94 protein-coding genes, 3 tRNA genes and 1 riboswitch (2 of these 98 only partly in view) are annotated in these 115343 nt (G+C 71.7%); of the genes, 36 read left to right on the top strand and 61 right to left on the bottom strand.

Features of this window, described 5'->3' with window-relative positions; all coding sequences use genetic code 11:
- The 3 genes from orn to DEJ20_RS05195 all read left to right on the top strand — a co-directional run.
- Nucleotides 1–498, top strand: the 3' portion of a protein-coding gene (orn, locus tag DEJ20_RS05205; RefSeq protein ID WP_071405505.1) for an oligoribonuclease. It extends 141 nt beyond the left edge of the window; 498 of the gene's 639 nt are visible here — the last part of the coding sequence; its start codon lies off the left edge, out of view; the stop codon is at nucleotides 496–498.
- Nucleotides 499–573: 75 nt separating this feature from the next.
- Nucleotides 574–646: transfer RNA gene (locus DEJ20_RS05200), tRNA-His, on the top strand.
- A gap of 154 nt (nucleotides 647–800) precedes the next feature.
- Nucleotides 801–1145 (top strand): metallopeptidase family protein, encoded by a 345-nt coding sequence (locus DEJ20_RS05195; RefSeq protein WP_017886056.1) that lies wholly within the window; start codon nucleotides 801–803, stop codon nucleotides 1143–1145.
- 127 nt (nucleotides 1146–1272) lie between these two features.
- On the opposite strand, the gene DEJ20_RS05190 is transcribed toward DEJ20_RS05195, so the two are convergent.
- Together DEJ20_RS05190 and DEJ20_RS05185 are read right to left on the bottom strand one after the other, a co-directional pair.
- Nucleotides 1273–2538, bottom strand: coding sequence for an acyl-CoA dehydrogenase family protein (locus tag DEJ20_RS05190; RefSeq protein WP_111236798.1), 1266 nt, complete (start codon nucleotides 2536–2538; stop codon nucleotides 1273–1275).
- Nucleotides 2535–3968, bottom strand: a complete 1434-nt coding sequence (locus tag DEJ20_RS05185; protein ID WP_111236797.1) for an LLM class flavin-dependent oxidoreductase — start codon at nucleotides 3966–3968, stop codon at nucleotides 2535–2537. The genes DEJ20_RS05190 and DEJ20_RS05185 overlap by 4 nt, the downstream gene beginning before the upstream one ends.
- 102 nt (nucleotides 3969–4070) lie before the next feature.
- Between DEJ20_RS05185 and DEJ20_RS05180 the strand changes: the two genes are divergently transcribed.
- The gene (locus DEJ20_RS05180) at nucleotides 4071–5471 is read left to right on the top strand and encodes an MFS transporter (protein WP_111236796.1); all 1401 of its coding nucleotides are present in this window, start codon (nucleotides 4071–4073) and stop codon (nucleotides 5469–5471) included.
- A gap of 109 nt (nucleotides 5472–5580) precedes the next feature.
- Here the strand turns inward: DEJ20_RS05180 and DEJ20_RS05175 are convergent, their stop codons facing one another.
- The 4 genes from DEJ20_RS05175 to DEJ20_RS05160 form a co-directional block, all read right to left on the bottom strand.
- The gene (locus tag DEJ20_RS05175; RefSeq protein WP_258377285.1) at nucleotides 5581–6165 is read right to left on the bottom strand and encodes a nucleoside/nucleotide kinase family protein; all 585 of its coding nucleotides are present in this window, start codon (nucleotides 6163–6165) and stop codon (nucleotides 5581–5583) included.
- Nucleotides 6158–8707, bottom strand: a complete 2550-nt coding sequence (locus tag DEJ20_RS05170) for an ATP-binding cassette domain-containing protein (protein WP_258377284.1) — start codon at nucleotides 8705–8707, stop codon at nucleotides 6158–6160. The genes DEJ20_RS05175 and DEJ20_RS05170 overlap by 8 nt, the downstream gene beginning before the upstream one ends.
- A gap of 2 nt (nucleotides 8708–8709) precedes the next feature.
- Nucleotides 8710–9348 (bottom strand): ECF transporter S component, encoded by a 639-nt coding sequence (locus tag DEJ20_RS05165; RefSeq protein ID WP_111236799.1) that lies wholly within the window; start codon nucleotides 9346–9348, stop codon nucleotides 8710–8712.
- A riboswitch (TPP riboswitch) is annotated at nucleotides 9343–9454 on the bottom strand. Its footprint overlaps the gene before it by 6 nt.
- Before the next feature lie 89 nt (nucleotides 9455–9543).
- Nucleotides 9544–9864: a hypothetical protein gene (locus DEJ20_RS05160; RefSeq protein ID WP_111236795.1), complete on the bottom strand. Its 321-nt coding sequence runs from the start codon at nucleotides 9862–9864 to the stop codon at nucleotides 9544–9546.
- 128 nt (nucleotides 9865–9992) lie between these two features.
- On the opposite strand from DEJ20_RS05160, the gene glgX reads away from it, so the two are divergent.
- From glgX to treZ, 3 genes are read left to right on the top strand one after another with little or no spacing between them, the layout of a single operon-like run.
- Entirely contained in the window at nucleotides 9993–12224 is a 2232-nt protein-coding gene (gene glgX / locus DEJ20_RS05155) for a glycogen debranching protein GlgX (RefSeq protein ID WP_111236794.1), read from the top strand.
- Nucleotides 12221–14722 (top strand): malto-oligosyltrehalose synthase, encoded by a 2502-nt coding sequence (gene treY / locus DEJ20_RS05150; protein ID WP_111236793.1) that lies wholly within the window; start codon nucleotides 12221–12223, stop codon nucleotides 14720–14722. The genes glgX and treY overlap by 4 nt, the downstream gene beginning before the upstream one ends.
- Nucleotides 14719–16473, top strand: a complete 1755-nt coding sequence (treZ, locus tag DEJ20_RS05145) for a malto-oligosyltrehalose trehalohydrolase (RefSeq protein ID WP_111236792.1) — start codon at nucleotides 14719–14721, stop codon at nucleotides 16471–16473. The genes treY and treZ overlap by 4 nt, the downstream gene beginning before the upstream one ends.
- Nucleotides 16474–16567: 94 nt before the next feature.
- Here treZ and DEJ20_RS05140 read toward each other — a convergent pair whose 3' ends face one another.
- From DEJ20_RS05140 to DEJ20_RS05105, 8 genes are all read right to left on the bottom strand, one after another.
- On the bottom strand, nucleotides 16568–17362 hold the full coding sequence (locus tag DEJ20_RS05140; RefSeq protein ID WP_220035041.1) for a polyprenol monophosphomannose synthase: 795 nt from the start codon (nucleotides 17360–17362) through the stop codon (nucleotides 16568–16570).
- Between the two features lie 45 nt (nucleotides 17363–17407).
- A complete protein-coding gene (locus DEJ20_RS05135) occupies nucleotides 17408–18136 on the bottom strand; it encodes a class F sortase (protein WP_181431666.1) in 729 nt (242 codons plus the stop codon).
- Nucleotides 18133–19287: a family 8 glycosyl hydrolase gene (locus tag DEJ20_RS05130; protein WP_111236789.1), complete on the bottom strand. Its 1155-nt coding sequence runs from the start codon at nucleotides 19285–19287 to the stop codon at nucleotides 18133–18135. The genes DEJ20_RS05135 and DEJ20_RS05130 overlap by 4 nt, the downstream gene beginning before the upstream one ends.
- A 98-nt stretch (nucleotides 19288–19385) precedes the next feature.
- Nucleotides 19386–20210 (bottom strand): DUF4397 domain-containing protein, encoded by an 825-nt coding sequence (locus tag DEJ20_RS05125; protein WP_111236788.1) that lies wholly within the window; start codon nucleotides 20208–20210, stop codon nucleotides 19386–19388.
- Nucleotides 20211–20595: 385 nt separating this feature from the next.
- Nucleotides 20596–22584, bottom strand: coding sequence for an ArnT family glycosyltransferase (locus DEJ20_RS05120; RefSeq protein WP_111236787.1), 1989 nt, complete (start codon nucleotides 22582–22584; stop codon nucleotides 20596–20598).
- Complete coding sequence (locus DEJ20_RS05115) at nucleotides 22581–24128, bottom strand: glycosyltransferase (protein ID WP_111236786.1); 1548 nt, start codon at nucleotides 24126–24128, stop codon at nucleotides 22581–22583. The genes DEJ20_RS05120 and DEJ20_RS05115 overlap by 4 nt, the downstream gene beginning before the upstream one ends.
- Nucleotides 24125–24649 carry a GtrA family protein gene (locus DEJ20_RS05110; RefSeq protein WP_111236785.1) on the bottom strand — a complete coding sequence of 175 codons (525 nt, stop codon included), beginning with the start codon at nucleotides 24647–24649 and terminating at the stop codon, nucleotides 24125–24127. The genes DEJ20_RS05115 and DEJ20_RS05110 overlap by 4 nt, the downstream gene beginning before the upstream one ends.
- 188 nt (nucleotides 24650–24837) lie before the next feature.
- Nucleotides 24838–25842: an aldo/keto reductase family protein gene (locus DEJ20_RS05105; RefSeq protein ID WP_111236784.1), complete on the bottom strand. Its 1005-nt coding sequence runs from the start codon at nucleotides 25840–25842 to the stop codon at nucleotides 24838–24840.
- Between the two features lie 907 nt (nucleotides 25843–26749).
- On the opposite strand from DEJ20_RS05105, the gene DEJ20_RS05100 reads away from it, so the two are divergent.
- The 4 genes from DEJ20_RS05100 to DEJ20_RS05085 all read left to right on the top strand — a co-directional run bounded on the left by DEJ20_RS05100 (nucleotide 26750) and on the right by DEJ20_RS05085 (nucleotide 30161).
- On the top strand, nucleotides 26750–27262 hold the full coding sequence (locus DEJ20_RS05100; protein WP_146245438.1) for a putative endonuclease domain-containing protein: 513 nt from the start codon (nucleotides 26750–26752) through the stop codon (nucleotides 27260–27262).
- A gap of 109 nt (nucleotides 27263–27371) precedes the next feature.
- Complete coding sequence (locus DEJ20_RS05095) at nucleotides 27372–27932, top strand: YceI family protein (protein ID WP_027464630.1); 561 nt, start codon at nucleotides 27372–27374, stop codon at nucleotides 27930–27932.
- Between the two features lie 676 nt (nucleotides 27933–28608).
- Nucleotides 28609–29175 carry a TIGR03086 family metal-binding protein gene (locus DEJ20_RS05090; protein WP_027464629.1) on the top strand — a complete coding sequence of 189 codons (567 nt, stop codon included), beginning with the start codon at nucleotides 28609–28611 and terminating at the stop codon, nucleotides 29173–29175.
- On the top strand, nucleotides 29172–30161 hold the full coding sequence (locus DEJ20_RS05085; protein WP_111235494.1) for an aldo/keto reductase: 990 nt from the start codon (nucleotides 29172–29174) through the stop codon (nucleotides 30159–30161). Before DEJ20_RS05090 ends, DEJ20_RS05085 begins: the two co-directional genes overlap by 4 nt.
- 82 nt (nucleotides 30162–30243) lie before the next feature.
- Here DEJ20_RS05085 and DEJ20_RS05080 read toward each other — a convergent pair whose 3' ends face one another.
- Nucleotides 30244–31170, bottom strand: a complete 927-nt coding sequence (locus DEJ20_RS05080; protein ID WP_111235493.1) for an oxygenase MpaB family protein — start codon at nucleotides 31168–31170, stop codon at nucleotides 30244–30246.
- Between the two features lie 95 nt (nucleotides 31171–31265).
- Here DEJ20_RS05080 and DEJ20_RS05075 point away from each other — a divergent pair, with 95 nt between their 5' ends.
- Entirely contained in the window at nucleotides 31266–32948 is a 1683-nt protein-coding gene (locus DEJ20_RS05075; RefSeq protein WP_111235492.1) for a long-chain-fatty-acid--CoA ligase, read from the top strand.
- 24 nt (nucleotides 32949–32972) lie between these two features.
- On the opposite strand, the gene DEJ20_RS05070 is transcribed toward DEJ20_RS05075, so the two are convergent.
- From DEJ20_RS05070 to DEJ20_RS05055, 4 genes are all read right to left on the bottom strand, one after another.
- Nucleotides 32973–33977: a DMT family transporter gene (locus DEJ20_RS05070; RefSeq protein ID WP_111235491.1), complete on the bottom strand. Its 1005-nt coding sequence runs from the start codon at nucleotides 33975–33977 to the stop codon at nucleotides 32973–32975.
- Nucleotides 33974–35875: an APC family permease gene (locus tag DEJ20_RS05065; RefSeq protein ID WP_258377175.1), complete on the bottom strand. Its 1902-nt coding sequence runs from the start codon at nucleotides 35873–35875 to the stop codon at nucleotides 33974–33976. Before DEJ20_RS05065 ends, DEJ20_RS05070 begins: the two co-directional genes overlap by 4 nt.
- A 154-nt stretch (nucleotides 35876–36029) precedes the next feature.
- Complete coding sequence (locus DEJ20_RS05060; RefSeq protein ID WP_111235489.1) at nucleotides 36030–36323, bottom strand: hypothetical protein; 294 nt, start codon at nucleotides 36321–36323, stop codon at nucleotides 36030–36032.
- An 11-nt stretch (nucleotides 36324–36334) separates the two neighbouring features.
- Complete coding sequence (locus DEJ20_RS05055; RefSeq protein WP_181431556.1) at nucleotides 36335–37729, bottom strand: PspC domain-containing protein; 1395 nt, start codon at nucleotides 37727–37729, stop codon at nucleotides 36335–36337.
- Between the two features lie 114 nt (nucleotides 37730–37843).
- Here DEJ20_RS05055 and DEJ20_RS05050 point away from each other — a divergent pair, with 114 nt between their 5' ends.
- Both DEJ20_RS05050 and DEJ20_RS05045 read left to right on the top strand, forming a co-directional pair.
- Nucleotides 37844–39079 carry an ATP-binding protein gene (locus tag DEJ20_RS05050; protein WP_111235487.1) on the top strand — a complete coding sequence of 412 codons (1236 nt, stop codon included), beginning with the start codon at nucleotides 37844–37846 and terminating at the stop codon, nucleotides 39077–39079.
- The gene (locus tag DEJ20_RS05045) at nucleotides 39076–39738 is read left to right on the top strand and encodes a LuxR C-terminal-related transcriptional regulator (protein WP_111235486.1); all 663 of its coding nucleotides are present in this window, start codon (nucleotides 39076–39078) and stop codon (nucleotides 39736–39738) included. Before DEJ20_RS05050 ends, DEJ20_RS05045 begins: the two co-directional genes overlap by 4 nt.
- Before the next feature lie 55 nt (nucleotides 39739–39793).
- Here the strand turns inward: DEJ20_RS05045 and DEJ20_RS05040 are convergent, their stop codons facing one another.
- The 9 genes from DEJ20_RS05040 to DEJ20_RS05000 all read right to left on the bottom strand — a co-directional run bounded on the left by DEJ20_RS05040 (nucleotide 39794) and on the right by DEJ20_RS05000 (nucleotide 49862).
- Entirely contained in the window at nucleotides 39794–40642 is an 849-nt protein-coding gene (locus DEJ20_RS05040) for an ABC transporter permease (RefSeq protein ID WP_051596514.1), read from the bottom strand.
- Nucleotides 40639–41640, bottom strand: coding sequence for an ATP-binding cassette domain-containing protein (locus DEJ20_RS05035; protein ID WP_111235485.1), 1002 nt, complete (start codon nucleotides 41638–41640; stop codon nucleotides 40639–40641). The genes DEJ20_RS05040 and DEJ20_RS05035 overlap by 4 nt, the downstream gene beginning before the upstream one ends.
- 58 nt (nucleotides 41641–41698) lie before the next feature.
- On the bottom strand, nucleotides 41699–42490 hold the full coding sequence (locus tag DEJ20_RS05030; RefSeq protein ID WP_111235484.1) for a hypothetical protein: 792 nt from the start codon (nucleotides 42488–42490) through the stop codon (nucleotides 41699–41701).
- Between the two features lie 260 nt (nucleotides 42491–42750).
- Nucleotides 42751–44358, bottom strand: a complete 1608-nt coding sequence (locus tag DEJ20_RS05025) for an inositol monophosphatase family protein (protein ID WP_111235483.1) — start codon at nucleotides 44356–44358, stop codon at nucleotides 42751–42753.
- Nucleotides 44355–45431, bottom strand: a complete 1077-nt coding sequence (locus DEJ20_RS05020) for an ABC transporter ATP-binding protein (protein ID WP_250897457.1) — start codon at nucleotides 45429–45431, stop codon at nucleotides 44355–44357. The genes DEJ20_RS05025 and DEJ20_RS05020 overlap by 4 nt, the downstream gene beginning before the upstream one ends.
- A 26-nt stretch (nucleotides 45432–45457) precedes the next feature.
- Nucleotides 45458–46270 carry an ABC transporter permease gene (locus DEJ20_RS05015; protein ID WP_017886992.1) on the bottom strand — a complete coding sequence of 271 codons (813 nt, stop codon included), beginning with the start codon at nucleotides 46268–46270 and terminating at the stop codon, nucleotides 45458–45460.
- Nucleotides 46267–47301 carry an ABC transporter permease gene (locus DEJ20_RS05010; RefSeq protein ID WP_111235482.1) on the bottom strand — a complete coding sequence of 345 codons (1035 nt, stop codon included), beginning with the start codon at nucleotides 47299–47301 and terminating at the stop codon, nucleotides 46267–46269. The genes DEJ20_RS05015 and DEJ20_RS05010 overlap by 4 nt, the downstream gene beginning before the upstream one ends.
- The gene (locus DEJ20_RS05005; protein WP_111235481.1) at nucleotides 47298–48452 is read right to left on the bottom strand and encodes an extracellular solute-binding protein; all 1155 of its coding nucleotides are present in this window, start codon (nucleotides 48450–48452) and stop codon (nucleotides 47298–47300) included. The genes DEJ20_RS05010 and DEJ20_RS05005 overlap by 4 nt, the downstream gene beginning before the upstream one ends.
- Nucleotides 48453–48917: 465 nt before the next feature.
- Nucleotides 48918–49862 (bottom strand): hypothetical protein, encoded by a 945-nt coding sequence (locus tag DEJ20_RS05000; RefSeq protein ID WP_284183378.1) that lies wholly within the window; start codon nucleotides 49860–49862, stop codon nucleotides 48918–48920.
- Nucleotides 49863–49993: 131 nt separating this feature from the next.
- Between DEJ20_RS05000 and DEJ20_RS04995 the strand changes: the two genes are divergently transcribed.
- Together DEJ20_RS04995 and DEJ20_RS04990 are read left to right on the top strand one after the other, a co-directional pair.
- Nucleotides 49994–50416 (top strand): DUF3054 domain-containing protein, encoded by a 423-nt coding sequence (locus DEJ20_RS04995; protein ID WP_220034992.1) that lies wholly within the window; start codon nucleotides 49994–49996, stop codon nucleotides 50414–50416.
- Nucleotides 50413–51426 carry a LacI family DNA-binding transcriptional regulator gene (locus DEJ20_RS04990; protein WP_071405476.1) on the top strand — a complete coding sequence of 338 codons (1014 nt, stop codon included), beginning with the start codon at nucleotides 50413–50415 and terminating at the stop codon, nucleotides 51424–51426. Before DEJ20_RS04995 ends, DEJ20_RS04990 begins: the two co-directional genes overlap by 4 nt.
- 322 nt (nucleotides 51427–51748) lie before the next feature.
- Here the strand turns inward: DEJ20_RS04990 and DEJ20_RS04985 are convergent, their stop codons facing one another.
- Both DEJ20_RS04985 and DEJ20_RS04980 read right to left on the bottom strand, forming a co-directional pair.
- The gene (locus DEJ20_RS04985) at nucleotides 51749–52402 is read right to left on the bottom strand and encodes a hypothetical protein (protein WP_017886998.1); all 654 of its coding nucleotides are present in this window, start codon (nucleotides 52400–52402) and stop codon (nucleotides 51749–51751) included.
- Between the two features lie 70 nt (nucleotides 52403–52472).
- Nucleotides 52473–53441 carry a DUF3097 domain-containing protein gene (locus tag DEJ20_RS04980; RefSeq protein WP_111235478.1) on the bottom strand — a complete coding sequence of 323 codons (969 nt, stop codon included), beginning with the start codon at nucleotides 53439–53441 and terminating at the stop codon, nucleotides 52473–52475.
- Between the two features lie 80 nt (nucleotides 53442–53521).
- Here DEJ20_RS04980 and DEJ20_RS04975 point away from each other — a divergent pair, with 80 nt between their 5' ends.
- Nucleotides 53522–54571 (top strand): zinc-dependent alcohol dehydrogenase family protein, encoded by a 1050-nt coding sequence (locus tag DEJ20_RS04975; protein ID WP_111235477.1) that lies wholly within the window; start codon nucleotides 53522–53524, stop codon nucleotides 54569–54571.
- Nucleotides 54572–54676: 105 nt separating this feature from the next.
- On the opposite strand, the gene DEJ20_RS04970 is transcribed toward DEJ20_RS04975, so the two are convergent.
- The 9 genes from DEJ20_RS04970 to mnmA all read right to left on the bottom strand — a co-directional run bounded on the left by DEJ20_RS04970 (nucleotide 54677) and on the right by mnmA (nucleotide 67958).
- Nucleotides 54677–55399 (bottom strand): methyltransferase domain-containing protein, encoded by a 723-nt coding sequence (locus DEJ20_RS04970; protein ID WP_111235476.1) that lies wholly within the window; start codon nucleotides 55397–55399, stop codon nucleotides 54677–54679.
- Nucleotides 55396–56583 (bottom strand): type III polyketide synthase, encoded by a 1188-nt coding sequence (locus tag DEJ20_RS04965; protein ID WP_111235475.1) that lies wholly within the window; start codon nucleotides 56581–56583, stop codon nucleotides 55396–55398. The genes DEJ20_RS04970 and DEJ20_RS04965 overlap by 4 nt, the downstream gene beginning before the upstream one ends.
- 109 nt (nucleotides 56584–56692) lie before the next feature.
- A complete protein-coding gene (gatB, locus tag DEJ20_RS04960) occupies nucleotides 56693–58198 on the bottom strand; it encodes an Asp-tRNA(Asn)/Glu-tRNA(Gln) amidotransferase subunit GatB (RefSeq protein ID WP_035807593.1) in 1506 nt (501 codons plus the stop codon).
- Complete coding sequence (gene gatA / locus DEJ20_RS04955; protein ID WP_111235474.1) at nucleotides 58198–59745, bottom strand: Asp-tRNA(Asn)/Glu-tRNA(Gln) amidotransferase subunit GatA; 1548 nt, start codon at nucleotides 59743–59745, stop codon at nucleotides 58198–58200. The genes gatB and gatA overlap by 1 nt, the downstream gene beginning before the upstream one ends.
- Before the next feature lie 11 nt (nucleotides 59746–59756).
- The gene (gatC, locus tag DEJ20_RS04950; protein WP_017887005.1) at nucleotides 59757–60056 is read right to left on the bottom strand and encodes an Asp-tRNA(Asn)/Glu-tRNA(Gln) amidotransferase subunit GatC; all 300 of its coding nucleotides are present in this window, start codon (nucleotides 60054–60056) and stop codon (nucleotides 59757–59759) included.
- Between the two features lie 138 nt (nucleotides 60057–60194).
- Nucleotides 60195–62555, bottom strand: a complete 2361-nt coding sequence (locus DEJ20_RS04945) for a transglycosylase domain-containing protein (RefSeq protein ID WP_111235473.1) — start codon at nucleotides 62553–62555, stop codon at nucleotides 60195–60197.
- Nucleotides 62556–62815: 260 nt separating this feature from the next.
- Entirely contained in the window at nucleotides 62816–64261 is a 1446-nt protein-coding gene (locus DEJ20_RS04940) for an alpha/beta hydrolase (RefSeq protein WP_111235472.1), read from the bottom strand.
- Between the two features lie 193 nt (nucleotides 64262–64454).
- Nucleotides 64455–66785 carry an NAD-dependent DNA ligase LigA gene (gene ligA, locus DEJ20_RS04935; protein WP_111235471.1) on the bottom strand — a complete coding sequence of 777 codons (2331 nt, stop codon included), beginning with the start codon at nucleotides 66783–66785 and terminating at the stop codon, nucleotides 64455–64457.
- A 66-nt stretch (nucleotides 66786–66851) separates the two neighbouring features.
- On the bottom strand, nucleotides 66852–67958 hold the full coding sequence (mnmA, locus tag DEJ20_RS04930; protein WP_031259645.1) for a tRNA 2-thiouridine(34) synthase MnmA: 1107 nt from the start codon (nucleotides 67956–67958) through the stop codon (nucleotides 66852–66854).
- Nucleotides 67959–68014: 56 nt separating this feature from the next.
- Here mnmA and DEJ20_RS04925 point away from each other — a divergent pair, with 56 nt between their 5' ends.
- From DEJ20_RS04925 to DEJ20_RS04915, 3 genes are all read left to right on the top strand, one after another.
- Entirely contained in the window at nucleotides 68015–69322 is a 1308-nt protein-coding gene (locus DEJ20_RS04925; protein ID WP_111235470.1) for an MFS transporter, read from the top strand.
- 185 nt (nucleotides 69323–69507) lie between these two features.
- A tRNA-Leu gene (locus tag DEJ20_RS04920) sits at nucleotides 69508–69588 on the top strand.
- A 144-nt stretch (nucleotides 69589–69732) separates the two neighbouring features.
- A complete protein-coding gene (locus DEJ20_RS04915; RefSeq protein WP_111235469.1) occupies nucleotides 69733–70440 on the top strand; it encodes a DedA family protein in 708 nt (235 codons plus the stop codon).
- Between the two features lie 118 nt (nucleotides 70441–70558).
- Here DEJ20_RS04915 and rdgB read toward each other — a convergent pair whose 3' ends face one another.
- Genes rdgB through murI form a run of 3 tightly spaced genes read right to left on the bottom strand, consistent with a single transcriptional unit; the run spans nucleotide 70559 to nucleotide 72725 of the window.
- Entirely contained in the window at nucleotides 70559–71149 is a 591-nt protein-coding gene (rdgB, locus tag DEJ20_RS04910) for an RdgB/HAM1 family non-canonical purine NTP pyrophosphatase (protein WP_111235468.1), read from the bottom strand.
- Nucleotides 71146–71883 (bottom strand): ribonuclease PH, encoded by a 738-nt coding sequence (rph, locus tag DEJ20_RS04905; protein ID WP_111235467.1) that lies wholly within the window; start codon nucleotides 71881–71883, stop codon nucleotides 71146–71148. The genes rdgB and rph overlap by 4 nt, the downstream gene beginning before the upstream one ends.
- Nucleotides 71880–72725, bottom strand: coding sequence for a glutamate racemase (gene murI / locus DEJ20_RS04900; protein WP_027464600.1), 846 nt, complete (start codon nucleotides 72723–72725; stop codon nucleotides 71880–71882). Before murI ends, rph begins: the two co-directional genes overlap by 4 nt.
- A 115-nt stretch (nucleotides 72726–72840) precedes the next feature.
- On the opposite strand from murI, the gene DEJ20_RS04895 reads away from it, so the two are divergent.
- Entirely contained in the window at nucleotides 72841–74130 is a 1290-nt protein-coding gene (locus tag DEJ20_RS04895) for a nicotinate phosphoribosyltransferase (RefSeq protein WP_111235466.1), read from the top strand.
- Between the two features lie 165 nt (nucleotides 74131–74295).
- Here the strand turns inward: DEJ20_RS04895 and DEJ20_RS04890 are convergent, their stop codons facing one another.
- From DEJ20_RS04890 to DEJ20_RS04880, 3 genes are all read right to left on the bottom strand, one after another.
- On the bottom strand, nucleotides 74296–74556 hold the full coding sequence (locus DEJ20_RS04890) for a DUF3039 domain-containing protein (RefSeq protein ID WP_099051947.1): 261 nt from the start codon (nucleotides 74554–74556) through the stop codon (nucleotides 74296–74298).
- Between the two features lie 116 nt (nucleotides 74557–74672).
- Complete coding sequence (locus DEJ20_RS04885; RefSeq protein ID WP_111235465.1) at nucleotides 74673–76244, bottom strand: ABC transporter permease; 1572 nt, start codon at nucleotides 76242–76244, stop codon at nucleotides 74673–74675.
- The gene (locus DEJ20_RS04880) at nucleotides 76220–77434 is read right to left on the bottom strand and encodes an ABC transporter ATP-binding protein (RefSeq protein ID WP_258377174.1); all 1215 of its coding nucleotides are present in this window, start codon (nucleotides 77432–77434) and stop codon (nucleotides 76220–76222) included. Before DEJ20_RS04880 ends, DEJ20_RS04885 begins: the two co-directional genes overlap by 25 nt.
- A gap of 297 nt (nucleotides 77435–77731) precedes the next feature.
- Between DEJ20_RS04880 and DEJ20_RS04875 the strand changes: the two genes are divergently transcribed.
- From DEJ20_RS04875 to DEJ20_RS04860, 4 genes are all read left to right on the top strand, one after another.
- Nucleotides 77732–78427, top strand: coding sequence for a phosphocholine cytidylyltransferase family protein (locus DEJ20_RS04875; RefSeq protein ID WP_110862735.1), 696 nt, complete (start codon nucleotides 77732–77734; stop codon nucleotides 78425–78427).
- A 44-nt stretch (nucleotides 78428–78471) separates the two neighbouring features.
- On the top strand, nucleotides 78472–79296 hold the full coding sequence (locus DEJ20_RS04870; RefSeq protein WP_258377173.1) for an ABC transporter permease: 825 nt from the start codon (nucleotides 78472–78474) through the stop codon (nucleotides 79294–79296).
- Nucleotides 79296–80066 carry an ABC transporter ATP-binding protein gene (locus DEJ20_RS04865; protein ID WP_071405446.1) on the top strand — a complete coding sequence of 257 codons (771 nt, stop codon included), beginning with the start codon at nucleotides 79296–79298 and terminating at the stop codon, nucleotides 80064–80066. Before DEJ20_RS04870 ends, DEJ20_RS04865 begins: the two co-directional genes overlap by 1 nt.
- A gap of 116 nt (nucleotides 80067–80182) precedes the next feature.
- Complete coding sequence (locus DEJ20_RS04860) at nucleotides 80183–80485, top strand: hypothetical protein (RefSeq protein WP_071405447.1); 303 nt, start codon at nucleotides 80183–80185, stop codon at nucleotides 80483–80485.
- Between the two features lie 47 nt (nucleotides 80486–80532).
- Here the strand turns inward: DEJ20_RS04860 and DEJ20_RS04855 are convergent, their stop codons facing one another.
- The 5 genes from DEJ20_RS04855 to DEJ20_RS04835 form a co-directional block, all read right to left on the bottom strand.
- Entirely contained in the window at nucleotides 80533–81765 is a 1233-nt protein-coding gene (locus DEJ20_RS04855) for a CDP-glycerol glycerophosphotransferase family protein (protein ID WP_111235463.1), read from the bottom strand.
- 42 nt (nucleotides 81766–81807) lie between these two features.
- On the bottom strand, nucleotides 81808–82683 hold the full coding sequence (locus DEJ20_RS04850) for a glycosyltransferase family 2 protein (protein ID WP_111235510.1): 876 nt from the start codon (nucleotides 82681–82683) through the stop codon (nucleotides 81808–81810).
- A 44-nt stretch (nucleotides 82684–82727) separates the two neighbouring features.
- Complete coding sequence (locus DEJ20_RS04845) at nucleotides 82728–83549, bottom strand: CDP-alcohol phosphatidyltransferase family protein (protein WP_111235462.1); 822 nt, start codon at nucleotides 83547–83549, stop codon at nucleotides 82728–82730.
- A gap of 4 nt (nucleotides 83550–83553) precedes the next feature.
- Nucleotides 83554–84597 carry a glycosyltransferase family 2 protein gene (locus tag DEJ20_RS04840; RefSeq protein ID WP_071405450.1) on the bottom strand — a complete coding sequence of 348 codons (1044 nt, stop codon included), beginning with the start codon at nucleotides 84595–84597 and terminating at the stop codon, nucleotides 83554–83556.
- Between the two features lie 182 nt (nucleotides 84598–84779).
- Entirely contained in the window at nucleotides 84780–86708 is a 1929-nt protein-coding gene (locus tag DEJ20_RS04835; RefSeq protein WP_258377172.1) for a S1C family serine protease, read from the bottom strand.
- A gap of 191 nt (nucleotides 86709–86899) precedes the next feature.
- Between DEJ20_RS04835 and DEJ20_RS04830 the strand changes: the two genes are divergently transcribed.
- Complete coding sequence (locus DEJ20_RS04830) at nucleotides 86900–88108, top strand: aminotransferase class I/II-fold pyridoxal phosphate-dependent enzyme (RefSeq protein ID WP_111235461.1); 1209 nt, start codon at nucleotides 86900–86902, stop codon at nucleotides 88106–88108.
- 32 nt (nucleotides 88109–88140) lie between these two features.
- Here DEJ20_RS04830 and DEJ20_RS04825 read toward each other — a convergent pair whose 3' ends face one another.
- The 4 genes from DEJ20_RS04825 to DEJ20_RS04810 all read right to left on the bottom strand — a co-directional run bounded on the left by DEJ20_RS04825 (nucleotide 88141) and on the right by DEJ20_RS04810 (nucleotide 93446).
- Nucleotides 88141–88980 (bottom strand): carbon-nitrogen hydrolase family protein, encoded by an 840-nt coding sequence (locus DEJ20_RS04825; RefSeq protein ID WP_111235460.1) that lies wholly within the window; start codon nucleotides 88978–88980, stop codon nucleotides 88141–88143.
- Between the two features lie 84 nt (nucleotides 88981–89064).
- Nucleotides 89065–89141, bottom strand: a tRNA-Met gene (locus tag DEJ20_RS04820).
- Between the two features lie 63 nt (nucleotides 89142–89204).
- On the bottom strand, nucleotides 89205–92171 hold the full coding sequence (locus DEJ20_RS04815; protein ID WP_181431555.1) for a UPF0182 family membrane protein: 2967 nt from the start codon (nucleotides 92169–92171) through the stop codon (nucleotides 89205–89207).
- A gap of 165 nt (nucleotides 92172–92336) precedes the next feature.
- On the bottom strand, nucleotides 92337–93446 hold the full coding sequence (locus DEJ20_RS04810) for a YlbL family protein (RefSeq protein WP_111022636.1): 1110 nt from the start codon (nucleotides 93444–93446) through the stop codon (nucleotides 92337–92339).
- 152 nt (nucleotides 93447–93598) lie between these two features.
- Between DEJ20_RS04810 and DEJ20_RS04805 the strand changes: the two genes are divergently transcribed.
- Both DEJ20_RS04805 and DEJ20_RS04800 read left to right on the top strand, forming a co-directional pair.
- Entirely contained in the window at nucleotides 93599–95017 is a 1419-nt protein-coding gene (locus tag DEJ20_RS04805) for a zinc-dependent metalloprotease (protein WP_111235459.1), read from the top strand.
- A 60-nt stretch (nucleotides 95018–95077) separates the two neighbouring features.
- Nucleotides 95078–95935 (top strand): TOMM precursor leader peptide-binding protein, encoded by an 858-nt coding sequence (locus DEJ20_RS04800; RefSeq protein WP_111235458.1) that lies wholly within the window; start codon nucleotides 95078–95080, stop codon nucleotides 95933–95935.
- Here DEJ20_RS04800 and DEJ20_RS04795 read toward each other — a convergent pair.
- Nucleotides 95826–97592: an ATP-dependent helicase gene (locus DEJ20_RS04795; RefSeq protein WP_181431554.1), complete on the bottom strand. Its 1767-nt coding sequence runs from the start codon at nucleotides 97590–97592 to the stop codon at nucleotides 95826–95828. The two genes, DEJ20_RS04800 and DEJ20_RS04795, sit on opposite strands and share 110 nt — an antisense overlap.
- Nucleotides 97589–98524, bottom strand: a complete 936-nt coding sequence (gene nudC / locus DEJ20_RS04790; RefSeq protein WP_111235457.1) for an NAD(+) diphosphatase — start codon at nucleotides 98522–98524, stop codon at nucleotides 97589–97591. Before nudC ends, DEJ20_RS04795 begins: the two co-directional genes overlap by 4 nt.
- Before the next feature lie 116 nt (nucleotides 98525–98640).
- On the opposite strand from nudC, the gene DEJ20_RS04785 reads away from it, so the two are divergent.
- Nucleotides 98641–99639 (top strand): phosphotransferase, encoded by a 999-nt coding sequence (locus tag DEJ20_RS04785; RefSeq protein ID WP_111235456.1) that lies wholly within the window; start codon nucleotides 98641–98643, stop codon nucleotides 99637–99639.
- A 187-nt stretch (nucleotides 99640–99826) separates the two neighbouring features.
- On the opposite strand, the gene DEJ20_RS04780 is transcribed toward DEJ20_RS04785, so the two are convergent.
- Nucleotides 99827–103036, bottom strand: coding sequence for an ATP-dependent DNA helicase (locus DEJ20_RS04780; RefSeq protein ID WP_258377171.1), 3210 nt, complete (start codon nucleotides 103034–103036; stop codon nucleotides 99827–99829).
- A gap of 116 nt (nucleotides 103037–103152) precedes the next feature.
- A complete protein-coding gene (locus DEJ20_RS04775) occupies nucleotides 103153–106308 on the bottom strand; it encodes a UrvD/REP family ATP-dependent DNA helicase (protein ID WP_181431553.1) in 3156 nt (1051 codons plus the stop codon).
- A gap of 127 nt (nucleotides 106309–106435) precedes the next feature.
- Here DEJ20_RS04775 and DEJ20_RS04770 point away from each other — a divergent pair, with 127 nt between their 5' ends.
- Together DEJ20_RS04770 and DEJ20_RS04765 are read left to right on the top strand one after the other, a co-directional pair.
- Nucleotides 106436–106660 carry a DUF3107 domain-containing protein gene (locus tag DEJ20_RS04770; protein ID WP_031259670.1) on the top strand — a complete coding sequence of 75 codons (225 nt, stop codon included), beginning with the start codon at nucleotides 106436–106438 and terminating at the stop codon, nucleotides 106658–106660.
- A gap of 4 nt (nucleotides 106661–106664) precedes the next feature.
- Nucleotides 106665–106961 carry a hypothetical protein gene (locus DEJ20_RS04765; RefSeq protein WP_111235454.1) on the top strand — a complete coding sequence of 99 codons (297 nt, stop codon included), beginning with the start codon at nucleotides 106665–106667 and terminating at the stop codon, nucleotides 106959–106961.
- Nucleotides 106962–107013: 52 nt separating this feature from the next.
- On the opposite strand, the gene DEJ20_RS04760 is transcribed toward DEJ20_RS04765, so the two are convergent.
- Nucleotides 107014–107727, bottom strand: a complete 714-nt coding sequence (locus tag DEJ20_RS04760) for a ferritin-like fold-containing protein (RefSeq protein WP_258377170.1) — start codon at nucleotides 107725–107727, stop codon at nucleotides 107014–107016.
- A 159-nt stretch (nucleotides 107728–107886) separates the two neighbouring features.
- Between DEJ20_RS04760 and DEJ20_RS04755 the strand changes: the two genes are divergently transcribed.
- Entirely contained in the window at nucleotides 107887–109401 is a 1515-nt protein-coding gene (locus tag DEJ20_RS04755) for a DEAD/DEAH box helicase (RefSeq protein WP_111235453.1), read from the top strand.
- A gap of 156 nt (nucleotides 109402–109557) precedes the next feature.
- Here the strand turns inward: DEJ20_RS04755 and DEJ20_RS04750 are convergent, their stop codons facing one another.
- Nucleotides 109558–110430 (bottom strand): PHP domain-containing protein, encoded by an 873-nt coding sequence (locus DEJ20_RS04750; protein ID WP_027464577.1) that lies wholly within the window; start codon nucleotides 110428–110430, stop codon nucleotides 109558–109560.
- Between the two features lie 70 nt (nucleotides 110431–110500).
- Between DEJ20_RS04750 and DEJ20_RS04745 the strand changes: the two genes are divergently transcribed.
- Nucleotides 110501–111985 (top strand): aminopeptidase P family protein, encoded by a 1485-nt coding sequence (locus DEJ20_RS04745; RefSeq protein WP_111235452.1) that lies wholly within the window; start codon nucleotides 110501–110503, stop codon nucleotides 111983–111985.
- A gap of 15 nt (nucleotides 111986–112000) precedes the next feature.
- Nucleotides 112001–112471, top strand: coding sequence for a GNAT family N-acetyltransferase (locus DEJ20_RS04740; protein ID WP_181431559.1), 471 nt, complete (start codon nucleotides 112001–112003; stop codon nucleotides 112469–112471).
- Between the two features lie 248 nt (nucleotides 112472–112719).
- Here the strand turns inward: DEJ20_RS04740 and DEJ20_RS04735 are convergent, their stop codons facing one another.
- Complete coding sequence (locus tag DEJ20_RS04735) at nucleotides 112720–113592, bottom strand: YflT domain-containing protein (protein ID WP_111235450.1); 873 nt, start codon at nucleotides 113590–113592, stop codon at nucleotides 112720–112722.
- Between the two features lie 130 nt (nucleotides 113593–113722).
- Between DEJ20_RS04735 and DEJ20_RS04730 the strand changes: the two genes are divergently transcribed.
- Together DEJ20_RS04730 and DEJ20_RS04725 are read left to right on the top strand one after the other, a co-directional pair.
- A complete protein-coding gene (locus DEJ20_RS04730; protein ID WP_027464574.1) occupies nucleotides 113723–115042 on the top strand; it encodes a magnesium transporter MgtE N-terminal domain-containing protein in 1320 nt (439 codons plus the stop codon).
- Between the two features lie 52 nt (nucleotides 115043–115094).
- Nucleotides 115095–115343: the beginning of a DUF1003 domain-containing protein gene (locus DEJ20_RS04725; RefSeq protein ID WP_042539423.1), read on the top strand. The gene runs 249 nt beyond the window's last position; only the first 249 of its 498 coding nucleotides appear in the window; it begins with the start codon at nucleotides 115095–115097; its stop codon lies off the right edge, out of view.

Here is a 115343-nt window from a genome sequence, read left to right as displayed (position 1 = left end):
ATCAAGCCCGACCAGTCCGCGCTCGACAACATGAACGAGTTCGTGACGAACATGCACGTCACCTCGGGGCTCATCGACGAGATCCCGAACGGCGTGAGCCTGGCGGACGCCGAGTACCAGGTGCTCGAGTACATCCTCCAGCACGTCCCCGCCGAGGGCTCCGCCCCCCTCGCCGGCAACACCATCGGCACCGACCGTGCGTTCCTGTCGAAGTACATGCCGCGGGTCGACGGGCACCTGCACTACCGCAGCGTCGACGTGTCGAGCATCAAGGAGCTCTGCCGCCGCTGGTTCCCCCGCGTGTACTTCAACGCGCCCGAGAAGCACGGTGGGCACCGGGCCCTCGCGGACATCCTCGAGTCGATCCGCGAACTCGAGTACTACCGCCGCGCCGGCTTCGTCGCCGAGCCCGGCCCGAGCACCGACGACGTGCGTGCCGTGCAGGCCGACGTCGTGGCGAAGTGGGAGTCACGGCTGGCGCAGCCCGCGGCCGAGTAGCGACACGGGTGGTCCGCACCCCGTCCCGCATGTACTACTATTGAGTGGTCGCGCCGGTCCGCCGGTTCGAACATGGTGGATATAGCTCAGTTGGTAGAGCGCCTGGTTGTGGTCTAGGAGGTCGCGGGTTCGAGACCCGTTATTCACCCCGGTCGAGGGAGAGTCCTGTTGCGTGTGACGCAACCGGGGCTCTCCCTCAGCGTTTGTCTGGGCGCCTCTGGCGCCGTGCGGCTTCGCCACGAGTGGTCAGCCACGAGTGGTCAGCCCGGGTGGTCAGCCCGGTGTGGGACGATCCCTGCGTGATGGAGATGTCCGCCGAAGCGTTCGAGCAACTCGTGACCGACGAACTCGACCTGCTCCCCGACGAGATGGTCGACGGGCTCGACAACGTGGTGTTCGTCGTCGAGGACGAACCGGAGAACGGCGAAGAGCTCTTCGGCGTGTACGACGGCATCGCAGCCACCGAGCGCGGGCAGTACGGCTTCGGCGAGCTGCCCGACCGCATCGTGGTGTTCCGGAAGCAGCACCTGGCCGAGTGCGACACCGTCGAGGAGCTCAAGGACGAGGTGCACACCACCCTCGTACACGAGATCGGCCACTTCTACGGCATCGACGACGAGCGGCTGCACGAGCTCGGCTGGGCGTAGCTGCCAGCGACGCGCCCAGCGCCGGGCGCCCCGGGTTTCGGGCTCAGCGACATTCCTCGGGCCCACGGGCGCGAGAACTGTCGCTCACCGCGAAAACTCGCGCCGCCCCCGCGCCGCTGCCGGGCCCTCAGAACCGCGTCGGCCCCACCTCGTGGTACTTCTCCCACGCCCCCACCGGCCCCCGCCCGTGCAGCGCGTACTCCCCCACCATCCGCTCCTTGTAGACCGCCGGGTTGTGCGACGCCACCACCCGGGCGTTCCGCCAGTGCCGGTCCAGCCCACGCGTCCGGTCGGCCGCTGACGCCCCGCCGACTTCGAACAGCTCGGACGCCGACCGCAGCACCCGCGGCCCGATCTCGACCTGCGCCTGGTACACGGCGTTCTCGGCCGCGTCGAGCAGCACGCGGTCGAGGCCGACCCCGGGCTCGTTCGTGGCGACGACCCCGTCGAGCAGCCCCGCGGCGACGACGACGAGTGACCGGGCGGTGAACGCCCCGGCCGACAGCCGGCCGAGCACCGCGAGCACCTGCGGGTCCTCCCCCGGCACGGCCGTGTTGGCGTGGATGTACGTGCGGGTCCGCGGTCGCACGAAGGCCACGGCGTCGTCGGACACCGCCTGCCCGATCCCGGCGAGGACCGCCAGCAGGTACAGCTGGTAGAAGGCCTGGATGTGCGACAGCGGAGCGTCCCGGTACGCCGACACCACCGACGGGTCGACCGGAACCCCGTCGAACACGGTCGTGCCGGACGCCGTCAACCGCTGCCCGAACCCGTCCCAGTCGTCGATGCCCCTGACACCCGGCGCGGAGGCGTCGACGGCGAACGTCACGCGCTCCCCGTCGCGGTCCGCCGCCAGGTAGATCCAGTCCGCGTAGAGCGTGCCGGTCGAGTAGAACTTCCGCCCGTCGAGGCGCAGGGAATCACCAGCCGGCGTCACCGTCGTCGAGATGTCGGCGAGCGTCGTTCCGGTCCGCTCCGAGGTCGCGTTCCCGATGATCGCTCCGTCGACGATGCGCTGGAGCCACTCGTCCCGGCCTGCGGAGGACGGCCGCAGCAGCACCAGCTCGGTGTACCCGAAGTGCCCCCGCCACAGGTGCGCGATGTTCGAGTCCGCCGCCGCCAGGTCCGTCACCAGGTGCGCGAGTTCGACCAGCGTCACGCCGAAGCCGCCGCGGTCCTCCGGCACGCGCAGCCGCCCGAACCCCGCGTCGGCGAGCGCCCGGACCTCGGCGTGCGGCAGCGGCCGGTCGCCGGGCTTCCCGGACGCGAGCTCACGCTCGACCGCGCCGTCGCGGATGGTCGCGAACACGGGCGCGAAGCGTTCGCGCAGGGTCGCCAGACGGTCGGCCGGGAGGCCCGTCACACGTCCGTCGGTCGTCGTCGCGGCCGTCATGCGGGCACCTCCACCGCACGGGTCGCGTCGTCCGGGTGGGCCGCGGTCGCGCCGGCACCGCCCGAGAACGCCCCGCGCCACTGCCGGGCGGGGTGCGAGTCCGGCAGCTGTGCGTGGCCGAAGAGCTTCTCGCGCAGGGTGCCCTCGCGGTACTCGGACTGCATCAGTCCGCGCTCCTGCAGGGTCGGCGCGATGTGGTCGACGAACTCCTCGTACGAGCCGGGCAGCGTCCAGTTGATGACGTTGACGCCGTCGACGCCCACCCGCTGCCAGTCGGCGAGCTCGTCGGCGATCTGCTCCGGCGTCCCGACGACCCGGGCGCGGAGCTTCGCGGACAACCGGGCGAGGTCGGCGATGGTCGGTTCGCGGTCCCCGGCGGCCTCGCGGAGCCACTGCAGGTGCGACTGTCCGGCGTGGGTGCGGACCTCGGAGAGCGGGGTGTCCGGGTCGAGGGGCTCGCCGGTGTCCGGGTCGAAGCCCAGGTTCGAGTGCACCAGGAACCCGTCGGCGGCCAGGTACCCGTCGATCTCCGCTTCCTTGGCCTTCGCCTCGGCCTCGGTGGAGCCGGTGACGAAGGTCAGGCCGAGGAAGAACGCGATGTCGTCCCGCTGCCGGCCGGCGGCCTCGGCCAGGTCGCGGGTCTCGCGGATGAGCTGTTCGGTGGCGTCCCGGTTCGAGGTCAGGATGAACTGGGCCTCGGCGTTCCGCGCGGCGAAGGCCCGGCCTGCCGGCGACGATCCGGCCTGGAACAGCACCGGGGTCCGCTGCGGCGACGGTGCCGACAGGTGCGGGCCCTGCACGTCGTAGCGCTTGCCGTGGTGGTCGATGCGGTGCACCTTGTCGGGGTCGGCGTAGCCGCGGATGGGGTCCTTCAGCACGGCGCCGTCCTCCCACGAGCCCTCCCAGAGCTTCGCGCAGACCTCGAGGTACTCCTCGGCCCAGACGTAGCGCTCGTCGTGCTCCTCGAGCCGGTCGGCGCCGAAGTTCCGGGCGGCGCTGTCGAGGGCACTCGTGACGACGTTCCAACCGATGCGGCCCCTGGTGATGTGATCGAGCGTGGAGACCTTGCGAGCGAAGTCGAACGGGTGCGCCTGGATGACGCTCGAGGTGAAGGCGAGCCCGAGGTGCTCGGTCGACACGGCGAGCGCGGAGAGCAGCACGGAGGGATCGTTCGAGGGGATCTGCAGCCCCTCGCGCAGGTTCGTCGAGTAGTCGCCGCGACCGGGGCCGTAGGTCCCGACGACGTCGGCGAAGAACATCGCGTCGAACTTGCCGCGCTCGAGGGTCCTCGCCAGGTCGGTCCACAGCGTCACGTCGTCGAAGTCCGCCTGCCGGGCGTCGGGGTGCCGCCACAGACCGTGCTGGATGTGCGAGGTCGTGTTCATGACGAAGGCCGCGAAGCGCAGCGGGCGGTTCGGTGCATCGCTCATGCGTCCCATCGTGGTCGGCGGGCACCGCCCGACGACAGTGACGTGACCTCCCGTTACGCGCGGTGTTCCCCGCGGCCCTGGACGCGACCATGCTCCTGAGGCATGCCGAACCAGACCACCGTCACCGCGCCTCCAGGCCGACCCGCCGCACCGTCGACCACCGCGACCCGTCGTCGGGTCGCCCTCGCGTCGTTCGTCGGGACGACCGTCGAGTACTACGACTTCTACCTCTACGCGACGGCCTCGGCACTGGTGTTCGCACCGACGTTCTTCCCGTCCGTGACGCCGGCCGTCGGGGTCATCGCGTCGTTCGCGACCTACGGCGTCGGGTTCGTGGCGCGGCCGCTCGGCGGCGTGATCGCCGGCCACCTGGGTGACCGGATCGGGCGGAAGAAGCTGCTCGTCGCGTCGCTGGTGCTGATGGGCATCGCGTCCACGTTGATCGGAGTGATCCCGTCCGCCGCGACCATCGGGGTCGGCGCCGTCGTGGCGCTCGTGTTCCTGCGGCTGCTGCAGGGCGTCGCGGCCGGTGCGGAGTGGGGCGGCTCGGCGCTGCTGTCCGTCGAGCACGCGCCGGAGCGGCACCGGGGACTGTTCGGGGCGTTCACGCAGATGGGGTCGGCCGGTGGGATGCTCCTGGCGACCGGGGTCTTCACGCTCGTGCGGTCGACGCTCGGCACCGAGGCGTTCCTGGCCTGGGGCTGGCGGCTGCCGTTCCTGTTCTCGGCGGTGATCGTGGCGGTCGGGCTCGTCATCCGGCTCGGTGTGCAGGACGCCCCGGTGTTCCAGGAGCTGCGCGCCTCGGGTGGGGTCGAACGGTTCCCGGTGTGGCAGGCGATCCGGCAGCACCCGCGGTCGATCCTGGTGACGGCGGGCCTGCGCCTCGTGCAGCCGGCGCTGTACTCGATCCTGACGACGTACTCGCTGACCTACCTCGGCAACGTGCGCGGGCCATCGGGCTCGGACGCGGGGTTGCAGGCCGTACTCGTGATCTCGGCCGTGTCGCTCGTGTCGACACCGTTCTGGGGGTGGCTGTCCGACCGGGTCGGGCGGCGGGTGCTGACGATCTGGTCGGCGGTGGGCATCGCCGTGCTCATCTGGCCGTTCTTCGCGTTCCTCGACGCCGGGCCGCTCGTGCTGCTGCCGCTCGTGGCGCTGATCGGGATGTGCGTGTTCCACGACAGCATCTACGGGCCGCAGGCGGCGTGGTTCGCGGAGCAGTTCCCGACCGGGCGTCGGTACTCGGGGATGTCGCTCGGGTACCAGATCGGGTCGATCTTCTCGGTGGGGCTGACGCCGCTGCTGGCCGCGGTGTTCGTGCAGCTCGGGGGCGGGTCGCCGTGGATCCTGTGCGGGTACCTCGGGGTGTACGCGGTGCTGACGATCGTGGCGGCGGTGTTCGCGGTGGACCCGCGGGCGGTGGCGCGGCGGGAGGCGCGGGCGGGCGCGGGCGCGGGCGCGGCGGGCGCAGCGGCCGGCGCGGGCGCGGGCGCCGCGGGCTGACGTTTCGCGCTGAGCGACAGTTCTCGCCTTCCGGAGGCCGTGGGGTGTCGCTGAGCGCGAATCCTCTGGGCCGCCACGCGCGTTGGCCTGCGCGCGGGCCCGCCGCGCGCTACGTCCGCAGGACCACGTCGGCCAGGGCGGCCGGGTCCTCGGCGGCGATGAAGGCCTGTTCCTGCGCGGCCCAGCGGTCCCACTCGCGCGCGAAGACCTCACCGTCGCGTCCGATCGCCCGGTCCCACCGCACGGCGTCGTCGGCCTCGAGCCACACCCGCAACGACGCCAGCGGTGCCGAAGCCCGGGACAACGCCCCGCACCCCTCGACCACGATCGGCTGGTCGGGGTCCACCGCCGCCCAACCCGCGGGCGCATCGGCCGCCCAGTCCCAGCGTCGGTACCCGCTCGGCGCTCCGAGGACGTCGGTCACCACGGCGTCGGCAGCCGCGCGCAGGCCGTCCCACCCCGGGTACAGGTCGTCCAGGTGCACGAGCTGCGCACCGAGCTGCTCCGCGACCTGTGCTCCGAGGGTGGTCTTGCCCGTGCCGGACCGGCCGTCGATGAGCACGACGGCGCGCCGTCCCGTGGCGGCGGCGACACCGGCAGCAGCAGCGGCCAGGCCGGGGGCGAGGTCACCGGCGGTCGTACCCGTCGCACGCTCGCCGCCCGTCGTGCCGGCTGCACGCTCCGCGTCAGGCACGCCACGTCCCCACGCTCACCGCGACCGCGATCGACACCACGCCGATGCCGACCAGCACCGCCACCATCGCCCACTCCGGCCCGGCGAACCGTGCGACCCGCGCCCAGGTCCGCCGTCCGGGAGCACCGAACCCCCGTGACTCCATCGCCACCGCCAACGTCGTCGCCCGCCGCAGCGCGAGCACGAGCAGCGCGAACGCCATCGTCGCCCCGCGTCGCAGCCGCCCGGAGTCGGCCAGTCCTCGGGCACGCCGCGCCATCGCGAGCTGTCGCCAGTCGTCGACGAGCAAGGTCATCATCCGGACAGCGGCGAGCGCGCCGAGCACGAAGCGCGCGGGCAGCCGGAGCACCTGCGCGAGCCCGTCGGCCAGGTCGGTCGGGTCGACCCGCACGAAGAGCGCGATGGCTGGCACCCCCACCGCGAGGACCCGGAGCGCCGTCGCCAACGCGAGCGTCAGTGACCCGTCGGTGACGTGCGCGAACCCGAGGTCGAACCACTCCCGACCCGAGGGCCTGCCGTACAGCGCGATGCTCACCGCCGTCAGCGGGATCGCGAGGAGCACCGGTGCGAGTCGGAGCAGCAGGGTCCGGACCGGCAGGCGCAGGAGCGGCAGGAGTGCGAGTTCGAGCGCCAGGGCGACGGCGGCGGAGACGACGTCGAGACTGAGCACCAGGCAGACGCCGAGGGCGAGCACACCGATCAGCGACGCGACCGGCTGGACGCCGGGGATGCCGGTCGCGCGGGCCGGCAGCGGTCGTCGCGCCGGGTTCGTCCGGTCGGTCCCATCGGTCGCGTCAGTCCCGGCGGCCTCGGCGGTCCGGTCGTCCGTGTCGGTCCGGTCTGGAGGCCAGGGGCGGCTCCCGGCTGTCGGCCCCGTCTCCGGGATGGTCGCGTTCGACCGCCCCTGGTCGCGTTCGACGGACCGCGCGCCGTCCGGCCCGAGCACGACCTCGTCGGCATCGAGTGCCCGGACGAGATCGCGGTCGTGGGTGACCGCCACCACCGCGGTGCCGGCGTCGGCGAGGGCCCCGAGCCGACCGATGACGGCCTGCCACGTGGCACGGTCCTGCCCGGAGGTCGGTTCGTCGAGCACGACGACCGGCGGACGGGCTGCGATGACCGAGGCGATCGCGAGTCGTCGTTGTTCGCCCCCGGACAGGGTGAAGGGGTTGGCGTCGGCCAGGTGTGCCAGCCCGAACTCGTCGAGCAGCGCGGTGGCCCGTTCGGCGGCGTCCGGCGCGTCGAGTGCTCGGGCGCCGGCCTCGATCTCCTCGCGGACGGAGCGGGCGACGAACTGGTGCTCGGGGTCCTGGAACACCGTGCCGATCCGGGCGGCGAGTTCGCGACTCGTCCAGGCGTGCGGCGCTGCGCCGATGCCGTCGGCGAGGGTGTCCGTGGCGCGGAGCTCACCGGCTGCCGGTGGGAGCAAGCCCGCGAGGGTCAGCCCGAGCGTCGACTTGCCGACGCCGTTCGGTCCGGTGACGGCGAGGACCTGCCCGGCGCGGAGCCCGAGGTCGATGCCGTTCCCGACCGCTCGCTTTCCCCTTGCCGTGCCGAGCCCCCGAGCTTCGAGCAGCACCGCCGCCGCGTCGTCACGCTCCCCTTCGCCGATCTCCCCCGCGCCGAGCGGGCGGAATGCCGCGGTCGCGCCACCGGACGCCCCGGGCATTTCGCCCGCTCGTCCGAGCGGACGCCGCCGCCGCGCCGAACCACGCTCCGGCTCGGCGCCGGGCACCCAGACACCGGCGGCCGTGAGCGCCTCGCCGTGGTCCGCCAGCACCCGGGCAGGCGGGCCGTCCGCGACCACGCCGCCGCCCGGTTCGAGCAGCACGACACGGTCGACCAAGTCCAGCCAGGTGCCGATCCGGTGCTCCACCACGAGCAGCGTCGCCCCGGTCTCGTCGAGCAGCGCCCGGACGGCGTCGTGCACCTGCGCCACGCCGTCCGGGTCGAGGTTCGCGCAGGGTTCGTCGAGCACGAGCGCACCCGGCCGCATCGCGAGCACGCCCGCGAGCGCCAACCGCTGCCGCTGCCCACCGGACAGCTGCGCGGTGGAGCGGTCGAGCGGCAGGTCGAGGCCGACGACGGCGAGCGCCGTCCGCACCCGGTCCCAGGTCTCGTCGCGGGGCACGCCGGCGTTCTCGCAGCCGAAGGCGACGTCGTCGCCGACGCGGGACATCACGGTGTGTGCCTCGGGGTCCTGCATGACGAGCCCGACACGCCCGCGGACCGCGCGGGGGTCGGCCTCGTCGACCAGGAGTGTCCCCTGCACCGAGGCAGCGGTGTCGTCGGTGGCGTCGGGTTCGTCGGGCAGCACGCCGGCGACCGCTCGCAGGAGCGTCGACTTGCCGGCACCGGACGGCCCGACGACGGCGACCCGCTCCCCCGGCTCGACGGTCAGGTCCACGTCGCGCACGGCCCAGGCGTCTCGCTCCGGGTACCGCCAGCCCCAGCCGCGGAACACGATCCGTGCCCCGCGGACACGGCCCCCTGCGCCGGCGTCGCCGCCGGTGGAAGGGGACGTCGCCGACGGAGCGGGCACGGTCACACCAGGGCGCGGGGCTCGCGGCGGCTGTGCTCGCGGCCGGCCGCGAAGGACGACAGCACCCCGGTGCGGGCGAGTGCCCGGACGATGAGCCACGAGCCCACCCCCGCGATCACGGCACCGGAGATCACCGCGCAGATCACGTAGACGACCTTGAAGGCCAGGTCGAGCCCCGGGTACCAGAGGACGGTGTCGTTGATGCCGAGCGCGAGTCCGGCCGCGGCACCGGCGAGCACGACGACCGGCAGGCGGTAGACGCGGTACAGGAACAGCGCGAGGACGATCTCGGCGCCGAGACCCTGGACGAGTCCGGCCTCGAGCGTGAGCCATCCCCACTGGGTGCCGAACAACGCCTCGACCGAGGCGGCGACCATCTCGCCGTAGAGCGCGGCGCCGGGCTTGCGGACGACGATCGCGACGATCGGGCCGGCGAGCAGCCAGACCCCGCCGAACAGGGCCTTGGTGCCCGGGAGCACGAGGTCCATGACGGCGCTGATCGGTTCGTAGCCGAACTCCCAGAGCCGGAAGACGACTCCGAGGGCCACCGCGAGGACACTCGCGACGACGATGTCGACGACCCGCCAACGCAGCGATCGCCGCGGAGCGGTGGTGACGGTTGTGGACGTGCCTGAAGGCATGCTGCTGACTCCTCCCTGCGCCGGCATGATCCGGATCAGGTTCGACGGTCGGAGCGCCGATCGCTCCCTCTCAGCCCGGCGGTCCCGGACTCCCGTGTGTGTGCCAGCAGTCTAGACGCGGTCGCGACCGCGTGACGGCAAGACGAACGGGAGGCCCGTGGCGGCGTCGCCACGGGCCTCCCGTCCATCAGGCGGTCACTTCTTGAGCGTGCGCACCAGCTTGCGGAGGACACGCCCGGTCACCCAGACCAGTGGGATGCTCACGACCATCAGGGAGATCAGGTTCGGCTCGAACTCCAGGTCCTTGCCCGGGCGACGGACGTAGGCGCCGACGGGGGCCGACAGGCCGCCGCCACCGCCGCCACCGTTCTCGTCGTCCCCGCCGCCACCGAAGCCGAACCAGCTGACGGACACGGGGATGAGGGTCTGGTCGCCGACCTCGACGGGTTCTCCGTAGTTCGTGGAGACCTCGAGCGGGCGGACCTGGTCTGCGATCTTCGAGACGATGTTGGCCATGCGCGCGACGCTACTCGTCCGTTCCTCCACAGGCCGCGGGGCGCAGTGGGCATCCACAGCTGGGGCTTGTCTGCGGACGCGGACGAGCGCCGCCGATATGTTGGCCGCACCCACACCTGGAGGACCGTTTGCACACCTGGCCCGGAAACCCGTACCCGCTCGGGGCGACCTACGACGGGAGCGGCACGAACTTCGCGCTGTTCTCCGAGGTCGCCGAGCGCGTCGAACTCTGTCTGTTCGATTCCGACGGCAACGAAGAATGCGTCCGCCTGCTCGAGGTGGACGCCTACGTCTGGCACGCGTACCTCCCCAACATCGGCCCCGGGCAGGAGTACGGCTTCCGCGTGCACGGCCCGTACGACCCGGACTCCGGCGCGCGCTGCAACCCGTCGAAGCTCCTGCTCGACCCGTACGCCAAGGCGACCAGCGGCGAGATCGACTGGGACCAGTCGCTCTTCTCGTACACGTTCGGCGACCCGGAATCGACCAACGACGAGGACTCCGCGTCGCACATGATGAAGGGCGTCGTGATCAACCCCTTCTTCGACTGGCAGGGGGATCGCCCGCCGCGGACGCCGTACGGCGAGACCGTCATCTACGAAGCGCACGTCAAGGGACTCACCGAGACCCACCCGGACGTGCCGGAAGAGCAGCGCGGAACCTACGCCGGCGTCGCTCACCCGGCGGTCATCGAGCACCTGCAGCGCCTCGGCATCACCACGCTCGAGCTCATGCCGGTGCACCAGTTCGTGAACGACTCGACCCTGCAGGACAAGGGGCTGTCGAACTACTGGGGCTACAACACCATCGGCTTCTTCGCGCCGCACTCGGCGTACTCGTCGTCGGGCGACCAGGGCCAGCAGGTCCAGGAGTTCAAGACGATGGTGCGCGAGCTGCACCGCGCCGGCATCGAGGTCGTCCTCGACGTCGTCTACAACCACACCGCCGAGGGCAACCACCTCGGCCCGACGCTGTCGTTCCGCGGCATCGACAACGCGGCCTACTACCGCCTGGTCGACGACGACAAGAAGTTCTACATGGACTACACGGGCACGGGGAACTCGCTCAACGTCGGGCACCCGCACTCGCTGCAGCTCATCCTCGACTCGCTCCGCTACTGGGTGACCGAGATGCACGTCGACGGGTTCCGCTTCGACCTCGCCTCGGCACTGGCCCGTGAGTTCTACGAGGTCGACCGGCTGTCGGCCTTCTTCGAACTGGTGCAGCAGGACCCGATCGTGTCGCAGGTCAAGCTCATCGCCGAGCCGTGGGACGTCGGCCCCGGTGGCTACCAGGTCGGCAACTTCCCGCCCCAGTGGTCCGAGTGGAACGGCAAGTACCGCGACACCGTCCGTGACTTCTGGCGCGGTGAGTCGTCGACGCTCGGCGAGTTCGCCTCCCGGATCTCCGGCTCGGCCGACCTGTACGAGCACGACGGCCGGACGCCCAAGGCGAGCATCAACTTCATCACCGCGCACGACGGCTTCACGCTGTACGACCTGGTGGCCTACAACGAGAAGCACAACGAGGCCAACGGCGAGGACAACAACGACGGCGAGAGCCACAACCGGTCCTGGAACTCCGGTGCCGAGGGCCCGACCGACGACGAGGCCGTGAACGCTCTGCGGCTGCAGCGTCGCCGGAACTTCCTGGCGACCCTGCTCCTGAGCCAGGGTGTGCCGATGATCGCGCACGGCGACGAGCTCGGTCGGTCGCAGTCCGGCAACAACAACGTCTACGCGCAGGACTCCGAGCTCAGCTGGATCGACTGGGACAGCGCGGACGAAGACCTCATCCAGTTCACCGCCGACGTGGTGAAGCTGCGGCACGACCACCCCACGTTCCGCCGGACCCGGTACTTCAACGGCCGTCCGGTCCGACGTGGCGAGGGCGAGCCGCTACCCGACGTGGTGTGGCTGACCCCCTCGGGCGACGCCATGGACCCCGAGGACTGGGACTCCGGCTTCGGCAAGAGCGTCGGCATGTACCTGAACGGCGAGGGCATCCGCGGTCGCGACGCCCGCGGTGACCGCGTCACCGACGTCGGTTTCATCACCTACTTCAACGCCCACGACGACGTCGTGACCTTCACCCTCCCACCAGAGGAGTACTCCCCCGGCTGGACCGTCCGGATCGACACCGCGAACCCCGGCGCCCGCGACGAGGTGCTCGACGCGGGCACCCCGCTCGACGTCCCCGCACGGTCGATGATCGTGCTGCGTGCCGAGCCCGACCACGAGGTCACGAGCACTCCGGTCGACGCCGAGCAGGACGGCGCCCCCGAACCGGTCGCCCCGCAGGACGCCGTCACCCCGGCCAACCCGGCCGGGTCCACCGCACCGAGCGGAACCGCCCGATGACCGCCGGAACGCCCGGCGCCGCGAACCGCGTCCCCGCGTCGACCTACCGGCTGCAGGTCTCGGCCGACTTCGACCTCGACGCTGCCCGCGACCTGGTCGACTACGTGCACGACCTCGGCGCCGACTGGCTGTACCTGTCGCCGGTGCTGCAGGCCGAGTCCGGGTCGAACCACGGCTACGACGTGGTCGACCACACGCGGGTCGACACCGACCGCGGTGGCGACCAGGCGATGCGGGCGTTGGCCGAGGCCGCTCACGCCGTCGGCCTCGGGGTCATCGTCGACGTGGTGCCGAACCACGTCGGCGTCGCGACCCCCGAGTCGAACCCGTGGTGGTGGTCCCTGCTCGAACTCGGGCAGGGCTCCCCCGTGGCCTGGGCCTTCGACGTGGACTGGGAAGCCGGCGACGGCAAGCTCCGCGTCCCCGTGCTCGACGACCGGCTGCTCGACGCGGTCACGCTCGACACGTCCGACGCCGAGCGTCCGGTGCTCCGCGTCGGCGAGACCGCCTACCCCACCGCACCCGGAACGGTGCACGACGGCGACTCCGTCGAGACCGTCCACGACCGCCAGCACTACGCGTTCGTGCACTGGAAGCGCGCGGACCACTACCTGAACTACCGCCGGTTCTTCGCGGTGAACACCCTCGCGGCGATCCGCGTCGAGGAGCCCGAGGTCTTCGCGGCCTCGCACGGGGTCATCGGCGGCTGGTTCCGCGACGGACTCGTCGACGGCCTGCGCATCGACCACCCGGACGGGCTGTACGACCCGGCGGGCTACCTGCAGGACCTGGCGGAGCTCACCGGCGGGGCCTACACCCTCGTCGAAAAGATCCTCGAGCCCGGCGAGCAGCTGCCGAGCTCGTGGCCGGTCGACGGCACCACCGGGTACGACGCCCTCGGGGTGCTCGACCGCGTGTTCGTCGACCCCGCGGGCGAGCAGGCACTGACCGCGGCGTCGGGCGCCGAGCCGACGGACTGGCAGCAGCTCACGCACGACACCCGACGGGGCATCGCCGACGGCATCCTCGGCAGCGAGGTCGAGCGGCTCGCACGCCTGCTCGCTCCGAGCGCCGTGACGGAGACGATCACGCACGAGCGGATCGTCGACGCCGTCGCCGAGGTCGTGGCCTCGTTCGACGTGTACCGCACGTACCTGCCCGAGGGCGCCCACCACCTCATCACCGCGCTCGAGCGTGCCGCCGAGGCCCGCCCGGACCTCGACGACGTGATCGACCGGATCGCACCGGCACTCGTCGACCCGACGAACGCCGCCGCGGTCCGACTGCAGCAGACCAGCGGCATGGTGATGGCGAAGGGTGTCGAGGACACGGCGTTCTACCGCACCTCGCGCCTGTCGTCCCTGAGCGAGGTCGGCGGCGACCCGAGCGTCTTCGCGGTCTCGGTGGCGGACTTCCACCAGGCCCAGCGCGAACGGCTCGGCAGCTGGCCGCACACCATGACGACGCTCACCACGCACGACACCAAGCGCAGCGAGGACACCCGCGCCCGCATCGCGGTGTTGGCCGAGCTCGGCGACGAGTGGGCCGCCACGCTCGAGCGTCTGCAGTCGTTCGTGCCGTTGCAGGACCGCGTGTTCGCCGACCTGCTCTGGCAGGCGATCGTCGGCGCCCGGCCCGCCAGTCGTGAGCGTCTGCACGCGTACGCCGAGAAGGCCTCCCGCGAAGCCGGTGACAGCACGACCTGGACCGAGCCCGACGAGGCGTTCGAGCAGCAGATGCACGCGATCGTCGACGCCGCGTTCGACAACCCCGACGTGGTCGCCGTGCTCGACGCCCTCGACGAGCAGATCGACGCCGCCGGGTGGTCGAACGGTCTCGCCCAGAAGCTCGTCCAGCTCACCGCCCCGGGCGTCCCCGACGTCTACCAGGGCACCGAGTTCTGGGACCGCTCGCTCGTCGACCCCGACAACCGTCGTCCGGTCGACTACGCCGAGCGGCGCCACGTGCTCGCCGAGCTCGACGGCCCGGACGACGACGGCCCCGAGGACCTGCCGGCCGTCGGCATCGACGGTGCCGCGAAGCTCCTGGTCACGACCCGCGCACTGCGCATCCGTCGGGACCACCCGGAGCTGTTCACCCGGTACCTGGAGCTCGAGGCCACCGGCAGCGCGGCCGACCACGTGATCGCGTTCGACCGCGGCGGTGCCGTGACGATCGCGACGCGTCTGCCCATCGGCCTCGGCCGGGTCGGCGGCTGGGGCGACACGCTGGTGCACGCCGTCCCCGTCGAGCGCATCGACCTGCTCACCGGCCGACGCGTCCCCGCCGACCGCGGGATCGCGCTGGCCGACCTGCTCACCACCTACCCGGTCGCGCTGCTCGTGCCCGCCGACGTGGTCGGTGCAGCCGGCCACGCCGACGCGGTGACCGCCGTGTCCGACGCGAGCGGTGCCTCCCGGCCCGCCGCCGACCGCACGACGGACGCCACCGAGACCGACGCGCAGGCCGAGATCGACATCCTGGAGGGTCACGCATGACCGCACCTGACCGTTACGCCGTCTGGGCGCCCGAGCCGGACCGGGTCCGGCTCGTCGTCGACGACGTCGAGTACCCGCTCACCAAGGGCGACGACGACTGGTGGTCCACCGACGCCGTGATGCCGGTCGTCGGTGCCAGGTACGGGTTCCGCATCGGCGACGACGACGCGGTCCGACCGGACCCGCGCAGCCGGTACCAGCCCGAGGGCGTGCACGGCCCGTCCGAGGTCGTCGACCCCGCGCGGTTCGCGTGGACCGACGAGTCGTGGACCGGACGCCCGGCCCGTGGCGCCGTGATCTACGAGATGCACATCGGCACCTACACGCCCGAGGGCACGCTCGACGCCGCCGCCCAGAAACTGGACCACCTGGTCGAGCTCGGGGTCGAGTTCGTCGAGCTGCTCCCCGTCAACGCCGTGAACGGCGAGTGGAACTGGGGCTACGACGGGGTCGGCTGGTTCTCCGTGCACGCCCCGTACGGCGGCCCGGACGCCTACGACCGGTTCGTCGACACCGCGCACGCGCTGGGGCTCGGGGTCATCCAGGACGTCGTCTACAACCACCTCGGACCGAGCGGCAACTACCTGCCGCTGTACGGCCCGTACCTGCTGGCCGGGCTCGGCAACACCTGGGGTGACTCGGTGAACGTCGAGCACCCCGAGGTCCGCCGGTACGTGCTCGACAACGTGCGCATGTGGTTCCGCGACCACCACGTCGACGGGCTCCGGCTCGACGCCGTGCACGCGATCCGCGACACCACCCGCCCGCACGTGCTGGCCTCGATGGCCGACGAGACCGACGCCTACTCGTCCTTCATCGGTCGTCCGCTGTCGCTCATCGCGGAGTCCGACCTCAACGACCCGGTGATGTTCCGGCCGCGCGAGGCCGCCGGGTACGGCCTCTCCGGGCAGTGGTCGGACGACTTCCACCACGCCGTGCACGTGGCGCTCACCGGTGAGACGAACGGCTACTACGCCGACTTCGCCCCGCTGTCGGCGCTGGCGAAGGTGCTCGAGGACGGCTTCTTCCACGACGGCACCTGGTCGTCGTTCCGCGGCAAGCGGCACGGCCGGCCGATCGACCGCGGGACCTCCCCCGCGACGGCCCTGGTCGTCGCGAACCAGAACCACGACCAGATCGGCAACCGCGCCGCCGGCGACCGGCTCGCCGCGACGCTCGACGACGAGGCACTCGTGATCGCGGCGGCCCTGACGCTGCTCGGGCCGTTCACGCCGATGCTGTTCATGGGCGAGGAGTTCGCGGCCTCGACACCGTGGCAGTTCTTCACCTCGCACCCGGAGCCCGAGCTCGGCAAGGCCACCGCCGAGGGACGCATCGCCGAGTTCGCCGAACACGGGTGGGACGAGTCAGCGGTGCCGGACCCGCAGGACCCGACGACGTTCACCAACTCCAAGCTCGACTGGGCCGACGTCAGCTCGGAGCGCGGTGCGGCGATCCTGCGTGCGTACCGGGTGCTCATCGCCCTGCGGCGCACCGACCAGGCGTTCGTCGACCACCGCTACGAGGCGAACGCCGTCCGCTTCAGCGAGGACCGTCGGTGGCTCGTGCTCACCCGCGGGCTGCTCGGCCCCGACGTGGCGCCGGTGCACGTCGTGGTGAACTTCGCCGACGACGCAGCCGAGGTCCCGGTGCCCGACGCCGTGGGCGAGGAGCTCTACGGCTTCGGCGCGACCGAGGTCGATGCCGGCGTCGTCCGGTTCGGCGGCCGGGGTGTGGTCGTGCTGCGCTAGCAACCCCGCGCGCTGCGAGCCGCGCAGACGAACGGCGACGAACCCACAGGGTCCGTCGCCGTTCGTGCATTCAGTCGTCCGTGCGTTCGCGGCCTCAGGCGGCGTGGTCGGCGACCGCGTGCGCGTTCTTCCGCACGGACGGTAGCTTGCGGTGGTCCTTGACCAGGGAGCGGGTCTCGCGGAACCGGCGGTCGATGCCCCACTTCGTCACGAGCGCCAGGCTCTCGCGCACGATGTTGCCGCTCATCTTCGAGACGCCGAACTCCCGCTCGGTGAACGTGATCGGCGTCTCCACGACACGCAGGCCCGCCTCGAGGGCACGCCAGCACAGGTCCACCTGGAAGCAGTACCCCTTCGACGCGACCCCGGCGAGGTCGATCCGCTCGAACGCCCGCGAGGTGAAGACCCGGAACCCGCCGGTGGCGTCGCGCACCGCGATGCCCAGTGCGAGCCGGGTGTACAGGTTGCCACCGCGGGAGAGCAGCAGGCGGTACCAGGGCCAGTTCTCGACCTTGCCGCCCTTGATCCACCGGGAGCCGAGCACCAGGTCGTTGGAGTCGGCGAGCTCGAGCATCCAGGGCAGGTACTCGGGGTGGTGGGAGCCGTCGGCGTCCATCTCGACGAGCTTGGCGTAGCCGTGTTCCAGGCCCCACGCGAAGCCGGACAGGTACGCGCCGCCCAGGCCGTCCTTGACGGTGCGGTGCATGACGTGCACCCGGTCGGTCTCGCAGGCGATGGCGTCCGCGATGTCGCCGGTGCCGTCGGGTGAGTTGTCGTCGACGACGAGCACGTGCACGGAGTCGTCGGTCGCGGCCAACGTGCGCTCGACGATCGGCCGGACGTTCTCCGCTTCGTCGTAGGTCGGGATGATGACCAGGGTCTCGCTCATGGTGCTCCTCGTGCTCTCGGTCGAATGTATCGCTGGCATGGTGGGTCAATCCGACGAGAGGTCTGCGAACACGATCAGATTGTCCGTGTAGTGCCCGGTGGCGGTGTCGAACGTGCCGTCGCAGGTGATGAGTCGGAGTTGCGGGGTGGGGGTGGGGCCGTAGACGTCGCTCGTCGGGAACGCCGACTTGGCGGCGCGTTCGGAACGGTCGACCGTGAAGGTGCGGGTGCTGCCGTCGGACATCCGGACGTGGACCTCGTCGCCGGTGACCAGTTCGTCGAGCCGGAAGAACACCGCGGCGCTCGTGGGGCTGTCGACGTGACCGGCGATGACGGCGGGGCCGACCTCGCCGGGGACGATCCCGTCGCTGAACCAGCCCGCGCTGTCCCAGTCGACAGGCGGGTCGAGTTCTCCGGCGGCGCCGCGGTGCAGGTCCTCGAGCGAGGACCGCACGCCGATGGCGGGGATCGACACGCTGACCGGGGTGGCCGTCGAGCGGGGCTCGGGTGCGGCCGGGTCCTGGAACCCGTCGGTGCCGGAACCCGAGGACGACGAAGACGAAGACGAAGAAGACGACGACGGAGACGACTGCGACGGGGACGAGGACGAGGGCGCCGACGACACAGCGCGATCCCCCGCGCCACCGCCGACGGTCGACGCGACCGCCACCCCGGCCACACCCCCGACCACCACGACAGCGGCGACCACGGAACCGATCACCACGCCTCGGTTCCGGACGGCCGAGACGCGCCCCGCGCTCCGACGGCCGCTCACGAGGCGCCTCCTGCGTCGCGGGCACAGCCCCCGAGCACGTCGGAGGTCAGCATCGTCGAACCGATGGCCAGCCAGGCGTCTCCGTAGTACGTCGGTGTGGTCGCCGCCGTCCGGTCTGCTCGCTCGAGGTCGTCGGCAGCCGCACGGGAGGAACCGGCGGCCTGCTCAGCCGCGGCCCGCGCGGTGTAGGCCAGCGCGTTCGTGTCCTGCGTCACCGGGGTGCCACCGAGGTCGAGCTGCGAGGCGAGCCGCGTCGTCCGTCCGAGCGTGGGCGCGAGGGCCGCCGCGAGCTCCCGGTCGGGCGCCGAACACGCCTCGGCGTACCGGAGCGGCGTCCGCATCGCGTCGTACCCGTAGAGCACGCGCCCGTCCCCACCGACGGCCGGCATCGGGTCCACCGATCCGTCGGCGTGCACCTGGGACCAGTCGCTGGGCAGGTCGGAGGCGTCCAGTACGGCCGCGGTCACGGCGCGCGAACCCCGGTTCAGCGCGTTCCAGCGGTCGTCCCCGGTGGCGTCCGCCAGCACCGAGAAGGCCGCGGGCGAGGCGTACGAGGCGTTGTACCGGTAGGGCTCCTGATCCGCCCACGGCCCGGGCAGCAGGATCGTACCGAGGTCCGTCCGGGCCGTCTCGTGCTGGAGGATCGCCGCCGCGATGCGCTTGCCCGCGGCGGTGTACCGGTCGTCGTCCCAGGCCTTCCCCGCGAGCACGAGCGCGCGGGCGGCGTCGAGGTCGGCGTCGCTCGCGGACTGCTCGTCGGCGACGCCCTCGTCGGACGTCCACCGCCACGCCAGCAGGTCGTCGTCGGTGAGCAGGTGCTCTTCCGTCCACTCCCAGATCGCGTCGAAGCGCGCACGGTCGTCGTTCGCGTAGGCGATGAGCAAGCCGTACGCCTGCCCCTCGCTGACGGTGTCACCGCCCTGGTCGGTGCGGACGACGCGACCGCCCTCGACGTAGCGGTCCAGGAACGCCGACCGCAGCTGCTGCGGCGAGCGCGTCGCGTCGGGCGCGGTGGTCGAGGTCGGGGTCGCCGTGCCGCGAGCGGCGGTCGTGGTGCTCGACGACCAAGGGCGGACGGCGACGATCGCGACCACGATGGCGACGATGACGGCCGCCGCGGCGGCGACCGGTATCCAGGTCCTGCGGGTCATGCTGGCCTGCCTCTCCGGGGATGGTGGGGGGGTCGAAGGGGAGGCGCGGATCACGTGGGCCGTTCAGCGCACGTGATCCGCGCCTCCAGTCCGGAGCGTCAGCGGAACAGCGAGCGGAGCATCGCGACGGCCGCGTGGACCGCCTCGGTCAACGGTCGGTCGGCGGCTGCGCCGCCGCCGCCGGTCTGCACACCGCCGGACGGGGTGGCGGCGGTCGCCGCGGCGTCCGTCACGGGCACGACCGTCAGGTTGCCCTTGCTGTCGTCGAGGACGAACAGGGTCGAGACCGTGTTGCCGGCGAGATCGACCTCGGCGGTGCCGCGCTGGCCGCTGCCGGAGACGTCGAGCGACCACTTGCCGGCGTCGACCGTTGCGTACTTGGTGGCGCTGCCGAAGGTGGCGTCCTCGGCGATCGGGGTGCCGTCGGAGGTCTGCACGTCGACGCGCTTCGCGGTGGTGGCGGCCTGCACGAGCCGGAGCTTCGCCTTGCCGTCGCCGGGCTGCTGCAGGTCGTCGGTGAACGCGGTCGTCTTCAGCCCGTCGTTCTTGCCGTAGGCGACGACGGTGCTGGCGTCGCCCTCCTGCACGGTGACGTCGGTGGAGATGACGGGAGTGGATCCCGGGGCGTCGGCGGCGCGCATCGACAGGACGTAGGTGCCGACCGGCAGCTTCTCGTAGGGGCTGACCTGGCCGTACGTGACGTCGTCGAGTTCGAAGACGGTCTTGCCCCCGGCGAGGCTGGACAGTTCGACGTCGACGCCCTTCGTGTCCGGCGACAGGTGTCCGACGCGGAGCCAGCCCTGGTCGGCCGTCGCGGCGGAGGCGGTCTGCGGGGCAGCGAGCCCGACCGTCGCGGCGACGAGTGTGGCGGCGAGCGCTCCGACGACGGCGGTGCGGCGGCGGTTCGTGGTGCGTGCGGTCATGATGGTGCTCCTTCGGGTCGAGGTGCGGTTGGCGTGGGTCGTGTCGAGGTGCGGGCCGTGCGGGCCGTGCGGGCCGTGCGGGCCGTGGCGGTCGTGCCGGACTCGCCGTTCCCGCGGTTCGTGCGGTTCGTGTGGGCCCCCGGGCGAGCGGGTGAAATGCCGGGGGCCGCGCCGGAGCCCTCCGGGCATTTCGCCCGCTCGTCCAGCGGGCGTTCCGCCCCGACGTGTTCGCGGAGAACGGTTCCGCGGCCGATCCGGCGAGCGGGCGGAATGCCGGGGTCCGCGCCGGAGCCCTCCGGGCATTTCGCCCGCTCGTGGAACGCCCGCTCGCGGAACGCTCGCTCGCCCAACGCCAGCGCGGCCAGCCCGGCCGAGCGATCGGGGGTCACGAGGCGCTCGTCGCGGTCGTCGTCGGGTCGGCCGGGGCGTACGTCACCGTGAGCCGTGCTCCCTCGCGCTCGACCGAGTCCGGCTGGAACGCCTGGGACATGGCGTCGAAGGTCCGAGCGACCCGGGCTGCCGAGGCGTCGTCGCTCGTGTGCAGGACGACGGTGCGGAACGGCTGGCCGGTCTCCCCGGTGCGCGGGGTGAACCGGTCGACCCGCACGTCCTGGTCGGCGAGCACCTGTCCGAGCGCGATCATCGCCCGCGAGTCGACCTGTCCGGCGCGGAACTGCGACTTCGTGCCGTCGTCCGCACGCAGGGCGGGGTTCGAGGCGAGCTCGGTCCCCAGGGTCTTCCGGACGTCGGTGGCCCGGGTGATCGCGGTCTCGGCGGCACTGGCTCCCTCAGCGTGGATCCGGCGGACCTCGACCTGCTGGTCACCGGTACCGAAGGTCGCGACGGCCGTGGAGTTCTCGATCGCCTGCCGCACGTCGGTGGACGAGTTGCCACCGGTGCGCATGGAGTCCGTCGTGATGACGTAGTCCGAGTCCTTCCAGCCGTTCGGGGACTGCCGTTCCACTGCTCCGTCGGTGTCGAGCTTGTAGTACCAGACGACGTTGTTCCGGGCGAAGCCGTCGTCCACGAGGTCGACCCACATGGCGTCGTCGACCAGCAGACGCGAGGACTTCGGCACGTTGTCGCCCACCCACTGCTCGGCCTGCTGCATCGGCAGGTCGAGGTCGCCGAGCAGGAACCCCCGCAGCTGCGTCCCCCACAAGGGCACCGCGACGACGAGCGCCGCAGCCGTGACGACGGCCCACGTGACGCCGAGGCCACGACGGGTCGCCGCACCGATGTGACTCCGGGTGTGCACCCGACCGGCGATCGCGAGGACGGCACGCTCAGCGGTGTACGCGACGAGGAGCGCCGCGAACGGGATGAGCATGATGACGTAGGGCACCGGCAGGTACCCGTTCGGCCGGAACATCACCGCGAGCAGGAACACGAGCATCGCGGCAATCGGGCGGACCCGGCGCAGGAAGAGCCCGACGACTGCCGCGACCGAGCCGAGCACGATGAACACCGGGTCGAGTGCCCACCACTGCGCGGCGGCCTCGTTCGCCAGGCTGCCCCCGTCGAACACCGATCCGGAAGCGGTCCGCGACCCCAGCTGGTAGGTGACGCCCTCCCACAGACTGACTCGCCCGTTGCCCGGCACGAGTTCGCCCTTCACCGCGGCGAGCAGCAGGTACCCGCCGCCGATCAGCACGAGCACGGCCCCGGCGACACTGAGCGTGTACCGACGGGTGCTCTTGTCGGCGCGACGCACGGCCATCCAGATCAGGAACGGCAGCGCGAGCAGGTAGGTCTCCTTGGACAGCACGGCGATGCCGAGGCAGGCAGCGGCACCGGCGAACCCGGCGAGCTGCTGGCGACGGCTCAGGACGAGGACGAACGCGGCGAGCAGCCACGGCGTCGCGACGTTGTCGATGTACACGGTGCGGTGGTACTGCAGCGCGAGCGGTGACAGCGCGAAGACGAGTCCGGCGGCGGCCGCCGTGATCCGTCCGGCACCGAGACGACGGGCGAGGATGAACAGCAGGATGCTCGAGACTGCGGAGAAGAACACCATGGCCTCGCGCCCGGCCTCCACCGCGAAGGGGTAGCGCGCGAACGCCCCGGTCAAGCCGGTGTACCCGGCGATCTGGATCCATCCGAGCGGCGGGTGGTCGTACCAGTACGTGTAGTGGGTGAGCTCGCCGAGGTTCGTGATCGCCCACGCCTGTGCGGTGTAGGTCCCCTCGTCGTCGATGCGCTGCGGCGTGCCCGACATGTTCCAGGCCTGGACGAGCACGGTCACCGCGACGACGGGCAGCAACCACGCCAGGCTGGCTGCGTGCCGGCGGAACCAGGCCCCGATGCCGGTGCGGTGGGCGGTGGTGCCACCACGGATCGGGATGCCCGTGGTGTCGGTGATGCTGGCGGTCATCGGGTGCCTCCCGTGGTGGTGCCGGCGAACGCACGGTCGGACGACGCTGCGCCCGATCCGGCGCCCGCGGACGATGCTGCGCCGGCTCCGGCGACCGAGGACGACGCTGCGCCCGATCCGTCCAGGTCCGAGGCGAAGCCGATCACCTGTCCGTTGCGGTGCTGGCCGGTGTGCTCGGTCTTCTCCCACCCGTTCTGGCCCTTGGCGTGCCGGACGACTGCCCGGACCGCCGCGGCGGCGAGGAACACTTGGTACGGCACCAGTCCGAGCACGAGCCGCACGTAGTCGCGGAGCCGGACCTTCTCGCCGTACAGGCGGCCGAACTCGTTCAGCCCGACGATCTCGACGGCGAGCAGCATGAGCGTCGGTGCCACCGGCACGAACGACACGAGGGCGATCGCCGTCGGCACCTTGACGAACAGGATCATCAGGACGCTCAGCGGGATGAGCAGCCCGGTGGCCGCCTGGATGAACGGCATGGTGAGCATGTAGCGGGCGAAGAACCGCTGCCGGAAGGACGGCAGCTTCTTCCACTCCCCCTTGCCCAGCACCTGCAGGAAGCCCTGGTTCCACCGCGTGCGCTGCTTGAGCAGCGAGGCGAAGGTCGGCGGGGTCTCCTCGCGGGTGACGGCCTCGGGACTGTAGGCGACGACGACCTTCGCGCCGTCGGCGGAGAGCCGCACGCCGAGTTCGCAGTCCTCGGCGAGGCAGTGCGCGTCCCAGCCGTTCGACCACTCCAGGCGGGAGCGCGTCACGAAGACGGTGTTGCCCCCGAGCGGGATGAACTTGGACCCGGCGTGGAAGTGCAGGCGCGAGCGGAACCAGAAGTAGTACTCCAGGACGTTCCGGAGCGACCACCAGCTCGACTTGAAGTTCATCAGCTGGACGCCGCCCTGCACCACGTCGGCGTCGGTCTCCTGGAACCGCGAGTCGACGAGCGAGAGCAGCCGCGGGTAGACCTCGTCCTCGGCGTCGAACACCCCGACGATGTCGCCCGTCGCGTGCTGGAGCGCCAGGTTCATCGCCTTCGGCTTGTTCTTCGGCAGGGTGTCGTCCACCACGACCTTGATCAGGGAGGGGTGCCGAGCTGCCGCGGCACGCACGACGGCGTCGGTCTCCGGGTCGTCCTCCCCGACGATCGCGATGATCTCGAAGTCGGGGTGGTCCTGGGTCGCGAGCATGTCGAGCGTCTGTCCCATCACGTCCTGCTCGTGCCGACCGGGCACCAGGAGCGTGAACCGGTGCGCCGCCGGGCGCGGGGTCTGGCTGAAGCTGGTCGACTTCAGCGCGTCCCGGGAGCGCCAGGCGTGCAGCATCCACCAGAGGGTGGTCAACGCGATGATCGTGAGCAGCACGGACAGGGCGACGAGGGTCGAGTAGCCGAGCCACTCGCCCAGCGACCAGGCGGCCTGTGGGAGCTGCCCCGAGCCTCCCGTCGGCACGTCCGTGGTCCCGCGGTTCGGGACGTCCCCCGTCGTCCCGGTGTCGTTGTCGGGTTGGAGCAGCGGCCCTGCGGCCGTCAGCAACGCGGCTGAGATGGTCATTCGGGGAACCCCTTCGGACGTGTGTCGGTGGACCGGAAGACGAGGGCCTTGTACGCGGCGAACCGGAACGCGGTGCCGAGGACGAGGCCGACGCCGTTGCCGGCGACGTTGTCGGCGAGGGTGGACGTGAAGCCGAGCACGTAGTGCGAGACGAACAGGCAGGCAGCGGCGATGCCGAGGCCGACGAGGTTCGTGGCGGCGAAGAGCAACCCCTCGCGGACGGTCTCGCGGCGGCCGGTCTGGCGTTGGGCACGGAAGGTGATGAAGCGGTTGCCGATCCACGCGACCGAAGTCGCGACGATGGCCGACACGATCTTCGCGGCGATGGGACCGTCCGGCATGACGGTGGCACGGAGCAGGTTGTAGACGCCCAGGTCGATGACGAAGCAGACGGCACCGATGGTGCCGAACGACGCGAGTTGCCTCGCGGTGGCGAGCAGGCGCGGAATCGTGCCAGGGCGCACGGTCCGCTCCGCGCCGGTGTCGGGTGACACCAGAACGGGGGTATCAGTTCGGGTCATGCCCCCGATTCGGGGGCTTCGACGGGGGGTTTGGGTGGGGTACGCACCTTGCCAGGCCTCTGCCAGATGCGCGACACACGCCGTTCATGTTGACCATCCGTCAGTTGCGGTGGTCAGGCGCGCGCACGACGGACGGGAGGCCCGGTACCAGCTGGTACCGGGCCTCCCGTTCGGTCAGTCGGTTGCGTCTACGCGGGGCGCGACGACGGGGACACGTTCTTGGACGCGTCCCGTTCCGGGATGTCGCCGAGTGCCTCGTCGATCGCCGCGAGGGCGTCCGTGTCGAGCTTGACGCCGGCGGCCTTGACGTTGTCGGTGACCTGCTGCGGACGCGAGGCGCCGACGATGGCGCTCGCGACGTTGTCGTTCTGCAGGGTCCACGCGATCGCGAGCTGCGCGAGCGTGAGGCCGGCCTGGTCGGCGACGGGCTGCAGGCGCTGCACGGCTTCGAGGACCTCGTCGCGCATGAACCGCTTGATCATGTCCGCGCCGCCCTTCTCGTCCGTGGCACGGGAGCCCTCGGGCAGGGGCTGACCCGGCTTGTACTTGCCGGTCAGGACGCCCTGCGCGATGGGCGACCAGACGATCTGCGACAGGCCGAGCTGCTTCGAGGCGGGGACGACCTCGCCCTCGATGACCCGCCACAGCATCGAGTACTGCGGCTGGTTCGAGATGAGCTGGAAGCCGAGGTCCTTGGCGAGTGCGGCACCGGCGCGGATCTGCTCTGCGGACCACTCGCTGACGCCGATGTAGAGCGCCTTGCCCTGGCGGACGACGTCGGCGAAGGCCTGCATCGTCTCCTCGAGGGGCGTCTCGTAGTCGTAGCGGTGTGCCTGGTACAGGTCGACGTAGTCGGTCTGCAGTCGCTCGAGCGAGCCGTCGATCGACTCCATGATGTGCTTGCGGCTGAGGCCGACGTCGTTGTGCCCCTTCGGGCCGGTCGGCCAGTAGACCTTCGTGAAGACCTCGAGGGACTGGCGCCGCTCGCCCTTGAGCGCTTCGCCGAGGACGGTCTCGGCGGCGGTGTTGGCGTACGTGTCCGCGGTGTCGAACGTGGTGATGCCGGCGTCGATCGCTGCCCGCACGCACTGGGTGGCGACGTCGTTCTCGACCTGCGAGCCGTGCGTCAGCCAGTTGCCGTAGGTGATCTCGGAGATCTTGAGTCCGGAGTTGCCCAGGTACCTGAATTCCATGGTCCCGACGCTACTGGAGTGAGCGCGCACGTGAGGGGTCCCGCGAGTGCCTGTCGGGGTTGGGATGTGGGGCGGGGTGCGGGGCGGGTGGGTCCGAGGTCGGGTCGGGGTCGGGGTCGGGGTCGGGTCGGTTCGGGGTCGGGTCGGGGTCGGGGCCGGGGCCGGGCCGGGATCGGGTCGGGGTCGGGTCGGGGTCGGTGGTCGGGATCGGGATACGCGAGCGGGCGAAATGCCACGGTGCTCTTGCCAGCGCACCCACACATTTCGCCCGCTCGCCCGGAGGGCAACCCGGGCTGCGGCTTCCGTGCTCCCTGCGATCCCCTCCACCCCGCGAACGGGCGAAAGACCGGGGTGCGGTCGGCGAAGGGCGCGGTGTTTCGCCCGCTCGCGGAAGCAGCCGTCCTCCACAGCGGCGAGAGCGGGCAAGCCGTCCACAGAGGAGGCCCGACTCCCGTCCTCGGGGTCGGCTCGCCGTCACGCTGTGGAGATGACCGCAAGACGCCGACTCCCGATGGCACTCCGCGACGCTTCGTTCCGCGTGCGGGATGCGCTGCACCGAGGCGTTTCGCGTGGCCGACTCGACGCTCGCGATCTCGTCCGCCCGTTCCACGGCATCCGATCAGCGTTCCCACCGGAGTCCGTGGATGAACGCGCGAGAGCGCTCGCTCCTCGGCTCCGCCCCGATCAGGTGTTCAGCCACGTCACCGCAGCAGCGATCATGAGCGTCCCGCTGCCCCGCCGCCTCGAACGGGACCGGCGGTTGCACGTCACGACGATCGGGACCGACCAAGCACTCCGCGTTCGCGGCGCGGTCGGCCACCGAGCCCGGTACGGATCGGTCCGCGCGACGATCGCACGAGGAGTGTCACTGACCACTCCGGCCGACACGTTCGTCGCACTGGGCTCGATGCTGACGCTCGACGAACTCATCGTCGCGGGCGATGCGCTCGTGGGGTGGCTCGGCTGGGCGACGCTCGACGAACTCGCCCAGGCCGTCCGACGACGACGCGGCATTCGCGGGATCGTGAAGCTCCGCCTCGCGCTCGACGAGATCCGGAGGGGATCTCGCTCTCCGGGAGAGACCCGGACACGGCTGGCACTCGTTCGCCGCGGGCTCCCAGAGCCGGCGCTCAACCACGATGTCGTCGTCGACGGGCAGTGGATTGCATGTGTAGACCTCGCCTACCCCGATGCCAGGGTCGCGATCGAGTACGAGAGCGATCTGCACCGCACCGATCCAGCCGCTTTCCGGAAGGACCTGACGCGCGGGGAGCACCTCAAGGACGTGGACTGGTGGCTCGTCAGAGCAACAGCAGACGACCTCGCTCACGGTGTCGAGCGTTTCCTGCACCGCATCCGTCGGCTGCTCGAGGTCGGCGCCAGAGGAGCCCACGACACGCGGTTTGCGACACTCGGGTGAACAATGGTTGACGCTTCAACCAAAACGGTGCACACTGTCGTAGTATCAACTCGATGCAGGCGCATGGAACGCGTCGCACCGCAGACTCTCGTTCGGAAGAAGGACCACCATGACGCTCACCGCTGACACCGTTCCCGGCTACAAGACCGGCACCTGGAAGATCGACCCGACCCACTCCGAGGTCACCTTCTCGGTCCGCCACCTCGCCATCAGCAAGGTCAAGGGCAAGTTCGAGACGTTCGACGCCACCGTCGTCACCGCCGAGAACCCGCTCGAGTCGACCGTCGAGGCCAACATCGACGTCGCGTCGATCAACACCGGCCAGGAGCAGCGCGACCAGCACCTCAAGACGAGCGACTTCTTCCTCACCGAAGAGCACCCGCAGCTGACCTTCCGTTCCACGAGCATCGAGGCGAAGGGCGACGACCTGCACATCGCGGGCGACCTGACCCTGCGCGGCGTCACCAAGCCGGTCGTCCTCAAGGCCGAGCTCGGCGGCTTCACCACGGATGGCTACGGCCAGGTCAAGTTCGGTGCCGAGGCGACCACGAAGATCGACCGCACCGAGTTCGGTGTGAACTGGAACGCGGCGCTCGAGGCCGGCGGGTTCACGCTCGGCAACGACGTCACGATCAACCTCGACGTCCAGTTCGTCCTCCAGGCGGCCTGAGCCACCTCTGACTCAACGCCCGACTAAGGGCACCGAGCGGCACTCCCCGAACCCGAGAAGAACGCCCCGACTCCGCACGGAGTCGGGGCGTTCTTCGTTGCCCGCGCCTGTCCCCTGACCACGAGCGGGCGAAATACCCCGGAGCCTCGTCCTGGCTCGTCAGGCATTCCGCCCGTTCGCGCAAACCGGCACCGAAGTCGACGCCGGTCCCCGCAATCACGCCCACGCCGGCGCCCGTGCCCACGCAAACGCCCAGCCCCACGCCGAACGGCCACGCACGTGGCCACGAGCGGGCGAAAGACCACGCTGATCCCCGTAGCACGCCGGCATTTCACCCGCTCGCCCAAGAACACGAGCGCGAGGTGGGCGAACGGCCCCGGCCGAGATCGGGAGCGCGGCCGAGCGGGCGGAATGCCCGGGACACGGCGGCGACACGTGCGGCATTTCGCCCGCTCGCGCAAGGGGGGCCCCGGCAGCGGGCAGCCGGCAGCGGGCAGCGGGCAGGGCAGCCGGCGGGCAGGGACAAAGGGCACGAGCGGACGAGCGACGGCTCAGCGCCGCCCCCGCGTAACGTTGGCACGTGCGACGGCACCGAGGGGAATCCGCACGCCGGACCCCGAGTTGCACGAAATGCACCAACCAAGAGCACGCCCGCACGACGAACAGGAGCACCACCATGGCCACCGACTGGATCGCGATGCAGGCCCTCGCGGCAGCCGAGTTCGGCCGCCGCGTCGCCGCCGTCACCGACTGGGACGCCCCGACCCCCGACTCCGAGTGGACCACCCGCGACCTCGTCGCCCACGTCGTCGACGAGCAGCGCTGGATCCCGAAGCTCCTGACCGGGTGCGACTACGCCCAGGCCCAGGCCGACCTCGAGCCGATCGGCGACGACCTGGTGGCCGAGTGGCACCGGTTCGCCACCGCGGCGACCGACGCCTGGCGGAACGCCCCGCAGGACACACCCGTGCACCTCAGCACCGACGTCGTGCCCGCCGCGCAGTACCTCACCGAGCAGACGAGCGACATCACGATCCACACGTGGGACCTCGCCCGGGCGACCGGCACCGAGGAGTCCCTGCCCGACGAGCTCGTCCGCGCCGTGTGGGAGTACTTCGAGCCGCAGATCGAGGACCTCGCCGCCACCGGCCTCTACGCACCCCCGGTCGACGTCACCGAGGACTCCCCGCTCCAGGTCCGCCTGCTCGCCGTCACAGGCCGCGATGCCAGAGTGACGGCATGACCACCGACACGAAGCGCCTCGGCAACTCGGGGCTCGAGATCAGCAGCGTCGTCCTCGGCATGATGTCGTACGGCGACCCGGACCGGGGCTCGCACGCCTGGAGCGTCGGCATCGACGAGGCCCGCCCGTTCGTCCGCCGCGCGTTCGAGGCCGGCATCACGACCTTCGACACCGCGAACGTCTACTCGGACGGCAGCAGCGAGGAGATCACCGGCACGCTCCTGGCCGAGCTGGCTCCGCGCGAGGACGTCCAGGTCTTCACGAAGGTCTTCAACCGGATGCGTCCCGGCCGGAACGGCGCCGGGCTGTCCCGCGCGGCGATCATGCACGAGATCGACGCCTCCCTGACCCGGCTCGGCACGGACTACGTCGACCTGTACCAGATCCACCGCTTCGACCCGGTGACGCCGATCGAGGAGACCATGGAGGCCCTCCACGACGTCGTGAAGGCCGGCAAGGCGCGCTACATCGGCGCGAGCAGCATGTGGACGTGGCAGTTCGCCGAGATGCAGCACACCGCCGAGCGCCACGGCTGGACGAAGTTCGTGAGCATGCAGGACCAGTACAACCTGCTCGAACGCGAGGAGGAGCGCGAGATGCTCCCCTTCTGCGAGCACACCGGCGTCGGCGTGATCCCGTGGAGCCCCCTCGCCCGCGGCCGCGTCACCCGCCCCTGGGACGCCTCCGGGTCGGGCTCGCGTGCGCAGACCGACGAGTTCGGCAAGACCCTCTACAAGCAGGACGAGGACGCCAACCGCGCGATCGTCGACGCGGTCGAGGCCGTCGCCGGCGAGCGCGGCATCCCGATGGCGCAGGTCGCCCTGGCCTGGGTCGCCGGCAAGTCCGCGGTCTCCGCGCCCATCGTCGGCGCGACGAAGGAGCACCACATCGACGACGCGGTGGCCGCAGCGTCGCTGACGCTCACCGACGACGAGGTCACGCGACTCGAGTCCGCGTACACGCCCCGGGTGCCGTCGGGTTTCTGACGCCCCCACGAGCGGACGGGAGGCACGGTGCCAGCTGGCACCGTGCCTCCCGTCCGTCAGGTGGTCGCGGTGACGGCCGTGGTCAGGCGACCGCGCTGCCGTCAGCGCGCTGCAGGCGCGCGATGCGCCGCCGCGCGGCTCGTTCGGACCCGGTCTGGTCGTCGAGCACCGCACCGATCCCGTCGAGCACGAGCTTCGTGGTGCGGACCACCGGCAGCTCCACCGGGCCGACGATCGGCGCACGGAGGCCCAGCAGCGACCGGTGCCGCGGGTCGAGCGTGGACACGGCGCCCTGGAACACCGCGTGGTAGCCGGGTCGCAACAGGCGGGACAGCGGCGGGTCCTTGATGAACCGGACGACGTCTCGGGTGCGCGAGTCGACCAGGAGTTCGCCGCGGTCGAGGTACCCGTTCATCTGGGCACGGAGCTCCGCCTCGGACTCGGGCGGGTCGACGATGCGCATGAGGCGCCCGGCCTCGGCCCACTCCCGCACGTACGCGTCGGCGCCCCCGGGGATCGGACCACCCCAGCGCTGGGCGGCGCGGAGGAACGCGTCGGTGAAGGCGAGGTGCACCCAGCGCGCCAGGTCCGGGTCGTTCGCCGCGTAGGGGCGGGTGGTGCCGTGCGCGTCGACGTACTGCCCGCGGACCCGCTCGTGGAGCCGGAGCACCCAGTCGCTGCCGCTGCGGGCGGTCTGCCGGTCGCCGTACGTGACGGTGGCGATCCACCGGCTGGTGCCCGCCAGGCGACCGAACGGGTCCTCGCGGTACCGGGAGTGGTCGGCGACGCCCGCGAGCGCGCCGGGGTGCAGCGCCTGGACGAGCAGTGCCCGCACGCCGGCGACGATGCCGTGGCTCCCGCCGTGCACCGCCCACGTGGCGGAGCCCGGACCGAAGAAGCCCGCGTCGGTGCCGTGTTCCAGGTCGTCCATCCAGGCTTCCGTGCCGGTCGAACCACCCGTGAACGTCTGGTTGAGGCGGGACCGGAAGACGTCGGAGACAGTGGACATGTCGTCATGTTCCGTCCGTCACCTGGGCGCGGGGGTGGCATCGCGCAAAGTGGCCCTCCCAGCGTGCACGGGGGTGGCCCACTAGGTTGGGTCGGGTGAGCATCGACACGCCTCGTCCCTGGCTTGCCTCGTACGCCCCGGGGGTCCCGCACGACATCGAGGAACAGAGTGGTTCCCTGTACGACCTGGTCGAGCAGTCGGCCCGGAAGTTCCCCAGGCAGGTCGCCCTCGAGTTCTTCAAGCGCACCACGAGCTACGCCGACCTCGAGGAGCAGATCCTCCGCGCGGCGAACGGCCTGCGGAAGCTCGGCGTGGGCGCGGGTGACCGCGTCGCCATCGTCCTGCCGAACTGCCCGCAGCACATCGTGGCGTTCTACGCGGTGCTGCGGCTCGGCGCGATCGTGGTCGAGCACAACCCGCTGTACACGCCGCGGGAACTCCGCCACCAGTTCGAGGACCACGGCGCCAAGGTCGCCATCGCCTGGGACAAGTCCGTCGCGACGCTGCAGGACTTCCCGGCCGACGTGCACCTCGACGCGATCGTCTCGGTCGACATCACCCGCGCCATGCCCCGGAGCACCCGGCTCGCCCTGGCGCTGCCGGTCGCGAAGGCCCGGGAGTCCCGCGCGAAGCTGACGGCGAAGGTGCGCGGCACGGTCAAGTGGGACGACCTCGCCGACACCCGCAAGCTGTCGAAGCGGCACCCGCGGCCGGCCACCGACGACGTCGCGCTGATCCAGTACACGTCCGGTACCACCGGGACCCCGAAGGGTGCGGTGCTGAGCCACCGGAACCTGCTGGCGAACGCCGCGCAGGCCCGGGCGTGGGTGCCGCAGATCCGCCGCGGCGACAACGTCGTGTACGCGGTGCTGCCGATGTTCCACGCCTACGGCCTGACGCTCTGCCTGACCTTCGCGATGAGCATGGCCTCGCGGCTCGTGCTCTTCCCCGCGTTCGACCCCGCCCTCGTCCTGACGGCGATCAAGCGCCACCCACCGACGTTCCTGCCGGCCGTGCCGCCGATCTACGCCCGGTTGCAGCACGCGGCCGACTCGGCGAAGGTGTCGCTCAAGGGCATCGAGATCGGCATCTCCGGCGCCATGCCGCTGTCGCAGGACATCGTCGAACCGTGGGAGGCCCGGACCGACGGCTACCTGGTCGAGGGCTACGGCCTGTCCGAGTGTTCCCCGGTCCTGATGGCCAACCCGGTCTCCCCCGAGCGTCGACTCGGATCGATCGGCCTGCCGTTGTCCTCCACCGAGGCGCGCGTGGTCGACCCCGACGACGACACGAAGGTGCTCGGCATCGACGAGCCCGGCGAACTGCAGGTCCGTGGCCCGCAGGTGTTCCGCGGCTACTGGGGCAAGGCCGAGGCCACCGACGAGGTCTTCACGCCCGACGGCTGGTTCCGCACCGGCGACATCGTGGCCATCGGCGCCGACGGGTACGTCCGGATCGTCGACCGCCTCAAGGAACTCATCATCACCGGCGGCTTCAACGTGTCGCCGTCCGAGGTCGAGGACACCCTGCTCAAGCACCCCAGCGTCAAGGAGGTCGCGGTCGTCGGCATCACGCAGGGCGGCAACGAGCAGGTCGTCGCCGCGGTCGTGCCGAAGGACCCCTCGACGTTCGACGGGGCCGCGCTCCGGGCCTGGTCACGCGAGCACCTGGCGGCGTACAAGGTGCCGCGCCGGGTCGTGGTGGTCGAGGACCTGCCGCGCTCGATGATCGGCAAGGTGCTGCGGCGGAAGGTGCGGGACCAGATCCTGGACGGCTGACGCGCGGGCGCCGGGCGGCGCCGCTCAGCTCGCGCGCCGCGTGGGCAGCGCCAGCACGGACAGCCCGGCGACCACCAGCACGATGCCGGCCCATCCGCCGGTCCCCAGGCGCTCCCCCACCACGAGCACCGCGAGCACCGCGGCCACGACGGGCTCGAGCAGGGACAGCAGCGTCGCGACCGACGCCGTCACCGTCCGGAGCCCGAGCGCGTACAGCGAGTGTCCGATCACCGTCGGCACCAGCGCCAGGTACAGGAACACGGGCCAGTTGCCGACGTCGGTCAGGAACGGCCCGCCCGCCACCACGGCGAGCACGACGAGCGGAACCGCGGCCACCCCGAACACCGCGCCGACGAGGCCGCGTTCGTTCGGCCCGCGGGCAGCCCGTGCGGCCGCGACCCCGACGTCCCCGCCGACGCGCATGCTGTCGGGCTCCGCGCGACCGACGGCGATCGGCATCCGACTCGTCGCGGCGTGCATCCCCCGCGCCACCGCCCACGAGTACAGCGCGTACGTCAGGCCGGCGACCAGGGCGCTTCCGACGCCGACAGCGAGTGACCGCCCGCCGTCGTGCTCGGAGCGCGCGAGGGTGACGACGACCATGCCGACCACGCTCACCAGGGTGGCGAGGACCCACCGGCGGGTGACGCGCCTGCGGTCGGCGACCCACTCGACCAGGCCGGCGAAGACGGGCGACGAGCCGATGGCCAGGGTCGTGCCGAGTGCGACCCCGGCGTCGGCGAGGGCCGCGTAGAACGCGACCGCGTAGACCACGAGCGACGCGGCGCCGAGCAGTGCCCAGCCGCGGGTCCGGCGCTGCGTGACGGCACGCAGGGTGCCGCGGCCCGCGGTCGCGGCGAGGACGAGGCCGCCGAGCCCGAAGGTGACCGCACCGAACACGAACGCCGGCACACCGGGCGCGAAGTGCGTCGCGGTCCCGGTGGTGCCCCAGACCGCCGCGGCGACCGCGATCGCCGCCAGGCCGCCGACGGGCCTGGAGGCACGCCCTGCGCCCGGTCCGTGGCTCACGAGACGTGGACGCTCGGCCGTCGGTTGACCTCGGGTTCCGCTTCGCGCAGGACCTCGCGCGTGACGGGGGCGACGTCGCCGGCGCCGGTGAACACGAAGCGCAGGGCGTTGCGGATCGGGCTGCCCTCGTTCCACTCGAAGTAGATGCTCGGCACCACCCCGGCGAGGTCGCGGATGGCGAGGAGCGTCGACGCGATGGTGTTCGGGACGTTGCCGGAACGGACCTTCAGCACGCGGAACCCGTGGATGACGTGGCCTTCGACCACCAGGTCCTCTTCGAAGTCGGAGGAGTCGGCCGGCAGGACCTCGAGGAACATCGTCGGCACGCGGGCCGGGATGCCGGAGTCGCGGCGTTCCTCGCGCCCCTTCGCCCGGTACGCCTCGGCGGTGCCGGCACCGGGTTCGTTCGCGATGATGCAGACCGAACTGAACTGGTCGGCGTCGGCCTCGACGAACTGGCGGGCGGTCGCGTCGAGCTCGATCGACGACGCCCGGAGCTCGAATGAACGCCGCACGCGCGAGATGAGCGACACCACGACGATCGCGATGATGAAGATCGCCGCGATCCGCACGCCGTCGGGCCGCTCGATGACGTTGGCGACCGTGGTGTAGACGAACACGACCGAGATCACGCCGAACGCGATGGTGCGCTTGCGCTGCTGCTTGCGGCGCGCGGACAGCGTCACCGCGACCGCGGCACTCGTGATGAGCACCAGCACGCCGGTGGCGTAGGCGCCGCCCTGCGCGTCGACGTCGGCCTGGAAGATGATCGTGATGACGAACGCGATGAGCGTGAAGATGATCACGAGCGGACGCACCGCACGCGCCCACTGCGGTGCCATGCCGTAGCGGGGCAGGAACCGCGGCACCAGGTTGAGGAGTCCCGCCATCGCGCTCGCGCCGGCGAACCACAGGATGGCGACGGTCGAGAAGTCGTAGATCGACCCGAACACGCCGCCCATGTACTCGTGCGCCAGGTAGGCCAGGGCACGCCCGTTCGCACCGCCGCCCGGCTGGAACTCGCGCTGCGGGATGAGGAACGTCGTCACGATCGACGACGTGATGAGGAACGAGCTCATGATGAGCGCCGCGACGGTCAGCAGTCGCTTGGTGCCACGGATCCGGCCCTCGGGTCGGTCGCTGGTGTCGTCGCTGGCGTCACCGCGGACCTGCGGCATCACCGCGACGCCGGTCTCGAACCCGGAGAGCCCGAGCGCGAGCTTCGGGAACACGATCAGGGCGATGCCGACCATCACGAGCGGGTTGCTGTGCTGCGCCGTCAGCCCGGACCACCAGTCGCTCGCCACCATCGGGTTCTCGAACACGTGCCAGAGGGAGACGATGATGACCACGGCGTTCAGGGCGAGGAACACCGCGACGAGCCCGACCGCGATGCCGATGGCCTCCTTGAACCCGCGCAGGAACACGATGCCGAGCAGGAGCAGCAGCGCCAGGGTGAGCGGCACCGGGATCTCGGTGAACCAGTGCGGCGTGTATGGGTTCTCGGCGATGTGCGCCGTGGCGTCGGCCGCCGACAGGGTCATCGTGATCATGAAGTCCGTCACGGCGAACCCGAGCAGCACCAGCACGAGGAGCTTGCCCGCCCACCAGGGCAGGAGCTTCTCGAGCATCATGATCGACCCGGCGCCCCGGAAGCTGTCGTGGGCGATCCGGCGGTAGACCGGCAGCGCCCCGAACAGCGTGACGAGCACGAGGACGATCGTCGCGATCGGCGACAGCAGACCCGCGGCGAGCGCGGCGATGGCGGGCTGGTACCCGAGGGTGGAGAAGTAGTCGACGCCGGTCAGGCACATGACCCGCCACCACGGGTGGGTCTTCTCGACCTCGACCTGGTGCGGGCCCTGGTGCGAGGCGCCCTGGTCGGCCCCGTGCAGCATCCACCGGCGCAGGCGGGTGCTGCGGTCGAGGGGCTGCTCGGTGGCGTCGCGCTGGGCGGCCCGCTCGGCGTCTGTCGCGGTCACGTGGATGATGCTAAGCCGTCCGGGTGGCCCCCGTGCACACCTGGACGGCCCTGTGCACGGAGCGGTCCGACTAGCGCCGTGTGCGGGACAGGGCCGCCACGATCCCCGCCACGATCAGCAGCACACCGGCGGCGATGCAGGCGGCCAACAGCAGGGTCGTGGTGTCCACTGAGAACATCGGCAGCGCACTCACGGCCATCGCTCCGGCGAACACCAGGAGCAGCACGCCCCAGAGGATCGTGCCGAAGCGTGCACCACCTCGCCGGGGCCGTGCCGTGTGCCCGTCCGGAGCCACCGGAGAGGCCATCGGTGCAGTCGTCTCGTCGTTGGTCGTTCCGTCGTTCGTCGTGCTGTCCGTCGTCATCGTCCCGTTCCTCACTCGCCGACCGTGATCGCCCGCGGCACCTCGACGCCACCACCGAGGATCCACAGGTGCACGGTCGTCGTCTCGTCCGCATCGGCCGTGCGTGCCGCACGGTTCTCGAGCGTGGTGGTCCGGAGCACCCCACCGGTGCCGTCGTCGTCGCCTCCGCCGGTGTCGATCCCGTAGCCGACACCGCTCACCTCGACCCGCACCGGCAGGTCGGTCGGCAGCAGCACCTCGGCTCCGCCGGCGCCCAGCCAGAGGCTGACGTCGCCCCCGACCGCCGACGGTTCGAGCCCGCGGAGGTCCAGCGTCGGACCGCCGGCCAGCATCGCGAAGTCCCGTCCGATCCCCGGCGCAGCGCGTTCGACCTGCCACGTGGTGCCGCCGATCAGCGAGACCTGGGTGCCGGCGGGCAGGACCCCGGTGACCACGAGGGCCACCGCGGCGACCGTCGAGAACAGTCCGAGCACACCGTCGTCACGGCCCCGGACCCCGGCGACGATCGTCGCGACCGCCAGCACAGCGAGCGCGGCAGCGATCCCGAGGACCGGGACGGACCACCCGGCCTGCTGCGCCCAGAACGTGACCCCGGCTCCGGCGACGAGCGCGAGTCCGAGGGAAACGGCGACGTACGCCGCCCCGGGTCGCCGCTCCACCCGCTCGGCCCGCCGTTCGGCCGCCCGCTCGCGTTCGGCGCGCATCCGCTCCTCGTGCTGCCGTCGCCGGTCCTCGGGGCTCGCGGGTGCACCCCACTGCCAGGAGGCCCGTCCCGCGTCCGTCGCGCTGGTCGCCTCCGCGGTCCACGCGTTCCGGGCCGGGTGCGGCTCCTCGGGGCTGGTCCAGAAGTCACCCCGCGGTGCGGCGCTCGGGTCGGTGCCGGTGCCGGTGCTCGCGGTCCGGTCGCCGTCCACCCCGCGTCGGGCCAGGACCACGATGAGCCAGACGATCCCGCCGACGAGCACGATGCTCCACGCCGTGGCCAGGGTCGCCTCGAGCCACCCGGGCATCCCCCAGGCGTCCGGGACCCCCTGCCACCAGAGACCCCGGGCCGCGGGCACGAAGGTCAGTGCCACGAGCGCGCCGATCGCGATGAGCGCCGGGTCGAGGACCCCGCGGATCATCCGTTCGACGTGGATGCGTCCGGCGGTGTCGGGCAGCAGCGCCCAGCCGACGGCGTAGGCGAGGAAGACCGGCCCGCCCAGCAGCGCGACGACGATCGTCACGCCGCGGACCACGAGGGGGTCGAGCCCGGTGCGGCGGGCGACGGCACCGCACACGCCGGCGAGCCAGCGGTCGTCGGTGCGCGCGATGCCGAGGCCGCGGACCCAGTCGAAGAACCGGGTCGTCGAGTCGGCGCTGCCGGCGGCGGTGCCGGGAGCGGAGTCGTGCTGGTGATCGGTCATGGCCACCAGCATCCCGGCAGTGCTGCGCCGACACCATCGGGGTTCCCCCTGACCGGTCCCTGATTCCGGCCCCGGACCCTGCTGTGGCGGCCGTCCGGGTGCCAGGATTGCCCCATGGCCACCGCGACGATGACGCGCCCGACCCCCAGGGTCGTCGGCGGGGTCTGCAGCGGGTTCGCGGCGCACACCGGGTTGCCGGTCGGGGCCGTCCGGCTCGCCACCGCGGTCCTGGTGGTCTGCGGTGGCGCCGGGCTGCTGCTCTACGCCTGGCTCTGGGCGACCGTGCCGAGCGCCGCCGTCGGGGCAGCCGCCGGACGCGCACCGCTCAAGTCCGTGCTGACCCCTGCCGCCGTCGTCGACCAGGACGAGGCCACCGCGTCCCGCCGGCGTGCCCCGGTCGTCGAGATCCTGCTCGGCGTGGCCCTGCTCGCCGCCGCCGGCGCCGTCGTCGCGGCACGGATGGGCGCGGCGGTCCCCCTCGAGGTCATCGTCCCCGGCGTCGTGGTCGTCACCGGCGCCGCACTCGCCTGGCGGCAGTTCGACGCGCTCCGCAACGTCCGCACCGCCGGGTCGTCCGCCCTCGTCGTCCGGGCGCTCGGGGCCCTGGTGCTCGTCGTGCTCGGCATCCTGCTGTTCTTCACGACGAGCAGCCGCCCGAACGTCTGGACCGTGCTCACCGCCGCGGTCGCCGTCCTGGTCGGGGTCGCCGTCGTCGTCGCCCCGTGGGTGGTCCGGCTCGTCCGCGACCTCGCCGAGGAACGCGCCGCCCGCGTCCGCGACCTCGAGCGGGCCGAGTTCGCGGCGCACCTGCACGACTCGGTGCTGCAGACCCTCGCCCTCATCCAGCAGAAGGCCGAGCCGGGTTCGGACGCGGCGCGGTTGGCGCGGGCACAGGAGCGCGAGCTGCGGTCCTGGCTCTTCACCGAACAGGCGGAACCGGCCCGCGACCTCGGCGCGCAGCTGCGGGACACCGCCGTGGACATCGAGGCCGAGTACCCCGCCCGCATCGAGGTCATCGCGGTCGGACCCGCCCGCAGCGACCTGCCGGACGGGCTCGTCGCCGCCGCCCGCGAGGCGATGCTCAACGCCGCCCGGCACGCCGGTGGGACCGTGAGCGTGTACGCCGAGACCGCCGGCGACCGGGTCGAGCTCAGCATCCGCGACCGCGGCCCGGGCTTCGACGTCGACACGGTGCCGGCGGGCCGGTACGGCGTCCGCGAGTCGATCGTCGGCCGGATGCAGCGCCTCGGCGGCCACGCGACCATCGCGCCGGGGCCGGGCCGCACCGGCACCGAGGTCCGGCTGACCCTGCCGCTCGCACCCGCGGCGCACGACGAGGAGCACGCATGACCGAGCCCGCCCCGTTGACGGTCGCGATCGTCGACGACCACTCCATCTTCCGAGCCGGCGTGCGCGCCGGGCTGCCACCGGGCCTCCAGGTCGTGGGTGAGGCCGCGACCGTCGACGAGGCGGTGACGCTCGTCGCGGCCACGCGCCCGCGCGTCGTCCTGCTCGACGTGCACCTGCCGGGCGGCGCTGGCGGCGGCGGTGCCGAGGTGATCACGCGGTCCGCGCCGGAGAACCCGGACACCCGGTTCCTCGCGCTGAGCGTGTCGGACGCCGCCGACGACGTGGTGCGGGTCATCCGCGCCGGCGCCCGCGGGTACATCACGAAGAGCTCGTCGAGTGCCGAGGTCGCCGAGGCCGTCGCCCGCGTGGCGGACGGGGACGCGGTGTTCTCACCGCGCCTGGCCGGCTTCGTGCTCGACGCCTTCGGAGCGGTCAGCGGCGAGACGGCGCAGCACGACGCCGAGCTGGACCGCCTGTCCGCGCGCGAGCAGGAGGTCATGCGGCTCATCGCGCGCGGGTACGCCTACAAGGAGGTCGCGACGGCGCTGTTCATCTCGGTGAAGACCGTCGAGACACACGTGTCGAAGGTCCTGCGGAAGCTCCAGCTGTCGAACCGGCACGAGCTGACCGCGTGGGCGCTGCAGCGCAAGCTGCTCTGATCACTTCGCGCTGATGCGGGGGTGGATGGCGCAGCCTTGTTGACCGCCCATGGCCTCACTTCGCGCTGATGCGGGTGTACTTGTTCACCGCCCACGGGACGAAGACCACGAGCATCACGGCGATCCCGATCAGGACGGTCAGCACGGGGTGCTGCATCGTCCAGATGTCCGGCACCGGGGCAGACCCGACGTTGCCGAACAGCTCTCGCGCGGCCTGCACGAGCGACGACACCGGGTTCCACTCCGCGAACACGCGCAGCACCAGCGGCAGGGTGTCGCTCGGCACGAACGCGTTCGAGATGAACGTCAGCGGGAACAGGATCATGAACGAGGCGTTGTTGATGACTTCGGGCGTCTTGACGCTCATGCCGAGCAGCGCCATCACCCAGCTGAACGCGTAGCTGAACAGCAGCAGCAGGGCGATGCCCGCCAGGAACTCGAGCGGCGACGAGTTCACCCGCCACCCGACCGCGAGCCCGGTGAGCATCATGATCGCCATCGAGATCGAGTTGAGCACGAGGTCGGAGTTGGTCCGCCCGACCAGTACCGCGGACGCCGACATCGGCAGCGTCCGGAACCGGTCGATCAGCCCCTCCTTCAGGTCCTGCGCCATCGCCGACCCGGAGAACGTCGCACCGAACACCACGGTCTGCGCGAAGATCCCCGCCATCAGGAACTGCGTGTAGTCGGTGCCCTGCACCTGGATGGCGCCGCCGTACACCTGGCTGAACAGCAGCACGAACATGATCGGCTGCAGCACGGCGAACACGAGCATGTCCGGCGACCGCTTGAGCTTGATGAGGTTCCGCTTGGTGACGGTCCAGCCGTCCTCGACCCAGACGGCGAGCGGCGAGGTGACGACGACGGGCAGCTGGCGGCCCGGCGCGAGGGACGTGGTGGTCATCGGGCCGTCTCCTTCTGCTTGGTGGCCGCGGGTTCGTCGGCGTCGTCGTCCGTCGCGGCGTGCCCGGTCAGGCGGAGGAAGACGTCGTCGAGGGTCGGGCGCCGCATGCCGGCGTCGTGGAGTTCGATGCCGGCCTCGCCCAGGTCGGCGAGCACGCGCTGCAGGGCTGCCGGACCGGCCTCCACCGCGATGGCACGGGTGCGGCCGTCGCCCGAGGCCTCGACCTCGCCGACCCCGTACCGCCGCAGCACCGTCGTCGCCGCGTCGCCGTCGGCCTCGTCGACCAAGGTGACGACCACCCGGTGCCCGCCGACCTGCGCCTTGAGCTGGTCAGCGGTGCCCTCGGCGATGACGGCCCCGTCGTCGATGACCGCGATGTCGTCGGCGAGCCGGTCGGCCTCTTCCAGGTACTGGGTGGTGAGGAGCACCGTCGCCCCCTCGGCCACGAGGTCCTCGATGATGCCCCAGAGCGCCAGACGGCTTCGGGGGTCGAGGCCCGTCGTCGGCTCGTCGAGGAACAGCACGCGCGGGTTCATCACCAGCGCCCCGGCGAGGTCGATGCGTCGCCGCATGCCGCCGGAGAAGCCCTTCACCGGACGGTCCCCCGCCTCGGACAGGTCGAAGACGTCGATGAGCTCCCGGGCACGATCGCGTGCCGTCCTGCGGCCCAGGTGGTAGAGCCGCCCGATCATCTCGAGGTTCTCGAACCCGGTCAGGTTCTCGTCGACCGCCGCGTACTGCCCGGACACCCCGATGGACCGCCGAGTGGCCTGCGGGTCGGCGATCACGTCGATGCCGTCGATCGTCGCGGTGCCCGAGTCGGGCGTGATGAGGGTCGTCAACACCTTCACCACCGTGGTCTTGCCCGCGCCGTTCGGCCCGAGCAGTGCCTTCACGGTGCCCTGCGGCACCGACAGGTCGAGTCCGGCCAGTGCGTGCACCGGCCCGGACTTCGACTTGTAGGTCTTCGTCAGCCCGGAGGCTTCGATGATGGCCATGTCGCTCCTTCGTCGACCACACAACATATCAGTGGATCGGTGGAGCGACGGACGTCACTCAGACATCGAAGTCGCCACCACCGAAGTCGCTGAAGCCACCGCCGAAGTCGGATCCGCTGTCGCCCCAGCCCGCATTGTCGAAGCCGCCGCCGTCGGATGCGCCGCCGTCGGACGCCCCGGCATCGCCGGATTCAGCACCAGTGTCCTCCGAACCACCGTCACCCGCAGCGTCGGTACCGCCATCGAACGAACCGGGGTCCGGCAGGAACGCGCTCATGATCGCCGAACCGATGACGTAGCCGGCCACGGTCCCGAGGATCGAGGCACCGATCATGCTGCCGAACGACGGGCCGCCGCGCTGGCTGCCGAAGCGTCCGCCGCCACCGCCGACGCCGCCGAGCGAGCGCTCCATGAAGCCCGGCTGGCGGATCTCGGAGCGCGTCGCCGACTGGGCGAGCGAGCGCGGATCGTCGCCACGCGGCGCCTCACCGGGAGGCGCGGTCCGGGTGAACTCGTCGTAGACCATGCGCCGCTGCTCGTCGGTCAGCTTGGCGAAGGCCTCGGCGTGGACCTCTTCGATGCGCTCCGGCGGTGCCGTGCGGAGCAGGTAGCGGTAGCGCTCGACCGCACGCTCGTCGTCGGTCGTCGCGCCCTGCTGCTGCGTCGGTGCACCGCCCCACTGCGGGACGCCGTACTGGCCGCCCTGCGGTGCGGACGGCGCCGGCTGCTGGTAGGACTGCTGGCCGTACCGGTAGCCCTGCTGCTGCGGCGGCTGCCCCCACTGGTTCTGCTGTGCGTCAGCGGATCGGTCACGCTCCGGACGTCCGAGCAGGCGGTCGAGGAATCCCATGGTCGATGCTCCTTCGGGTGCACGGTGGGTCCGGTCGGACCCGTCGTGGACTGCAACACTACGAACCCCCGGCGTCCGATGACTGAGCGCCCGCTCAGAGTCGGCCGGGAGGCGCGTGCCGGGCCGGCACCGCGCCTCCCGCCCGCACCGTGCGCACCTCCGCACCCCGTGCACGGTTCCCAGCCCCGTGCGCGCTTGCAGCACCGCACCCAGCAGCCACCCCCGCACCGGATCACAGACCCCGCACCGTGCGCCGCGGCTCACCCCGCGGCGAGCGCCGCCGTCCACACCGCGTGCAGCTCGTCCGCGGCCCCCGGGTGCGCCACGAGGAACGGCTCCCCCACGGGTGGGAAGCCCTCCACGGGGCCGGACGGCGTCAACACGACGCCCCCGGCCTCGTGCACGAGCAGCACCGCGGCGCCGTGGTCGACCGGGTTGAACGCCGAGACGCAGCCGCCGATCCCCCGCCCCGCCGCGACCTGGGCGATCGTCAACGTGCCCGATCCCTGCACCCGGAGCGTGCACGACCGGTCGGCCAGGGCGTCGAGGAACGCCCCGAACCCCGGCCACGGGCGGTGTCCGTCGAGCTCGGTGCCGACGACGGCGCCGGCGAGCGGCCGGGGTGTGTCGTCGAGTCGGAGCTGGCGGTCGCGCAGGGTGGCGCCGCGGCCACGTCGGGCCTCGAGCACCTCGCCGCGCCAGGGGTCCGCGACGACCCCGACGAGCGGACGGCCACCACGGGTCAGGCAGAGCGACATCGAGGTCCAGGGCACACCGTTCGCCAGGTTGGTGGTGCCGTCGACGGGGTCGAGGAACCAGCGGTGCCGGTCACCGGGGGCCTCGCCGTACTCCTCGCCGGTGAACCCGTGCGTCGGGAACACCATCCGCACGCGGGAGCGGACGTGCTGCTCCACCAGGCGGTCGACGTCGGTGACCAGGTCGGCGGGGTTCGCCTTGGTGTGGACCTCGCTGACCGGGTGTTCGCGCGTGTAGGCGATGACCTCGTGGGCGATGCGGTGGGCCAGGGCCTGGGCGCGCGAGGCGACCTCGGTCTCGGTGGGCTCGCGGTCGCGCTCGGGCCAGCCGTCGCGCTCCGCCGCCGACAGGGCTGCCCCGATGGACCCGACGTCGTTCGTGGTGATCGAGTCGACACCGAGCCGGGCTGCCCAGATGGCGGGCTCGACGTCGTCGATGGTCCAGACGGCGACGCGCAGGCCCAGGGCGTGCGCGACCTCGACGGTGCGCGGGGTGAGGAACGCGACGTCGAGGTTGAGCGTCGACGGCTCGAGCGCCTCGAGGTCCGCCGACACGGGCGGATCGAGCGACTCCCACGCCAGCCAGACGTCGGCGTCGGGCAGCACGGAGCGGACGACCGCCATCGCCGCCGGCGCCCCGCACCAGGCCACCGCGGTGGAACCGGTGAAGCCCGCGACGGTGCGGGCGGCGACCAGGGCGTCCTCGGCGTCGGTCAGGTCGACGAGCAGGGTGGACCGGCAGCCGTCGAGGCGTTCGAGCGCGCCGTCGAGCCGCGGGATCCGGTCGAGGCCGTTGCCGAGCCGGGCGACGTCGCACCAGTCGACGTCGGACACCCGGCGGGCGTCGCCCCACATCCGGCCGAGGGTCTCGTCGTGCAGCAGGACGGCGACGCCGTCGGCGGTGCGGCGGACGTCGACCTCGATGACCTCGGCGCCGAGCGCCTCGGCGACCGCGATGGCGGGCAGGGTGTTCTCACGCCGGACGCGCGGCGCACCGCGGTGGGCGACGAGGCGTGGCGGACGCACGCCGGGCCTCCCGTCCGGACTGGTCGAGATCACACGGTCGACCGCAGCCGCAGCGGAGACCGTCGACGTCGGGACCCCGGCGCTCATCGGGCGACCTCGAGCAGCACGCCGTCGCGGTGGACGAGCACCTCGCCCAGGCGCACCCCGGTCTCGGTGCCGACCGCCGGCGGTGGCCCGGTGACGTAGGCGCGGAGCTCCGCGCCGTCGGTGCTGAGCACGACCTCGGCGAAGTGCCCCCGCATGAGCACCCGCGCGACCGTCGCGCGGATCGGCGAGTCGTCGGTGAGCACGACCTGCTCAGGGCGGACCAGCACCGTGTCGGCCGCCGTCGGGCTGACCGACGTGCCGGCGAGGAACCGGCCGGTGACGACGCTCGTCGACCCGATGAACGACGCGACGAAGCTCGTGGCGGGGCGGGCGTAGAGCTCGGTCGGGGTCGCGATCTGCTCGATGCGGCCGTCGTGCATCACGGCGATCCGGTCGGAGATGCTGAGCGCTTCGTCCTGGTCGTGGGTCACGATCACGGTCGTGATGCCGAGCCGCTGCTGGATGCGGCGGATCTCGTCGCGGACGCTCACGCGGAGCTTCGCGTCGAGGTTCGACAGCGGCTCGTCGAGGAGCAGGACGTCCGGCTCCTGCACGATGGCGCGGGCCAGGGCCACGCGCTGCTGCTCACCGCCCGAGATCGCGGTCGGCTTCGAGCCGGCGTGGTGGCTGAGGCCGACGAGCTCGAGCGCGTCGCGCACCCGCTCGGCGACCCGCTGCTTCGGCACCCGTCGGGTCCGCAGCGGGAACGCGACGTTCTGCGTCACCGTCATGTGCGGCCAGAGCGCGTAGTTCTGGAACACCATCGCGCTCGGCCGGCGCTCCGGCCCGAGCGACGTGACGTCGCGGTCCCCCATGGTCACGACGCCGCCGTCGGCGGGCAGGAACCCCGCCACCATGCGGAGCGTCGTGGTCTTGCCGCAGCCGGACGGCCCGAGGAGCGAGACGAGCTCGCCCTTCGCGACGTCGAGGTCGATGCCGGCGACGACGTCGCGCCCGCCGAGCGTCTTGCGCAGTCCGCGGATGGTGAGGCCGCCGGATCGGGTCCGGTCCGTCGTGCTGCCGTCGGCCTGGAGGCCCGGTGCGCGTTCCGCGACGAGCGTTGCGTCCGTCATCTGGTCGCCTTTCGTGCTGGTGTGGGTCATCGGATCTGGAAGCCGTCCGCCAGGCGGCCGCCCATGATGTGCTTCCGGGCGAGCAGCAGCAGGACCACGGACGGGATGCTCAGCGCGATCGCGAACACCGCCGAGACCTGGCGCGGGGAGTTCAGGACGAGCGAGTACATCGCCGTCGGCATCGTCATGTACGTCGGGGCGCCAACCAGGTACGTGCCCTGCGCCTCGTCGAAGGACGCCAGGAACGACATCACCATCGCGACGAGGATCCCGGGCCAGGCGATCGGGAACGTCACCTTCCAGAAGGTGCGCCAGCGGCTCGCCCCGGCGTCGCGGGCGGCTTCCTCGAGGGACCGCGGCACGGCCGAGAAGGCTGCGGCGGGCAACCACGTCATGAACACGACGCAGCCCAGGACGTGGACGATCAGGATGCCGGTGACCGTGTTCATGAGGTTCAGCGCGGTGAACATCGCCGACATCGTGACGAAGAGGCCCATCTTCGGGAACGCGTTCGTGGCGAACAGCCCGACGAGCACGAGCCGCCGCCCCGGGAACTCGATGCGGCTGATCGCCCACGCTGCGGGCAGGCAGACGACCGCGGCGATGAGGACCGTGAGCGGGGCGAGGACGAGCGAGTTCTGCACCGCCACGGCCAGGCTGCGGTCCTCGAACACGGTGCCCCACCACTGCAGGGTCCAGCCGTCGGGCAGCAGGTTCGGGTAGGTCCACGTCGTGGCGAAGGCCCGAGCCGCCAGCCAGACGAGCGGCCCGAGGATGAACACGGCCAGCACGATCGCCGTCGCCCAGACGAGGGCATTGCCGGTCAGACGCTTGATCACTGCTGCTCCTGACGCTTCTCGTCGAGCTCGCCCGCGTTCGAGCGGACCGTCGAGCGGAGGTAGAAGACGCTCGCGGCCGCGGCGAACGCGAACACGATGAACGCCATCGCCGTCGACTGCTGCGGACGGTTGTAGGCCTGGAAGTACTTCGAGATGTCGACGCCGAGCATCGTCGGCGCGTTCGGACCGGTGAAGTACGGCACGGTGAACGAACCGAGCACCCCGATCACGGTGAACGTCGTCGCGATGACGAGCGGGGTCGCGGCCATCGGCAGGAGCACCTGCCAGACGACACGCCAGGTGCTCGCCCCGGCGTCCTTCGCGGCCTCGACCAGGGCGTCCGGGGTGCCCTGCAGCGCCCCGGCGATCATGAGCACCGCGAACGGCAGGCTGGTCCAGACGCTGCCGAACACCACGGCGACGAGGGTGTAGCCCCACACCGGGACGTCCAGGCCGAACTGCGCACCGAGGCTCCGGAGGAACCCCTGCGCGTCGGTGAACGTCAGGATCGACCAGCTCGCGATGACCACCGGCACGAAGATCGGCACCACGGCCAGGACGCTGAGGGTCTTGCCGAGGAAGCCTCCGCGGAGCCGCAGGATCACCGCGACGACGACGGCGAGCCCCACGGTCAGGCCGGTCGACAGCGCGGTGACCCCGAGCGTCGCGACCAGGTCACGCAGGAACGTGGCGTTGCCGAGCAGGGTCGCGTAGATCGCGAACGAGAAGCCGCGCACGGTGTCGCCGCCGATGTCGGCGAGCGCCTGGTTGAGGCCGCCCGTGAACCCGAGGCTGAACAGGGCGGCGTTCACCACCGGGACGCCGACGAACAGGACGACGACCAGCACCGGGGCGGCGACGAGGGCGAGGCCCTGCCACCGCCGGCGGCGGGCCAGCCGCTCCTGCGCCGTGCGCCCGCCGGCGGGGTGCGCCGGGCCCTGGGCGTGGGGCGGGACGGGCGGGAGGCCCATGGCGGAGTCGCCACGGGCCTCCCGACCGGTTGCCGGGCCGTCCTGGACGGTCTGGGTCACTGCGGGACCTTCGCGTCCCACGCCGCGTTCATGTCGGCGGCGAAGTCGCTCTGGAACCCGAGGCGGAGTTGCGAGGGGTTCGCGTCGGCGAACTGCTCGGCGACCGACGCCGGCAGGCTGTCGAGCGGGATCACCGGGTAACCGGAGACGGCGCTCGCGACGAGCTGCTGCCCCTTCGCGCTGAGCACGAAGTCGGCGAGCTTCTCGGCTGCCGCCTTCTTGGCCTTCGGCTCGGTCTTGGGGATGCCGAGGAAGCTCGCGCTGCCGGTGAACGACGGGTCGTCGATCTGCACGGCCTTGACGGTCTTCGGGATGATGCCGGTCTTCTGCGAGGTGATGAACTGGTCGCTCCAGACCGGGGCCATCGCGATCTGGCCGCTGCCGAGCAGCTGCACGACCTGGTCGTTGCCGTTCGGGTAGACGCCCTTCTGGTACGTCGACGGGCCGAGGTCCTTCAGGGCCGCGAAGCCCTTGTCCCACTTCGACTCGAGCGACTTGTCGTACTTCGTCTGCATCGTCTCCTGCTCGGCGGGCGTCAGGTACTTCGCGAGCACCGTGGCCACGAACGAACCACCCGAACCGCCGGACGACGGGGAGTTGTAGGCGAACTCGCCCGGGTTGGCCTTGATCCAGGCGAGCAGGTCGTCGAGGGTCTTCGGCGGGTCCGTGACCTTTGTCGCGTCGTACGCCAGCAGCACGCTCGAGGCGCGGTACGGGATGGCGCTGTCGCCGCCCTGCTGCTTCGTGGCGTCCGGGACGTCCTTGAGGTTCGGGATCGTGCTGTCGCTGACCGGCGCCATCAGCCCGGCCTTGCCGGCGGTGGTGACGAAGCCGGCGTCGACGAGGTCGTACGCGACGGACTTGCCGGCCTTGACCGCGGTGGCGAGGTTCGCCTGGGTCTGGGCGTCGTGCTCGCCGTGCAGGTCGATGCTGGTGCTGACGTGGATCTTCGGGTTCGTCTTCTCGAAGGCGGGGATGAGCGACTTGTCCCAGAGGTCCTGGACGTTGGTGTCGCCACTGATGAACACGGTGAGGTCGGTGGTGCCGTCGGTGTCGGAGACGTTCGAGGCGTTGGCGCTCTGGACGCAGCCGGAGAGTGCGACGGTCGCGGCTGCCGCGATGGCGAGGCCGGCGAGGACTCGGGTCTTCACGTGGGTTCTCCCTGTTCCGTGGTGCGTGGGGTGGTGCGGGGTGGGGGCGTGCGGGTGTGCGGGTGTGCGGGTGTGCGGGTGTCGTGCGGGCGGGTCGTGTGGGAACGTTCCCGCGCCGGGGTTGAGTGTGGCGCTGCCGGGTGAACTCCGGGTGCCTCCGGCGTCGCCGCCGGGTGAACTCCGGGTGCGGTGCTCGCGGCGGGCGCGGTGCTGTGCGTCGGATGCGGTGACGGCGCACGGTGCGAGTTCCGCCGCCCCGTGCGAGATTGACGGCTTCGTGCCCGGTTACAACCCTGCACGGAGCGGGCTGCTCGCCCCCGACCGGCGAAGGATGCACGGTGCGCGGCCCCGTTCGCTGCCGACGACCTCGCACCCAGCAGCCAGGTCCACGGTGGGCGACGAACCGCGCACCGTGCGCACCGGCAAGAGGCCGAACAATCTCGCACGGTGCGTGGCTGACATCCCTCAGCGCGACATACGGACTCCGGCCTGGCGGAGCTTCGCGCGGAGGACCCACTCGTTGCGCAGGTCCGACCAGGTGAGCCGCACCACGGTTCGCACCTCGGGGAACGCGCGGAGCCGGTCTTCCCGGATCTTCTCGTCGAACAGCGCTTCCTCCGGCGTCCGTCCCCGCAGGTACGCACTGCTCCGGTACTTCACGGCTCCGTCGAACTCGACCACGACCCCGGCGTCCGGGAACCAGAAGTCCACGACGATGTCCGGCTCGCCGGGCGCTCGGAAGCGGTGCTGGAGGACCGGCGGTGGTGTCCCGAACTGGTCGAACCGCGCTCGTGCGTACGACTCCCCCGGTGAGTCCGATGCGGCATCGGCGAACCCGATCGCCCGGAGCGCGCGACGTCGTCCCTTCTGCCCGCGCCGCTCGATCGCCGACCGGACGTCTTCGCGCTCGACCTCGCGACGGAGGAGCGCATCGAGGGACACGACTGCGTCGGTGAACGGCAGTGTGAGTGCGAGGTCGGTCGCCAGCCGATCGAGTCCGCACAACAGCAACCCGTCGGGCGTGGCGACCGGACGCTCGTTCCGTTCGGCGTCGAGGTCGGCGTGCACCACGAAGGTCGCGTTCGTGGTGCGCCGGTCGGCACCGCGTGAGGTCACGTGGATCCGTGTCGGTGGTGGGGTGAGCAGGGGCACACCGAAGACGACGGCGGCGGAGACGTGTGAGATCAGGTCTCCGGGGCGGATCCGGTCGGCGAACGAGCGCAGCCGGACGTGGTGCTGCTCACTTGGGCGGAGCGCGGCCCATCCCGCAGACTCCGCGTACAGTCCGCGTGCTACCCGTGTGAGCTCGCCCGCAATGGCCCGACGTCTGATGACATCGGACTCGTCGGGGCGCTGGGCGGAGGTTCGGAACGTGAGGACTTCGGGGACCGGTGCGAGCTTGAGGTTCATCGACATACTCGTGATGCTCCGGATCCTCCGCCTTCGGAGCAGCACCCCGTGGACGTGCTGTGGAGGACCAGCCGCGCCGAGCACCTTGTGGAGGAATGAGCGAGCAGCCCGGGGCCTGCGAGAATGAGCGGGTGAACGCACGCACCTGGGGTTGGCTCGCAGCCGTCATCGACGTCGTCCTCATCGTCGTCTTTACGCTCATCGGGCGCTCGTCGCACGGTGAGGCCAACACGGCACTCGCGCTCTGGACCACCGCCTACCCGTTCCTGGCCGGTTGGGCGATCGGGTACGTGACGAGCGGCGCCTGGGCTCGACCGCTGCGCTTCTGGCCGACCGGTGTCGTGGTCTGGGTCCTCACGGTCTTCGTCGGTCTGGCCATCCGCGTCGCCACCGGGCAGGGGGACGTCGACGGCAACCCGCTGCCGATCTCGTTCGTCATCGTCGCGACCATCGTGCTCGGGGTGTTCCTGCTCGGCTGGCGCGCGATCGCCCGCGGCGTGCTCCGGTTCACCGCGTCGCGGTCGCGACGGGACGCCGCAGCGTCCGACGCGTGAACGGCAGCCGCGGTTCCCAACCGACGATCCTCGACGTCGCCGCACGTGCGGGGGTCTCGAAGTCGGCGGTGAGCCGCGTGCTCTCCGGGACCGGACGGTTCTCGGACGAGACCCGCGAGCGCGTCGAACGAGCGGCAGCCGAGCTCGGGTACGTCGCGAACGCGATGGCTCGCGGGCTGGTCAGCGGTCGCACGAACACGATCGGGATGCTCGTCCGGGATGCATCGTCGATGGTCTACACCGCACTGCACGCCGTGATGGAGCGCCGCGCATCGGAGCTCGGCTACCGCGTCGTCACCACGACGGGCGTCGGCCGGGTCGAGGACGAGAAGTCCGCCCTCGCCGCACTCGTGTCGATGCGCGTCGACGGCCTCGTCGTGTGCAGTGGCCTGATGCCGTCCGCCGACATCGCCGAGTTCGCGCCCCGCATCGCCACCGTCGTCGCCGGTCGGCCTGAGCTGCACCCGGCGCTCTCGAGCGTCTACTGCGACGAGGTCGACGGTGGGGCCTCCATCGCGGACGCCGTCGCCGATGCCGGCCACACCACGGCCGCGGTGTTCACGGTCCCGCTCGACAACGCGATCACGCAGCACGCGCGGTCGTCGGCGATGCTCGAGCGGCTCCGAGCACGTGGTGTCCGGGTGATCGACATCGACGCGAGCTTCGTGCGGCCACCCGACGACCTCGCCGCCGACCTGGTGGACGCCGTGCAGGAGTCGGGCGTGACCGCGGTGATGTGCCCGACCGACCGGCTCATGCTCGACGTGTGCGAGGCGCTCGCCCGCCGCGGTGTCGAGGTCCCGCGTGACCTCTCCGTCACCGGGTTCGACGGCGTCTACCCACTGGCGAGCGACTGGATCGGCTTCACGACACTCGAGCAACCGATCGAGCGCATCGGCCGCGAGGCCATCGACCTGGTCATCGGCCGCATCGACGACCCCACGCGCCCGGTCGAGCACCGCTCACTGCGCGGCACCGTGATCCCCGGCCGCACCCTGCTCCCCCGCTGACGCCGATCCCCCGACCCGCCGACCCGCCGACCCGCCGACCTCGCACGGTGCGCGTCGACTCAACCCGTGCAGGCTCCGGGCCTGGCGCACGGTGCGAGGTCGCTCAAACCGCGCACGGTTCGTGATGCGGTGCGAGGCTCGAGAAGCACGCACGGTGCGAGGTTCGTCACACGGTGCCACCGTGGTGGCTCCGTGCGGCGCTACAAGCGTGCACCGAGCGGTCAACCTCGCACGGGCCGACACAGACAGCACCGTGCGGCTTCGGCCCACGGCCGCAGCCACAACCGCACCCACAACCGCACGCGCACCCCCGCGCCCGCGCCTAGAACAACCCGCTGCGCGGCCCGTCCTCCGGCCCGTCGAACCCGCGGAACATGTCCGACACCAGCGCCTCGATCTGCGGCTCCACCAGGCGTTCCACGGCCTCGGCGATCCGCGGCCGGTGGTCGATGAGCGCCAGGCACACCGCGGTGCCGGTCGACCGCGCACACTCGTCGGACAGCGCGATCTCGTGCCGGAGCGCAGCCTTCGCCTCGTCGGACAGCGGCTCGCGCGGCGTCTGCTCCCCCGCACCGGTGCCGGCCAGCTCGCCGAGCGTGAACAGGAACGGCGACCCCGGCGACGGCTCGGGGTCCACGTCGAGGCCCTGGAACTCCGGCGACAGCCCCTCGGCGGGCTGGTACCCCGCGTGCCGCTTCCGCGCCGCCGCCCGCTCGAGTTCACGCTGCAGCAGCGGCAGGTTCTTCGCCGTGTAGTCGTCGACGGCGTCCTCGACGATCGTCGAGATCCGCCCGATCAGCGCGTGCTGGACGGCGTGCGGCACGTCGGGGCCGAACCCCGCGGCCGCGGCGATCGGGGACCCGGTGCACTTCCGGCAGATGCGTGTGCGCGGGCGGGCGGTACCGATCTGCCAGCGCGGCAGCCAGCGCAGCCACAGGTCGACCGCGCCCCGCACGCGACCGTCGATGCCGTCCATCCCTCAACAGTAGGCCTGGAGGCGCGGATCACCCCCGGCACACCGCGCCGGTCGGGCAATCTGCCGGTTCTCAGGACTGTGGTTCCGTCACGAAGTCGATCAGCTCCTCGACACGGCCGAGCAGCTCCGGCTCGAGATCCGCGAAGGTGCGCACCTGCCCGAGGATCCGCTGCCATGCCCGGGCGATGTCGGCCTGCTCGGCGTGCGGCCAGCCGAGTGCCTGGCAGATGCCCGCCTTCCACTCGATCGAGCGCGGGATCGTCGGCCACGCCCGCAGCCCGACCCGTGCCGGCTTGACCGACTGCCAGACGTCGACGAACGGGTGCCCGACGACGAGCACGTGCGCGCCCCACTTGCCACGCATCACGGCGTCGGCGAAGCGGGACTCCTTCGACCCGGGCACCAGGTGGTCGACCAGGACCCCGACCCGGCGCTCCCGCGTCGGCTGGAACTCGTCGAGCACCGCGGCCAGGTTGTCGACGCCGGAGAGTTCCTCGACCACGACGCCCTCGACGCGCAGGTCGGCGCCCCAGACCTTCTCGACGAGTTCCGCGTCGTGCTTGCCCTCGACCATGATGCGGCTGGGGAGCGCCACCCGAGCACGCTGCGACTCCACGGCGAACGATCCGGACGCGGTGCGGAGGCGACCACCGTCGGACGCCTGCCGCACGGCGGGCGCGCCCCCGGGCCTCCAGTCCGCATGGACGGAACCGACGGAACCAGCGGCACCCGCACGGCCAGCGGAACCAGCAGCACCAGCGCCCCCGGCCGACCGCCCGACCGGCGCCGACGGCCGCCCCAGCGTCACCAGCTCACCCTCGAGCAAGAACTGCCCGGTGAAGGGGAAGGAGCGCGTACGGCCCTTCCAGTCCTCGAGCGCGATGTTGCCCGCCTCGAGCCCCACCACGGCACCGGCCCACCCGGAGTCCGGGTCCTCGAGCACCATGTCCCGTTCGAGCGGCACCTGCCGCACCTTCTTCACCCCGCGCGAGCGCCAGTCCCCCGAGAGCACATCGCCGCCGTACCGGTCGTCGTCCACCCGCACGAGGGTACTGTCGACGATGGCCCGGACGACGTCGACCGCGCCGGTTCCCCATCATCTCGACGGAAGGCCCGCCCGTGCGCGCAGCGATCATCCACGCCCCGAACGACATCCGCGTCGAGGAGCGCGACCGACCCGGGCTGCTGTCCGGCAAGGACGTCGTCGTCAAGGTCCTCGCGGCCTGTGTCTGCGGATCGGACCTCTGGCCCTACCGCGGCGTCACCGAGACGAAGCAGCCACGGCCGATCGGCCACGAGCTCGTCGGCGAGGTCGTCGCCGTCGGTGACGACGTCACCGGCCTGCACGAGGGCGACTTCGTCATCTCCCCCTTCACCATGAACGACGGCACCTGCCAAGCCTGCCGCAACGGCATGACCACCGGCTGCGACCACCTGTCCGGGTTCGGCAGCACGGACGCGTACGGCGACCCCGTCGGTGGCGCACAGGCCGAGTACGTGCGGATCCCGGACGCCGACGCCACGCTCGTCGCGGTCCCCGGTCCGGTCGACCCGGCGCTGGTGCCGTCGCTGCTGACCCTGTCCGACGTCTTCTCGACCGGTCACCACGCCGCCGTGTCGGCAGCGGTCGGCCCCGGCAAGACCGTCGTCGTGGTCGGCGACGGCGCGGTCGGCCTGTCCGCCGTGCTCGCCTCGAAGCGGCTCGGGGCGGAGCGCATCATCGCGATGAGCCGGCACGCCGACCGCCAGGCGCTCGCCCGCGAGTTCGGTGCCACCGACATCGTGGCGGAGCGCGGCGACGAGGGCGTCGCGGCGGTCCGCGCGCTGCTCGGCGGCGACCTGGCCGACTGCGCGGTCGAGGCCGTCGGCACCGAGGAGAGCATGGACCAGGCGCTGCACTCGGTGCGCCCCGGTGGCAACGTCGGCTTCGTCGGGGTCCCGCACGGGGTGCCGACGATCGGCACGCGCTACCTGTTCGACACGAACATCGCCATCGCGGGCGGCATGGCCCCGGCCCGGAAGTACATCCCCGAGCTGCTGCCCGATGTGCTGTCCGGCGCGATCGACCCCGGGCGCGTCTTCGACCTCGAGCTGCCGCTCGACGAGGCCGCCGAGGCCTACCGCGCGATGGACGAGCGCCGGGCCATCAAGGTGCTGCTGCGCCCGTAGCGGCGCGCGTCGCCGCCCGCCGGTCTTTCGCGCTGGGCGACAGTTCACGCGCTCGCGAGCCCGTGATCTGTCGCTGAGGGCGAAAGGTCCGGGCGGCCCGCCCGCTCAGGCGTCGCGGATCGCCAGCACCCGGTGCGGCGCAGCCGCCTCGGCCCGCCACCCGCCGGGCAGCACGTCGCGGAGTTCGGGCACGGTGAAGCTCCGGCGGATCGACCGCAGGCCGTCGACGCGGATGAACGTCCCCGCCGCCACGAGCGGTGAGGCCAGCGCGTACGCCCGGTAGGCCGCCGGCGACCGCCGGATGTCGGAGTGCAGGCTGCGTCCGCTCGCGAGCAGCTCGGAGTCGGCCAGGAACCCCCGCCGCTCCTCGTCGCCCAGGTGGTGCAGCACGTGGTTCGACACGACGACGTCGAACCGCTCACCCGCCGCGACCAGGTCACCGCTCGACTGTTGCCGGAACGTCACACCGGTCGGGGACGACCGCCGTGCCGCGGCGATGGCACGTTCGTCCGGGTCGACCCCGACGACCTCGAGGTCGAATCCGTCGCTCGCTGCCCACCGCACCAGCGAGCGGGCCAGGTCGCCGCCGCCGCACCCCAGGTCGAGCACCCGGCCGCGCCCGCTGGCGGGCAGGGCCGGCACGACGTGGGACCGCCAGGCCGCGCGCCAGCCGCTCACGAGCGCGTTCACGACGGCGAAGCGCCGGAACGTGCGTGCGAGGGCGCGCGGGTCGCAGTCCGGGTCGTCCATCAGCTCGGTCAGGTCGAGCGCGCGGGTGCGCAGGTCGACGGCCGGGAGGCCCGTGGTGCCGCCGCCCTCACGGCTCACGCCGCGCCCGTGGTCGCGACGGGCACGCGGGCGGGTGCGACAGCGGGTGCCGCCGCGGGTTCCGCCACGGGCGACTCCGCGGGTTCTGCCGCGGGCGACGCCTCGGTCCGCACCGCGGTGAGCCGTGCGCTCTCGACGGTGAGGCCGGGGCCGAAGGCGAGCGCGACGACGGCGCTGCCGTCCTCGAGGCCGGCGTCGACGGCGTCCCGCAGCACGAAGAGCACGGTGGCGCTCGACATGTTCCCGTGTTCCCGCAGCACCCGCCGGCTCGACTCCATGGCGCTGTCGGGCAGGCCCAGCGACTCCTGCGTGCGGTCGAGGATGGCCCGGCCGCCCGGGTGCACCGCCCACACCGGCACGTCCGACGCCGGCCCGCCGGCGAGCAGCGGTTGCACGGCGCTCGGGACGTGCAGGCCGACGAGCTTCGGCACGGCCGTGGACAGGACCATCTCGAAGCCCTCGTCCCCGATGTTCCACGCCATCTCGGACGCCCCTTCGGGCACCACGGCCGTCGTGAAGTCGTCGAAGCGCAGACCGGCTCCGTCCCGGGCGACGACCGCGGCGGCCGCACCGTCGCCGAAGACGCTGTTCGCGACGATCTGGTCGGGGTCGTTCGAGGCGCGGACGTGCAGGGTGCAGAGTTCGCCGCAGACGACGAGCACGACGGCGTCCGGGTCCTGGTCGACGAACGCCGCGGCGATCCGCAGCGCGGGGAACGCGGCGCAGCAGCCCATGAAGCCGATGTGGTGCCGGAAGACGCCCCCGGGGAGCCCGAGCTGCTCGACGACGTCGATGTCGGGCCCGGGCTGCGTGAACCCGGTGCACGACACGGTCACCAGGTGCGTGACGGCCTCCGGCGCGATGCCGGCACGTTCGACGGCGTCGCGGGCGGCCGCGACGAACAGCGGCGGGGCGAGTTCGCGGTACCGGTCGTTGCGTGAGCCGGTGGACGGCGAGCGCAGGGTGCCGTCGTCGTCACGGAAGGCACCGCCGGCACGCGCGGAGTCGAGTTCCTCGAGGACGGTGTGCCGCTGGTCGACCGCCGACCCGTCGAACGCGGCGGGGACGAGCCGTTTGCCGAGCCGCCCGAGGTCGGGTTGGGCGGAGAACAGGTCACGCACCCGTGGCTGGTCGAGGGTCGTCTCGGGGACGGCGGTTCCGATGGCGCGGATCGTTGCGGACACGACTCATCCTGTCACCCGATCGCTGACGTGTCCCCAGGATGCACACGGCGACCGGGACGCTCGGAGGGCACGGCACCGACCGGTACCGTGCCCTCCGAGGTGGGACTGCCTACGACTGCTGCGCGCGCTCCAGCACGAGTTCCCGCACGCGGGCGGCGTCGGCCTGGCCCTTCATGGCCTTCATGACCGCACCGATGATCGCGCCGGCCGCCTGGACCTTGCCGTCCTGGATCTTCGCCAGCACGTCGGGCTGCGCCGCGAGTGCTTCGTCGACCGCGGCGGTCAGTGCGGAGTCGTCCGAGACGACCTTGAGCCCGCGGGCCTCGACGACCTGCGCCGGCGAGCCCTCGCCCGCGATGACGCCCTCGAGCACCTGGCGTGCCAGGCGGTCGGTCAGGTCGCCGGACTCGACGAGCGCGATGACCTCGGCGACGTGCTTCGGCGACACCAGGTCACCGGGGGCGGCGTCCTGGGCGTTGGCGACGCGGCTGATCTCACCGGTCCACCACTTGCGGGCGGCCTGTGGTGCGGCGCCGGCGGCGACGGTGCCCTCGACCTCGTCGAGCAGCCCGCCGTTGACGACGTCCTGGAACTCCAGGTCGGCGAAGCCCCAGTCACCCTTCAGGCGACGGCGACGTGCGACCGGGGCCTCGGGCAGCGAGGCACGGAGCTCCGCGATGACGGCCGGGTCCGGAACCACGGGCAGCAGGTCGGGTTCCGGGAAGTACCGGTAGTCGTCCGCGTCCGACTTGGGGCGACCGGCCGACGTGCGACCGGTGTCCTCGTGCCAGTGGCGGGTCTCCTGCGTGATCGTGCCACCGGCGGCGAGGATCGCGGCCTGGCGCTGGATCTCGTAGCGGATCGCACGCTCGACGGCGCGGAACGAGTTGACGTTCTTGGTCTCGGTGCGGGTGCCGAGCTTCTCCTGCCCGCGGGGGCGCAGCGAGATGTTCGCGTCGCACCGCAGGTTGCCGCGCTCCATGCGGGCCTCGGAGACACCGAGCGCCCGGACGAGGTCGCGGATGACCTGCACGTAGGCGGCTCCGAGCTCGGGGGCACGGTGCTCGGCGCCGAAGATCGGCTTCGTGACGATCTCGACCAGGGGCACGCCGGCACGGTTGTAGTCGACGAGCGAGTACTCGGCGCCCTGGATGCGGCCGGTGGCACCGCCGACGTGCGTCAGCTTGCCGGCGTCCTCTTCCATGTGGGCGCGCTCGATCGGGATGTTGTAGATCGTGCCGTCGGCGAGCTCGACCTCGACCTCGCCCTCGTAGGCGATGGGCTCGTCGTACTGCGAGACCTGGTAGTTCTTCGGGTTGTCCGGGTAGAAGTAGTTCTTCCGGGCGAACCGCGAGGACTCGGCGATCGAGCAGCCGAGCGCGAGCCCGAGCTGGATCGAGTACCGCACGGCCTGTGCGTTCACGACGGGCAGCGATCCGGGCAGCCCGAGGTCGACCGGGGTGACGTTCGTGTTGGGCTCGCCGCCGAAGAAGTTCGGGGCGTCCGAGAACATCTTGGTCTTCGTCGCGAGTTCGACGTGGACCTCGAAGCCGAGCACCGGCTCGTAGCGCTCGAGCGCCTCGTCGAAGTCCATCAGCGCGTCCTTCTGCGCCATCAGATCACACCTTCCTGCGCAGCGGACTGCTGACTCTGGTCGAGGTCCGGGACGGACGCGATGAGCGGCGCGCCCCACTGCTGTTCGAGCAGACGCTCGAGGGCGGCACCGTAGCGGTACAGCCGGGCGTCCTCACGCTGAGGCGCCATCAGCTGCACGCCGACGGGCAGGCCGTCCTCGGGCGCGAGGCCGTTCGGGATGCTCATGCCGGGGACGCCTGCGAGGTTCGCCGGGATCGTCGTGAGGTCGTTGAGGTACATCGCCAGCGGGTCGTCGATGCGCTCACCGATCGGGAACGCGGTCGTCGGCGCCGACGGGCTGACGAGCAGGTCGACCTGCTCGAAGGCGGCCTGGAAGTCCCGCTGCACGAGCGTGCGGACCTTCTGCGCCGAGCCGTAGTAGGCGTCGTAGTAGCCGGCGCTCAGCGCGTAGGTTCCGAGGATGATGCGCCGCTTGACCTCGGGCCCGAAGCCGGCTTCACGTGTGGCGGCCATGACGTCCTCGACGGTGGCACCGTTCTCGGGCGTGACCCGGAGGCCGAAGCGCACCGAGTCGAACTTGGCGAGGTTCGACGACGCCTCGGCCGGGAGGATCAGGTAGTACGCACTGATCGCGTACGCGAACGACGGGGCGTCGATCTCGACGACGACCGCACCGGCCGACTCGAGCAGCGCGACCGTCTCCTGGAAGCGCTGGGTGACACCGGCCTGGAACCCGTCGCCCCCGGCGAGTTCCTTCACCACGCCGACGCGCAGGCCGCGGAGCGTGTCCGCCTGCAGTCCTTCGCGTGCGGCGGCGGCCATCGAGGGCCAGGCGTCCGGGATGGACGTGGAGTCCTTCGCGTCGTGCCCACCGATGACGTCGTGCAGGAGTGCTGCGTCGAGCACGGTGCGGGACACCGGGCCGATCTGGTCGAGACTGGACGCCAGGGCGATGGCGCCGTAGCGGCTCACGCCGCCGTAGGTCGGCTTCACGCCGACCGTGCCCGTCACGGCACCCGGCTGGCGGATGGAGCCACCCGTGTCCGAGCCGAGGGCGAAGGGTGCTTCGTACGCGGCGACCGCAGCGGCCGAGCCACCGCCGGACCCGCCGGGGATCCGGTCGAGGTCCCACGGGTTGCGGGTCGGACCGTACGCCGAGAACTCAGTGGTCGAGCCCATCGCGAACTCGTCCATGTTGGTCTTGCCGAGCGGCACGAGGCCGGCGGCGCGGAGCTTCGCGACGGGGGTGGCGTCGTACGGCGGCACCCAGCCCTCGAGGATCCTGGACCCGGCGGTCGTGGGCATGTCCTGCGTGCACAGGACGTCCTTGACGGCGATCGGCACACCGGCGAGGGGCCCGAGGTCGTCGCCGGCGGCACGGCGGGAGTCGATCGACTTCGCCACTGCCAGGGCGTTCTGGTTGACGTGCAGGAACGCGTGCACGTCGCCGTCGACGGCGGCGATCCGGTCGAGGTGGGCCTGGGTGGCCTCGACGCTCGAGACGTCGCGCGCCACGAGGGCGTCGGCGAGCGCCGCGGCGCTCAGCTTCGTGATGTCGTCAGTCACTGTTCTTCGCCCTACTGTTCTTCGCCGAGGATGGCGGTCACGCGGAACCGTTCGCCGTCGGAGTCGGGCGCCCCGGAGAGCGCCTGCTCCTGCGTCAGCGTCGTGCCGACCACGTCGGGTCGGGTGACGTTGCCGAGCGGCACGGGGTGGCTCGTCGCCGGGACGTCGTCGGTCGCGACCTCGGCGACCTTGGCGACGCTCTCGACGATGTGCGACAGCTCCCCGGTCAGCTTCTCGATCTCGTCGGGCGTGAGTGCGATACGTGCGAGGTTCGCCAGGTGTGCGACCTGCTCGCTCGTGATGTCAGGCATGGTGCTCCGTCGATCGGTTCGTGGAATGCCCCACAGTCTATTGGCTGCGTCGGGCGCGCAGGCGCGGCTGTGGACAACGCCCTGGAGACCCGGTGCCGGTCCGGCGGACCGGCGCCGGGCCTCCAGAGCGTCAGACGGTCACTTCCCGTTCTGGTCCCCCGCAGCCGGCTCCGCCGGGGCCACCGTCGCGGCGGGCGCCGGCGCAGCCGGGGCAGCGGGTGCAGCCGGGGCAGCGGGTGCAGCCGGAGCGGCAGGCGCAGCCGTCTGCGTCGGCGTCGTCTGGTCGTCCTGCGCCGTCCCCTGCCCGGACGAGGACCCCGACGACGACGAAGACGAAGACGAAGAGGACGATGAAGACGACTTGCTCGTCTGCCCGATCATCGCCTGGCTCGGTGCGGGCAGCGCTCCCCCACCGACGGTCTGGTCGAGGTACGCCATCATCGACTTCCCGACCCCGAACTTCGCGCTGTACCCGGTGGTGCCCTGCAGGAACGGCCAGTTCGCCAGGCTCACGCTCCCCTGCACGTTGCCGACCCAGGTGGCGTTCGTGTACTTCGTCGACGACGCGACCAGCCAGTTCTGCACGTCACCGTCGGTGGTGCCGGTCTTCGCGAACTTCGCCACGCTGTCCCCGGGGTTCGCGCTCGCGGCCGTCCCCGACCCGGACAGGACGCCCTGCAGCGCGTAGTCGACCGTGCCCGCGACGTCCGCCGAGACGCCCTGCGTGCAGGACGACGGCGTCGGGGTGATCTTCGTGCCGTCCGCCTCGGTCACCGAGTCGATCGCGGTGGGCGTGCACACGATGCCGCCGTTGGCGAAGCCCGCGTAGGCCTCGGCCAGGTCGATCGGCGACAGCTCGTTCACGCCGAGGATCGAGGACGGCGTCTGCGTCAGGTCACCGCCGTCGGCACGGTGGATACCCATCGACTGCGCGAGCTGGGCGATCTTGCACAGGTCGAGCTGCTTGCCCATCTGGGCGTACGCGGTGTTGATCGACTCGACCGTCGCCGCCTCGACCGACATCGACGACGGCACGCTCTCGGCGTTGGCGACGTTCCAGGTGCCGCCCGCGACGTTCTGGCAGGTGTTGGTGAACTCGGCGTTCTCGAACTGGTGCTCCGAGGTGGTGACCGAGTCGGACAGGGTGTGCCCGCTGGCGAGCCACTCGGCCAGGGTGAACACCTTGTAGGTCGAGCCGGTCTGGAACCCTCCCGAGTTGCCGTACCCGGAGTCGGCGCTGTAGTTCACCGCTGTGGCCCCGGCTGCGGCGTTGTCCCCCTGCGTGTAGGTGGTGTTCTGGACCATCGACATGATCCGGCCGGTGCCGGGCTCCACGGTGACGTTCGAGCCGCCGACGTCCACGCCGGCCATCGTGGCCGGCACGTAGGTGGACAGGGCGGACTGTGCCTGGCCCTGCAGGTCGAGGTCGAGCGAGGTGTGGATCTGCAGGCCCTTGGTGTCGAGCGTGGCGATGCGTGCCGCCGCGGTCTTGCCGAACGCGGGGTCCTCCAGCACCTGGTCGCGGACGTAGTCGCAGAAGTAGCCGGCGTCGTGGTGCGTCGCGGCGGTCGAGCACCCGTTGGCGGTCTCGGTGATCTTCGGCGTGACCGGCGTCGCGATCGCCTTCGTCATCTGTGCCTTCGTGATCGACCCGTGCGCCTGCATCCGGCGGAGCACGTAGTCGCGGCGCTCCTTCGTCAGCTCGTACCCGTTGGCCTTGCCGTTGTCCTTGTCGCTCGGCACGTCGATGCGCAGGTTCGACGGGTTGTTGAGGATCGCGACGAGCGTGGCCGACTGCACGAGCGACAGGTCCTTCGCGTGCACGCCGAAGTAGTACTCGGCCCCGGCCTCGGCCCCGTAGACGCGGCCGCCGAGCCCGACGATGTTGAGGTACCCGGTCAGGATCTCGTCCTTCGAGTACTTCTTGTTCACCGCGATCGCGTACCGCATCTCCTGCAGCTTGCGCTGCGGCGTGACGCCGGCAGCGTCCTGGTAGCAGGCTTCGACCTTCTTCTCGGTGGCGGCCTGGTCCTTGCCCGTGAGCTCCTCGCACTGCTGCACCAGGACGTTCTTGACGTACTGCTGCGTGATGCTCGAGCCGCCCTGCACGTCCCCGCCGACGACGGTCGCGGCGACCCCGCGGAGCGTTCCGAGCACGTCGATGCCGCCCTCGTCGTAGTAGCGCGGGTCCTCGGTGTCGATCGCCGCCTGCTTGAGCGAGTCCGCCATCTGGTCGGCCGTCACGTTCGTGCGGTTCTCGGCGTAGAACGAGGCGATCTTGACCTGCTTCCCGCCCTGCTCCGCGTACACGGACGACACCTGCTGCGGGGTCTGCACGTCGAGGTAGGTCGGCAGGTCCTCGAAGAACGAGACCGCCCCGGAGGTCCCCTCACCCGCGACGGCGACCGCCGGGGTCACCGCGACGGCGACGAGCATGCCGGCGAGCACGGACATCACCACGAACATCAGGAGAGCACCAGGCCATCGCACCACACGCATGACGGCACCGTAGGCAGCAGGGCTGTACTGGTTCTGCCCTGGAACGAGTGCAGGCTGCGGTCGCGTTCAGGTTGCCACCCAGGCGGTTCCGAGGACGCGTCGCGATCCGCGCGGGCGCACCGATCCGCCCGGGAGGCCCGCAACGGCTCCGCCACGTCGGCCACCGGTCACGATCGGGTCACGCCCACCGCGTCGCCACGACCGGCGGGTCCGCCCGGTCGGTCAGGGCCAGCCGCCCACCGCCCGTCGGTCACGGCCGGTCAGTCACGGGGCTGCAGGTCCTGCGGGCGCACGAGGTACATGTCCGGCGAGGCGCCGACGATGCCGTCACCACCCGACTTGCCGCGTCGGACCTGCTCGCGCACCAGGTCGCCGCGGCCGATGCCGATCAAGGCGACGTCGTGCAGCGATGCCGTGCCCGGCTTGAGGTAGTCGTTGTGGCCCACGGGGCGGCGGAACACGTCACCGGCCGACAGCGCATCGGCGCCCCCCGCGAGGTCGAGCACGGTGGACCCGAACGACGCCCCGCCCGGGTCGGTGCCGAAGTACCCGGAGCCCGCGATGGGGTCGCTGTGCGCACCGCCGACGAACACCTGCCCGGTGGCGACGGCGAGGTCGTCCGCCGTCCGGACGTCGCTGCCCGGCGATCCGAGCACGGTCAGGGTGTCGGCGGTCATCCGCCCCGACGCCAGGGCCGTCATCGCCGTGGTCGACCCGTACGAGTGCGCGACGATGTTCACGCGCGGTTGGTCGCCCGCCCGGATCACGCGAAGCCCTGCGACGGTCCGTTCGAGCCGCTCGGCCCCGGTCCGTGCGAGCCCGAGCGACAGGATGTTGGACAGGTCCGGCGTCCGGTACCCCATCCACGCGACGACGGCGACACCCGACCCGTTGCCGGTGGCGGCGAGCGGGGCCAGGGTGGCCTGCTCGCGGGACAGGTCGTTGGCGGTGTTCGTGAAGTCGGTCATCTGCCCGGTGACCGTGAAGAACATACCCGGCACCACGACGGTGACGTCGGCCGCGGTGTCGAGGTCGCCGATGCTGATCGCCGCACGCCCGGAACCCCGGGTGTCGAGCGCCACGAGGAAGCGCCGCGGGTCACCCGGTTCGTGCACCAGGGAGTCCCGGACCTGCCCGAGCATCGCGGCCCGGGCTGCACCGACCTGGGCGTCGGCGAGGCCGGACGTCAGCGTCGCACGGTTGGCCTGGTCACGGACGGCGTACGGCACACCCTCGAGGTTCCCGACCAGGGCGGGCGCGTGCACGCGGAGCAGGTCCTGCTCGTCGGCCGGCAGGTGCGACCACCACTGCGCGACGGTCTGCGCGGGCGGCGGGTCGTCCTGCACCGTCGCCACGACACGACGGTCCGTGGCTGCGCTCCGCAGGTCGGCGGCGCCGAGCGCACCGAGGTCCTCGACGAAGGCGCGCCCGTGTGCGGCGGCGAGGTCGTCGACCCCCACCGCTGTCGTCGGCGACGACGCTGCCACCGACTTGTGCGCCACCGCCGGTGCCACCGCCGATGCCACCGCCGGTGCCGCCGGCGGTGCTGCCGCGAGCGTGACGTCGGCCCGGTCCTCGACCGGGACGATGCGGGTCGTGGCGGTGCTGGCGACCGCGACCTGGTGCGCCGGGGGCATGCCTGGGGCCTCGATCACTCCGAGCGAGTGCACCGAGGCGGTGAGCAGAGCCGCAGCGATGAGCAGCAATCGGGTCTCCCCCGGGAAGGCCGTCCCGACGTCCCCCTGCAGACGACGGGTGATGCTCGGTCGAGTCTATGGAGATGTCCGCCGATCATCCATGCGCGATGCAACTTGTCCCCCGAACTGGGCGCGTTCGACGGCGCGCCGCGCTCTGCGGATGCGATCGGGCGTGCTGTGCATCCCGGTCGGTCCTCAGTCCTCAGTCCTCGGTCGTCGGCGCTTCCGGTTCGGCGAGCGCCGCCGGCCCCTCGGTCACGAGCAGGTGGAACTGCTCGGCGTCGATGATCCGGACACCCAGCTGCTCGGCCTTCGTGAGCTTCGAACCGGCACCCGGACCGGCGGCCACGAAGTCGGTCTTCTTGCTCACGCTCGACGCTGCCTTGCCGCCGGCGGTGATGATCGCCTCCAGCGCACCTTCGCGCGTGTAGCCCTCGAGTGAGCCGGTCGCGACGACGGTGACGCCGCTCAGCACGCCGCCCTCGACGTCGGCGCCGCCCGGGCCGGGGTGGCCCGGGGTGGTGAACTGCACGCCGGCCGCGGTCCAGCGGTCGATGATCTCGCGGTGCCAGTCGACGTCGAACCAGGCGAGCAGGGCGTCGGCGATGATGCCGCCCACCCCGTCGACGGCCGCGAGGTCCTCGCGCGAAGCCGACCGGATCGCGTCGAGGGAGCCGAAGTGGTTCGCCAGGGCTCGGGCGGCGACCGGTCCGACGTGGCGGATGCTCAGGCCGACCAGGATCCGCCACAGGGGCTTCGTCTTCGCGGCGTCGATGTTCGCGAGCATCTCGAACGCGTTCTTCGACGGGTAGCGGCTCGGCTCACCGGTGTAGTCGGCGCCGCGTGCCTCGGGGTCGAAGGGCGGGTCGGTCTTCTTGCGCGCCCGGCTGAACGGCGTGACGCGCTTCGGGGTGCCGTCGTCGTCGACCTTCTCCATGCCGGTCTCGGCGTCGCGGACGATGACCTCGATCGGGACGATGTCCTGCATCGTCAGGTCGAACAGTCCGGCCTCGGTGACGAGCGGCGGGGTCTCCGGGCGGAGCGGCTGCGTGAGCGCCGCGGCCGCGACCTCGCCGAGCCCCTCGATGTCGAGCGACCCGCGCGAGGCGATGTGCTCGACCCGACCGCGCACCTGCGCCGGGCAGCTCTTCGCGTTCGGGCAGCGCAGGTCGATGTCGCCTTCCTTCGCGGGGGCGAGCTCGGTGCCGCACTCGGGACAGTTCGTCGGCATCACGAACTCGCGCTCGGAGCCGTCACGGAGCTCGACCACCGGGCCGAGCACCTCGGGGATGACGTCGCCGGCCTTCCGCAGCACGACGGTGTCACCGATCAGCACGCCCTTCGCCTTGACGACCTGCTGGTTGTGCAGCGTGGCCTGGCGGACGACGGACCCGGCGACCTCGGCCGGGGCCATCACCGCGAACGGGGTGGCGCGGCCGGTGCGGCCGACGCTGACCACGATGTCGGTGAGCGTCGTGTGCACTTCTTCCGGCGGGTACTTGTACGCGATCGCCCACCGCGGTGCCCGCGAGGTCGACCCGAGTTCCTCGTGCAGGGCGAGGTCGTCGACCTTCACGACGACGCCGTCGATCTGGTGCTCGACGGACGACCGGCGCTCCCCCGTGGTCCGGACGAAGCCGTTGACCTCGTCGATGGTGTCGAACACCCGGTAGTGGCTGCTCGTCGGGAGTCCCCAGGTCTGCAGCAGCTCGTACACCTCGGACTGGCTGCGGACGTCGGTCCCCTGCTCGAGTTCGCGGACGGGCCACGCGCCGATGCCGTGCACGAGCATCCGCAGACGCCGCAGCCGGTCGACCATCAGGGCACGCTTCGCCTCGGACTTGCCCTCTTCCTTCTGGCGGAGGGACCCGGCGGCGGCGTTGCGCGGGTTGGCGAACACGCGCTCCCCCGCCTCTCGCTGGTTCGCGTTGAGCTCGTCGAACTCGGCGACCGGGAAGAAGATCTCGCCCCGGACCTCGACCAGGGGCGGGTGGCCGGTGCCCGACAGGCGGTCCGGGATCGTGCCCATCGTGCGGACGTTGCCGGTGACGTCCTCGCCGACCACGCCGTCACCACGGGTGGCGGCGGAGACGAGCCGACCGTGCTCGTACCGCAGGTTGATGGCCAGGCCGTCGATCTTCAGCTCGGTCAGGAACCGCACCCGCTCGGCACCGGCGTCGCGCTGCACCTTGAGGGCCCACTCGGTCAGCTCGTCGGGGCTGAAGACGTTGTCGAGCGAGAGCATGCGCTCGGCGTGCTCGACCGGCGCGAACTGCGTCGTCTGCGCCTGCCCGCCCACGGTCTGCGTCGGGCTGTCGGGCGTCAGGAGTTCCGGGAACCGCCGTTCGATCGCGTCGAGGCGGTGCACCAGGGCGTCGTAGTCGGCGTCCGACAGGGGCGAGGCGTTGCCCTCGTAGTAGTCGTGCCGTAGCTCGTTGACGCGGGCGCGCAACCGGTCGACCTCGCGCGCGGCCTGGGCGGCGTCGAGCCCGTCGGGGTCGATGGTCTCGAACGTCGCGTCGGTCTCGCTCATGGCATCAGTTCTACCGTGCACCACCGACGCGGCGTGCAGCGAGCGTGTGCCCCGGGAGCGGCGGGGTCAGGCGTCGACGGGGACGGCGCTGACCGTGGTGTCGATCGTGCACTGGCCGAGCACCCGCGTGCCGACGTAGACCACGGCCGTCTGCCCGGGAGCGACCCCGTGCAGCGGCTCGTCGACGTCGATCACGAGCACGTCGTCCTGCACCCGGGCGGTCGCGGGCACCGGGTCGGCGTGCGCGCGGATCTGCACGTCGCAGGCGAACGGCGTCGCGGGGTCGGCCGGGGCCGTGCCCGCCCAGGTGAACCGAGAGCCGGACATCGAGGTGACGGCGAGGGCCTCCTTCGGGCCGACGACGACGGTGTTGTCCTTCGGGCGGATCTCGAGCACGAACCGGGGCTTGCCGTCCGGTGCCGGGCGACCGAGGGCCAGGCCGCGGCGCTGTCCGACGGTGTAGCCGGTGGCGCCTTCGTGCGAGCCGACGACCGTGCCGTCACGCTCGACGACCTCGCCGGGCGCGGTGCCGACGCGGTCCGCCAGCCACCCGCGGGTGTCGCCGTCCGGGATGAAGCAGATGTCGTACGAGTCCGGCTTCTGGGCGACCGTCAGCCCGCGCTCGGCGGCCTCGGCCCGGACCTCGTCCTTCGACGGCGTCGCGCCGAGCGGGAACATCGCGTGCTGCAGCTGCTCGGCGGTCAGGACCCCGAGCACGTACGACTGGTCCTTCGCCCACGCGGCGGACCGGTGCAGCTCACGCGAGCCGTCCGGACCGGTGACGATCGAGGCGTAGTGCCCGGTCGCGACGGCGTCGAAGCCCAGGGCCAGTGCCTTCTCGAGCAGCGCCGCGAACTTGATCCGCTCGTTGCAGCGCATGCAGGGGTTCGGGGTGCGGCCGGCCTGGTACTCGGCCACGAAGTCGTCGACGACGTCCTCCTTGAACCGGGCCGAGAAGTCCCACACGTAGTACGGGATCCCGAGGGCCGACGCGGCGCGCTGGGCGTCCATCGAGTCCTCGATGGTGCAGCATCCGCGGCTGCCGGTGCGCAGGGTGCCGGGCATCCGGCTCAGGGCCAGGTGCACACCCACCACGTCGTGGCCGGCGTCGACCGCCCGGGCTGCGGCCACCGCCGAGTCGACACCACCGCTCATCGCCGCAAGAACACGCATGCGTCCAGGGTAACCCGCCGACGAAGCGGTACCGCTGGCGTACCGTTGGTCGGGCGATGGCCACGACGGGGAACGACTCATTCGACTTCCGGTCCGTCCTGCTGTCCGGGTTCCTGCCCGCCGCGCTCTTCGCCATCGGCGAGGGTGCGATCATCCCGATCATCCCGATCGCGGCCGACTCGCTCGGTGCCAGCCTGGCCTTCGCGGGCTTCGTCGCCTCGCTCATCCTGGTCGGCGAGCTCATCGGCGACGTGCCGTCCGGCATCGTCGTCGCCCGCATCGGCGAGCGGAACGCGATGATCGGCGCCGCGCTCGTGTCGGTGGTCGGGCTCGTGGTCGCCACGACGGCCGCGAACGCCTGGGTCCTGGCGCTCGGGGTGTTCCTGGTCGGCGTCTCCACCGCGGTGTTCGCCCTCGCCCGGCACGCCTACATGACCACCGCGATCCCCCTGCGGATCCGGGCACGGGCGCTGTCGAGCCTGGGCGGTGTCTTCCGCTTCGGCTACTTCGTCGGCCCGTTCATCGCCGCCGGCGTCATCCACCTGACCGGCACCACCAGCAGTGCCTTCTGGATCCACGTCGTCTGCTGCCTGGCGGCCGCGACCGTGCTCCTGGTGCTGCGCGACCCCGCGACGGGCACACGCGGCCTGCGGTTGCCGCCACGGGCCTCCCGGCTGTCGGCCGACCACGCGACGGACGGGAGCGACCACGCGACCGAACCGCCCGCCGACACCGGCGCGCAGTTCGTCCAGCAGGAGGCGCAGGGCCTCTTCCGCACCATCCGCGCGAACGGGGCGGTCCTGCTGCGGCTCGGCAGCGGTGCCGCCCTGATCGGTGCGATGCGGGCCGGGCGGCAGGTGATCCTGCCGCTCTGGGCGGTGAGCGTCGGTCTCGACGACTCGACCGCGGCGCTCGTCATCGGCATCGCCGGAGCCGTCGACTTCGCGCTCTTCTACACGAGCGGGCAGATCATGGACCGGTGGGGACGGCTCGCGAGCGCGCTGCCCTGCATGCTCGGTCTGAGCATCAGCTACTTCCTCCTCGCCTGGAGCGGCCACCTGGACGCCCGGATCGGCTGGTTCGTCGCGATCGCGATGGGCATGTCCCTGGCGAACGGGGTCGGCTCCGGCATCCTCATGACGCTCGGCGCGGACCTCGCCCCGCGGGACGCACCGGCACCGTTCCTGGGGGCCTGGCGGTTCACCGGCGACTTCGGGTCGGCGGCGGCGCCGCTCCTCATCTCCGGCGTGACCGCCGTCGCGTCCATCGCCGTCGCGAGCGGAGTGATGGGCGTGCTCGGCCTGGTCGGCGCGGGCATCCTGCTCCGCTACGTCCCCCGGTACCTGCCGCGCCCGCTGCGCTGACAACGGCGGCGCACCGTGCGCGCTCCTCCGCTCCGTGCGCCGTTGACCGCACCGTGCACTTCCAAAGCGCCGCACCCAGCCGCCGAGCTCGCACCACGTCACGTCCCACGCACGGTGCGTCCCACGGCCTGGAGGCCCGGCGCACGTCCGCCCCGCGCCCCGCGCTCGGTAGACTGCCGCTGCTCGCGGGAGTGGTGGAATCGGTAGACACGCAGGATTTAGGTTCCTGTGCCCCAGGCGTGAGGGTTCGAGTCCCTCCTTCCGCACCGAGTCCCCCCAGGCGCACCGTTGCGGTCATCCGCACGCCTCGTGCAGGTCAACCCTGCGAGGGATGGCCCGGTCACTTCCGGGCGGTACCCTCATCCCGCGGGAGTCCTCCCCGTGACTCCCGCTCCACGACCGGAAGAACCATGCACTCCGTCGCACTCGCCCTGATCCCGTGGCTCGATCCGCAGTACATCCTCGACCACTTCGGGGCCATCGCCGTGCTCGTGGTCTGCGCGATCGTGTTCGCCGAGACCGGTCTGCTCATCGGCTTCATCTTCCCGGGCGACAGCCTGCTGGTCATCACCGGCCTGTTCGCCTTCGACCGCGGTGGCGAGATCGGCGGCATCCCGATCTGGGTCGCGGCGCTGATGATCGGCGCCGCCGCGTTCCTCGGCGGCGAGCTCGGGTACTACATCGGCAAGAAGGCCGGGCCCCCGATCTTCGAGCGCAAGGACAGCGGGCTCTTCTCGAAGGCGAACGTCGAGCGCACCAACGCGTTCTTCCACCGCTTCGGCCCCCTGGCCGTGATCCTGGCGCGCTTCGTGCCGGTCGTCCGCACCTTCGCCCCGATCGCCGCGGGCGTCGGCCGGATGGACTACAAGAAGTACTCGCTCTACAACGCGATCGGCGCCGTGGTCTGGGGCGTCGGCGTGACGTTCCTCGGGTACTTCATCGGGCACATCCCGTTCGTGGCGCACATCGTCCGTGAGTACATCGACATCATCCTGCTCGCCGCGGTCGTCGTGACCGTCGTGCCGATGGCGCTGACGTACCTGCGCAACGCCCGCAAGGCGAAGCACACGAACGAGGCCGCGGCCACCACGGCCCCGACGGTCGACCCGACGCTCTAGCCGCAGCACCGGCGCACGGCCTGCGCCCAGCGCCCAGCGCAACCAAAGTCGCCCCGGACCACGCGATCACGTGGTTCGGGGCGACTTCCGTTGTGCGGAACGACGAGCGCGCCGGTGCTCAGACGCCGAAGTGCTCCCGCACGATCGGCGCGATGCCCCGGAACGCCTTGCTGCGGTGCGACAGCGCGTTCTTCTCGTCGCGGGTGAGCTCCGCCGACGAGCGGTCGGCGTCGTCCGGCCGGAACACCGGGTCGTAGCCGTGGCCGCCGTCGCCGACGGGCTCGGTCAGCACCTCGCCGTTCCAGACCGCCTCGACCACGTGCTCCTGACCGTCGGGCGTCACGAAGGCGGCAGCGCACACGAACGAGGCGGTCCGCTCGACGACACCCTGCAGGTTCGTGAGCAGCAGCGCGATGTTGTCGGCGTCCGAGCGAGTACCGGCGTAGCGGGCCGAGTGGATGCCCGGTGCGCCCCCGAGGGCGTCGACGGCGATCCCGGAGTCGTCGGCGAGCGCCGGCAGCCCCGTGTGCGCGACCGCGGCACGCGCCTTGATCAGGGCGTTCGCGGCGTAGCTGTCGCCGTCCTCGACCGGCTCGGGGCCGTCGTAGCCGACGAGTTCGACACCCTCGCCCAACGCCGACCCGAGGATCTCGCGCAGCTCGACGACCTTGCCCTGGTTGTGGGTGGCCAGGACGACGGTGCCGGTCACGCGATCCCCAGGACGGTCTTCTGGATCGCTGCGAGCGACTGGTTGCCGGCCAGGCCGAGGTCGAGCAGGACGTTCAGCTCGTCACGGTCGAACGGCGCGTGCTCGGCGGTGCCCTGCACCTCGATGAACTTGCCCGACCCCGTCGTGACGATGTTCATGTCGGTGTCCGCGGCGGAGTCCTCGGTGTAGGCCAGGTCGAGCATCGGCTCCCCCTTGACGATGCCGACCGAGATCGCCTGCACGCTGTCGGTGAGCGGGGTGGCCTTCTTCGCGATGAAGCCCTTGGCGCGGCCCCACTCGATCGCGTCGGCCATCGCCACGTACGCGCCCGTGATCGACGCCGTGCGGGTGCCGCCGTCGGCCTGCAGCACGTCGCAGTCGATGACCAGGGTGTTCTCGCCCAGGGCCTTCGTGTCGACGACGGCGCGGAGCGAACGACCGATCAGGCGGGAGATCTCGTGGGTGCGGCCGCCGACCTTGCCCTTGATGGACTCGCGCTGCATGCGCTCGTTCGTCGACCGCGGCAGCATCGAGTACTCGGCGGTGACCCACCCGGTGCCCTTGCCGGCGAGCCAGCGCGGCACGCCGTTGGTGAACGACGCGGTGCAGAGCACCTTGGTGTTGCCGAAGGAGATGAGCGCGCTGCCCTCGGCCTGCGCGCTCCACCCCCGCTCGATGGTGACGGGACGGTGGTCGGTGGCGGTGCGGCCGTCGACGCGGAGGTTGTCGGTCATGGGGTCCTTTCGGTGCGGGGCAGCGTGATGGCCCCCGTCTGGAGGTGGCCGACGCTCGAGACCTCGGGACCGAGGAAGCGCCGTGCGAGCCGGATGAAGCCGTTCTTGTCGTCGCCCGTCGCCTCGAACGAGTAGGTCGGGGCGGTGGTCGCGGTGCGCTCGAGCCCGTGTTCCACGAGCCGGCGGTAGACGTCGTTCGCGGTCTCCTCGGCGCTGGAGACGAGCGTGACCTCCGGACCCATGACGAACTGGATCGCGGCGGACATGAGCGGGTAGTGGGTGCAGCCGAGCACGAGGGTGTCGACGTCGGCGGCACGGATCGGGTCGAGGTAGCCGGCCGCGATCTCGCGCAGCGACGGCGACGAGGTGTCCCCGGCCTCGACGAACTCGACGAACCGGGGGCACGCGGCGGTGGTCAGCGTGACGTCGGCGGCGACCGCGAAGGCGTCCTCGTAGGCGCGCGACGCAATGGTGCCGACGGTGCCGATCACCCCGATGCGGCCCGTGCGGGTCTGCTTGACGGCGGCGCGGGCCGCGGGCTGGATGACCTCGACGACGGGGATGCCGTACGCCTGCTCGTACCGTTCGCGGGCGTCGCGGAGCACGGCGGACGAGGCGGTGTTGCACGCGATGACCAGGGCCTTCACGCCCTGCTCGACCAGGTCGTCCATGACCTCGAGCGCGTAACGGCGGACGTCGGCGATGGGCTTCGGGCCGTAGGGCGAGTGCACGGTGTCGCCGACGTACCGGATGCTCTCGCGCGGGAGCTGGTCGATGATGGCGCGGGCCACGGTGAGACCGCCGACCCCGCTGTCGAAGACTCCGATCGGTGCATCCGTCACGGCACCAGCGTACCGACGCCCGCCGACGAGCACCGACGCGACCACGCGCGCCACGCAGGCCGGGCGCACGGGGTGATCCGGGCCTCCCCACCGGTACGTCACTAGTGTCGGAGACGTGACCAGCGCGCTCCTCACCGACCAGTACGAGCTCACCATGGTGGACGCCGCCCTGAAGGACGGCACCGCCGACCGCCGATGCGTCTTCGAGGTGTTCGCCCGGCGGCTGCCGGACGGCCGCCGCTACGGCGTCGCGGCCGGGCTCGGACGCTTCCTCACCGCCCTCGGCGACTTCCGCTTCGGCGACGAGGAGATCGGGTTCCTGCGCGACCGCGGTGTCATCGACGCCGGCACCGCCTCGTGGCTCGCCGACTACCGGTTCAGCGGCGACGTCCGCGCCTACCGGGAGGGCGAGGTCTACTTCCCGAACTCCCCCATCCTGCAGATCGAGGGCACCTTCGCCGAGGCCGTGGTGCTCGAGACCCTCGCCCTGAGCATCTTCAACGCGGACTCCGCGATCGCCTCGGCCGCCGCCCGCATGGTGTCCGCCGCCGACGGCCGCCCCCTCGCCGAGATGGGCTCCCGCCGCACCGGCGAGTGGAACGCCGTGGCCGCTGCCCGTGCCGCGTACATCGCCGGCTTCGGTGCGACGAGCAACCTCGAGGCCGGCCGCACCTGGGGCATCCCCACGATGGGCACCGCCGCGCACGCCTTCACGCTGCTGCACGACTCCGAGGAGCAGGCGTTCCGTTCGCAGCTCGACGCGCTCGGCAGCGGCACGACCCTGCTCGTCGACACCTACGACATCGAGGCCGCGGTCGAGACGGCCGTCCGCCTCACCGACGGCAAGCTCGGCGGCGTCCGGATCGACAGCGGCGACCTGCCGTCCGTCGTCGCCGCGGTGCGTGCGCAGCTCGACCGCCTCGGCGCGACGGGCACGAAGATCACGGTGACGAACGACCTCGACGAGTACACGATCGCCGCGCTCCGAGCCGCCCCGGTCGATTCGTACGGCGTCGGCACCTCGGTCGTCTCCGGCTCCGGGCACCCGGCCGCCGGCATGGTGTTCAAGCTCGTCGCGCACCGGGACGCGGACGGCGGCGACTGGGTCCCCGTCGCCAAGAAGTCGGCCGAGAAGGCGTCGATCGGCGGCCGGAAGGAGGCGGGCCGACGACTCCGCAACGGCGTCGCGACCGCCGAGATCGTGCTCACGGGCGCGCAGGTCGGCCCGGACGAGCGACCGCTGCTGGTACCCGTCGTCACCGGCGGCGAGGTCGACCCGGCGTTCCTCGGCACGCAGGGCGTCGAGGCCGCACGCGCGCACCACAAGCGCGCGAAGGCGGAGCTGCCCGCCGACGCGTCCCGCATCGGGCGCGGCGACCCCGCCATCCCCACCCTGGTGATCTAGGGCGCGCACGCACGACGCGTCGCGCGTCGCGTCACCGCTTCGTGAGCAGAAAGGGTCGGGTCTGCGTGACGGACGCGACCATTGCTGCTCACGAAGCGACCGACGGACGGACGGGAGGCCCGTGGCGGCGTCGCCACGGGCCTCCCGTCCGTCTGCTGGTCGCGTCTACTCGGCCTTCATCTTCTCGTAGATGGCCTTGCAGTCCGGGCAGACCGGGAACTTCTCCGGGTCGCGACCCGGGATCCACTTCTTGCCGCACAGGGCCTTGACCGGCTTGCCGGACAGGGCCGACTGCAGGATCTTGTCCTTCTTCACGTAGTGCGAGAACCGCTCGTGGTCACCGGGTTCGATCGCTTCGTCTTCGAGGAGCTTCTCGAGCTCCCGGTCCATCACGTCGAGGCCGCCGCCTGGTTCCGTCATGCTCATGGGTCCAGGGTACGACGGTCCGCCCTCGGGCGCGCCGCTCGTCCGCGCTGAGCGATCGTCGCGCCGAGTCGCTGGGTGCTCGGTGCTCGGTGCTCGGTGCTCGGTGCTCGGTGTCGCTAGTTGCGCTGCGCCGCGGCGAGCAGGTCGGGGCCGCGGCGGTCGAACAGGCGTCCGCCGGCGGAGACCCCGATCACGAGCACGACGGCACCGACCCCGATGCCCACCAGGAGCGTCAGCACCGACCAGGGTTCCGGACCCTGCACGACGGCGAGCACCGCGAGACAGGCTGCGGGGACCGTGCAGAGCACGATGCCGATCACCATGGACGCCTGCGCGACCGTGGCGGTGACGCCGGCGGCCTGCGGCTGCTGGAAGGGGTGGTCGCCCGGGCGCACCGTCGGGTAGGGCATGAGCACGGACAGGACGCTCGACAACCCGAGCCCGGACAGCAACGCGCTCGCACTCACGCCGATGAGCAGCGGGAACACCGCCCAGTCTCCGAACAGCCGGGCGGACAGCGCGGCCCCGGCGACGATCGCGGGCGCCCCCACGACCAGCACGGGCACGACACGACCGAGGCGGTCGCTCCACCCGGGTGCACCGGAGGCGACGTGCAGCCACACGGCGGTGTTGTCGTACGAGACGTCGTTGTGCGGCAGGAACCCGGCGATCAGCGCCATCAGCGGCAGCGGCACGAGGGCGGTCCACTGCCACGGCACCCCGGCGACACCGAGCGGGATGACGACGATCGGCACGAGCAGGATGATCAGGTACGACGTGCGGTACCGCGGGTCGCGGACCCAGTAGGTGAGCGCACGGGCGGCGACGGCCGACACCGGGGCCGAACCGAACCGGTCGAACCAGCCCAGGCCCTGGTAGCGGCGGGTGCGGGCACGGTCGTCGACGGTCTCGAGCGCACGGCCGACGAGTGCCCACCACGCCCAGGCGAGGAGCGCGACGACGGCGACCGCGACGAGGAGCTTCAGGACACCCGCGCCGACGTGGCCGCTCGCGACCTCGGCGGGCACGGCCCACGCGGCACCCCACGGGGTCCACCCGGCGATGTCCGCGACCCGCTGCATCTCGGCGCCCTGCGGGTCGAGCCAGTCGACGCGCAGCAGCAGCGCCACCGTCGGGATCGAGAGCGCGATGATGACGAGCGCCACCAGCCACCCGGCGTCGCGGGAGCGGTCCGGCCCGATCAACCGGGAGCCGACGGTGCAGCAGACCCGGATCAGGAGCGCGCACGTGGCGACGCCGAGCAGCCCGCCGAGCACCGCGAGCAGCCCGAGACCGGCGTCGCGGGCCCAGGCGACGACCTGGCCGACCGCGACCACGACCACACCGATCACCGGGACACCGACGAGCCCGGCGACGACGAGTCCGATCGCCAGGCGACGGCGCCCGATGCCGAACACCGCGAAGCGCCGCGGGTCGAGCTGGTCGCTCCGTCCGACGACGAGCGGTACGACCGTGAACCCGAAGGTGATCAGGGTGCCGACGGGCACGATGACCGCACGCGCGACGTCCGGGTCGGCGTCACCGAGGGCGATGGTCTGCGACGCGACGAACACGGCGGCGAGGAGTCCGACGAGGCTGGCGAGCACGACGGCGACGGACCGGCGGGCGGTGCCGCGGACCTCGCCCGCGAGCAGGTCCGCCCTCAGCCGGAGAAGCTGTGCAACCATTCCATGCTCTCCGCGACGACACGACCGCCGGCGAGTTCGACGAACTTGTCCTCGAGGCTCTTGCGCCCGCGGACCTGGGCCATGGTGCCGGACGCCAGGACCTTGCCGCCGACGATGATGGCGACCGAGTCACAGGTGCGCTGCACGAGCTCCATCGAGTGGCTGGACAGCACGACCGTGCCGCCGCCCCGGGTGTACCGGCGCAGGATGTCGGTGATCGTCGCCGCGCTCACCGGGTCGACTGACTCGAACGGTTCGTCGAGCACGAGCACCCGCGGCGAGTGGATCAGGGTCGCGGCCAGGGCGATCTTCTTCGCCATGCCGACGGAGTAGTCGGCGACCTGGCGGCCCAGCGCCTCGCCCAGCCCGAAGGCCTCGGCGAGGTCGGCGCTGCGCTTGCGGGCGGTGGCCCCGTCGAGCCCGCGGAGCGTGGCCGAGTAGTAGAGGAGCTGCGCACCGGTCAGCCGGTCGAACAGGCGGAGCCGGTCCGGCAGCACACCGAGACTGCGCTTCGCCGCCGTCGGGTCGGCCCAGACGTCGTGGTCGAGCACGGTCACCGAGCCGGCGTCGGGTCGCAGCAGTCCGGTGATCATGGACAGGGTCGTCGTCTTGCCGGCGCCGTTCGGGCCGACCACGCCGAAGATCGAGCCCTGCCGGATCTCGAGGTCGACCTCGTCGACGGCCAGGGTCTGCCCGTACCGCTTGACCAGGCCGCTCGCCGCGAGCACGACGGGCTGGAGCGTCTGCGGCTGCTTCGGGGCGGCGGTGCGGGGCGCACGCTTCTTCGTCGCGGGCGCGGCGGCGGTGGTCGCCCGGTCAGCGACGTCCGTCGCGTCGTCCGCGTCGTCCGCCTCGGTCGGGACGGGAGGCGCGGCGTCGGTCCGCGGGGCGGCCTTCGTCGGGCGCTTCGTGCGTCCCTTGCCGGTGCGCCCCTTCGCGGGGCGTGGCGCTGCGGCCGTCGCGTCGTCGGTGCGGTTGTCCGTCGTCGCGTCGTCGGTGCGGACGGCCGTCCCGTCGGTCATCGCGTCATCAGTGGCGGCGTCGTCCGCATCAGTGTCCCCCGTGTCGTCGTCGGCTGCGTCGTCCTCAGCAGCCGCGGCGGTGTCCGCGTCGTCGGCGTCCCCCGCCTCGGTCATCCAGGCAGCGTCGGCCGTGGCGTACACGTCCTCGTTCTCTGCTCGCGCTGGCATCGACCCACCGTACCAACGCTCTCCGACCGTCGGGAACCGTCGCGGCCAGGGTCACGAATTGAGTACGAAGCGCGCAGACTCGTACCCCGCGAGGGGGTGTTTCCGTATCATTCACCAGGGCACGAAGGAGTGTTCACCACTTGGAAACCTGCTCCAGCAGGCGATCCCGGCGACCTCTTCGCAGCGACGACCACGTCGACGCGACCGGTTCTCGGGCAACTCGGACGTTGGAAGCGCAGACTCGACGAGGCCCGCCCGTACCCCAGGGTGCGCGGGCGGACACCAGAAGGGACCAGCATGACCACGCAGATCGTGATCCTCGCAGCGGGGATGGGCAGCCGTCTCGGCCGCAGCCTGCCGAAGCCGCTCACGGAGCTCAGTGACGGCCGCACCATCATGCAGCAGCAGTTCGACAACATCCGCGCCGCGTTCGGTTCGAGCGCCCGCGTGACGATCGTCGTCGGCTACAAGTCGGAGCACATCGTCGAGGCGTTCCCCGACGCGAACTTCGTCTACAACGAGTCCTACGACTCCACCAACACCTCGAAGAGCCTGCTGCGTGCCCTCAAGGCCACCGGCAAGAGCGGTGTCCTCTGGATGAACGGCGACGTGGTCTTCGACCCGATGGCGCTCGTCCGTGCGGCCGACATGATCGACGAGGGCCGTTCCTTCGTCAGCGTCAACACCGACAAGGTCTCCGACGAAGAGGTCAAGTACACCGTCGACGCCGAGGGCTTCATCCACAAGCTCTCCAAGCAGGTCGTCGGGGGTCTCGGCGAAGCCGTCGGCATCAACTACGTCTCCGCCGCCGACAAGCAGGCCCTCATCCGCCAGCTCGGCCGCGTCGACGACCAGGAGTACTTCGAGGGCGGCATCGAGGCTGCCATCGCCGAGGACGGGCTACGCTGGACGCCGATCGACATCTCCGACCTGTACGCGGTCGAGATCGACTTCGCCGAGGACCTCGAGCGCGCGAACAACCTGTTCGCCTGAACCACCGTCAGGACCCCCTCGGCGGTTCCGCCCGAAGGGAAACCGTGACCACAGCGAGTGCGCCGACCGCGCCAGTGGCTCCCGCACCCGCGAAGGCCCGGAGCGCCGGTCGGCGCTATCGTCAGGCCCTGTGGTTGCTGACCGTCCGCGACCTCCGGGTCCGCTACTCGACGTCGGCGCTCGGCTACGTGTGGTCGATCCTCGACCCGCTCGTGATGTCGGGGATCTACTGGTTCGTCTTCACGCAGGTCTTCCACCGCGGCTCGGTCGGTGAAGACCCGTACATCGTGTTCCTGCTGTCCGCGCTGCTGCCGTGGATGTGGTTCACCGGTGGCGTCTCGGACTCCACCCGGGCGTTCATCAAGGAATCGAAGCTGATCCGCTCGACCACCATCCCCCGCACGATCTGGGTGGCACGGATCGACGCGTCAAAGGGCATCGAGTTCCTGCTGAGCCTGCCGGTCCTGGCTGCCTTCGCGATCGCGACGGGTGCCCACCTGCACTGGCAGGTCGTGTTCTTCCCGCTGGCGATCGTGCTGCAGTGCGCGCTGGTCTACGGCCTGGGCCTCATCGTCGCGCCGCTCGTGGTCTTCTTCCGTGACCTCGAGCGCGCCACCAAGCTCGTGCTGCGGTTCCTGTTCTACGCGTCCCCGATCATCTACGGCACGCACGCGCTGCCCTCCGCCCTGCGCAACATCGCCGCGATCAACCCGCTCACCGGCATCTTCGGCATGTACCGCGCGGCGTTCTTCCCCGGCCAGCTCGACTGGCTCGAGGTCGGCGCCTCGGTGGTCGTGACCGGCATCGTCCTGGTGATCGGCTTCGTGGTGTTCCGCCGCAGCGAGCACCGCGTGCTGAAGGAGCTGTGATGACCGCGACCGACCAGACCCGTCGCACCGAGACCGTCGCACCGGTCATCTCGGTGCGCGACGCCGGCATCTGCTTCAAGCGCAACCGTCGCGCGAGCCGGAACTTCAAGGACCTGTTCGCCGGACGCGGGCGCCGCAAGCGTGCCGATGAGTTCTGGGCGCTCCGCAACGTGTCGTTCGACGTCCGCCCCGGCGAGGCGATCGGCGTCGTGGGGCGGAACGGACAGGGCAAGTCGACCCTGCTGAAGCTCGTGGCCCAGGTCATGCTGCCCGACGAGGGCCGCGTCGACGTGGGTGCCGGCGTCGCCCCGCTCATCGAGATCACCGGTGGCTTCGTCGGGGACCTCACGGTGCGCGACAACGTGTACCTGACGGCGGGCCTGCACGGCATGTCGCGGGCCGAGATCCGCGACGCCTTCGACGAGATCATCGACTTCGCCGAGATCGCGGACTTCGTGGACACCCCCTACAAGCACCTGTCGAGCGGCATGAAGGTCCGCATCGCGTTCGCGGTGATCTCGCGGCTCGACGAACCGGTCATCCTGGTCGACGAGGTGCTGGCGGTGGGCGACAAGGCCTTCCGCGAGAAGTGCTACAAGCGGATCGAGCAGCTCCTGGCTGGCGGCCGGACGCTGTTCTTCGTCTCGCACAGCGACAAGGACCTCCGCCGCTTCTGCGACCGGGGACTGTACCTCGACAAGGGTCGTCTGCAGCTCGACGGCACCATCGAGGCCGCGCTGGCCCGGTACGCGGCAGACTACGGCTCCTGACCGGCCGGGGTACTCCTCCTGCACCAACACCGGTATCGCTGGCTCCCTCCACAGCCCCGGCCCTCGTGAGCGCCCCCGGGGTCCCGCCGTCGGACCCTCCCCCTAGCGTTCCACCCATGCACCACCCACCAACCGCGTACGCCGTCCCGTTCGCCGTCGACCGATCGCACGCACCGCGTCGGTACGACCTCGTCAACACCGGCCCCGAGCCGGTCGACGGGCTCTCCCTCACCCATCTGGGCAACGGCTACTGCCCGCCGCTCGCGGTGCGCCGCCTCGATCCGGGCCGGTCGTTGTCCCTGGCGGTCTTCGGTGCCGACCCCGAGGACACGGGTGTCGTCATCGTGCGGTGGCGTCGGCCCGACCGGTCCGAGTACCTCTGGCGGATGTCGCTCGTCGGGCCGGGGCTCCAGCCGTGACCGTGCGCCGATCTGCGCCTCGGCACACCCGGCGTGACGACCGGCCGTCAGCGCCCGTCGCGTTCGGCCGCGACGGTCCGCCACCGCTCGAGCAGCCACTCCACTGCCTCGTGGAACCGCTCCGTGGCGGCGCCCGGGGTCGTGTCGCCGAAGTACCGTGCGACCCAGTGCTGCAGGCGCGCGAGCTCCTCGGCGTCGCTCGCGGCCGCGTCGACGCGGGCGAGCACCGACGGGGCGTCGGCTGCGGTCAGCCAGTTCGCGTCGCTCAGGTAGCCCCGCTCGTCGACGTCGGCCTCGGGCGAGACCGGCCGCGTGACGATGAGCGGCTTGCCGACCGCCAGCCGGTCGTAGATCATCGCGCTGATGTCGGTGATCGCCACGTCGGCGTCCGCCAGCTGCCAGCCGAGGTCACCGCCGTCGTCGTACAGGTGGTGCGCGGCGGGGTCGGCGGCGTTGGCCGCACTGATCGCCGCGACGATCCGCTCGTGCGCCGCGCGGTACGCAGGGTCGAGCACACCACTGCGCGGGTGCGGGCGGTAGACCAGACGGTGGCGGGGCGACGCCAGCACCTGCTCGGCGATGACCGTGCCGTGCGACGCGATCGACCCGTACGCCGCGGCACCGCGGTCGCCCTCCCACGTCGGGGCGTAGAGCACGACGGTCCGGTCGTCGTCGGGGTACGGGGCCGCTCCGGCGAAGTGGTCGGCCTGCGGGCGTCCGATCGCGATGGTCCGGGCGTCCAGGTCGTAGTCCCACAGCGCCTCGGCCAGACGATCGCGTGCGGCGTCCCCCGCGATCAGGGCGTAGTCGTACGCCTTGAACTGGTTCGTGGTCATGTACATCTTGTCGCTCTCGCCGTGGTTGACGAAGACGTGCCACATCCGCCCGTACCGCATCATCTGGAAGTTGCGGGCGTTCTGGTTGACGTACAGCACCACCTTCGGTGCCTGGCTGTCGACGAAGTGCTCGAGGTCGACCACCTGCCGGGCGTAGACCGCGGGCACGGGCGACTCGTCGAGCAGGGTCAGCATGGTGCCCGGGCTCCGCGAGATGATCGCCACCGGATGCGTCTTCGCGAGTTCGGCCAGCGGCGCGTACCACTGGCGCACCTGGTACATGTTGACCGGACCGTCGGCGAAGTACACGGCGATCTCGACCGAACCGGGCGCCGGCTTCGACGCGGACGGCAGGCGCTGCGCGAGCTGCCGTCGGCTCCGGCGGGACGTCAGGAGTCGCTCGACGAGCCGCAGCGCGGTCCGCAGGTCGCTGATGATCGACATGGTCCTTCTCCGGGTCTGCTCTGGTGGGACGAGGCGTGCGGGTCAGACGACCGGCGGCCGCCCTGCGATGGTCATCCGTGCGACTGTGAGCCAGCCCATCGGGCGGACCGGACCGCAGTCGGTCGTCCATCCTTCACGGATCCCGCCGAACCAGGTGGCCAGTCGGCGGGGGTGACGCCACCAGCGCGCGATCTGGATCGCGGCCCACGACCCCACGTACAGTGGTCGCAGCACCGCGGGCAGGTTGCGCCGAGCCAGCCACACCCGGTTCCGGGCGTTCAACCGGTAGTACTCGGTGTGCCGCGCCGGGTCGATCGCGGGGTGGTGCGCGACGAGGTCTCCGGCGTACCAGGTCCGACGGCCGGCGTCCCACACGCGCCAGGCGAGCTCGATGCCCTCGTGGGCGTAGAAGTACTCGGCACCCCACCCGCCGACGGCCCGGTACACGTCCATCGGCAGCACGACGGCGCCTTCCCAGACCGAGAAGACCGGCGACGAGTGGTCCGGCTCGCCCTTCCGGATCCGCGGCACCCACCGGCGGGGGTTGGCGGCGCCCGCGGGGTCGACGACGCGCGGCTGCACGAGGCCGAGCGACGGATCGTGCTCGAACAGCGCGATCGCGTCGCGCAGGAACGTCGGCGACGGCACCGACGCGTCATCGTCGAGGAAGAACACGTAGTCGCCGTCGACGACCTCGGCCCCGGCGTTCCGACCGGCCGGGATCCCGACGTTCTCGGGCAGGGCGAGCGCCCGAACGCCGTCCGGCAGTCCGGTCGGCGCCCAGCCGTTGCCGACGCAGACGACGTCGAGCTCGACGTCCTGCTGCGCGAGCACGCTGTCCAGCCCGCGGCGCAGGTCGTCCGGCCGGGTGCCCTGCGACAGGCTCACCACGGCGACACGCGGTCGTCCGCGGTGCACCACCGCGTGGCGGCGCACCGTTCCGGGCACGGGCGTGTCCTCGGTCACGCCTTGACCCGCTTCGAAGCGATGATCGCCAGGAAGTGCCCGATCGTCGCGAGCACGGCGAGCGGCAACAGCGCACCGACCAGGATCCGGCTGGCGAGCGGGTCACCGATCACCAGGGCGAGCAGGGCGAAGACGAACGCGAGCATGCTCAGCTCGACCGAGTGGTACAGGCGGTGGAACGGCAGGAACTTCGCCAGACGGCGGAGCGAGGCGAGCTTCCGACCCGACGGCGCGGTGGAGGCGTCCCGCCGGTCGACGAGCTTGTCGAGCCCGGCGTTCGCGCGGGCCACGTGCACCATGTCGTTGAGGGCCTTGTTCAGCACGATGACCAAGCCGAGTGCGCAGCCGATCGTGGTCCACAGCCAGTCGGCGTCGTGGATCGGCCACGTGGCTGCCCGGATGCCGAGCGCGACCGGGATCAGGCCTTCGGTCGTGTAGTGCCCCACCTTGTCCAGGAACACCCCGGCGGGCGACTTGGTGCCGCGCCACCGGGCGACCTCGCCGTCGGAGCAGTCGACGAGCATCTGCAGCTGGCCGAGCACGAGCGCCAGCGCGGCGCCCCAGATGCCCGGGATGAGCAGGGCGGCGGCGACGCTCCAGCCCACCAGGATCATCAGGCCGGTGACCTGGTTCGCGCTGACGCGGGTCTTCAGGAGCACCCAGGTCAGGTACGGCGAGACGTCGCGCAGGTACAGCGAGGCCGTCCAGTGCTCGGCGTTGGCGCGGGCACGGACCTCGTCCGGCTGGGCGACGGCCCGGAGCTCGGCGATCGAGGTCGGCCGTGCGGATCCGCGGCCGGTCGTGGGCTGGTCGGTCATTCGGTCACCGTCCCGTGTGGGTGGTCAGCTCGGACGTGCGGGTCAGGAACCCGATGATGAACCCGAGCCCCCAGCCCACGTGGATGCAGGGCAGCACGACGAGCAGCCAGAGGAGCGTCGGCAGCCCGGAGCGGCGCGCCACGGCGATCGACCCCAGGACGACGAAGAGCAGGTAGACGACGGGCACCACGAACCCGAGCAGCGCCCAGGCGAGCGGCGTGCCGAGCACTGCGCCGACGATACCGACGAGCCCGGCGACGATGCCCAGCGCCATCGCCGCCACCATGGCCGGCGGCACGAAGTAGCGCAGGCCGTTGTTCGCAGGGAACCGACGGGCGAGCTCGCCGCGCCAGAGCCCGGTGGCGACGAACTGCCGCACCAGGCGCTTCAGGCTCGGCCGCGGGCGGTACGTGACGACGAGTTCGGGCGTGAACCAGACGGTCCCACCGGTCTGGCGCAGCCGCCGGTTGAGTTCCCAGTCCTGTCCGCGCTTGATGCCCTCGTCGAAGAGTCCGACGTCGAACAGCCGCTCGCGTCGGAACACACCGAGGTAGGCGGTCTCGGCCGGGCCTGCGGTGCCGCCGACGTGGTGCGGCGTGCCACCGAGCCCGACACGACTGCCGTACGCCAGGGCGACGGCCCGCTCGAAGGGGGTGCGGCCCTCGGCGCGCATGATGCCGCCGACGTTGTCCGCACCGGACTCGAGGAGCGTGTGCACCGCGATGCGCGTGTAGTCGGTGGGCAGGACCGAGTGCGCGTCGACCCGGATGACGACGGGGTGCACGGACGCACGGATCGCGACGTTCAGCCCGGCGGGCGTCGACCCGACCGGGTTGTCGATCGCGCGGATCCGGGGGTCGGCAGCGCTCATCTCGGCGACGAGCTCGTTCGTGCCGTCGATCGACGGCCCGAGCGCGAGGATGACCTCGAACGGGCCCGTGTAGTCCTGGTCGAGCAGGCTGCCGACGGCGGCCCGGACCTCGGTGACCTCGTTGAGCACGGGCATCACGTACGAGACGCCCGGCAGGGGCTGTCCGTCTGACTGCATGCGTACCTCGGGGTGCTGGCTGGCGGCACGGGACGCACCGGGGCGGTGCCGCCCCGCAGAGCGACCATGAGCCTATCAAGAGGCCGAACCGCCCACCTGCGACGGCGCGGGACGCACCCCGGGACGGACAGGAGGCCCGGCGCACGTCGTGCCCCGGGCCTCCTGTCCGTCGTGTGGTGGCGTCAGCCCTTGCTGTCGTACGTCCCGAGCTTCACGTCGGCCTGGCGGGTCTGGCCGTCGCGCAGGTAGCTGATCGTCGTGGACGCGCCGCCTGCGAAGTAGCGCACCTGCGCGGTCAGGTCGGTGGCGTCGGAGACCGCCGCCGAACCGATCTTCGTGACGACGTCGCCCTTCTGCAGACCGGCCTTCGCCGCGGCCCCGCCGGACGAGACCGACTTGATGAGCGCGCCCATCTGCGTGGCGCTGGCGTCCTCGGAGGCGTCGCCGACGGTCGCGCCGAGCAGCCCGTGGGTGGCGGACCCCTTGTCCTTGATCTCGTTCGCGACCCGCTCGACCAGGTTCGACGGGATCGAGAAGCCGACGCCGATGCTGCCCGCGGCCGAGTCGGACGACGAAGAGCTGCCGGCGGACGCGATCGCCACGTTGATGCCGATGAGCTTGCCGTCGGCGTCGAGCAACGCACCGCCGGAGTTGCCGGGGTTGATCGACGCGTCGGTCTGGATGACCGGGAGCGAGACGGTGGTGTTCGCGGACGAGCTGCTGCCGTTGTCCCCGTTGCCCCAGAAGTCGAAGGGACCTGAGCCGCCGTTGCCGCCCTCGTTCGAGTCGCCACCCTCGCTGGGGGCACTCGAGGTGACCTGGATGCTGCGGTTCAGGGTCGAGACGATGCCGTCGGTGACGGTGTTCGACAGCCCCAGGGGTGCACCGATCGCGACCGCGGTGTCGCCGACGTTGAGCTTCGACGAGTCCGCGAACTCCATCGGCTTGAGGTCGGTCGCATCGATCTTGATGACCGCGAGGTCGACCGTCGGGTCGGTGCCGATGAGCTTGCCCGCGTAGATCTTGCCGTTCGAGGTCGTCACGGTGATCCGGCCGTTCGAGCTGTCGCCGTCCAGAGTGACCACGTGGGTGTTCGTGACGATGTAGCCGTCCTTGCTCATCACCACGCCGGAACCGGTGCCGGCCTCGTTGCTCGCCGACACGTTGATGGTGACGACGGACGGGGTCGCCTGTGCCGCGACGGCCGTGACCACGGTGGCGGAGTCGTAGTCGTTGACGGTCAGGTTGCCGCCCTGCGACGAACCGGAGGACACCACGCTGCCACCGTCGTTGCCGGAGGAGACGGCCCAACCGGCGCCGCCACCCACCAGACCGCCTGCGATGACCGCCGCGATGATCGGCAGGAGCAGCCGGTTGCGGCCCGAGCGATCCTTGGTCGTCGTGGTCGCCGCGGCACCCGAGGTGTCGTCGCTGAAGTAGTGGCCGTTGCGCTGGTTCGCGCCGTCGACGTCGCCGAAGGCGCTCGTGGCGGACTGCGGGGCCTGCGCGGACGCGTTCGCGTACTCGGAGGACGAGCTCGGAGCGGACGAGGACGTCGGCTGGGCGTACTCGCCGTAGCGGGGGCGTTCGCCGCCCGGCTGGCCGTACGGGGACTGCTGGCCGTACGGGTTCTGGGCCTGCTGGCCGTACGGGTTCTGGGCCTGCTGGCCGTACTGCGACTGCTGGCCGTACGGGTTCTGCGCCTGCGGCGCCTGCTGGCCGTACTGGGACTGCTGCCCGTACGGGTTCTGGCTCTGCTGGGGCTGCTGGCCGTACGGGTTCTGGGCCTGCGGCGCCTGCTGGCCGTACGGCGACGTCTGCTGGCCGTAGCCGCCCTGCTGCGCGCCCGAGGACTCACCGGAGACGGCGGGGTACGGCGCGGTGTAGCGGTCGGTCGGGTGGTCCGTCGACGACGGGATCACGTCCGTGTGATCCGGGGTCGTCTCGTCGTTCTTATTCGGGCGAGGGGTCTCGTCCGGCTGGTCGGAGTCGTTCGGCATCGACGTGTTCCCTCTCGTGGCCGCTGCTGCGGCGTCCTCACTGGCGGCAGGCGGAGCCGCATCGTCCGGACGGCGGTCGTCGCCCTGCCCGTCGGGCGTGGTGTCGGTCATGCTGGACGTGCTCCTTTCAAGCTCGTGCAGTCTGTCGCACGCACCTGAGCGGTCCTTCTGGCGAGGCTGCGAGCCACCCCTGGCGATCTTATGCGTGCGCTGTACACGGTGCCCCGGTCCGCCGCGGGACGGACAGCTAGGTTGGGGTCCGTTCAGCGCGACACGACGTCGCCCGCACGGGAGGGAACCACATGCGCCAGGTAGGACCGTGGCTGCGAGCCGCCGACGGAGCGATGCTGCTGGGACCGGACGGGGTCCCCGCACCGACGGTGTTCGCCGAGATGAGCGCCCTCGCCGCCAGCACCGGTGCGGTCAACCTGGGGCAGGGGTTCCCCGACGAGGACGGGCCGGCCGAGGTGCTCGAAGCCGCGGTGCAGGCGATCCGCGACGGCGTGAACCAGTACCCGCCGGGCCGGGGCACCCCCGACCTGCGGGCGGCGATCGCCGAGCACCAGCAGCGGTGGTACGGGCTCGAGGTGGACCCCGACCGCGAGGTCCTCGTCACCGCCGGCGCCACCGAGGGGCTGGCCGCGACGATCCTCGCGCTGGTCGAACCCGGCGACGAGGTGATCACTTTCGAGCCGTTCTACGACGCCTACGGCGCGCTCATCCGGCTGGCCGGCGGCGTGCACGTCACAGTCCCGCTCACCGCGCCCGACTTCCTGCCCGACGAGCGCGCGCTCCGCGCGGCCTTCACCGACCGCACCCGCGCCGTGCTCGTGAACACCCCGCACAACCCGACCGGCCGGGTCCTGCCCACCGAGGTGCTGCAGACGATCGTCGACCTGGCCACCGAGCGCGACGCGGTGATCATCACGGACGAGGTCTACGAACACCTGACGTTCGACGTCCCGCACACGCCCATCGCGACCCTGCCGGGTGCCGCGGAACGGACGGTGTCGGTGTCGAGCGCGGGCAAGACCTTCAACACCACCGGGTGGAAGGTCGGCTGGCTCACCGCTCCCCCGGCGCTCGTCGACGCGATCACGACGGTCAAGCAGTACCTGACGTTCGTGAACGGCGCACCCTTCCAACCGGCCGTCGCCGTGGGACTCCGCCTGCCCGACGCGGTGTTCACCGGCATCGCCGCCGACCTGCGCGCGAAGCACGAACTGCTCGCCGGCGGGCTGACCGCGGCGGGCTTCGACGTGATGCGACCCGACGGCGGGTACTTCGTGCTCGCCGACGCCGCGCCGCTCGGGTACGACGATGCCCGTGCGTTCTGCCTCGAACTGCCCGCGTTGGCCGGTGTCGCGGGCGTACCGGTCTCGGCGTTCGTCCGCCCGGACCGGGTCTCCGGCTACCGGTCCCTGGTGCGCTTCGCGTTCTGCAAGCGCCGGAGTGTCCTGGAGGACGCCGCCGCACGCCTGGCGACCCTCGGAGCGCGCCCCCGCGCCTGAGACGCGACCGCGTCGGGGACGCGACCGACGCGTCAGGGCTGCTCCGGGCCTCCAGGCAGGGGGCGCAGTCCGACGTCGTACCGCCGCAGCGACAGCGACGGGTTCACCCGCCGGACGGCGTCGGTGACGGTGGTGTCGATCGTGGCGGTGAGCGTGGTCGGCGAGGCGCCGGCCGAGGCGACCGCGACGCCCGACGGGTCGAGGACGACCGAGCCGCCGATCCCGATCGGCGGCGTCTGCCCGACCCCGACGACCCACACGGTGTTCTCGATCGCGCGGGCGGTGAGGAGCGTGCGCCAGTGGTGCTCCTTGCCGGGCCCGCGCACCCACTCCGCGGGGAGGACGACGACGTCGGCCGCTCCGGTCTCAGGGGCGGCGAGCCGTCGGGTGACCTCGGGGAAGCGCAGGTCGTAGCAGGTCTCGAGCCCGACGCGGACTCCGCCGAGCTCGAAGACCGGCAGCTGCTCCGGGTCGCCGGACTCGATGCGGTCCGACTCCCGCGAGCCGAAGGCGTCGTAGAGGTGGACCTTCCGGTACGTCGCACCCAGGTCGCCCGACGGGAGCACCGCGACCAGGGTGTTCCGGAAGCGCTCCGGCGTGTCTGCCGACTCGGCGATCCCGACGACCAGGGCGATGCCGGACTCGCGGGCGACGTCGCGGAGGCCCGAGACGAACGGACCGTCCAGGGGCTGCGCCGCGGCGACGAACTGATCGTCGATGTCGGCGGTGAAGTACGAGGTGTACTCCGGCGTGACGAGGAGGTCCGCGCCCCGGGCCGCCGCGTCGACGGCGGCGGTGCGCACGGTGTCGAGGTTGGCGACGGGGTCGTCCACGGGGGCGAACTGCGCCGCCGCGATCGTGAGGGTGGCCATGCGGTGAGCGTACCCGGGGGTCTGCGGCGGGCGGGACACGAAGAAGGCCCCGGTCCTGTTGGACCGGGGCCTTCATGTGACGCTTGGTTGCGGGGGCAGGATTTGAACCTACGACCTCTGGGTTATGAGCCCAGCGAGCTACCGAACTGCTCCACCCCGCGGCACGTTTAGAAGCCTACACGGGGCCGTGGCGGGACACAAATCGAGTGCCCCGCCACGGTGTGTCAGTTGCCGTTCTCGGCTGCCGTGGCGGCCTCGATCGCGTCCTGGAGGCGCTGGTCGGCTTCCGCCGCAGCGACCAGGTCGTTGTCGGCGTAGGCCTCCTGGCGGTCCTGCAGGGCTGCCTTGGCATCGGCCAGGGCCTCCTGCAGGGCGTCGTTGTCGGCCGAGCCGGAACCCGTCGAGCCGGTCGAGCCGGAGCCCGTGTCGGAGCCGGAACCCGTGTCCGAGCCAGACCCGCTGTCGGAACCGGAACCACTGTCACCGCCGCTCGCGCCGGAGTCGCCGGCCGCCGCACCGGAGTCGCCGCCGAACAGCGAGTTCAGGGCCTCGTCGAGGGTGTCCTCGAACGCGATCTTGTCGCCGAAGGCCACGAGGACCTTCTGCAGCAGCGGGTACGAACCACTCGAGGTCGACTGGACGTAGACGGGCTGCACGTAGAGGAACCCACCGCCGACCGGGAGCGTGAGCAGGTTGCCCTGCTTCACGGTCGAGTTGCCCCGCTTCAGGATGTTGAGCTCCTGCGACACGGTCGAGTCACCGTTGAAGAGGCTCTGCACCTGTCCGGGGCCCGGGATGTTGTCGGTCTTCGGCATCGTCAACAGCGTGAGTTTGCCGTAGCCCGACGCCTTCTCGCCCTTGCCGGCACCACCCGCGTCGGAGTTCACCGCCAGGTAGCCGGTCAGCACGTTGCGGTTGTTCGCCCCGGCCGACTGCTGCGGGATGTAGGTCGTGTACAGCGAGTACGCCGTCCCCTGCCCCGGCACCTTCATCGTCAGGTAGTACGGGTCCTGCAGGTTCGCCCTGTTGGCGGTCGTCGTCGTCTGCGCGCCGAGTGCGTTCGTCGACGTCGCCGCGGTGTCGGCGTCACTGTCCGACGTCGCCGTGCTGGTCGGTTCCTGCGGGGTGTTCCACGCGTCGTCGCCCGAGTAGAACGAGTTGGCGTTGGTCACGTGGTACGTACCGAGGATCGAGCGCTGCACCTTGAACAGGTCCGTCGGGTACCGCACGTGGTCGAGGAGCTCGGCGCTCATGCTCGACACCGGCTTCATCGACGTCGGGAAGATCTTCTGCCACGTCTTCAGGACCGGGTCCTTCGTGTCCCACGTGTACAGCGTCACCTTGCCCGTGTAGGCGTCGACGGTCGCCTTCACCGAGTTCCGGATGTAGTTCACCTGGTCGGTGCGGTACGTCGAGGACTCGGCGCCGGCGATGCTGTCCGACAGGCTCTGGCTCTGCGAGTACGGGTACGCGTCGCTCGTGGTGTATCCGTCCACCACCCACTGGATGCGGTGGTCGACGATCGCCGGGTAGGCGTCGCTGTCGACGGTCAGGTACGGCGCCACCTTCTGCACGCGGGTGATCGGGTCGCGGTCGTAGAGGATCTGCGAGTCCTTGTTCACCGCGTTCGAGAGCAGGATCTGCTCCGACTGGAACTTCGCGGCGTAGACGAGCCGGTTGAAGAAGTTGCCGAGGCTCGGACCGCCGTCGCCGGCGTAGGTGGTGGTCGCGTTGCCGCCGTTGTCGTCGTCGGAGCCGGACGGGTAGTCGAGCTCCACGTCCTTCGTGCCCTTCGGCGCACCGACGATCGAGTAGGGCGGCGAGGTCTCACCGAAGTACACGCGCTGCTGGAAGTCGCCCAGTGCACCGTTCGACGGGATGCCGGACTCGAGGAACACCGGCTTGCCGTCGCTCGCACGCTGGTTGCCGTAGGCCGCGGTGACGCCGTAGCCGTGGGTGTAGACGAACGCCCGGTTGTACTGGGTGTTCGCGGCCGAGCTGAGGCCGTCGAGGTCGATGTCGCGCACCGCGATCACCGTGTCCTCGGTCTCGCCCTTGACGTCGTAGCGGTCGACGTCGAGCTCGTTCGGGAACTGGTAGTACTGCCGGTACTGCTGCAGCTGGCTGAAGGTGTCGGAGACGATCTTCGGGTCGATGAGGCGGATGTTCGCCGTCGTCTGGGCGTCCTGCGCCAGGGCACCCGAGCTCGCTTCGGTCGTGGCGTCGTAGTTCTGCTCCTCGACCCCGGCGACGCCGTAGGCGTCACGCGTGGCCTTGATGTTCCGCTCGATGTAGGCGGACTCGAAGGTGCGCTCCGAGGGCTTCACCTGCAGACGCTGGACGACCCACGGGTAGATGCCGCCGACGACGATCGCGGCGACGAGCAGCAGGCCCGTCCCGACGATCGAGATGCGCCAGCGACCGATGACCGCCGTGACGATGAAGAGCAGCGCGACGATCGCCGCGATGCCCGCCATGATCTCGCGGCCGGGGATGACCGCGTTGACGTCGGTGTACTGGGCACCGGTGATGAGCGAGTTCGACTTCGTCAGCGCGGCGTACTGGTCGAGCCAGAGGCTGACGGCCTGCAGCGCGATGTAGAGCGCCGCCGTGACCGCCAGCTGGATGCGCGCGGCACGGGAGATCCGGACCTCGCGGCCACCGAAGCGGAGCGCGCCGTAGAGGTAGCTCGCCGCGAGTGCGGCGAGACCGGCGATGAGGACGACGGCCGACGAGTAGGCCACGATCGAGCGCCAGAACGGCAGCTCGAACACGTAGAACCCGATGTCCAGTCCGAACTGCGGGTCGGTCTTGCCGAACGGCGTGCGGTTGAAGTACTCGAGGACCATGCTCCAGCGCCCCGCCGTCGAGAGCCCGGCGAAGATGCCGAGGACCACGGGGATGCCGATCATCACTGCACGCCGCAGGGGCTCGATGACCTGCTGGTAGCGGTCGAGCTGCGAGTTGAGCTTCGCGTAGACCGGCCGGAACCGGAACGCGAGCGCGATGCTCACGAAGACCGGGACCGCCATGCCCAGGAAGCCCGCCAGGAACATCAGGGTCCCGGCGATCCACCGGGTCGTGAGTACCTGCTGGAACCCGAGCTGCGCGAACCACGCGTAGTCGGTGTACAGGCTGGCGAAGATGAAGAAGGCGATCACCAGTGCGGCCAGCACGATGATCGTGACCACGATGGGGACCCGCGGCGAACGCCGCCCCGAGGTGGACGAGGTTGTCGTCACTTGATGTGCTCCAGACGTGTCGGACCGGCGGGCCCGGCTCGCGGCGGGCCGTCAGTGACACTGATCCTATGGGACCGGACCGAGCGTGAACCTGTACGGGGACTCAGGACCGGGTCAGGACCCGCAGCGGGCGAGCTTCGCGGTGCTCCCGCCGTCGGCGATCGTCTGCAGGTCGGTGACGGCCTGGTCGAGCGTGGAGACGCTGTAGACGTCGAGCCCGTCCGGCACGTGCCCGACGACCTCGTCGCAGTTGTCCGCGGGGGCGAGGAACACCGTGGCGCCCGCGTCCGCGGCGCCGTAGAGCTTCTGCCGGATCCCGCCGATGGGCCCGACCTCGCCGTCTGCCGTGATCGTGCCGGTGCCCGCGACGTGCTTGCCGCCGTTGAGCTTGCCCGGCGTGATCTCGTCGATGATCCCGAGCGCGAACATCATGCCGGCGGACGGACCGCCGACGTCCTGCAGGCGGATCGACACCTTGAAGGGGAACTCGTAGCGCTCGGTGACGCCGACCCCGAGCAGCGCCGTGCCCTGCTCGCTGCGCGGCGTCACCCGGACGTCCTTCGTCGCGCCGTCCCGTTCGACGGTGACGGTCGCGGGGCTCGAGGTGCCGTGCTGCGCGACGGCTTCGCGCAGGCTCACCGCGTCGGCGTTGGTCGTGAGCGACTTGCCGTCGAACGCCGTGATGACGTCGCCCTTCTCGATCGCGCCGTCGGCGGCTGAGCCCTCCTGCACTGCGCTGACCTCGAGTTCCGTGGGCAGGTCGTTCCCCTGCTGGATGAGCGCGGCGGCGACGGCCGACTGCTGCGACGCCTGCATGTCGGCGGAGTCCCGCTCGTTCACCTGCTCGGTCGTGGTGCCGCTCGGGTAGATCGCCTCGACCGGGATCACCGCCTGCGACCTGGTGAAGATCGCGCGGATCACGCTGGTCCACGACGGGCGGTTCGTGGCGTCGCCCTGGATGCCGACGGTGAGCATGTCGAGGGCGCCGGCCGTCGGGTACGTCTCGTGGCCGGACACCTGGATGAGCTTGACGTCCTTCGCGTCCTTGCCCGTCCCCTGCTCCTGCGTGCCGATCGTGTTGTAGACCGGCCCGGGGACCTCGATGAGGTACGGGCTGGGCAACAGGCTCGCCAGCAGTCCCAGCACGACCGCGCCGATCAGGAACGCCCACCCGACGGTCCGGGCACGCGAGCGACGACGGGGCGCGGGGGCGAAGAGGGTCACGCGGGGTCCTTCCGAGGTGGGCACCCGCGCCTGGCGGCAGGGTGGTCGCCCGCGTCTCACGACGGGGCTGTTCGCCCTGGGCGCAGCGCTTCGGGCGTTCCCACGGGGGCATCCCAGGTGCGGCCCCGTGAGCAGCGATTAGCGTAGTCGGCATGCCTGATGAACCACAGCCGGGGCCGGACGACGACTTCCAGGAGATGCTGCGCAAGCTGCTCTCGGGCGAGGGGCAGATCGACCCGTCGCAGCTCGCCGGTGCCGCCGGTCTGCCGAACGACCCGGCCTCCGTGGCGAACCTGATGAGCCAGCTCCAGCGTGCCGCGCAGTCCGGCGGTGACGGCATCGACTTCTCGGCCACCGCCGAACGCGCCACCGCGATCGCTCGGGACGGCGGCCACCCCGTCGACCCGGCCACCTCGCAGGCGGCAGACCAGGCCTTCCAGGTCGCTGCACTGTGGCTCGACGAGGTCACGACCGTCGCCGAGCTGACCGCGACCCCGAGCCTCTACACGCGTGAGCAGTGGGCCAAGGCGACCGTCCCGGTGTGGACGCAGATCGCCGAGCCGGTGGCCTTCAGCATCGCCGATGCCCTGACCGAGGCGATCGACCAGCGTGCTCCCGAGCAGCTCAAGGCGATGCTCGGCGACGTCTCGAAGGCGATGCGCGGCATCGGCGGGGCACTGTTCGCGATCCAGCTCGGCCAGGTCGTCGGGCAGCTGTCGAAGGAGGTCGTCTCCGGCGGTGACGTCGGCGTGCCGCTCCTCGACGAGCAGGTCGCAGCGCTCCTGCCCCAGAACGTCGCCGAGTTCGCCGAGGGCCTCGACGTCTCCGAGGACGAGGTCCGCATCTACCTCGCGGTCCGCGAACTCGCCCACGCCCGGCTCTTCCGGTCGGCACGGTGGCTCCGGCTGCACATCATCTCGTCCATCACGGACTACGCGCGGGGCATCCACATCCCCTTCGACCGCGTCGAGGAACTCGCGGCCGACATCGACCCGACCAACCAGGAGCAGCTGCGCGACGCACTCGCCTCGGGTGCCCTCATCCCGCCGCGGACCGCCGAGCAGGACGCCGCGCTCGCCCGACTCGAGACGATGCTCGCCCTGGTCGAGGGCTGGGTGGACACGGTCACCGCCGCGGCCACCGTCCGTCTCCCCAAGGCCGGGGCGATCGCCGAGATGGTGCGCCGCCGCCGTGCGGCCGGTGGCCCGGCCGAATCGGCGTTCGCCACACTCGTCGGCCTCGAGCTGCGGCCGCGCCGTCTGCGTGAGGCCGCGGCGATGTGGCAGCGGGTGACCGACGAGCTCGGCGCCGAACAGCGCGACGCCCTCTGGTCGCACTTCGACCTCGTGCCGACCTCGGACGACGTCGACGCACCCGATGCCCTCGTTGCGCGGCTGCGGAACCCGTCCCAGAGCGACGAGGACGACGCGTTCGACAAGGCCCTCGAGGACCTGCTGAACGACTCGACCGGTGCGCGCCCGCACGAGGACGAGTCCGGCCGTGTGGCCGACGACCCCGACGGTGGAGCGGCCGACGACCCCGGGAACGACACGGGCGACCAGCCCCGCTGAGTTCTCCACAGATGCCCCTGGTGACCCCACACGTGCCGCGCACTCCGGCACCGTGGGGTCATGGGCATCCGCATCGATCCGACGCTCGAGTTCGTCTGGCGTGACCCCGCCACGGTCCAGCTCGGGGTCGATCCTCCACGCGCCGTCGTCGCGGTGCCCACCACGGGGGAAGAGCGGTTCCTCAACGGCCTGCGACGAGAGACCGGCCACGACGTGCTGTCCGGACTCGCGGCCGCGTCGGGGTGTTCCCCGGAACGTGCTGCCGGTGTGCTCGGTGCCGCGTCACCCGCGGTGGTCGAGGTTCTGCCCGAGCCACTCGAACGCATCGAGGTGCACGGCGCCGGAGTCCTCGCCGACACCGTGGCGACGTTCCTGTCCGGCGAGGGCGTGACGGTCAGCCGCACCGCCGCGCCCACCGGGGGGCCGATCGTGCTGCCCGAGCCCGAACCACGCCTCGCCGTGGTGGTGGCCGACCACGTCGTCGACCCGGCGCTCCGCGCCGCGTGGACCCGCCGGGGTGTGCCGCACCTGGCGGTCGTCGTCGGCGACGGACGCGTCCGTCTCGGTCCGTTCGTCGTGCCGGGGGCCGGGCCGTGCCTCCAGTGCGCTGAGTACGCACGCGTCGACGACGACCCGGCCTGGCCGGCCATCGCCGCCCAGGTGTGGGGGCGGCACCCGGCACCGCTGTCACCGTGGCGGGCGGCGGCGGTGGCCGCCGCCACGACGCGGATGCTGCTGGAACGGCTCCCGCTCCGGACGCAACGGGCCGAGCCCGACCAGCTCGTCTTCGAGCGCGACGACCTGTCGGTCAGCCGTTCGCCGGTCCGACCCCATCCGCGGTGCGCGTGCCGAGCGCTGCCAGGAACCGACTCGGAGCCCGGGCTCCCCCACGCGTGGAGCCCTGTTGCGACCACGTGATCGTGACGGATCGGCGGGCTCGGGTCAGGCCGACGTAGAACAGGCGTCGTTCCTCGTCCACTTCGGTGTCGGTCGACGCGTGCGAGATCGGCAGGAGTCCCTCGGCGGCGCCGGCGATGACCACGTGCGGCCACTCCAGACCCTTCGACGAGTGGAGCGTCGCGAGCGTGACCGCGTCGACCTCGGGCTCGTGGTGCGTCGCCGCACGGTCCACCAGGTCCTGGGTGAACTGCTGCATCGTCGTTCCGGCGGGGGCGTCCTCGGCCAGGCCCATGATCGCCTGCAGCGCTTCCCACTGCTCGCGGACTGCGCCGGTGCCCTCCGGCGGCGTCTCCGTCCAGCCGCTGACCTGCAGCACCAGCCGGACCCGTCGGGTCAGCTCGTCGTCGGTCTGCCGGATCGCCTCGCCGCGCATGTGGTGGACGGCGAGCTTGACCTCCGGGCGGTTGAAGAACCGGGTCCCGCCCTGCACGCGGTAGGGGATGCCGTTCCGGCCGAGCGCGGATTCGAGCGCAGCGGACTGCGCTCCGACTCGGAAGAGCACGGCGCAGTCCCCGTAGGACGCTCCGGCCCCGACGAGCTCGGCGATGCGCCGGGCGATGGTCTGTGCCTCGTCGCCGTCGTGGACGCAGGCCAGCACGACCGGTTCCGGGCCCGGTTCCTGGCTCTGGGCCACCAGGTCGAGCGCGCCGGGCTGGCCGCGCATCAGGGTGTTGGCAGCGGACACGACCTCGCGGGTGGAGCGGTAGTTCCGCTCGAGGCGCAGGACCGACCCGCGCGGGAACTCCGACCCGAACCCGAGCAGGTAGTCGCTCGAGGCGCCGGCGAACGAGTAGATGGTCTGACTGGCGTCGCCGACGACGCACAGGTCGTCGCGGCCGCCCAGCCAGGCCCGCAGCAGGTCGTGCTGCACGGGCGAGACGTCCTGGTACTCGTCGACGACGAAGAACCGGTACTGCTGCCGCACGTACGACGCCACGCGGGGCTCGGACTCGACCATGCCGAGGGTCGCCAGCAGGACGTCCTCGAAGTCGAGCTGCCGCCGGTCGTCCTTCAGCCGCTCGTACGCCTTCATCAGGTCGATGACCCGGCGCGGCGTGGTGTCGCGCGGCATCACCCGGTCGACGGCGGCGGCCTCGTACTCGTCGAGCGAGAGCATCTGCACCTTGCGCCACTCGACCTCGGCGGCGAGGTCGCGGAGCACCGGGGTGTCGACGTGCATGCCGATTGTGTCCGCGGCGTGGGCGATCATCCGACCCTTGGACTCGACGATCTTGGGGGCGTGCCCGCCGACGGTGTCCGGCCAGAAGTAGCTGAGCTGCGCCATCGCGGCGGCGTGGAAGGTGCGCGCCTGGACCGTCCCGGCGCCGAGCGCACGCAGGCGCGACCGCAGTTCACCGGCGGCACGGGTCGTGAACGTCAGCGCGAGGACGTGGTTCGGGGCGTAGGTCCCGGTGGCGACCCCGTACGCGATCCGGTGCGTGATGGCACGGGTCTTGCCAGTCCCGGCGCCGGCGAGCACCGCGACCGGACCGAGCAGGGTGCGGGCGACCGTCCGCTGCTCGGCATCGAGCGCGGCGAGCAGTTCGTCGGGCGACGGCGGCCGGGGCTCGACTGCCCCGGCACCCGTTGCACCGCGCGGACCGGTGACGCTCACGGCAGGTCCAGCGGCCCGCCGTACCACTCCTCGATGATGGCGCGGGCGATCGAGGTGCGTCCCGGCAGCAGCAGGGTGTCGCCGGCGCGCTCGCGGATCTCGTCGCGCGAGAACCACCGGACGTCCAGGATCTCCACGCCGTCGGGGCGTGCGGTCGTCGGGTCACCGCCGGCTGCACGGGCACGGAAGCCCACCATCAGCGACGCGGGGAACGGCCACGGCTGCGAACCGAGGTACTCGGGCTCCTCGACGCGGACGCCGGACTCCTCCCAGACCTCGCGGCGGACGGCGTCCTCGAGCGACTCCCCCGGCTCGACGAACCCGGCCAGCAGCGAGTACCGGTCGGCGTCCCACGCGGCGTTGGAACCGAGCAGGATCCGGTCGTCGGCGTCGACGACCCCGACGATGATCGCCGCGTCCGTGCGGGGGAAGAGGTCGTGTCCCTCGGGGTCGCGGCGGACCCACCCGCCGCTCACGACGGCCGTGGGTGACCCGGTACGCGGCGAGAAGCCGTGCACGGCGTGCCAGTTGGCCATCGCGACGGCTTCGACCGCCAGGCCCTGGTCGCGCGGCGAGAGCTCGGTGCCGAACATCCGGAGGCTCTGCCAGGCGTCGTCGTCGGGTTCGATGGCGGTCGCCGTCGCACTGTCGATCAGGGCGGCGACGAAGCGGGTACCCGCCGGGGCATCGGCGGCGTCCGACACCGCACGGCCGAGGTACAGGGTCACGGTGTCGACCGGGATCTCCGTCGCGGTCACGAAGCGCAGGGTGCCGTCGGCGTTCCGGAGCATCTCAGCGCCACGCACCGGCAGGTACCGGGTGCGCTCGTCCTCACGCAGGACACGCTCGACGTCGTCGGTCGTGCGGAACTCGGCGTCGCGGTCGAGTTCGTTGCGGGAGAGCGGGAGCCGGGCGGCGAACTCGACGGTCACGGCGGGAGAGCTCCTCGGATCGGGTGCGGACGTGCAGGAGACGTGCGGTGGGCGTGCGGGCCGCCGAACAGCGTGGCGTGCAGCCGTGCACGCGTCACGCGCCTACCCTAAGGGGCATGGCGGGATCCCAGTTCACTCTAGCCGCGTTGGCGACGACGGCCGTTCCAGGTCTCCTCGTCACGGGCACGCGCACGCTCGGCTCGGCCGCGGCCGGCGACTACGAGTCGGCGCTCCTCCGCGACGCCGACGGCACCGAGATCGTCATCCGCCGCCCCCGGAACCAGCGCGCCGAGGCGCGGCAGTCAGCCGACCTCGTCGCCATCCGTGCGCTGAGCGCCGGGATCCGCACGCGGCTGCCGTTCGGCGTCGCCGAGTACCGCGGCCAGGCGCCGATCGGGTCGACGCGCGCCATCGTCACGACCCGACTGGCCGGGACCCACCCGACCCTCGCGTCGCTCGTCGAGCGCCCCGACCTCGCCACCAGTGTCGGCCGTGCCGTCGCCTCGATCCACCAGCTGCCGACGAGCTTCGTCTCCGACGCCGGCCTGCCGTCGCTCACGCCGTTCGAGGTGCTCCGGTCCGCAGTCTCGGTGATGGACCGCGCCGTGGCGACCAAGCTCGTCCCCGCCGCGCTCGTCGAGCGCTGGGAGGGGGCCGCTCGCGACCAGCAGCTCTGGCAGTTCACACCGACCGTCGTGCACGGCTCGCTCGGCACCGGCGCCCTGCTCGTCGACGGCGACGCGGTGACCGGGGTCCTCGACTGGGGCGAGCTGCGGCTCGGCGACCCGGCGAAGGACCTCGCCTGGGTGCTCGCCGGCCGCCGCGACGCCTTCGACACCGTCCTCAGCGCCTACGAGGCGAACGGCGGCGGACGCGACCGCCAGCTCGCTCAGCGTGCACGCGTGCACCACGAACTCGAGACGGCGCACTGGCTGCTGCACGGCGTCCAGGCGAAGAGCACCGAGGTCGTCGACGATGCCGTCGCGATGATGCACCGCCTGGTCGACGCGGTACACGCCCCCAGTGCGGAACCACTGCAGTCCGTGTCACCCGAGACGATGGAGATCGGCGAGGTGGAGCAACTGTTGTCCTCCACCGAACGCCGTCACGGCTGACGCTTCGTGAGCAGGAATGGTCGGGTCGCTGCGGCGCACCCGACCATTCCTGCTCACCAAGTGCGGCAGGAGTCGTCGACGCGACCGCCTGGAGGCCCGGCGCGGGTCCGGCGGACCGGCACCGGGCCTCCAGGGCGGAGCACGACACGGGCGGAGCACGACACCGGCGCAGCGCGACCGCGGGACGTCAGCTGCCGATGGCCTCGGACCACGCGCGCTCGAGTCCGGCTCGGTCGAGCAGCTCGGTCGGACGGACCTCGAGGTCGTCGGCGACGAAGTAGAACACCGCGTCGACCTGGTCGAGCGGTCGCCCGGTGAACTCGGCGTAGGCGACGCGGTACAACGCGAGCTGCAGGGTGCGGCGGGCCAGGTCGTCCGCCCCCGACGGCGCCTTGCCCGTCTTCCAGTCGACCACCTCGGCGCGCCCGTCGATCTCGTACACGGCGTCGAGCTTGCAGACGACGCTGTGGCCGAGGAACGGGATGTGGATCTCGCGCTCGACCTCGATCGGCGTCAGCCCGGCCCATCGTGAACCGGCGAACGTCGCCTGGAAGTCCGCGAGGCGACGGGCGTCGTCGTCGGTGACCACGGCGTCCGGCGACGAATCGGCGAGGTCGTCAGCATCGAGGTCGAGCTCGCCGTCCCACACGTCGAGCGTCTCGAGCGCGCCGCCGCTCCGCGCCCGCTGTTCCACCCACTGGTGGAAGAGGGTGCCGAGCCGGGTGGCCCGGTACGGTCGCTCCGGCATCGGCCGGCGGAGCCGCTCGGCCACGGAGTCGGGTTCGGTCAGGTAGTCCTTGAAGCCCGAGGCCGGCACCCTGTGCGGGACGGCGACCGCGTGCTTCGCGTTCCGGTTGGCGTGCCGTTCGGCGAGCAGCAGGTCGATGTCGGCGGCGAAGCGCCCCGCAGCACCGGGGTTCGCGTTCCGCACCCGCTCCGCGGCGGCCAGGACCCGCGGCGCACGCTGCCCGAACGGCACGTGCGGCCAGGTCTGGGTCGCGCCGCTCTCCCCCATCGGGTTCTCGTCGTGCACCGTCGTCTCCGGGATCGCCGCACCGTCGATGACGCCGGCGTCCACCAGGTCGCGCAGGTAGCGGCTCGGCTCGGTGGGTCGGACCCCGCCCGCCCAGAACGAGCCGGACACCAGCAGGTCGTGCTTGGCACGGGTCAGGGCGACGTAGGTCAGCCGGCGTTCCTCGTCCTCGTTGCGCGCCTTCACCTGTTCCTTGAAGGCGTCGATCGCCGTGGTGACGTCCTTCTGGGTCTCCTGCCCGCGCCATGCGAGTCGTGGCAGCTCGGCGGCGTCCCCGCGGAACTCGTACGGCAGTCGGCCGAACCCGAGCCAGCCGGACGAGCCCTCCTGCGGACGCGCCGGCAGGCCGCCCTCGACCATCCGGGGCACTGCGACGGCGTCCCACTCGAGCCCCTTCGACCCGTGGATCGTCAGGATCTGCACGGTGCCGGCCTCGGGCTCCTCGGACCGCGGGCCCATGTCGTCCCGTCGGGCTGCGGCGTCGATCCATCCGAGGAACGAACCGAGGTCGGCGCGGTCGTCGGTCGACACGAAACCGGCGAGCTCGTCGATGAAGGCGTCGAGGTACGCGCCGCTGCCCTGTTCGTGCGCGGCGACCTCGATGTCGAGTCGCATCCCCTGCACGACGAGCGTCACGAAGTCGACCAGGTCGCTCCCCGCGCGTGAGCGGAGCATCGCGAGCTGCCCGCCGAGCGCACGCATCCGGCTGCGACCCGCGGGGGTGATGCCCTCGAGCGCGCCGTGCTCGTCGGGTGCGGTCGCGACGAAGTCGAGCGCGTCGACGATCGACCCGTGCTCCCCGGCGGCCACCGAGGCCCGGAAGGCCGCGGTCAGGTCGTCGTCGAGGCGTTGCTGGGTGTGATCACGTTGGAACAGCCACCGGGCGAGCTGGTGCAGGGCGACGATGTCCGCCGCCCCGACCCGCCACCGTGCACCCGCGAGCAGCCGGATCAGGTCGTTGCCGGCCGCCGGGTCGTGCAGCACGCGCAGGCACGCCACCAGGTCGACGATCTCCGGGCGCTGGAGCAGTCCGCCGGTGCCGAGCACGTGGTACGGCACGCCGCGGGCACCGAGCGCCGCCGTGAACGCCGCGAGGTCCTTCCGCGCGCGCAGCAGCAGCGCCATCGAGCCCGTCGGGTCCTGCCGGCGGTGGTCCTGGAACCACGCCGCGACCTCGTCGGCCTCTTCCGGCAGGGTCTCGGGGAACACCACCCGCACGGTGCCGGCGTCCGCGCCCGGCCGGGGCGAGAGCCGTTCGACGTCGACCTCGGACGCCTCGGACAGCGGTGCCACGATCGCGTTCGCCCCCGCGAGCACGTCCACCGGGTTCCGCCAGCTGGTCGACAGCGCGAAGGTCACGGGTTCGGCCACGCCGGGTTCGTCGGTGCCGAAGTCGTGCGGGAACCGGGCGAGGTTCGCGGCACTCGCACCGCGGAACCCGTAGATCGACTGGTGCGGGTCGCCGACCGCCATCACCGAGTGCCCGCGGAACAGCCGGGCGAGGAACCGGGTCTGCACCACTGAGGTGTCCTGGTACTCGTCGAGGAGCACCACCCCGTACCGGCTCCGCAGGTCGGTGACGACGCGTGGGGCCGACTCGGCCGCGGCGAGCGCGAGGGCGATCTGGTCGGAGAACTCCACGAACCCGCGGTCGACCTTTTGCCGCCCGAACTCGGCGACCAGGTCGGCCAGGGGTTCGAGGGCGCCGATCGCGGCGACCGCGTCGGTGATCGCCTTGTACGGCTTGCCGCGGTTGCCGGGGAGTTCGAGCAGCTCGGAGAACTCGATCGCGAACCGGCGCAGGTCCTCGGGCTCGACGAGGTGTTCGGAGGTGGCACCGGCGAGCGCCACCACGGCTGCGGTCAGGGTGTCGACGTCGCGGTCGAGTCCGGCGAGCCGGTCGTCGCGGGCGGCCACCACGACCCGACGGGCGAGTTGCCAGGCCGAGGGTTCGGTCAGCACCTGGGACTCGCCGTCACGCCCGACGAGCAGGGCGTTCTCGCGGAAGACCGCGTTGGCGAAGGCGTTGTACGTCGAGACTGTGGGCGCTTCGAAGGCGTCCCCGGGGGTGATCAAGCCCACGTCCTCGAGCGCGCGGATGCGGTCGTTGATGCGGACGGAGAGTTCGCCGGCGGCCTTGCGGGTGAAGGTCAGTCCGAGGACCTCGTCGGGGCGGACGAGTCCGTTGGCCAGCAGCCAGACCACGCGGGACGCCATCGTCTCGGTCTTCCCGCTGCCGGCACCGGCGACGACCAGTGCCGGTACGAGCGGCGATTCGATGACGGCGCGCTGCTGGGCGGTGGGACGGGGGCGGCCGAGGGCGTCAGCGATGGCGTCGGCGCCGTGCCGGATGACGCGCGGCACAGCGGCAGCCGTGCCGACCGCGCCAGCCACAGCCGCCGTGCCAGCCACAGCCGCCGTGCCGGTCGCGTCAGACGTGCCGGTCGCGTCAGACGTGCCGGTCGTGTCCGCCGTGTCGCTCACCAGGTCACCTCCGCCACCACGTGGATCCGGCACTCGACCCCGGTCCGGGCCTTCTCGCAGTGGTCGTCCACGTTCGCCACGAACGTCCGGCCGGCCATGCCCCGTGCCACCCCGTGCAACCGCTCGCGGTAGGCCTCGCGCGCCTCGGCGTCGAACGCGTGCTGCGTCCGCTCGGAGTACGCCTGTCCGCCGCGGGGGTTCTGGACGAAGACCAGCCGCGCGTCGGTCATCGGGGACCCCGCCGGCACGCCCTCGACCGCGCCGTCCTCGACCGCGAGTTGGTAGGCGCCGAGCTGCGGGTGTTCCGGCATGTCGTTCTTCTCGCTGGGCATGGAACGGCCGGTCTTCAGGTCGACGACGCTCACCCGCCCCTCGGGGTCGACCTCGATGCGGTCGATGCTCCCCCGGATCCGGGCGGGCCCGGTCACGAGCGCGAACGAGGTCTCGGCACCGAGCAGTCGACGGCCGGCGCTGGCGAAGGTGCGGAGGTAGTCGCTCAGCCCCTCGATCATCCGCCGGGTCCGGGCACGTTCGCGGTCGGCGACCCAGGGTGACTCGAACGTCAGCTCGTCCCACCGCGCCTCGACCCGCTCCCACAGCGACTCGACGTCGATCGCGGTGGCGTGCTCCATCGCTTCGTGCACGATCGTGCCGATGCCCATCGCCGGGCTCGGGGCACCGCCGCCGAAGGTCTGCGCGAACCAGTGCACCGGGCACTCCTCGAAGGTGCCGATCCGCGACGGCGACACCGACACGGCCGGGGCGACGGGCTCGCCACCCTCGATCTCGGGCGCGGGCTCGGCGTCGAGGTCGACCAGGGGGTCGTCCGTGGTCGGTTCGGCGAGCCCGTACCACTCGTCCGGGTCCGCCCCGGGGACCTCGGCCTCGGCCAGGCGGGCCAGCGCGGAGGCGGCCTCGTGGTCGCCGGAGCCCACCACACGGCGGCGCAGCGACCCGGCGAGCCCACGCAGGGACAGCGGGTGGACGGTCGGTTGACGGTCGGGCGGCACCGGGACGAGCCGGACGAAGGGTGACGGCGACTCGTCGTCGTTCGCGACCGTGCCGATGACGACCTGGGTGGTGGCGCGCGAGACGGCCCGGGCGAACAGCCGGAGTTCGTCGGCGACCACGGCGGCACGGTCGTCGATGGGCGAACGCTCGACCCCGGCAGCAGCGCGGACCAGTCCGTCCGGGTCGAGCAGACTGCCGCGCACCCGGGTGTTGGGCCAGACGCCGTCCTGCAGACCGAGCACCACGACCACGTCGCACTCGAGCCCGATCGTCGCCGACGGCGTCAGCACCCGCACCCGGCCGGCGGTCCGGTCGGGGCCGATCGAGTCCTCGGGCAGGTCGGCGCCGAGCAGGTCGTCGACGAAGACCCGCGCGGGGGCGTCCGGCGTGCGCTCGACGAAGCGCTTGGCGGCGGTGAACAGGCCGACGACGGCGTCCAGGTGCCGGTCGGCTTCCCCGGCGCCGACCCCACCGGCGGCGGACTGGGCACCCCACGACTTCGCGAGACCGCTGCGTTCCCAGAGGCCCCAGAGGATCTCCTCGATGCTCGATCCCGCCTGGGCGTCGGCACGCGCCTGCACCAGGCTCCGGGCCAGCCGGGTCGCGCGTCGCGCGAACCCGGCGTCCACCGTCGCCAGACGCTCCGGTGCGCCCAGGGCATCGACCAGCAGTTCGTCGGCGGTGCGGCTGCCGTCGCCCGCGAGTTCCTCGCGCCGCAGGGCGAGCCGGAGCCGACGCATCGCCAGGGTGTCGAGGCCGCCGAGGGGCCCGGAGGCGAACGCGGTGGCCAGAGCGGCGTCGAGCGGAAGGACGTCGAGCGCCACTGCGGCCGCGTCGAGCAGCGCCCTCGCCGCGGAGTCGTCGCGCGGACGGACGGGCGCGGCACCGGCGGTCGCCGGGACCTCGGCCACGGAGAGCGCCCGGACGAGTTCGGGGATGGCAGCACCGCTGCGGGTGACCACGGCCATCCGGTGCCACGGCACACCGTCGAGCAGGCGGTGTTCGCGCAGTCGACGGGCGATCGCCACGACGAGTGCCGACCGGCTGGCGGCCTCGAGGTGCACGACGGCGTCGGACCGCGCATCCTGGTCGCCCGCCGAGGCGCTGCGCTGCCGACCGGCCGCCGCGGTGCCGATGCGACCCGTGACGCCGGTGACCAGAGCGCGGATCGGGGCGGGGTGCCGGTGCACGGCGCCGAGGAACAGCTCGTCGACGCGGTCGACGCCGAGTCGCACGGCCAGTCGACCGAGGACGTCCGGTTCGGCGCCGCGGAACGCCGAGGCGGCGATGTCCGGGTCGCCGAAGGCCACGACCTGCACGCCGGAGCGCGCGAGTGCCCCGAGCAGCGCGATCTCACCCTCCACCAGCTCCTGCGTGTCGTCGACCACGACCAGGCGCAGGGCGGCGATGCTCGCGGGGAGCTCGTGCCGCAGCACCGCGGCGGTGGCGTACGCCACGAGTTCGCCGGAGTCGAGTCCGGTGGGCCGGAACGCGGTCACCGACGCTCGGTAGTCGTCCACGAAGTCCCCGACGGCCCGCCACTCGGGCCGTCCGAGCTCGTCGCCGAGTTCCCGCATGTCGTCGGGCTCGACACCGGCGGCCACCGCACGCATCATGACGTCGCGCAGGGCGGTGCGGAACCCCGCTCGTTCACGGACGACGGCGGTGATGGGGTCGGGCCAGGCCGGTCCGGCTCCGTCGAGTTCGTGCCCGGCGAGCAGGTCGGCGATGATCCGGTCCTGCTCCCCGCCGGTGAGCAGCGTCGGGGGTTCCTGCCCCTGCACCGCCGCCGCGTGGGCGACGATCTGGAACGCCAGTGAGTTCACGGTGCGTGCGAGGGCACCCGGCACCACCCGGTCGACCGCCCGAGCGAGCCGGTCACGCAACGCCGTCGCGGCCGTCCGTGCCGAGGTCAGGGCGAGCACCGTCGCGTGGCCGTCGGGGGTGATCGCGTCGGGACGGGACAGCCGGTCGGCGACGAGCCGTGCGAGCGTGGTCGTCTTGCCGCTGCCCGGCGCACCGATCACCGCGGCGTGACGCCCGTCCGGCAACGCGAGCACCGCGGCCTGCGAGGGGTCGTCGACCAGTGCGCGCGCGAACCCGGTGTCCTCGGGAGCGGGCATCAGCATGGTCTGCGGCACGCTCGTACGGTACCCAGGACCGCCGACAGCACCGCTGCGGACGCGCGGGGCACCGGTCGTCGCGCCGTCGAGTGCGCCCGCGGCGAACGCCCGATGCCGCACGGGACCGCTCGGATACGCTGTGCTCGTGGACATCAAGATCGGCATCATCAACAGCCCCCGCGAGATCGCCTTCGAGACCGCCCAGACCGCGGACGAGGTCGAGAAGGCCGTGTCCGAGGCGCTCACCGCCAAGTCGACGCACCTGTCGCTGCAGGACGACAAGGGTCGTCGCTTCATCGTCCCCGTCTCGGCCCTGGCGTACGTCGAGGTCGGCGCGGAAGAGGCACGGCGCATCGGCTTCGTCGCCTGACGACGTGGAGCTGCTCTTCGCCGTCCTCGGCGGCGTCATCATCGGCGCGGTCGCGCACGTGATCCTGCCGTGGCGGTCGAACCGCGGCGTGCTCGTCGGCCCCGCGGTCGGCGGCATCGCCGCAGCCGTCCTCTGGGAGGCGCTGACCTGGGCCGGGTGGCGGTACGACGGCACCTGGATCTGGGTCGTGGCCCTCGTGGGGTCCGGCGTGGTCGCCCTCGTCGTCGAGTGGCTCCTCGGCACCCAGCGCGACAAGCGCGACGCCGCGTACTACGAGCAGCTCAAGACGCGCGGCGCCTGACGCCCGAGCAACCTGACGCTCGAGCAGCCCGCCCCGCAGGCAGCCTGACCGCTCAGGCCGTCAGACCGAGTGCGTCCATCCGTCGGGTGTGCGCGGCGATGAGTTCGGTCCAGACCGGCTCGAGCCGCTCCTGGTCCTCGCGAGCGTGCGACGCCAGCGCCGACCGGGCGACCAGCAGGGTGTCGCCCACCAGACGTCGTCCCCACATCGCCAGACGCGAACCGATCTGCGGGTCGTCCTCGATGTGAGCCGTCAGCTCCTCGACGACCGCTGCTTCCTCGCGCGCGTCGAACACCGAACGCAGCCGCTGCCGCACGTCGATCGGCAGCGAGCGGAGCAGGTTGCCGAACAGGTCGTTCAGGATGCCGGCCGTCACGTAGCCGGTCAGCATCGACTCGTACCAGTCGGCGCCGCTCGTCCGTTCGAGGAACAGGTCGATCGCCTCGCGGTGCGGGGCCATCAGCGCCGCCGGGTCCCCGCCGCCGCGCTCGATCTCGGCCACGATGGTGCGGTGCCGCTCGAGCGCCGTGGTCGCGAGGACCCCGGTGACCAGACGGCCGGAGAGCGTCGGGGCCGAAGCACCGGCTCGTCCCATCGTCTCGTAGACGGAGAGCTGCAGGTACGCGGCCTGCCCCAGGTAGACGTCGAGCTCCGGGGTGACGTCGTCGAGCGCGAGCCGCTTGACCTGTGCGGCTCCGCGCGGGTTCCGCGACGCGAGCCATGCGGCAGCGAGCTGCGCCGCGCGCTTCCGGTTCCACCACGACACCACCCGACCAGCATAGAGGGCGCGCCCCGTGGGACCCGCCGGTCGCCCCGCTCGGCGCCCGGACCGGACCGCCCGACTCCCCGAAGCACCCCGGCGCGCCCCGGAGGACGGCCCCGTCGGTAGACTGGCCCGGACTTCCACCAGAACTAAGGTGATTCTTTGACTTTCTCAGACCTCAACATCGACCAGGACATCGTCGATGCACTGGCCGGCAAGGGCATCCTCGAGCCCTTCCCGATTCAGGAACAGACCATCCCGCTCGGCCTCACCGGCCAGGACATCATCGGCCAGGCCAAGACCGGTACCGGCAAGACGCTCGGCTTCGGCCTGCCGCTGATCCAGCGACTCGGTGCCGACCCGGCGCACGGCGTGAAGGCGCTCGTCGTCGTCCCGACCCGTGAACTCGCGGTCCAGGTCACCGAGGACCTCGAGCTCGCGGCCTCGAACCGTCCGACCACGGTCGTCTCGATCTACGGCGGCAAGGCCTACGAGGGCCAGGTGGAGCAGCTCAAGGCCGGTGCCCAGATCGTCGTCGGCACGCCCGGGCGACTCATCGACCTGCAGCGGCAGCGTCTGCTCGACCTCTCCCACGTGCAAGAGGTCGTGCTCGACGAGGCCGACCGCATGCTCGACCTCGGGTTCCTGTCGGACATCGAGCGCATCTTCCAGGCCGTCCCCGAGGTGCGGCACACGATGCTGTTCTCGGCGACGATGCCCGCGCCGATCGTCGCGCTCGCCCGCCGGTTCATGAGCCGTCCGGTGCACATCCGGGCGACCGACCCGGACGAGGGCCTCATGCAGGCCAACATCAAGCACCTCATCTACCGTGCGCACTCCCTGGACAAGGACGAGGTCATCGCCCGCATCCTCCAGGCCGAGGGTCGCGGCAAGACCGTGATCTTCACCCGCACCAAGCGTGCCGCGGCGAAGCTCGTCGAGGAGCTGAAGGACCGCGGGTTCAACGCCGCGGCGGTGCACGGCGACCTCAACCAGGAGCAGCGCGAGCGCGCGATGGCGGCGTTCAAGGCCGGCAAGCGTGACGTGCTCATCGCCACCGACGTCGCCGCCCGCGGCATCGACGTCGACGACGTCACGCACGTGATCAACCACACGATCCCGGACGACCCGGACACGTACCTGCACCGCGCCGGCCGCACCGGCCGTGCGGGCAAGACCGGCATCGCGGTCACGTTCGTCGACTGGGACGACCTGCACAAGTGGACGCTGATCGACAAGGCGCTCGAGTTCGGCATCCCCGAGCCCGTCGAGACCTACTCGTCGTCGCCCCACCTGTTCGAGGAACTCGACATCCCCAAGGGCACCAAGGGCCGTCTGCCCGGCTCGTCGTCGCACGCCGCTTCTGCCGGCGCGCCCGTCGAGAAGCGCAGCAGCGACCGCCCGGCCTCGGGTTCGGGTTCGCGTGACGCGTCGCGTTCGCGGTCGCGCAGCCGCACCCGGTCAGGAGGCTCGGAGCAGTCCGCCCCGCAGGCTCCGGCCACCGAGTCGGTCGCCCCCACCGCCGCGGCGGGCACCGAGGACGGCTCGGCCGTCGAAGGTGGTTCCACCACCGACGGCGCCGCGAAGCGTCGCCGTCGTCGCCGCCGTCGCGGAGCCGGCACCGGCGATGCCTCGGCGACCGCCTCGGCACCGCAGGGTACGTCGGACGGCGAGTAGCGCCTCCAGACCGAAGGGCCCGTCGCTGACGCGACGGGCCCTTCGTCGTCTCCACCCGCGGACCGGCGTCACGCGCGCAGCGACAGTGCACGCGGACGCCGGCGCGTGGACTGTCGGCCAGGCCGAAGACCCAGTGGCCAGCCGTTCGGTCTGCGGTCAGGCCAGACGCGAACCGGGGCCGACGACCGGGGCGCTGCCGGTGGCCTCGGACACGATCGCGTCGAACGAGACGCGTGCGGTGCGGTGCTCGCCCAGCCGGTTCGGCTTGCCGGTGCCGTGGTAGTCGCTCGAACCGGTGACGAACAGGCCGTAGCGGGTCGCCCAGTCGAGCAGGGTGCGCTTGCCGTGTGCCAGGTTCTCGCGGTGGTCGACCTCGAGCCCGCCGAGCCCGGCGTCGACCAGGTCGCGGAGCATCGGCTCGTCGATGACGATCCCGCGCGAGGACGCCGCGGGGTGCGCGATGACGGGCACGCCGCCCGCCTGCCGGATGAGTTCGACGCCGCGCAGGGGCGACGGTGCCTCGTGGGGTTCGTAGTAGCCGGACGCCGGGTGCAGGATGCCGCGGAACGCCGCGGACCGGTCGGACTCGAGCCCGCGGGCGACCAGGGCGTCGGCGATGTGCGGACGGCCGATCGTGGCACCGGGGCTGGACTGGGCCAGGACGTCCGCCCAGGTGATCGGGTGGTCCTCGGCGATGCGGTCGACCATGCGGTGCGCGCGGGAGAGCCGGCCGTCGCGGATCCGGGTCGTCTCCTCGACCAGTCCGGGGTGCTCGGGGTCCACCAGGTAGCCGAGCACGTGCACGCTGCGGTAGCCGATCCGGGTGCTCAGCTCGAGGCCGGGCAGCAGGGTCAGGGGCAGCTCGTGCGCCGCGGCCGTGGCGTCCGCCCACCCCGCGGTCGTGTCGTGGTCGGTCAGCGCGACGGCGTCGAGTCCGGCGGCCGCGGCCGCTCGGACGAGCTCCGCGGGACGCTCGGTGCCGTCGGAGACACTGGAGTGCGCGTGCAGGTCGATGAACGGGTCTGGCACGAGGCCAATGCTATCCACAGGTGAGTGGCCGCACAGGCCGGGTGTCCCCGGGCGGTGCGATGATGGACGCATGGCCGACACGACTCCCCGCGCGACGAGCAACCGATCCACGACCCCCGGGTCCTCGACCTTCAAGGACTTCATCGGGTCGCAGTGGGCCGAGCGCTCGGAAGCGCAGCCCGAGCCCCGCGAGCAGGCCGCGTTCGCCGCCGACCGTCGCGCGCGCATCTCCGAGCTGCACCCGGGCCGCACGATCGTGGTGCCGGCCGGGCAGGCCAAGGTCCGCTCGAACGACTGCGACTACCCGTTCCGCCCGCACTCCACCTTCGCGCACCTGACCGGTTGGGGCACCGACACCGTCGTCGGCTCCGTGCTCGTGATGACGCCGAACGGCTCCGGCCACGACGCGACGCTGTACTTCCGCGCCACCGCGGGCCGCGACTCGGAAGAGTTCTACGCCAACCCCGAGATCGGGGAGTTCTGGGTCGGGCCGCGCCCCTCGCTCGACGCCGTCGCCGCCGACCTCGGGCTGGCCACGGCCGACCTCGGGGCGTTCTCGGCCGTCGCCGACGCACTCGACGCGTCGGCGCTGCTCGTGCGTGAGGCCGACGACGACCTGACCCGTTCGCTCGACGCCCGCATCGGCGCGGCGATCGGTGGCGCGGACGAGACCGAGGGGTCGCCGGCCAGCGACGACCTGCTCGCCCGCGACCTGTCCGAGCTGCGACTGGTCAAGGACGCGTACGAGGTCCGTGAGCTCCGCAAGGCCGTCGACGCCACGAAGCACGGGTTCGACGACGTCATCGGCGACTTCGACGCCGTGCTCGCGCACCCGCGCGGTGAGCGCATCGTCGAGGGCACGTTCAACCGCCGGGCCCGCGCGGACGGCAACACCGTGGGCTACGACACCATCGCCGCCTCGGGCCACCACGCCTGCATCCTGCACTGGACCCGCAACGACGGCGCCGTGCAGCCGGGCGATCTCATCCTCATCGACGCCGGGGTCGAGGTCGACTCGTTCTACACCGCCGACATCACCCGCACGCTGCCGGTGAGTGGCACGTTCTCGCCCGTGCAGCGCATGGTCTACGAAGCCGTGCTCGAAGCCGCCGACGCCGCGTTCGCGATCGTCAAGCCGGGCATCACGTTCCGCCAGGTGCACGCCACCGCGATGGAGGTCATCGCGCGCAAGACCGCCGAGTGGGGCTTCCTGCCGGTCTCCGCCGCCGAGTCGCTCGAGCCGGACAACCAGTTCCACCGCCGCTACATGGTGCACGGCACGAGCCACCACCTCGGGCTCGACGTGCACGACTGCGCGAAGGCCCGCCGCGAGATGTACCTCGACGGCACCGTTCAGGCCGGCATGGTCTTCACGATCGAGCCCGGACTGTACTTCCAGCAGGACGACCTGACCGTGCCGGAGGAGTTCCGCGGCATCGGTGTCCGCATCGAGGACGACATCCTGGTGACCGAGGACGGCGCCGAGAATCTGTCCGTCGGCATCCCCCGGACCCCCTCGGAAGTGGAGGGGTGGATCGCCCGCTCGGGCCGCTAGCCTGATCGGGTGACCATGCCCGAGGCCTCCCCGAACGCCATCTCGATCGAGGTCGAGCACTTCGACTCCCCCGACGCCCAGCGACTCCGCGCCGCCCAGCGCCTGGAGATCGACCGGGCGCACGGCGGCGACACCGAACCGGGCGAGAAGCCGACGGCCGAGTCGATCGCGGTGTTCTTCGTCGCACGGGACGAGTCCGGGACTCCCCTGGGGTGCGGGGGCCTGCGCATCGTCGACGACGGCATCGCCGAGATCAAACGGATGTACGTCCGACCGGAATCTCGCGGGTCCGGCGTCGCGGCTGCCTTGCTGCGACGGCTGGAAGAAGCCGCGCTCGACCTGGGGTCCCCGGCGCTCGTCCTCGAGACGGGCACGGAGCAGCAGCGCGCCGTCGGGTTCTACCAGCGCGAGGGGTTCCGGCGGATCGCGAACTTCGGGCCCTACGTCGGGGCGCCCCTGTCGGTCTGCTACTCGAAGGTCCTCTAGCCGCGCCGAGCCTGCCCCGCCAGACCGGGCGGCGCGCAAGCCCGCGCAAGCCCGCGCGCGCCCGAGCCCGCTCGGCTCTCGGTCACGACGTGCCGTCGGCCCGAGGCCGAGCGGTCACGAACCGTCGTCTTGGCCGACGCCGAACGACGATCTCCGACCGCTCGAGGCCGTGCGCGCGGGGTGTTGCGACCGCTCGGAGCACCCGGACGACCGCCGAGGTCGCACGAAGTGCCGCCCGCGAAGCACGGCTAGCGGCGGTCGCTGTCCCCGTCGCCCTCGCGCGGCGCGTCCGGCGAGGACGAGGGCTCCGGCGGCGTCCCACCGGCGACCCGCTCGCCGTAGCGCGGCGGCTCCTCGGGTCGACGCTCCGGCACCGGCGGGGCCGCGGGGGCGGCAGCCGTCTCGGGGGTCTCCCCGTACCGGGGTCCGTCGTTCGTGCCGTAGCGCGGCGGGCCCGAAGGCGCACCCGTCTGCGCGCCGGGGGCCGACGTGCCGGGGTGTTGCGGGCCACCCGGCTGCTGGTGCGGTGTGGCGTGCCCGCCGTACGGCGACTGCTGCTGCGGCGGGACCCCACCGGGGCCCGGACGCCACTGCTGCTGCTGCTGGGGAGCGTCGTTCCAGTGCGTGGACGGGGTCGCCCCGTGCTCGCCGAGGATGCGCTGCGCCTGCCCGGTCAGCTGCGGGTTGACGACGATCTGGTAGTTCGTGGCGAGCACCTGGTGCACGCTCGTGAAGTCGCGCTGTCGCTTCGTGATCGCGAACGAGACGATGCCGTAGAGCATGCCGAACGCGGCACCGATGATCGCAGCGGCCAGGATCAGGCCGCCGGCGCTCGGCGAGAAGAGCGTGAGCACGATGCCGAAGAAGATGCCGAGCCACAGGCCGGACAGCGCGCCGGCGATGGCGGCACGGCCGTAGGTCATCTTGCCGGTGACCCGTTCGACCGTCTTCAGGTCGTTGCCGACGATCGAGAGCTGGTTGACGGGGAAGTCGGCCTCGGCCAGCTTCGCCACCACGCGCTGCGCGTCGGGGTAGCTGTCGTACGTTCCCAGGACGTCGCCCTTGGGCAGCGTCGGGAACGCCTGGGCGGTCCTGCCGGCGAAGGGGCTCTGATTGCTCACACAGCCATCATTCACCGCACACCTTGCAATCGCACGTGCACTCTCAGGGAAGCAGCCGATCGGAAGCCACCGACCGGTGCCGCCGGCAGCGCGGGCGAACGCCCACACCCGAGCGACTACGCTGGGTCGGGTGAGCGCCACGAAGGTCTTCGTCGCCCGCCTCGCCGGGTGCTCCGTCTTCGACCCCGCGGGCGACCGCGTCGGCAGGGTCCGGGACGTCCTGGTCGTCTACCGCCGGGCCGATCCCCCGCACGTCGTCGGGCTCATCGTCGAGGTGCCCGGCAAGCGCCGCATCTTCGTGAGCATCGGCCGCATCACCTCCATCGGTGCCGGGCAGGTCATCACGACCGGCCTCGTGAACATGCGCCGCTTCGAGCAGCGTGGCGGCGAGGTCCGCGTCATCGCCGAGATGCTCGGCCGCAAGGTGCTCATCAAGAACCAGCGGATCCGCGCCACCATCGAGGACGTCGCGATCGAGGACCGCGGGCAGGGCGACTGGGAGGTCGCGCAGCTCTTCCTCCGCAAGCCGAAGACGACGCCGTCACCGTTCGGCAAGGGTCCGACGACGTTCGCGACGTGGAACGAGGTCACCGAGGACGAGCTCCCCGGCGAGGCCCAGTCCGCCGAGCACGTCATCGCCGCCTACTCCGACCTGCTGCCCGCCGACCTCGCGTCGACGCTGCTCGACCTGCCCGCCGAGCGCCGGTTCGAGGTCGCCGAGGAACTTCCCGACGACCGCCTCGCCGACGTGCTCGAGGAGATGCCCGACCAGGAGCGCATCGAGATCCTCACCCGACTGGTCGACGCCCGCGCCGCCGACGTCCTCGACCAGATGCAGCCGGACGACGCGGCCGACGTCCTCGCCCAGTTCTCCGACGAGCGGAGTGAGGCCCTCCTGCAGCTCATGGAGCCGGAGGAGGCGCAGGACGTCCGCATGCTCCTGGAGTACGAGCCGGACACCGCCGGTGGTCTGATGACCACCGAACCGGTGATCGTCTCGGCCGACGCCACCGTGGCCGAGGGCCTCGCGCTCGTCCGCCGCCACGAGCTCGCACCGGTGCTCGGCGCCGCCGTCTGCGTCACCCTGCCGCCGTACGAGCCGCCGACCGGTCGGTTCCTCGGACTCGTGCACTTCCAGCGGATGCTCCGCTACCCGCCGAACGAGCGGCTCGGCACGCTCATCGACCAGCAGACCGAACCGGTCCGGGTCGACGCGAGCGCCGCCGAGGTCACCCGCATCATGGCGACCTACAACCTGCTGTCCGTCCCCGTGGTCGACGACGCCCACCGTCTCGTCGGGGTGGTGACGATCGACGATGTCCTCGACCACGTCCTGCCGGACGACTGGCGAAGTCAGGGCGAGGGGGAACCCTCACCGCTTCCACGCCAACGCCCGCGCAGGACACCCGTGACGACGGGAAGGAGGACCACCCGTGGCCCGAACGGATGACAACCGTCGCGACCGTGACCGGCAAGAGGTCCGGCTCGACTCCCCCAAGGGCATGCGCACGCGTGTGCTCCCCAGCCGCCGCCGTGGTCGCGGGGACACCTTCGGTCGTGCGACCGAGGGCATCGCCCGCGGGATGGGCACGCCGTGGTTCCTCATCGGCCTCACGCTGTTCTGCGTGGTCTGGATGGGCTACAACACCCTGGCGCCGAAGCCGTGGCAGTTCGACTCGGCGGCCATCGGCTTCACGGCTCTGACGCTCGTGCTCTCGCTGCAGGCCTCGTACGCCGCCCCGCTGATCCTG

Origin of the sequence: Curtobacterium sp. MCSS17_005, assembly GCF_003234225.2 — a bacterium.
GTDB lineage: Bacteria > Actinomycetota > Actinomycetes > Actinomycetales > Microbacteriaceae > Curtobacterium > Curtobacterium flaccumfaciens.
The sequence above is the reverse complement of the archived record's forward strand: the minus strand, read 5'-3'. Positions and strand labels throughout refer to the sequence as shown.

Excerpts from the sequence above, each read along its gene's own strand:
- DEJ20_RS05195 (WP_017886056.1), top strand. The coding sequence starts at position 801 with ATGGAGATGTCCGCCGAAGCGTTCGAGCAACTCGTGACCGACGAACTC.
- DEJ20_RS05190 (WP_111236798.1), bottom strand. The coding sequence starts at position 2,538 with ATGACGGCCGCGACGACGACCGACGGACGTGTGACGGGCCTCCCGGCC.
- DEJ20_RS05185 (WP_111236797.1), bottom strand. The coding sequence starts at position 3,968 with ATGAGCGATGCACCGAACCGCCCGCTGCGCTTCGCGGCCTTCGTCATG.
- DEJ20_RS05180 (WP_111236796.1), top strand. The coding sequence starts at position 4,071 with ATGCCGAACCAGACCACCGTCACCGCGCCTCCAGGCCGACCCGCCGCA.
- DEJ20_RS05165 (WP_111236799.1), bottom strand. The coding sequence starts at position 9,348 with ATGCCTTCAGGCACGTCCACAACCGTCACCACCGCTCCGCGGCGATCG.
- DEJ20_RS05160 (WP_111236795.1), bottom strand. The coding sequence starts at position 9,864 with ATGGCCAACATCGTCTCGAAGATCGCAGACCAGGTCCGCCCGCTCGAG.
- treY (WP_111236793.1), top strand. The coding sequence starts at position 12,221 with ATGACCGCCGGAACGCCCGGCGCCGCGAACCGCGTCCCCGCGTCGACC.
- treZ (WP_111236792.1), top strand. The coding sequence starts at position 14,719 with ATGACCGCACCTGACCGTTACGCCGTCTGGGCGCCCGAGCCGGACCGG.
- DEJ20_RS05140 (WP_220035041.1), bottom strand. The coding sequence starts at position 17,362 with ATGAGCGAGACCCTGGTCATCATCCCGACCTACGACGAAGCGGAGAAC.
- DEJ20_RS05130 (WP_111236789.1), bottom strand. The coding sequence starts at position 19,287 with ATGACCCGCAGGACCTGGATACCGGTCGCCGCCGCGGCGGCCGTCATC.
- DEJ20_RS05125 (WP_111236788.1), bottom strand. The coding sequence starts at position 20,210 with ATGACCGCACGCACCACGAACCGCCGCCGCACCGCCGTCGTCGGAGCG.
- DEJ20_RS05120 (WP_111236787.1), bottom strand. The coding sequence starts at position 22,584 with ATGACCGCCAGCATCACCGACACCACGGGCATCCCGATCCGTGGTGGC.
- DEJ20_RS05115 (WP_111236786.1), bottom strand. The coding sequence starts at position 24,128 with ATGACCATCTCAGCCGCGTTGCTGACGGCCGCAGGGCCGCTGCTCCAA.
- DEJ20_RS05110 (WP_111236785.1), bottom strand. The coding sequence starts at position 24,649 with ATGACCCGAACTGATACCCCCGTTCTGGTGTCACCCGACACCGGCGCG.
- DEJ20_RS05105 (WP_111236784.1), bottom strand. The coding sequence starts at position 25,842 with ATGGAATTCAGGTACCTGGGCAACTCCGGACTCAAGATCTCCGAGATC.
- DEJ20_RS05100 (WP_146245438.1), top strand. The coding sequence starts at position 26,750 with ATGCTGACGCTCGACGAACTCATCGTCGCGGGCGATGCGCTCGTGGGG.
- DEJ20_RS05095 (WP_027464630.1), top strand. The coding sequence starts at position 27,372 with ATGACGCTCACCGCTGACACCGTTCCCGGCTACAAGACCGGCACCTGG.
- DEJ20_RS05090 (WP_027464629.1), top strand. The coding sequence starts at position 28,609 with ATGGCCACCGACTGGATCGCGATGCAGGCCCTCGCGGCAGCCGAGTTC.
- DEJ20_RS05085 (WP_111235494.1), top strand. The coding sequence starts at position 29,172 with ATGACCACCGACACGAAGCGCCTCGGCAACTCGGGGCTCGAGATCAGC.
- DEJ20_RS05080 (WP_111235493.1), bottom strand. The coding sequence starts at position 31,170 with ATGTCCACTGTCTCCGACGTCTTCCGGTCCCGCCTCAACCAGACGTTC.
- DEJ20_RS05065 (WP_258377175.1), bottom strand. The coding sequence starts at position 35,875 with ATGCTGCACGGGGCCGACCAGGGCGCCTCGCACCAGGGCCCGCACCAG.
- DEJ20_RS05060 (WP_111235489.1), bottom strand. The coding sequence starts at position 36,323 with ATGACGACGGACAGCACGACGAACGACGGAACGACCAACGACGAGACG.
- DEJ20_RS05055 (WP_181431556.1), bottom strand. The coding sequence starts at position 37,729 with ATGACCGATCACCAGCACGACTCCGCTCCCGGCACCGCCGCCGGCAGC.
- DEJ20_RS05050 (WP_111235487.1), top strand. The coding sequence starts at position 37,844 with ATGGCCACCGCGACGATGACGCGCCCGACCCCCAGGGTCGTCGGCGGG.
- DEJ20_RS05045 (WP_111235486.1), top strand. The coding sequence starts at position 39,076 with ATGACCGAGCCCGCCCCGTTGACGGTCGCGATCGTCGACGACCACTCC.
- DEJ20_RS05040 (WP_051596514.1), bottom strand. The coding sequence starts at position 40,642 with ATGACCACCACGTCCCTCGCGCCGGGCCGCCAGCTGCCCGTCGTCGTC.
- DEJ20_RS05035 (WP_111235485.1), bottom strand. The coding sequence starts at position 41,640 with ATGGCCATCATCGAAGCCTCCGGGCTGACGAAGACCTACAAGTCGAAG.
- DEJ20_RS05030 (WP_111235484.1), bottom strand. The coding sequence starts at position 42,490 with ATGGGATTCCTCGACCGCCTGCTCGGACGTCCGGAGCGTGACCGATCC.
- DEJ20_RS05025 (WP_111235483.1), bottom strand. The coding sequence starts at position 44,358 with ATGAGCGCCGGGGTCCCGACGTCGACGGTCTCCGCTGCGGCTGCGGTC.
- DEJ20_RS05020 (WP_250897457.1), bottom strand. The coding sequence starts at position 45,431 with ATGACGGACGCAACGCTCGTCGCGGAACGCGCACCGGGCCTCCAGGCC.
- DEJ20_RS05000 (WP_284183378.1), bottom strand. The coding sequence starts at position 49,862 with ATGAACCTCAAGCTCGCACCGGTCCCCGAAGTCCTCACGTTCCGAACC.
- DEJ20_RS04985 (WP_017886998.1), bottom strand. The coding sequence starts at position 52,402 with ATGGACGGCATCGACGGTCGCGTGCGGGGCGCGGTCGACCTGTGGCTG.
- gatB (WP_035807593.1), bottom strand. The coding sequence starts at position 58,198 with ATGGCGCAGAAGGACGCGCTGATGGACTTCGACGAGGCGCTCGAGCGC.
- gatC (WP_017887005.1), bottom strand. The coding sequence starts at position 60,056 with ATGCCTGACATCACGAGCGAGCAGGTCGCACACCTGGCGAACCTCGCA.
- DEJ20_RS04945 (WP_111235473.1), bottom strand. The coding sequence starts at position 62,555 with ATGCGTGTGGTGCGATGGCCTGGTGCTCTCCTGATGTTCGTGGTGATG.
- ligA (WP_111235471.1), bottom strand. The coding sequence starts at position 66,785 with ATGAGCGAGACCGACGCGACGTTCGAGACCATCGACCCCGACGGGCTC.
- mnmA (WP_031259645.1), bottom strand. The coding sequence starts at position 67,958 with ATGCGTGTTCTTGCGGCGATGAGCGGTGGTGTCGACTCGGCGGTGGCC.
- DEJ20_RS04925 (WP_111235470.1), top strand. The coding sequence starts at position 68,015 with ATGGCCACGACGGGGAACGACTCATTCGACTTCCGGTCCGTCCTGCTG.
- DEJ20_RS04915 (WP_111235469.1), top strand. The coding sequence starts at position 69,733 with ATGCACTCCGTCGCACTCGCCCTGATCCCGTGGCTCGATCCGCAGTAC.
- rph (WP_111235467.1), bottom strand. The coding sequence starts at position 71,883 with ATGACCGACAACCTCCGCGTCGACGGCCGCACCGCCACCGACCACCGT.
- DEJ20_RS04890 (WP_099051947.1), bottom strand. The coding sequence starts at position 74,556 with ATGAGCATGACGGAACCAGGCGGCGGCCTCGACGTGATGGACCGGGAG.
- DEJ20_RS04885 (WP_111235465.1), bottom strand. The coding sequence starts at position 76,244 with ATGGTTGCACAGCTTCTCCGGCTGAGGGCGGACCTGCTCGCGGGCGAG.
- DEJ20_RS04880 (WP_258377174.1), bottom strand. The coding sequence starts at position 77,434 with ATGCCAGCGCGAGCAGAGAACGAGGACGTGTACGCCACGGCCGACGCT.
- DEJ20_RS04875 (WP_110862735.1), top strand. The coding sequence starts at position 77,732 with ATGACCACGCAGATCGTGATCCTCGCAGCGGGGATGGGCAGCCGTCTC.
- DEJ20_RS04865 (WP_071405446.1), top strand. The coding sequence starts at position 79,296 with ATGACCGCGACCGACCAGACCCGTCGCACCGAGACCGTCGCACCGGTC.
- DEJ20_RS04860 (WP_071405447.1), top strand. The coding sequence starts at position 80,183 with ATGCACCACCCACCAACCGCGTACGCCGTCCCGTTCGCCGTCGACCGA.
- DEJ20_RS04855 (WP_111235463.1), bottom strand. The coding sequence starts at position 81,765 with ATGTCGATCATCAGCGACCTGCGGACCGCGCTGCGGCTCGTCGAGCGA.
- DEJ20_RS04845 (WP_111235462.1), bottom strand. The coding sequence starts at position 83,549 with ATGACCGACCAGCCCACGACCGGCCGCGGATCCGCACGGCCGACCTCG.
- DEJ20_RS04840 (WP_071405450.1), bottom strand. The coding sequence starts at position 84,597 with ATGCAGTCAGACGGACAGCCCCTGCCGGGCGTCTCGTACGTGATGCCC.
- DEJ20_RS04835 (WP_258377172.1), bottom strand. The coding sequence starts at position 86,708 with ATGACCGACACCACGCCCGACGGGCAGGGCGACGACCGCCGTCCGGAC.
- DEJ20_RS04830 (WP_111235461.1), top strand. The coding sequence starts at position 86,900 with ATGCGCCAGGTAGGACCGTGGCTGCGAGCCGCCGACGGAGCGATGCTG.
- DEJ20_RS04825 (WP_111235460.1), bottom strand. The coding sequence starts at position 88,980 with ATGGCCACCCTCACGATCGCGGCGGCGCAGTTCGCCCCCGTGGACGAC.
- DEJ20_RS04805 (WP_111235459.1), top strand. The coding sequence starts at position 93,599 with ATGCCTGATGAACCACAGCCGGGGCCGGACGACGACTTCCAGGAGATG.
- DEJ20_RS04800 (WP_111235458.1), top strand. The coding sequence starts at position 95,078 with ATGGGCATCCGCATCGATCCGACGCTCGAGTTCGTCTGGCGTGACCCC.
- DEJ20_RS04785 (WP_111235456.1), top strand. The coding sequence starts at position 98,641 with ATGGCGGGATCCCAGTTCACTCTAGCCGCGTTGGCGACGACGGCCGTT.
- DEJ20_RS04745 (WP_111235452.1), top strand. The coding sequence starts at position 110,501 with ATGGCCGACACGACTCCCCGCGCGACGAGCAACCGATCCACGACCCCC.
- DEJ20_RS04740 (WP_181431559.1), top strand. The coding sequence starts at position 112,001 with ATGCCCGAGGCCTCCCCGAACGCCATCTCGATCGAGGTCGAGCACTTC.